108 protein-coding genes, 4 tRNA genes and 1 other RNA gene (2 of these 113 only partly in view) are annotated in these 113,785 nt (G+C 56.0%); 61 read left to right on the plus strand and 52 right to left on the minus strand.

All coding sequences use genetic code 11. The features are described 5' to 3' along the window. The 18 genes from lpxC to rnpB all read right to left on the minus strand — a co-directional run. On the minus strand, window positions 1–194 hold the 5' end (the start) of the coding sequence (gene lpxC, locus R5H23_RS00275) for a UDP-3-O-acyl-N-acetylglucosamine deacetylase (protein ID WP_317213846.1). The gene continues 844 nt to the left of window position 1, outside the view; the window shows 194 of its 1,038 coding nt (coding positions 1–194); the start codon lies at window positions 192–194; its stop codon lies off the left edge, out of view. A gap of 135 nt (window positions 195–329) precedes the next feature. Further along, window positions 330–1,874, minus strand: a complete 1,545-nt coding sequence (gene ftsZ, locus R5H23_RS00280; RefSeq protein WP_317213847.1) for a cell division protein FtsZ — start codon at window positions 1,872–1,874, stop codon at window positions 330–332. Window positions 1,875–1,932: 58 nt separating this feature from the next. Beyond that, complete coding sequence (gene ftsA / locus R5H23_RS00285; RefSeq protein WP_046901366.1) at window positions 1,933–3,330, minus strand: cell division protein FtsA; 1,398 nt, start codon at window positions 3,328–3,330, stop codon at window positions 1,933–1,935. Next, entirely contained in the window at window positions 3,327–4,271 is a 945-nt protein-coding gene (locus R5H23_RS00290) for a cell division protein FtsQ/DivIB (RefSeq protein WP_211516637.1), read from the minus strand. The genes ftsA and R5H23_RS00290 overlap by 4 nt, the downstream gene beginning before the upstream one ends. Further along, window positions 4,271–5,182 (minus strand): D-alanine--D-alanine ligase, encoded by a 912-nt coding sequence (locus tag R5H23_RS00295; RefSeq protein WP_211498201.1) that lies wholly within the window; start codon window positions 5,180–5,182, stop codon window positions 4,271–4,273. Before R5H23_RS00295 ends, R5H23_RS00290 begins: the two co-directional genes overlap by 1 nt. Continuing rightward, on the minus strand, window positions 5,179–6,093 hold the full coding sequence (murB, locus tag R5H23_RS00300) for a UDP-N-acetylmuramate dehydrogenase (RefSeq protein ID WP_317213848.1): 915 nt from the start codon (window positions 6,091–6,093) through the stop codon (window positions 5,179–5,181). The genes R5H23_RS00295 and murB overlap by 4 nt, the downstream gene beginning before the upstream one ends. Then, window positions 6,090–7,526 carry a UDP-N-acetylmuramate--L-alanine ligase gene (gene murC, locus R5H23_RS00305; RefSeq protein ID WP_046901369.1) on the minus strand — a complete coding sequence of 479 codons (1,437 nt, stop codon included), beginning with the start codon at window positions 7,524–7,526 and terminating at the stop codon, window positions 6,090–6,092. The genes murB and murC overlap by 4 nt, the downstream gene beginning before the upstream one ends. Window positions 7,527–7,566: 40 nt before the next feature. Next, a complete protein-coding gene (gene murG / locus R5H23_RS00310) occupies window positions 7,567–8,664 on the minus strand; it encodes an undecaprenyldiphospho-muramoylpentapeptide beta-N-acetylglucosaminyltransferase (protein WP_317213849.1) in 1,098 nt (365 codons plus the stop codon). Further along, a complete protein-coding gene (locus R5H23_RS00315) occupies window positions 8,661–9,854 on the minus strand; it encodes a putative peptidoglycan glycosyltransferase FtsW (RefSeq protein ID WP_317213850.1) in 1,194 nt (397 codons plus the stop codon). The genes murG and R5H23_RS00315 overlap by 4 nt, the downstream gene beginning before the upstream one ends. A 5-nt stretch (window positions 9,855–9,859) precedes the next feature. Beyond that, window positions 9,860–11,206: a UDP-N-acetylmuramoyl-L-alanine--D-glutamate ligase gene (gene murD, locus R5H23_RS00320; RefSeq protein WP_317213851.1), complete on the minus strand. Its 1,347-nt coding sequence runs from the start codon at window positions 11,204–11,206 to the stop codon at window positions 9,860–9,862. After that, the gene (gene mraY, locus R5H23_RS00325) at window positions 11,203–12,294 is read right to left on the minus strand and encodes a phospho-N-acetylmuramoyl-pentapeptide-transferase (RefSeq protein WP_064273099.1); all 1,092 of its coding nucleotides are present in this window, start codon (window positions 12,292–12,294) and stop codon (window positions 11,203–11,205) included. The genes murD and mraY overlap by 4 nt, the downstream gene beginning before the upstream one ends. Continuing rightward, a complete protein-coding gene (gene murF / locus R5H23_RS00330) occupies window positions 12,294–13,670 on the minus strand; it encodes a UDP-N-acetylmuramoyl-tripeptide--D-alanyl-D-alanine ligase (protein WP_317213852.1) in 1,377 nt (458 codons plus the stop codon). Before murF ends, mraY begins: the two co-directional genes overlap by 1 nt. Then, window positions 13,667–15,118, minus strand: a complete 1,452-nt coding sequence (locus R5H23_RS00335) for a UDP-N-acetylmuramoyl-L-alanyl-D-glutamate--2,6-diaminopimelate ligase (protein ID WP_317213853.1) — start codon at window positions 15,116–15,118, stop codon at window positions 13,667–13,669. Before R5H23_RS00335 ends, murF begins: the two co-directional genes overlap by 4 nt. An 8-nt stretch (window positions 15,119–15,126) precedes the next feature. Continuing rightward, the gene (locus R5H23_RS00340) at window positions 15,127–17,094 is read right to left on the minus strand and encodes a penicillin-binding protein 2 (protein ID WP_211497253.1); all 1,968 of its coding nucleotides are present in this window, start codon (window positions 17,092–17,094) and stop codon (window positions 15,127–15,129) included. A gap of 85 nt (window positions 17,095–17,179) precedes the next feature. Next, window positions 17,180–17,980: a hypothetical protein gene (locus R5H23_RS00345; RefSeq protein WP_211498195.1), complete on the minus strand. Its 801-nt coding sequence runs from the start codon at window positions 17,978–17,980 to the stop codon at window positions 17,180–17,182. After that, window positions 17,977–18,948: a 16S rRNA (cytosine(1402)-N(4))-methyltransferase RsmH gene (gene rsmH, locus R5H23_RS00350; protein WP_046901378.1), complete on the minus strand. Its 972-nt coding sequence runs from the start codon at window positions 18,946–18,948 to the stop codon at window positions 17,977–17,979. Before rsmH ends, R5H23_RS00345 begins: the two co-directional genes overlap by 4 nt. After that, on the minus strand, window positions 18,945–19,415 hold the full coding sequence (gene mraZ / locus R5H23_RS00355; RefSeq protein WP_211502790.1) for a division/cell wall cluster transcriptional repressor MraZ: 471 nt from the start codon (window positions 19,413–19,415) through the stop codon (window positions 18,945–18,947). Before mraZ ends, rsmH begins: the two co-directional genes overlap by 4 nt. A 286-nt stretch (window positions 19,416–19,701) precedes the next feature. Next, an RNA gene (gene rnpB / locus R5H23_RS00360) (RNase P RNA component class A) lies at window positions 19,702–20,105 on the minus strand. A 75-nt stretch (window positions 20,106–20,180) separates the two neighbouring features. Here rnpB and R5H23_RS00365 point away from each other — a divergent pair. Beyond that, on the plus strand, window positions 20,181–21,173 hold the full coding sequence (locus R5H23_RS00365; protein WP_317213854.1) for an alpha/beta hydrolase: 993 nt from the start codon (window positions 20,181–20,183) through the stop codon (window positions 21,171–21,173). A 9-nt stretch (window positions 21,174–21,182) separates the two neighbouring features. Here R5H23_RS00365 and R5H23_RS00370 read toward each other — a convergent pair whose 3' ends face one another. Both R5H23_RS00370 and zwf read right to left on the minus strand, forming a co-directional pair. Then, window positions 21,183–21,641: a hypothetical protein gene (locus R5H23_RS00370; RefSeq protein WP_046902046.1), complete on the minus strand. Its 459-nt coding sequence runs from the start codon at window positions 21,639–21,641 to the stop codon at window positions 21,183–21,185. Between the two features lie 6 nt (window positions 21,642–21,647). Next, window positions 21,648–23,117, minus strand: coding sequence for a glucose-6-phosphate dehydrogenase (gene zwf, locus R5H23_RS00375; protein ID WP_046901381.1), 1,470 nt, complete (start codon window positions 23,115–23,117; stop codon window positions 21,648–21,650). Window positions 23,118–23,387: 270 nt separating this feature from the next. On the opposite strand from zwf, the gene R5H23_RS00380 reads away from it, so the two are divergent. Continuing rightward, window positions 23,388–23,654: a GapR family DNA-binding domain-containing protein gene (locus R5H23_RS00380; protein WP_007283547.1), complete on the plus strand. Its 267-nt coding sequence runs from the start codon at window positions 23,388–23,390 to the stop codon at window positions 23,652–23,654. A 58-nt stretch (window positions 23,655–23,712) separates the two neighbouring features. Next, window positions 23,713–24,303, plus strand: coding sequence for a hypothetical protein (locus R5H23_RS00385; protein WP_317213855.1), 591 nt, complete (start codon window positions 23,713–23,715; stop codon window positions 24,301–24,303). A 24-nt stretch (window positions 24,304–24,327) separates the two neighbouring features. On the opposite strand, the gene proB is transcribed toward R5H23_RS00385, so the two are convergent. The 4 genes from proB to rplU all read right to left on the minus strand — a co-directional run bounded on the left by proB (window position 24,328) and on the right by rplU (window position 27,156). Further along, window positions 24,328–25,464 (minus strand): glutamate 5-kinase, encoded by a 1,137-nt coding sequence (proB, locus tag R5H23_RS00390; RefSeq protein ID WP_211509696.1) that lies wholly within the window; start codon window positions 25,462–25,464, stop codon window positions 24,328–24,330. Continuing rightward, the gene (obgE, locus tag R5H23_RS00395) at window positions 25,461–26,471 is read right to left on the minus strand and encodes a GTPase ObgE (protein WP_211509697.1); all 1,011 of its coding nucleotides are present in this window, start codon (window positions 26,469–26,471) and stop codon (window positions 25,461–25,463) included. Before obgE ends, proB begins: the two co-directional genes overlap by 4 nt. Before the next feature lie 77 nt (window positions 26,472–26,548). Next, the gene (gene rpmA, locus R5H23_RS00400; RefSeq protein ID WP_046901385.1) at window positions 26,549–26,815 is read right to left on the minus strand and encodes a 50S ribosomal protein L27; all 267 of its coding nucleotides are present in this window, start codon (window positions 26,813–26,815) and stop codon (window positions 26,549–26,551) included. Between the two features lie 26 nt (window positions 26,816–26,841). After that, window positions 26,842–27,156 carry a 50S ribosomal protein L21 gene (rplU, locus tag R5H23_RS00405; protein ID WP_046901386.1) on the minus strand — a complete coding sequence of 105 codons (315 nt, stop codon included), beginning with the start codon at window positions 27,154–27,156 and terminating at the stop codon, window positions 26,842–26,844. Between the two features lie 285 nt (window positions 27,157–27,441). On the opposite strand from rplU, the gene R5H23_RS00410 reads away from it, so the two are divergent. The 3 genes from R5H23_RS00410 to R5H23_RS00420 all read left to right on the plus strand — a co-directional run bounded on the left by R5H23_RS00410 (window position 27,442) and on the right by R5H23_RS00420 (window position 28,939). Then, window positions 27,442–27,531, plus strand: a tRNA-Ser gene (locus tag R5H23_RS00410). Window positions 27,532–27,958: 427 nt separating this feature from the next. Continuing rightward, window positions 27,959–28,201: an AlpA family transcriptional regulator gene (locus R5H23_RS00415; protein WP_035729032.1), complete on the plus strand. Its 243-nt coding sequence runs from the start codon at window positions 27,959–27,961 to the stop codon at window positions 28,199–28,201. A gap of 45 nt (window positions 28,202–28,246) precedes the next feature. Further along, complete coding sequence (locus R5H23_RS00420) at window positions 28,247–28,939, plus strand: hypothetical protein (protein ID WP_317213856.1); 693 nt, start codon at window positions 28,247–28,249, stop codon at window positions 28,937–28,939. An 85-nt stretch (window positions 28,940–29,024) separates the two neighbouring features. Here R5H23_RS00420 and R5H23_RS00425 read toward each other — a convergent pair whose 3' ends face one another. From R5H23_RS00425 to R5H23_RS00435, 3 genes are read right to left on the minus strand one after another with little or no spacing between them, the layout of a single operon-like run. Next, window positions 29,025–30,143, minus strand: a complete 1,119-nt coding sequence (locus tag R5H23_RS00425) for an L-dopachrome tautomerase-related protein (protein ID WP_317213857.1) — start codon at window positions 30,141–30,143, stop codon at window positions 29,025–29,027. Between the two features lie 13 nt (window positions 30,144–30,156). Next, entirely contained in the window at window positions 30,157–30,591 is a 435-nt protein-coding gene (locus tag R5H23_RS00430) for a cupin domain-containing protein (RefSeq protein ID WP_317213858.1), read from the minus strand. 52 nt (window positions 30,592–30,643) lie between these two features. Continuing rightward, complete coding sequence (locus tag R5H23_RS00435; RefSeq protein ID WP_317213859.1) at window positions 30,644–31,663, minus strand: zinc-binding alcohol dehydrogenase family protein; 1,020 nt, start codon at window positions 31,661–31,663, stop codon at window positions 30,644–30,646. 100 nt (window positions 31,664–31,763) lie between these two features. On the opposite strand from R5H23_RS00435, the gene R5H23_RS00440 reads away from it, so the two are divergent. Continuing rightward, a complete protein-coding gene (locus R5H23_RS00440; RefSeq protein ID WP_317213860.1) occupies window positions 31,764–32,183 on the plus strand; it encodes a helix-turn-helix domain-containing protein in 420 nt (139 codons plus the stop codon). Between the two features lie 139 nt (window positions 32,184–32,322). Here the strand turns inward: R5H23_RS00440 and R5H23_RS00445 are convergent, their stop codons facing one another. Next, on the minus strand, window positions 32,323–33,330 hold the full coding sequence (locus R5H23_RS00445; protein WP_317213861.1) for a hypothetical protein: 1,008 nt from the start codon (window positions 33,328–33,330) through the stop codon (window positions 32,323–32,325). A 649-nt stretch (window positions 33,331–33,979) separates the two neighbouring features. Between R5H23_RS00445 and R5H23_RS00450 the strand changes: the two genes are divergently transcribed. Then, window positions 33,980–34,462 (plus strand): very short patch repair endonuclease, encoded by a 483-nt coding sequence (locus R5H23_RS00450; protein WP_317213862.1) that lies wholly within the window; start codon window positions 33,980–33,982, stop codon window positions 34,460–34,462. Here the strand turns inward: R5H23_RS00450 and R5H23_RS00455 are convergent. Both R5H23_RS00455 and R5H23_RS00460 read right to left on the minus strand, forming a co-directional pair. Further along, window positions 34,431–34,706: a hypothetical protein gene (locus R5H23_RS00455; protein ID WP_015073837.1), complete on the minus strand. Its 276-nt coding sequence runs from the start codon at window positions 34,704–34,706 to the stop codon at window positions 34,431–34,433. The genes R5H23_RS00450 and R5H23_RS00455 overlap by 32 nt on opposite strands. Window positions 34,707–34,779: 73 nt before the next feature. Continuing rightward, window positions 34,780–35,079, minus strand: coding sequence for a hypothetical protein (locus R5H23_RS00460; RefSeq protein ID WP_317213863.1), 300 nt, complete (start codon window positions 35,077–35,079; stop codon window positions 34,780–34,782). An 833-nt stretch (window positions 35,080–35,912) separates the two neighbouring features. Here R5H23_RS00460 and R5H23_RS00465 point away from each other — a divergent pair. From R5H23_RS00465 to R5H23_RS00495, 7 genes are all read left to right on the plus strand, one after another. Continuing rightward, window positions 35,913–38,099: a sigma-70 family RNA polymerase sigma factor gene (locus tag R5H23_RS00465; protein ID WP_317213864.1), complete on the plus strand. Its 2,187-nt coding sequence runs from the start codon at window positions 35,913–35,915 to the stop codon at window positions 38,097–38,099. A 5-nt stretch (window positions 38,100–38,104) separates the two neighbouring features. Continuing rightward, window positions 38,105–39,607, plus strand: a complete 1,503-nt coding sequence (locus R5H23_RS00470) for an ATP-binding protein (protein WP_317213865.1) — start codon at window positions 38,105–38,107, stop codon at window positions 39,605–39,607. Then, window positions 39,604–42,498: a Z1 domain-containing protein gene (locus R5H23_RS00475; protein WP_317213866.1), complete on the plus strand. Its 2,895-nt coding sequence runs from the start codon at window positions 39,604–39,606 to the stop codon at window positions 42,496–42,498. The genes R5H23_RS00470 and R5H23_RS00475 overlap by 4 nt, the downstream gene beginning before the upstream one ends. Next, window positions 42,482–43,486, plus strand: a complete 1,005-nt coding sequence (locus R5H23_RS00480) for a PD-(D/E)XK motif protein (protein ID WP_317213867.1) — start codon at window positions 42,482–42,484, stop codon at window positions 43,484–43,486. Before R5H23_RS00475 ends, R5H23_RS00480 begins: the two co-directional genes overlap by 17 nt. 1 nt (window position 43,487) lies before the next feature. Next, a complete protein-coding gene (locus R5H23_RS00485) occupies window positions 43,488–45,293 on the plus strand; it encodes an AIPR family protein (RefSeq protein WP_317213868.1) in 1,806 nt (601 codons plus the stop codon). A gap of 197 nt (window positions 45,294–45,490) precedes the next feature. Then, a complete protein-coding gene (locus R5H23_RS00490) occupies window positions 45,491–45,811 on the plus strand; it encodes a hypothetical protein (protein WP_279313315.1) in 321 nt (106 codons plus the stop codon). A 48-nt stretch (window positions 45,812–45,859) separates the two neighbouring features. Further along, window positions 45,860–46,183 carry a hypothetical protein gene (locus R5H23_RS00495; RefSeq protein ID WP_317213869.1) on the plus strand — a complete coding sequence of 108 codons (324 nt, stop codon included), beginning with the start codon at window positions 45,860–45,862 and terminating at the stop codon, window positions 46,181–46,183. Here R5H23_RS00495 and R5H23_RS00500 read toward each other — a convergent pair. From R5H23_RS00500 to R5H23_RS00510, 3 genes are all read right to left on the minus strand, one after another. Further along, window positions 46,173–47,729 carry a DNA cytosine methyltransferase gene (locus tag R5H23_RS00500; protein ID WP_075595263.1) on the minus strand — a complete coding sequence of 519 codons (1,557 nt, stop codon included), beginning with the start codon at window positions 47,727–47,729 and terminating at the stop codon, window positions 46,173–46,175. The two genes, R5H23_RS00495 and R5H23_RS00500, sit on opposite strands and share 11 nt — an antisense overlap. A gap of 268 nt (window positions 47,730–47,997) precedes the next feature. After that, entirely contained in the window at window positions 47,998–48,846 is an 849-nt protein-coding gene (locus tag R5H23_RS00505) for an FkbM family methyltransferase (protein ID WP_317213870.1), read from the minus strand. 90 nt (window positions 48,847–48,936) lie between these two features. After that, window positions 48,937–49,179, minus strand: a complete 243-nt coding sequence (locus R5H23_RS00510) for a hypothetical protein (RefSeq protein WP_007284186.1) — start codon at window positions 49,177–49,179, stop codon at window positions 48,937–48,939. Between the two features lie 191 nt (window positions 49,180–49,370). Between R5H23_RS00510 and R5H23_RS00515 the strand changes: the two genes are divergently transcribed. From R5H23_RS00515 to R5H23_RS00530, 4 genes are all read left to right on the plus strand, one after another. Beyond that, window positions 49,371–50,009: a LexA family transcriptional regulator gene (locus R5H23_RS00515; RefSeq protein ID WP_194254787.1), complete on the plus strand. Its 639-nt coding sequence runs from the start codon at window positions 49,371–49,373 to the stop codon at window positions 50,007–50,009. A 213-nt stretch (window positions 50,010–50,222) separates the two neighbouring features. Beyond that, window positions 50,223–50,399, plus strand: coding sequence for a hypothetical protein (locus tag R5H23_RS00520; RefSeq protein WP_282860419.1), 177 nt, complete (start codon window positions 50,223–50,225; stop codon window positions 50,397–50,399). Between the two features lie 6 nt (window positions 50,400–50,405). Continuing rightward, window positions 50,406–50,702 carry a hypothetical protein gene (locus R5H23_RS00525; RefSeq protein ID WP_317213871.1) on the plus strand — a complete coding sequence of 99 codons (297 nt, stop codon included), beginning with the start codon at window positions 50,406–50,408 and terminating at the stop codon, window positions 50,700–50,702. Between the two features lie 89 nt (window positions 50,703–50,791). Continuing rightward, window positions 50,792–51,190: a hypothetical protein gene (locus R5H23_RS00530; RefSeq protein ID WP_317213872.1), complete on the plus strand. Its 399-nt coding sequence runs from the start codon at window positions 50,792–50,794 to the stop codon at window positions 51,188–51,190. A 135-nt stretch (window positions 51,191–51,325) separates the two neighbouring features. On the opposite strand, the gene R5H23_RS00535 is transcribed toward R5H23_RS00530, so the two are convergent. The 7 genes from R5H23_RS00535 to R5H23_RS00565 form a co-directional block, all read right to left on the minus strand. Next, window positions 51,326–51,973 (minus strand): hypothetical protein, encoded by a 648-nt coding sequence (locus R5H23_RS00535; protein WP_317213873.1) that lies wholly within the window; start codon window positions 51,971–51,973, stop codon window positions 51,326–51,328. After that, the gene (locus R5H23_RS00540) at window positions 51,970–52,617 is read right to left on the minus strand and encodes a hypothetical protein (RefSeq protein ID WP_317213874.1); all 648 of its coding nucleotides are present in this window, start codon (window positions 52,615–52,617) and stop codon (window positions 51,970–51,972) included. Before R5H23_RS00540 ends, R5H23_RS00535 begins: the two co-directional genes overlap by 4 nt. Window positions 52,618–52,684: 67 nt before the next feature. After that, window positions 52,685–53,275 (minus strand): hypothetical protein, encoded by a 591-nt coding sequence (locus R5H23_RS00545; protein WP_317213875.1) that lies wholly within the window; start codon window positions 53,273–53,275, stop codon window positions 52,685–52,687. Continuing rightward, entirely contained in the window at window positions 53,272–53,478 is a 207-nt protein-coding gene (locus tag R5H23_RS00550; protein ID WP_253440639.1) for a hypothetical protein, read from the minus strand. The genes R5H23_RS00545 and R5H23_RS00550 overlap by 4 nt, the downstream gene beginning before the upstream one ends. 532 nt (window positions 53,479–54,010) lie before the next feature. After that, window positions 54,011–55,303, minus strand: coding sequence for a phage integrase central domain-containing protein (locus tag R5H23_RS00555; RefSeq protein ID WP_317213876.1), 1,293 nt, complete (start codon window positions 55,301–55,303; stop codon window positions 54,011–54,013). Between the two features lie 328 nt (window positions 55,304–55,631). After that, on the minus strand, window positions 55,632–57,878 hold the full coding sequence (locus tag R5H23_RS00560) for an FUSC family protein (protein WP_046901387.1): 2,247 nt from the start codon (window positions 57,876–57,878) through the stop codon (window positions 55,632–55,634). A 31-nt stretch (window positions 57,879–57,909) separates the two neighbouring features. Continuing rightward, window positions 57,910–58,956, minus strand: a complete 1,047-nt coding sequence (locus tag R5H23_RS00565; protein ID WP_317213877.1) for a UdgX family uracil-DNA binding protein — start codon at window positions 58,954–58,956, stop codon at window positions 57,910–57,912. Window positions 58,957–59,379: 423 nt separating this feature from the next. Between R5H23_RS00565 and R5H23_RS00570 the strand changes: the two genes are divergently transcribed. The 3 genes from R5H23_RS00570 to R5H23_RS00580 all read left to right on the plus strand — a co-directional run bounded on the left by R5H23_RS00570 (window position 59,380) and on the right by R5H23_RS00580 (window position 61,211). Further along, window positions 59,380–59,844, plus strand: coding sequence for a MucR family transcriptional regulator (locus R5H23_RS00570; RefSeq protein ID WP_046901389.1), 465 nt, complete (start codon window positions 59,380–59,382; stop codon window positions 59,842–59,844). A 68-nt stretch (window positions 59,845–59,912) separates the two neighbouring features. Beyond that, window positions 59,913–60,866 (plus strand): signal peptide peptidase SppA, encoded by a 954-nt coding sequence (sppA, locus tag R5H23_RS00575; protein WP_317213878.1) that lies wholly within the window; start codon window positions 59,913–59,915, stop codon window positions 60,864–60,866. Between the two features lie 39 nt (window positions 60,867–60,905). After that, window positions 60,906–61,211: an integration host factor subunit beta gene (locus R5H23_RS00580; protein ID WP_046901391.1), complete on the plus strand. Its 306-nt coding sequence runs from the start codon at window positions 60,906–60,908 to the stop codon at window positions 61,209–61,211. Between the two features lie 449 nt (window positions 61,212–61,660). Here R5H23_RS00580 and R5H23_RS00585 read toward each other — a convergent pair whose 3' ends face one another. Continuing rightward, window positions 61,661–62,557, minus strand: a complete 897-nt coding sequence (locus tag R5H23_RS00585; RefSeq protein WP_046901392.1) for a LysR family transcriptional regulator — start codon at window positions 62,555–62,557, stop codon at window positions 61,661–61,663. Between the two features lie 117 nt (window positions 62,558–62,674). Next, complete coding sequence (gene trxB / locus R5H23_RS00590) at window positions 62,675–63,649, minus strand: thioredoxin-disulfide reductase (RefSeq protein WP_317213879.1); 975 nt, start codon at window positions 63,647–63,649, stop codon at window positions 62,675–62,677. A gap of 98 nt (window positions 63,650–63,747) precedes the next feature. Between trxB and R5H23_RS00595 the strand changes: the two genes are divergently transcribed. The 6 genes from R5H23_RS00595 to R5H23_RS00620 all read left to right on the plus strand — a co-directional run bounded on the left by R5H23_RS00595 (window position 63,748) and on the right by R5H23_RS00620 (window position 70,799). After that, window positions 63,748–64,230 (plus strand): Lrp/AsnC family transcriptional regulator, encoded by a 483-nt coding sequence (locus tag R5H23_RS00595; RefSeq protein ID WP_046902047.1) that lies wholly within the window; start codon window positions 63,748–63,750, stop codon window positions 64,228–64,230. Next, on the plus strand, window positions 64,230–65,351 hold the full coding sequence (locus R5H23_RS00600; protein WP_317213880.1) for a glycosyltransferase family 2 protein: 1,122 nt from the start codon (window positions 64,230–64,232) through the stop codon (window positions 65,349–65,351). The genes R5H23_RS00595 and R5H23_RS00600 overlap by 1 nt, the downstream gene beginning before the upstream one ends. A 1-nt stretch (window position 65,352) precedes the next feature. Continuing rightward, a complete protein-coding gene (locus R5H23_RS00605) occupies window positions 65,353–66,750 on the plus strand; it encodes a glycosyltransferase family 39 protein (RefSeq protein WP_317213881.1) in 1,398 nt (465 codons plus the stop codon). Between the two features lie 49 nt (window positions 66,751–66,799). Next, window positions 66,800–67,720, plus strand: a complete 921-nt coding sequence (locus R5H23_RS00610) for a flagellar motor protein MotB (protein ID WP_317213882.1) — start codon at window positions 66,800–66,802, stop codon at window positions 67,718–67,720. Window positions 67,721–67,746: 26 nt separating this feature from the next. Next, window positions 67,747–68,613, plus strand: coding sequence for a flagellar motor stator protein MotA (gene motA, locus R5H23_RS00615; protein WP_046901396.1), 867 nt, complete (start codon window positions 67,747–67,749; stop codon window positions 68,611–68,613). A gap of 68 nt (window positions 68,614–68,681) precedes the next feature. Further along, window positions 68,682–70,799, plus strand: coding sequence for a prolyl oligopeptidase family serine peptidase (locus tag R5H23_RS00620; RefSeq protein ID WP_317213883.1), 2,118 nt, complete (start codon window positions 68,682–68,684; stop codon window positions 70,797–70,799). A 130-nt stretch (window positions 70,800–70,929) separates the two neighbouring features. Here R5H23_RS00620 and rpsU read toward each other — a convergent pair whose 3' ends face one another. Continuing rightward, window positions 70,930–71,133 (minus strand): 30S ribosomal protein S21, encoded by a 204-nt coding sequence (gene rpsU / locus R5H23_RS00625; protein ID WP_007283570.1) that lies wholly within the window; start codon window positions 71,131–71,133, stop codon window positions 70,930–70,932. Window positions 71,134–71,322: 189 nt separating this feature from the next. Between rpsU and def the strand changes: the two genes are divergently transcribed. The 4 genes from def to R5H23_RS00645 are packed head-to-tail and all read left to right on the plus strand — an operon-like array spanning window position 71,323 to window position 74,360. Further along, window positions 71,323–71,835: a peptide deformylase gene (gene def / locus R5H23_RS00630; protein ID WP_086634133.1), complete on the plus strand. Its 513-nt coding sequence runs from the start codon at window positions 71,323–71,325 to the stop codon at window positions 71,833–71,835. Window positions 71,836–71,837: 2 nt separating this feature from the next. Further along, window positions 71,838–72,320, plus strand: coding sequence for a MarR family winged helix-turn-helix transcriptional regulator (locus R5H23_RS00635; RefSeq protein ID WP_232309068.1), 483 nt, complete (start codon window positions 71,838–71,840; stop codon window positions 72,318–72,320). Then, the gene (locus R5H23_RS00640) at window positions 72,317–73,015 is read left to right on the plus strand and encodes a response regulator transcription factor (RefSeq protein ID WP_317213884.1); all 699 of its coding nucleotides are present in this window, start codon (window positions 72,317–72,319) and stop codon (window positions 73,013–73,015) included. The genes R5H23_RS00635 and R5H23_RS00640 overlap by 4 nt, the downstream gene beginning before the upstream one ends. Continuing rightward, window positions 72,993–74,360: an ATP-binding protein gene (locus tag R5H23_RS00645; protein WP_317213885.1), complete on the plus strand. Its 1,368-nt coding sequence runs from the start codon at window positions 72,993–72,995 to the stop codon at window positions 74,358–74,360. The genes R5H23_RS00640 and R5H23_RS00645 overlap by 23 nt, the downstream gene beginning before the upstream one ends. Window positions 74,361–74,368: 8 nt before the next feature. On the opposite strand, the gene R5H23_RS00650 is transcribed toward R5H23_RS00645, so the two are convergent. Next, window positions 74,369–74,941, minus strand: coding sequence for an outer membrane protein assembly factor BamE (locus R5H23_RS00650; RefSeq protein ID WP_086634131.1), 573 nt, complete (start codon window positions 74,939–74,941; stop codon window positions 74,369–74,371). A 108-nt stretch (window positions 74,942–75,049) separates the two neighbouring features. On the opposite strand from R5H23_RS00650, the gene R5H23_RS00655 reads away from it, so the two are divergent. The 7 genes from R5H23_RS00655 to R5H23_RS00685 all read left to right on the plus strand — a co-directional run bounded on the left by R5H23_RS00655 (window position 75,050) and on the right by R5H23_RS00685 (window position 79,529). Further along, window positions 75,050–75,631 (plus strand): DUF177 domain-containing protein, encoded by a 582-nt coding sequence (locus R5H23_RS00655; RefSeq protein WP_046901403.1) that lies wholly within the window; start codon window positions 75,050–75,052, stop codon window positions 75,629–75,631. A gap of 154 nt (window positions 75,632–75,785) precedes the next feature. Next, window positions 75,786–75,989 (plus strand): 50S ribosomal protein L32, encoded by a 204-nt coding sequence (gene rpmF, locus R5H23_RS00660; RefSeq protein ID WP_046901404.1) that lies wholly within the window; start codon window positions 75,786–75,788, stop codon window positions 75,987–75,989. A 63-nt stretch (window positions 75,990–76,052) separates the two neighbouring features. Further along, window positions 76,053–77,162, plus strand: coding sequence for a phosphate acyltransferase PlsX (gene plsX / locus R5H23_RS00665; RefSeq protein ID WP_317213886.1), 1,110 nt, complete (start codon window positions 76,053–76,055; stop codon window positions 77,160–77,162). A gap of 8 nt (window positions 77,163–77,170) precedes the next feature. Beyond that, window positions 77,171–78,139 (plus strand): beta-ketoacyl-ACP synthase III, encoded by a 969-nt coding sequence (locus R5H23_RS00670; RefSeq protein ID WP_317213887.1) that lies wholly within the window; start codon window positions 77,171–77,173, stop codon window positions 78,137–78,139. Window positions 78,140–78,211: 72 nt separating this feature from the next. Further along, window positions 78,212–78,535, plus strand: a complete 324-nt coding sequence (locus R5H23_RS00675) for an integration host factor subunit alpha (protein ID WP_064273136.1) — start codon at window positions 78,212–78,214, stop codon at window positions 78,533–78,535. Further along, complete coding sequence (locus tag R5H23_RS00680; RefSeq protein WP_317213888.1) at window positions 78,528–79,391, plus strand: MerR family transcriptional regulator; 864 nt, start codon at window positions 78,528–78,530, stop codon at window positions 79,389–79,391. Before R5H23_RS00675 ends, R5H23_RS00680 begins: the two co-directional genes overlap by 8 nt. Before the next feature lie 61 nt (window positions 79,392–79,452). Next, window positions 79,453–79,529: transfer RNA gene (locus R5H23_RS00685), tRNA-Pro, on the plus strand. A 48-nt stretch (window positions 79,530–79,577) separates the two neighbouring features. Here the strand turns inward: R5H23_RS00685 and R5H23_RS00690 are convergent. From R5H23_RS00690 to R5H23_RS00700, 3 genes are all read right to left on the minus strand, one after another. Continuing rightward, window positions 79,578–80,684 (minus strand): AI-2E family transporter, encoded by a 1,107-nt coding sequence (locus R5H23_RS00690; protein ID WP_099212210.1) that lies wholly within the window; start codon window positions 80,682–80,684, stop codon window positions 79,578–79,580. Between the two features lie 89 nt (window positions 80,685–80,773). Then, window positions 80,774–81,205, minus strand: a complete 432-nt coding sequence (locus R5H23_RS00695) for a DUF3574 domain-containing protein (RefSeq protein ID WP_211496945.1) — start codon at window positions 81,203–81,205, stop codon at window positions 80,774–80,776. Continuing rightward, window positions 81,202–81,840 (minus strand): NUDIX domain-containing protein, encoded by a 639-nt coding sequence (locus R5H23_RS00700; protein WP_317213889.1) that lies wholly within the window; start codon window positions 81,838–81,840, stop codon window positions 81,202–81,204. The genes R5H23_RS00695 and R5H23_RS00700 overlap by 4 nt, the downstream gene beginning before the upstream one ends. Before the next feature lie 268 nt (window positions 81,841–82,108). Between R5H23_RS00700 and R5H23_RS00705 the strand changes: the two genes are divergently transcribed. The 3 genes from R5H23_RS00705 to fusA all read left to right on the plus strand — a co-directional run bounded on the left by R5H23_RS00705 (window position 82,109) and on the right by fusA (window position 86,579). Beyond that, a complete protein-coding gene (locus R5H23_RS00705) occupies window positions 82,109–83,911 on the plus strand; it encodes an ATP-binding cassette domain-containing protein (RefSeq protein ID WP_317213890.1) in 1,803 nt (600 codons plus the stop codon). Window positions 83,912–84,007: 96 nt separating this feature from the next. Continuing rightward, window positions 84,008–84,310: a 50S ribosomal protein L28 gene (rpmB, locus tag R5H23_RS00710; protein WP_007282133.1), complete on the plus strand. Its 303-nt coding sequence runs from the start codon at window positions 84,008–84,010 to the stop codon at window positions 84,308–84,310. A 166-nt stretch (window positions 84,311–84,476) separates the two neighbouring features. Further along, on the plus strand, window positions 84,477–86,579 hold the full coding sequence (gene fusA, locus R5H23_RS00715) for an elongation factor G (protein WP_099212218.1): 2,103 nt from the start codon (window positions 84,477–84,479) through the stop codon (window positions 86,577–86,579). A gap of 440 nt (window positions 86,580–87,019) precedes the next feature. On the opposite strand, the gene R5H23_RS00720 is transcribed toward fusA, so the two are convergent. Continuing rightward, a complete protein-coding gene (locus R5H23_RS00720) occupies window positions 87,020–88,609 on the minus strand; it encodes a S10 family serine carboxypeptidase-like protein (protein WP_317213891.1) in 1,590 nt (529 codons plus the stop codon). Window positions 88,610–88,695: 86 nt separating this feature from the next. Beyond that, window positions 88,696–91,461 carry a phosphoenolpyruvate carboxylase gene (locus R5H23_RS00725; RefSeq protein WP_408874327.1) on the minus strand — a complete coding sequence of 922 codons (2,766 nt, stop codon included), beginning with the start codon at window positions 91,459–91,461 and terminating at the stop codon, window positions 88,696–88,698. 125 nt (window positions 91,462–91,586) lie between these two features. Here R5H23_RS00725 and R5H23_RS00730 point away from each other — a divergent pair, with 125 nt between their 5' ends. The 8 genes from R5H23_RS00730 (at window position 91,587) to R5H23_RS00765 (ending at window position 98,890) form a co-directional block, all read left to right on the plus strand. Then, the gene (locus R5H23_RS00730; RefSeq protein WP_408874328.1) at window positions 91,587–92,876 is read left to right on the plus strand and encodes a DUF445 domain-containing protein; all 1,290 of its coding nucleotides are present in this window, start codon (window positions 91,587–91,589) and stop codon (window positions 92,874–92,876) included. Window positions 92,877–92,996: 120 nt separating this feature from the next. Continuing rightward, entirely contained in the window at window positions 92,997–93,479 is a 483-nt protein-coding gene (locus R5H23_RS00735) for an SUF system Fe-S cluster assembly regulator (RefSeq protein ID WP_046902051.1), read from the plus strand. Window positions 93,480–93,491: 12 nt separating this feature from the next. After that, on the plus strand, window positions 93,492–94,979 hold the full coding sequence (sufB, locus tag R5H23_RS00740) for a Fe-S cluster assembly protein SufB (RefSeq protein WP_046901415.1): 1,488 nt from the start codon (window positions 93,492–93,494) through the stop codon (window positions 94,977–94,979). Between the two features lie 3 nt (window positions 94,980–94,982). Beyond that, window positions 94,983–95,753, plus strand: coding sequence for a Fe-S cluster assembly ATPase SufC (gene sufC, locus R5H23_RS00745; RefSeq protein WP_046901416.1), 771 nt, complete (start codon window positions 94,983–94,985; stop codon window positions 95,751–95,753). Then, window positions 95,750–96,943, plus strand: coding sequence for a Fe-S cluster assembly protein SufD (sufD, locus tag R5H23_RS00750; protein ID WP_317213894.1), 1,194 nt, complete (start codon window positions 95,750–95,752; stop codon window positions 96,941–96,943). Before sufC ends, sufD begins: the two co-directional genes overlap by 4 nt. Next, on the plus strand, window positions 96,940–98,151 hold the full coding sequence (locus R5H23_RS00755) for a cysteine desulfurase (protein WP_317213895.1): 1,212 nt from the start codon (window positions 96,940–96,942) through the stop codon (window positions 98,149–98,151). Before sufD ends, R5H23_RS00755 begins: the two co-directional genes overlap by 4 nt. 8 nt (window positions 98,152–98,159) lie before the next feature. After that, window positions 98,160–98,516 (plus strand): SUF system Fe-S cluster assembly protein, encoded by a 357-nt coding sequence (locus R5H23_RS00760; RefSeq protein ID WP_232309069.1) that lies wholly within the window; start codon window positions 98,160–98,162, stop codon window positions 98,514–98,516. A gap of 17 nt (window positions 98,517–98,533) precedes the next feature. Further along, complete coding sequence (locus R5H23_RS00765; RefSeq protein ID WP_046901420.1) at window positions 98,534–98,890, plus strand: iron-sulfur cluster assembly accessory protein; 357 nt, start codon at window positions 98,534–98,536, stop codon at window positions 98,888–98,890. On the opposite strand, the gene R5H23_RS00770 is transcribed toward R5H23_RS00765, so the two are convergent. The 3 genes from R5H23_RS00770 to R5H23_RS00780 all read right to left on the minus strand — a co-directional run bounded on the left by R5H23_RS00770 (window position 98,835) and on the right by R5H23_RS00780 (window position 103,154). Continuing rightward, window positions 98,835–100,178: a TRAM domain-containing protein gene (locus tag R5H23_RS00770; protein ID WP_317213896.1), complete on the minus strand. Its 1,344-nt coding sequence runs from the start codon at window positions 100,176–100,178 to the stop codon at window positions 98,835–98,837. The two genes, R5H23_RS00765 and R5H23_RS00770, sit on opposite strands and share 56 nt — an antisense overlap. Continuing rightward, window positions 100,153–102,075 carry a DEAD/DEAH box helicase gene (locus R5H23_RS00775; protein WP_317214579.1) on the minus strand — a complete coding sequence of 641 codons (1,923 nt, stop codon included), beginning with the start codon at window positions 102,073–102,075 and terminating at the stop codon, window positions 100,153–100,155. Before R5H23_RS00775 ends, R5H23_RS00770 begins: the two co-directional genes overlap by 26 nt. Window positions 102,076–102,701: 626 nt before the next feature. Further along, window positions 102,702–103,154, minus strand: coding sequence for a hypothetical protein (locus R5H23_RS00780; protein WP_046901422.1), 453 nt, complete (start codon window positions 103,152–103,154; stop codon window positions 102,702–102,704). A gap of 158 nt (window positions 103,155–103,312) precedes the next feature. On the opposite strand from R5H23_RS00780, the gene R5H23_RS00785 reads away from it, so the two are divergent. The 11 genes from R5H23_RS00785 to R5H23_RS00835 all read left to right on the plus strand — a co-directional run. Then, window positions 103,313–104,782 (plus strand): NAD(P)H-hydrate dehydratase, encoded by a 1,470-nt coding sequence (locus R5H23_RS00785; protein ID WP_317213897.1) that lies wholly within the window; start codon window positions 103,313–103,315, stop codon window positions 104,780–104,782. A gap of 69 nt (window positions 104,783–104,851) precedes the next feature. Further along, window positions 104,852–104,936 (plus strand) — tRNA-Leu (locus R5H23_RS00790). A gap of 56 nt (window positions 104,937–104,992) precedes the next feature. Continuing rightward, window positions 104,993–106,324: a trigger factor gene (gene tig / locus R5H23_RS00795; RefSeq protein WP_046901424.1), complete on the plus strand. Its 1,332-nt coding sequence runs from the start codon at window positions 104,993–104,995 to the stop codon at window positions 106,322–106,324. A 131-nt stretch (window positions 106,325–106,455) separates the two neighbouring features. Beyond that, complete coding sequence (locus R5H23_RS00800; RefSeq protein WP_046901425.1) at window positions 106,456–107,100, plus strand: ATP-dependent Clp protease proteolytic subunit; 645 nt, start codon at window positions 106,456–106,458, stop codon at window positions 107,098–107,100. Window positions 107,101–107,299: 199 nt separating this feature from the next. Continuing rightward, window positions 107,300–108,565 (plus strand): ATP-dependent Clp protease ATP-binding subunit ClpX, encoded by a 1,266-nt coding sequence (gene clpX / locus R5H23_RS00805; RefSeq protein ID WP_046901426.1) that lies wholly within the window; start codon window positions 107,300–107,302, stop codon window positions 108,563–108,565. A 158-nt stretch (window positions 108,566–108,723) separates the two neighbouring features. Beyond that, complete coding sequence (gene lon / locus R5H23_RS00810) at window positions 108,724–111,270, plus strand: endopeptidase La (protein ID WP_264649456.1); 2,547 nt, start codon at window positions 108,724–108,726, stop codon at window positions 111,268–111,270. A gap of 139 nt (window positions 111,271–111,409) precedes the next feature. Continuing rightward, on the plus strand, window positions 111,410–111,697 hold the full coding sequence (locus tag R5H23_RS00815; RefSeq protein WP_007282110.1) for an HU family DNA-binding protein: 288 nt from the start codon (window positions 111,410–111,412) through the stop codon (window positions 111,695–111,697). A gap of 70 nt (window positions 111,698–111,767) precedes the next feature. Then, a tRNA-Val gene (locus R5H23_RS00820) sits at window positions 111,768–111,842 on the plus strand. A gap of 22 nt (window positions 111,843–111,864) precedes the next feature. Then, window positions 111,865–112,587, plus strand: coding sequence for a biotin--[acetyl-CoA-carboxylase] ligase (locus R5H23_RS00825; RefSeq protein ID WP_317213898.1), 723 nt, complete (start codon window positions 111,865–111,867; stop codon window positions 112,585–112,587). Between the two features lie 17 nt (window positions 112,588–112,604). Further along, window positions 112,605–113,402 (plus strand): type III pantothenate kinase, encoded by a 798-nt coding sequence (locus R5H23_RS00830; protein WP_046901429.1) that lies wholly within the window; start codon window positions 112,605–112,607, stop codon window positions 113,400–113,402. A gap of 51 nt (window positions 113,403–113,453) precedes the next feature. Then, on the plus strand, window positions 113,454–113,785 hold the 5' portion of the coding sequence (locus tag R5H23_RS00835) for a ribonuclease J (protein ID WP_203547465.1). 1,327 nt of this gene lie beyond the right edge of the window; only the first 332 of its 1,659 coding nucleotides appear in the window; the start codon lies at window positions 113,454–113,456; its stop codon lies off the right edge, out of view.

The raw sequence follows: 113,785 nt of genomic DNA on the forward strand, positions 1-113,785 counted from the left end.
TCGACATCAAGGCCACTGTGAAGGGCGATGCCTCGGCAGGATATGGGAGAATGAAGGGTTGTCTGCAGGTTCTTCAAATCGGGACGCTCAGAGAAAAGAGGCGTCTGCGTGCTGTCAGACGCGCTGGAAAGTAGCGGGCGGACCTTTCGATCTGCTGGAACCGACTTTCCATGATGCGCTGGCGTAACCTGCATGAATCCCCCGACGATTTAGACTGGCTTATAATAAAACCCAGTCATCGCCGGAGTGCCATTCAATGATTGTTGCCGGATATTACCTGACTGCTTTCCTGCGATGCGCAAGATTTTACAGGAAAGCAGTTTGCTTATTCAGCGACGAAGATAGGTCGGGATATCGAGCGTGGAATCATCGCTACCGTCAGACGGCGCTTGGTTATGGCGCTGGTCGGAGGGGTTATGATGATCCGTCTGCTGATATGTGTCACGGCTGTTCTGCTCCGTGCGCGGGGCTTGCGGAGCTGCTTGCTGCGGAGCCGGACGGCTCCGGAAAGCGCCTGTCATGAGACCGAAAATGCTGCGTGGGGCTTCTGGAGCTGGTGCACGCGGCGGCTCGGAAAACAGGCCAGCGCGCGGGGAGCGCGGTGCTGCATCGTCCTGCGGGGCTGCGACGTGCGGCTGCTGAGGGGCCGCATGTGGCGGGGGTGCAACCGGGCTTTCTGCTGCCGGTGGGGGTGATGCAGGCTGCTGTGACGCGTTCGGGTCAAGGTTGAAGTTCGGGCGTGGCGGCCCACCTGCGTAGGTTGATCCCGGCTGAAACGTCTGGGGTGCCTGGCGGCTTTGAGCAGACGTATCGCGTGGAGCCGAAACCGATGGGGCCTGCTGCGGAGGCGACGCAGGAGTTGTTTCTGTGTTGCCCGGATCATTTCTGGACTGGGTGTCGATGCCCGTTGCCACAACGGACACGCGAATACGTCCGTTCATGTTTTCATCGATCAGAGCACCAAAGATGATGTTGGCTTCTTCGGCAACTTCTTCACGAATACGATCGGCAGCTGCGTTCACTTCGTAAAGTGTCAGATCTTCACCACCTGTGATGTTGATCAGCAGGCCGCGGGCGCCAGCCATGGACGCATCTTCAAGCAGTGGGTTGGAAATGGCGCGCTCGGCAGCGGCAACGGCGCGATCTTCACCGTCATCTTCCGTGGTTGCTTCACCGGTGCCCATCATGGCCTTGCCCATCTCTTCCATCACGGCCTTCACGTCCGCAAAGTCGAGATTGATGAGGCCCGGAGAGACCATCAGGTCCGTAATGCCGCGAACACCCATGTTCAGGACGTTGTCAGCCATTTTAAAGGCTTCACGGAATGTCGTGTTCTGGTTCGCGGAATTGAACAGGTTCTGGTTCGGAATAACAATCAGGGTGTCGACGTGCTTTTGAAGCTCGGCGATACCGGATTCAGCAGCCAGCGTGCGGCGACGACCTTCAAAGTTGAAGGGCTTCGACACCACACCAACTGTCAGAACGCCACGTTCACGGGCCATGCGCGCAATAACCGGGGCCGCACCCGTACCCGTACCACCGCCCATACCGGCTGTGATGAAGACCAGATTCGCCCCTTCCAGCTGACGCTCGATTTCCTGTGCAGCTTCTTCAGCAGCTTCGCGGCCGATTTCCGGCTTGGCGCCTGCGCCGAGACCGCGTGTCAGATGGGGGCCAAGCTGGACGCGGCGTTCAGCCTTGGAGTGGGCGAGCTGCTGCGCATCCGTGTTGGCAACAACGAACTCGACGCCCTTGAGCTCCGAATCGATCATGTTGTTGACGGCATTCGTGCCACCACCACCAACACCGACGACGGTAATGCGCGGGGCCAGTTCAACGTGAGAGTTCGGGGTCGGGGTAAGGTTCAAAGTCATGATCAGGTCCGGAACTGCGAGGAAGCAACGGAAAAAAGGGCGTTATTTTCTGTGTAGCTCATCCACGGTCGCGGATGAACCCCACGAGACGTTTCAGAAGGCTGCCAGATCGAGGTTCCGGGGTTGAAATGTCCCCAAAGTCCCGATCTGCGCCCGCTGCCCAGGCCAGAAGCCCCGCAGCGGTGGAAAAACCGGCCGAAGCTGCAGCAGTCTCCGGCAGGCCATGAACGTTTAGCGGTTTGCCCATGCGAACAGGCCGGGCAAGAATGCGTGTTGCGACAGGCACAATGCCTTCCATCAGGGAGGCCCCGCCTGTCAGAACGACACGCCCGTTGGCGAGACGCCCCAGACCTGCATTGTCCAGAGCATGGCGCACAAGTTCAAGTGTCTCTTCAACGCGAGGCTGAATAACGGAGATCACTTTCGAGCGCGGAATACGGGCCAAACGGTCCCGGCCTTCCCCAATGAGGGGCACGGACAGGATTTCTCGTTGATCGTCGGATCCAAGCTGTGCCGCACCATACATGGTTTTCAGACGCTCTGCAGTTTCCAGAGATGTCGAAAGAACGCCCGCAATATCACGGGTAACATGGAGGCCGCCGACAGGAATTTGTGCCGTATGGATCAGTCGCCCTTCACAGAAAACTGCGAGAGAGGTGGTTCCGCCTCCCATTTCCACGACGGTAACGCCTAAATCACGTTCTTCGTCAGCCAGCACGGCAACGCCAGAGGCAAAGGGGCTGGAAACCAGCCCGTCAAGTTTGAGCTCTGAATGCTGAAGAACTGTATCCAGTGTGCGGAGAGCACTGGAGTTCATGTCAACAACATGCAGTTTCGTGGCCAGCTGTTCACACTGATGGCCACGCGGATCAGCAATGCCAGGCATGGAGTCAACGACATACCCGATGGGAAGGGTATGGATGACGTCCCGGCCTTCTGACCATGCGCGGGCCTGACCGTCCGTGATCAGGCGCTGAACATCTCCATCCGTGACTTCACGGCCACCAATGGGCATATGGGCATCGATCAGTCGGCTTCGGGGATGACCGCAGGACAGATTGACGACCAGTGAGTCCATGCGTCGCTCTGCGGCTTCCTCTGCCTGACCAACGGTGGCGCGAATGGCAGCTTCGGCTTCACGAATATCAACGATCGATCCAGATCGAATTCCGTGGGAGCGTCGCCAGCCATAACCCAGAACCTGAATGGAACCATCCGGCTCACCCTTGCCAATAAGGCAGGTCATTTTCGTCGTGCCGATATCCAGCGCACCGAAAACACCATTGCGCCAGACACGAGGCTTGGATGTCTCTTCCGGAGGCAGCGGCAGGATTTCACGTGATGCGCGGTTCAGCGCAACTTCGCGTTCGCCGCCCACAGGGATCAGGGACCGGCCCCGCAGACCACCCCGGCGGCGAAAGGCCGGAAGATCGGACGTTGGTGTAAGATCGGTCATGGCTGCTGTGTCGTCTGGCTGCTGTCAGAAGGAGGGGCGGGTGTGTCTGTTTTGGCTGCGTCAGGAGGAGGAGTGGGCGCAGGTGTCTGATGAATGACCATGCGATCTGGAAGGCGCATGTCAATCGAGACGACAGGACGATCCAGCAGGTTCATGCTTGTCTGGTATTGTGCGAGACGTGCAAACGCTGCGGCCTCTTCGCCTTCGGGGAGCATGACAGTTGTCCCGTCTTTCAGGGTCACATTCCAGCGCCTGTTTCCCACACGAATGAGAGCAGTCACACGGGATTTGACATCAGGCTGTTTGGCCAAAGCGTCAATGACGACGGACGCGGCAGTATTGGCACCATCGCCAACGACAAGCGGTAACTGAAGGAATGCCTGAGCATTCTTGCCTGTCATGCCCTGATCGGGAACTTCTTCGCCGGCCTGATTAATGAGCGAAAAATGCCCATGTGTTTGCCAGACGGCGATGGGTGTACGTTCGGTCAGGTTAATGATGATCGTATCCGGCATCCGCCGCTCGACGGTCGCATGATCCACGAAGGGAAGTTCATCAATGCGCTGGCGTGCGGCTTCAACAGAAAAACCGAAAATTGGGTGGCCAGTACTTGTTCCCAGGGCTTCGTAAATTGATGCCTCGCTGGTCATGCCGCGACCATTGATGATGACGTGCCGAATAGGCAGTGGCTCCATGGCAACAAGCTTGGCTCTTAGCGGAGCAAAACGCTCTTCCGACGCTGCGTCATACAGGAGGCGCGCTCCTACTCCTCCCAGTCCGACCACGACAAGGAATACGATTCCGGGGCGAATCAGTTTCCGTTGACGGCGCAGGAACAGTTTCGTCCGTGACGGCCGGTCCTCGTAAGGCGGCATCGGCGCCGGGCGGAAAGCCGGGTCACGTCGGAAATCGGGTTCCTGAGGGCGGGAGTCCCTGCGCATCAGCGGGTCAGTGCCTCCTGAACCAGCCAGTCACAAAGATCCGGATAGGAGATGCCACAATACGCAGCCTGTTCCGGCAGCAATGAGGTCGGGGTCATACCCGGCTGCGTGTTAACCTCGAGAACGATCAGAGTGTCAGTCTCGTCATCGTAGCGGAAATCCGTTCTGCTGGCGCCAGAACATCCCAGAATCTGATGAGCGCGCAGAGCGTAATCCAATGCACGCTCCGTCACGCTTTCTGGCAGCTCTGCCGGAACAACATGCCGGGAGCCACCAGCTTTGTACTTTGCTTCGAAATCGTAGAATGCAGCCGTTTCGGCAGGCAGAATGTCGGTAACGGCCAGAGCGCGATCGCCCATGACGCCCGCAGTCAGCTCACGGCCCGGCACGAAGGCTTCAACAAGAGCTTCTTTGCCAAAGCGCCAGTTTTTTGCGATTTCGGCACGACGGTTATCACCCTGGCGGATGATTTCAACGCCGACGGACGATCCTTCCGCAACGGGCTTCACAACATACGGAACGGGCAGCGGGTCTGCTTCCGCCAGTTCTTCAGGCGTGATGACACGGCCTTCCGCAATGGGAAGCCCCGCTGCCGCGAGCAGCATGCGGGTTGCTCCCTTGTCCATTGCGACAGCAGAGGCGCGGATGCCGGAGTGTGTGTACGGAAGTCCCATCCATTCCAGCACACCCTGAATGGCGCCATCTTCGCCTTTGGGGCCGTGCAATGCATTGAAGACGACGTCAGGGGCGGCGACTCTCAGAGCCTGAATGGTGACGGCAATATCGGCACCGACATCGACTGGCGTTACCTCATGCCCTTTCTCACGCAGGGCAGAGATGGCTGCATTGCCACTGACAAGGCTGACAGGTCGCTCGCTGGACGTACCGCCATATAAAACTGCGACCTTCATACTGTCTTCTCTCCTACGTCACGACGACCAATGCGTCTGATCTCCCAGTGCAGGTCAATTCCGCTATGGTCCAGAACTTTCTTGCGAACAGTTTCCCCAAGCGTTTCAAGCTGTTCGCTATTGGCATCACCAATGTTCAGCAGGAAGTTGCAATGCTTCTCACTGACCTGAGCGCCACCAAACGTCAGGCCACGGCAACCTGCTTCATCAATTAGCGCCCAGGCTTTGTGACCCTCCGGGTTGCGAAACGTTGAGCCACCAGTGCGGGCACGAACGGGCTGGGACGCTTCGCGAGAGGCACGAATTTCTGCAAGGCGTTCCCGAATGGCATCTGGCGCGTCCGGTGTGCCACGCAGTCTGGCCCGAATGACAATAGCACCTTCCGGCAAAGCCGAATGACGGTACGCAAAGCCCAGTTCTTCACAGGTGAGGCGACGCAATTCGCCATCTGACGTGAGAATATCCGCCCAGTCGAGAACGGCATTGATGTCCGAACCATAAGCGCCAGCGTTCATGCGCACAGCTCCGCCGATGGACCCGGGAATCCCGACCAGAAACTCCAGCCCCGCCAGCCCGGCGGCGGCACTGTGCTCGGCCACCGTGACATCCAGAGCCGCGGCACCCACCACCAAGCCGTCAGCCTGGACTTCAATGTCCGAGAAACCACGGGCCAGCCGGACCACCACGCCTTCAATACCACCATCGCGGATGATGACATTTGAGCATGCGCCCAGAACTGTCAGGGGCATGTCGACGGGGCAGTTCCGCAGCAGGTCAGCCAGATCATCGGCGTCTTCTGGCACGAACAGCCAGTCAGCCGGGCCGCCGGTGCGGAACCAGGCGCGGGCTCCCAGCGGTGCATTGGCGGTCAGACGTCCGCGAAGGCCCTGAACTGGAAAGTTGTCGCTCATACAGCGCTTTCCGGCGCCGGGCTCTTGGTGTTCAGAGCTTCCAGTTCTTGCGGAAGGGTCTGAGCCCACTGGGTGATTGTTCCGGCACCGAGGCAGACAACATAGTCGCCGGGCTTTGCAATTGCGTTCACCATCTCAGGAAGAAGTTCAGGTGAGGGCAATGGCACAACAGACCGATGTCCACGATCCCGCAGGCCTTCGACCAGAGCATCACGATCTGCGCCTTCAATCGGGCTTTCACCAGCTGCATACACGTCAGCCACGATAACGGTGTCAGCATCGTTCATGCAGGTGCAGAACTCGCCGAACAGGCCTTTTAGGCGGGAATAACGATGCGGCTGCACCACGGCGATGACGTTCTTTGCGCCTGCCTGACGGGCAGCTTTCAGGACAGCTGCAATCTCGACCGGATGGTGACCATAATCATCAATGATCGACACGCCATTGAATTCACCTGTCCGCGTGAAACGACGCTTTACGCCCTTGAAGGACGCAAGGCCGGAGGCGATGACGGAATCACTGATTTCCATTTCCAACGCCACTGCGATGGCTGCCAGAGAGTTCAGAACGTTATGATGCCCCAGCATCGGCAGGCGGAACGGACCGGCGCGACGCGTCCGGTTGCGGGCGCGGTTCGTGACTACAACCTCGAATGTTGCGCCACGCTTGTCCATCACGACCTTCTCAGCACGAACATCGGCTTGCGGGCTGAAACCGTAAGTGATGATGCGGTGATCGGACAGGCGCGGGATCATCTGCTGAACCTGAGGGTGATCCACGCACAGGACTGCAAAGCCATAGAACGGAATGTTGGAGACGAACTGGTCATAGCCCGCCTGCATGGCTTCTTCCGTACCCCAGTGATCCAGATGCTCGGGGTCCATGTTCGTGATGACCGCAATGACCGCAGGCAGACGAAGGAATGATCCGTCGCTTTCGTCGGCCTCAACAACCATCCAGTCACCGGAGCCCATACGGGTGTTGGTGCCGTATGCCTCGATGATGCCGCCATTGATGACGGTCGGGTCCAGCTTCGCATGCTCCAGAACACACGCCACGAGGCTTGTCGTCGTGGTCTTACCGTGTGTGCCCCCGATCGCGACAGACCAGCGCAGACGCATCAGCTCTGCCAGCATTTCCGCACGACGAACGACCGGGATCAGCTTTGCTCGCGCCGCAACAACCTCAGGGTTGTCTTTCTTGACGGCTGTAGAGGTCACGACAACCTGGGCGTCACCCAGATTGGAGGCATCATGTCCGATGTGGATCTGGATGCCAGCGTGTCGCAGACGCTGAACATTCGAGCTTTCCGCAATATCTGAACCCTGAACCCGGTAGCCCAGCATGTGCAGGACTTCTGCAATGCCGGACATTCCGATACCGCCGATACCGACGAAATGAATGGTTCCGATGTTCAGGGGCAGGGCGCGCATGGGGCAGGTACTCTTGAGGTAATAGGGTAAAAAGAGATGATCAGGACCGAAGGCCAGCTTCGATCAGGTCTGCTACCTTTGCGGCAGCATGAGGGCGAGCAAACTGACGTGCAGCTTCGGCCGCAGCGGACAGACGCTCAGGATGGGTAATCAGGTCAGCGACAAGAGCTGTGAGAGCGGCAGATGTGAAATCCGGCTGACGAACCATCCAGGCAGCGCCCGCATCCTGTAACGCTTTGCCGTTCGCGCCCTGTTCGTCAGAGGCTGCGATGGGCAGAGGCACAAGAATGGACGGAAGTCCGGCCATGGCCAGTTCCGCGACAGAAGATCCGCCTGCGCGACCAATAACCAGATGGGCTGATTTCAGTCGCTCGGGAACGTCGTTGAAAAAAGGTTCAACCTCAACCGCAATACCAGCATCTTCATAGATGGCACGAACGCGATCGGTGTCTTCCGCACGAACCTGTTGCGTGACATGCAGACGTGTGCGGAAGCCAACCGGCAGAGCAGCCAGAGCCTGTGGCACAACATCTGAAAATACGCGGGCACCGAGAGAGCCCCCCCAGACCAGGAGCCGAACAGTCTCTGTCGGGGCGGTATAGGGTTGTCCAAACAGGGCTTCGATCCCGGCCCGAACAGGCATGCCCGTCAAAGTGATGCGGGCGCCCTGCGGGAGGCGCGCAACGCTGTCATAAGACGTAGCGATGAGCGGAGAAAAGCGCGACAGAAAGGCATTTGCCTGCCCGAGAACCGCGTTTCCTTCGTGAATAACCATTTCCGGACGCTGCGATTTTGGCAACATGCGAGAGGCCAGAAGCGGCGGAATGGATGGATATCCTCCAAACCCGACAACAGCGGCGGCATCGAGTGTTTTGAGGACTCTGCGTGCTTCGAGCATGCCTCGGAAAAGTGCAGTGATGCCACGCACTTTCCCCCCCAGGCCTTTGCCAGCCACGCCAGCACCGTCCAGCACGTATTGCGGCCGATCTTTGAACAGGCCGGTCTCGCGCCGTCCATGTCTGGCGTCCGTCATGAGAACAAGGTCATGCCCACGTTCTGCCAGGACGGTTGCAACAGCTTCAGCCGGGAAAAAATGCCCTCCGGTTCCACCGGCAGCAACGACAATCGGACGTTTCATGGGGTGTTTCTCTCAAGAAGGGAACCGGGGGTGTAAGGGGTGGCGACACGCTGGGCAATCTTGCCCGGGCCAACGTGATGGCGCGTCAGGGCAAGGACCATTCCCATGGTCAGAGCAATGGACATGGCCGAACTCCCACCATACGAAATGAATGGCAGCGTCATGCCCTTCGTTGGGATGAGGTGAAGTGTTGACCCCATGTTGACGAACGCCTGTAGCCCGAACCCTGTCACCAGGCCTGCCGCAGAGACAATCACAAAAGGATCTTCTTCCCGCATAAGCTTCAGCAGGGTGCGAAGAACGATAATGCCGAACACGGTGATAATGCCGAAGCAGAGCAACAGGCCGTACTCTTCGCCAGCAACGGCGAAAACAAAGTCGGCATGAGCATCAGGCAGCAGATCCTTGACGCGCCCTTCGCCCGGACCACGTCCGAGCAGACCCCCATTTCCGAAAGCACGAAGCGCCGTGTCGATCTGATAGTGATCGCCAACGTCCGGATGCAGGAACCGTTCAACACGGGAGCGCACGTGCGGGAACATGACGAACGCCATGCCGAACGCACCAATCATGCCTGCAACACAAAGCCCGACCCAATACAGACGCAGTCCGTCGACGAAGAGCTGCGTCATAAAAACCATGGTGATGACGGACAACATTCCAATGTCCGGCTGGGACTTGAGGAGCGCCAGAATGACGCCAAAGCATGCGAATGCGATCAGCATTCCGGGGAACGCTATGTTCCCCCGCAAAACGACCATCCGGCGTGCGGAAAGCAGCCAGCCCGTCATGACGGCAAAGCAGGGTTTTAGAAATTCTGAAGGCTGCACGGACATCATGGGCAGGGCGATCCAGCGGCGCGCGCCTTTGATCTCCATCCCGTGCACCAGTGTCATGGCTGTGGCGGCAAGGGCAAGAATACCCCCGATAAAGGCCAGCTTTTTGACGCCCGCTCGCGAAAGATAAGACACACCAAGCACGATCGCCCCAGCCAGCGCCAGGAAGATCACCTGCTTGAGGATGAACATGTTGCGGGACGCGCCAATTCTCGAAGCCACGGCAGGGCTGGCCGCGAGCATCAGTACGTAACCCAGGCCGATCAGAATTCCGACACAGGCGAGCGTGACCCGGTCGGTATTGCGCCACCAGCGGGCGATTGCCGATGAATCGACACGGGAGGAGCCCGCCATGACCGTCAACCTTCCTGTTCTGCTTTGAGCATTTCGCCCGAATGGCCTGATTTCACAATATTATCGCAAATCTGGAGAAAGTGTGACCCTCGATCCTCAAAACTGCGAAACTGATCAAAACTTGCACAGGCCGGAGACAGAAGAACGGTTCTGACACCACCTGTCACGGCTGCGTCAAACGCTGCGGGAACTGCGCGATCAAGCGTGTCACACATCGTGTAGGGAACGCCATTGGCTTGAAGCGTTGCAGCAAGAACAGAGGCATCTCGGCCAATGAGGAACGCGTGGGCAATGCGGTCAAACCATGGGACAAGCATTTCGATGCCTCCCGCCTTAGCCGTTCCCCCTGCAATCCACATCACACGGTCGTAGGACCCAAGCGCCTTGGACGCAGCTTCGGCATTAGTTGCTTTGCTATCGTTGATGAACGCCACACCATCCCGCTCGGCTACCTTTTGCAGCCGATGTTCCAGACCGGGAAATGACGCCAATCCATCACGAATAGCCGTATCGCTCAAACCAAGATGCTTTGCCATCGCCCAAGCCGCGGCGACGTTCTGACGGTTGTGCCGTCCGGGGAGTGCCGGACCGTCGAAGGATGGAACCGCATCCGGCGCCAGCGTCGTGACGGGAATTCCTCGTGACGAAATTTTCTCCGCGATCGTCAGGCACCATGGATCGTCTTCTCCGATGGCCGCCAGATCTTCAGACGTCATGTTGTCGAAGACATGCGCTTTCGCTGCCGCATAGCCATCCATGTCTCCATGACGATCAAGATGGTCCGGTGTGATGTTCAACAGGCAGGCAGTTGCAGCGTGGAACTGATCCAGCCGTTCCAGCATGTATGACGACATCTCAATAACGTAAACGCCGGTATCAGCCAGAAGAGGTAGTGCCAGAGACGCAGTGCCCAGATTGCCGCCCGCGACACAGGGAACTCCGGCAGATTGCAGCAAATGCGCCAGCAGAGCTGTTGTTGTGGATTTTCCGTTAGTACCGGTTATGGCTGCAAAACGCGCTTTGGATCCGGCTTTGCGAACATTGCGATAAAGCAGTTCTGCATCTGACAGGATCTGCACATTCTGAGCGCGAGCCAGTTCGGCCACTGGATGCGGCTTAGGCAGAATATGCGGAATACCAGGAGACAGGACGAGCGCTGTCATGCCGGAAAGGTCTGTCAGTGGCGCAAGTGTCAGTCGCTCATGAGGGGGCAGAGACGGGGCATTATCATCCCATGCCTGAACCTCGGCACCCATGTTCAGCAACGCCCTGACTACGGCCGCCCCGTTACGACCAAGGCCGCAAACCGCATAGTGCTCCCCTGCGAGAAGATCTGTTGGAAAGCCTGTCATCTCAATTTCAGCGTGGCCAGACCACACAGCCCCAGAACGATGGAGACAATCCAGAATCGTACGACGATCTTCGGTTCCTGCCAGCCCTTCTTTTCAAAGTGATGGTGCAACGGTGCCATGAGGAACACGCGCCGACCTGTACGCTTGAACCAGAAAATCTGGATCACGACGGAGAGCGTTTCTGCGACGAATACGCCGCCAACAATGCACAAAACAAGTTCATGCTTGACGGCAACAGCAACGGCACCCAGTGCGCCGCCGAGGGACAGGGAGCCTGTATCACCCATAAAAACGGCAGCCGGTGGAGCATTGAACCACAGAAAGCCAAGCCCCGCTCCAATCAGTGCGGCGCAGAACACAGCCAGTTCGCCGGTGCCCGGAACAGGGTGAAGCTGGAGGTAATCAGCAAAAACATGGTTGCCAACGAGATAGGCAATCAGCGCAAAGACGAGCGCTGCAATTACGACAGGAACAATCGCCAAGCCATCCAGACCGTCAGTGAAGTTCACGGCATTGCCGAAGCCTGTGATCGTAATCATCGCAAACAGTGGGAAGGCATAACCGAGCGGAAGGAGGATATCCTTCACGAAGGGGAACGCGACGGCATTACGGAGTTCCGGCGGCGTCAGATGCTGGAGCCAGATGCCTGCGATGAGAGAGGCTGCAAACTCACATCCTAGCCGCACACGCTTGGACACACCTTTCGTATTCCGGCGGGAAAGCTTCAGATAGTCGTCTGCAAAGCCAACGGCACCGAATGCGGCAGTCGTGAGCATAACGGCCCAGACGAAACCGTTTGTCAGGTCTGCCCACAACAGCGTCGCGGAGAACAGCGCGATCAGGATCAGCATCCCGCCCATCGTTGGCGTGCCAGCCTTTTCCAGAATATGCCGTTCCGGACCAAGCGTGCGGATAGGTTGCCCCTCACGCTGGATCCGTTTGAGCTGTGCAATGAAAGGGTTGCCAAGCGCCAGCGAGATCACCAGCGCCGTCAGGCACGCACAACCCGAGCGGAACGTCAGATAATGGAAGAGGTTGAAGAACCCGCCATGCGATGAGGCATGAGAGGCGACGAGATTGAACAGCATCAGGCAGAGACCGGGTTGGAAGCGTTATCGAGGGCCGCAATGACATCGCGCATCCGGCTACCCAAACTGCCTTTGACAAGCAGAAGGTCACCGGGGCGGAGAGCATCACACAGAAGGGGGGCGAGGGAAGACGCGTCCGGGGCATAACCACCCCGCACGGTTTCGGGAAGAGCTTCGTAAAGCGCGTGCATGTGGGTGCCGCAGCAGAAAGCCAGTGCATCTGCTGCGATTACGGCATCCGCGAGAGAACGATGTTCTGCCTCTGCGAATTCGCCAAGTTCACGGATGTCTCCCAGAGCGACCACGCGCCGTTTGGCGGGAAGAAGCGAGAGAGTCTCTAGCGCCGAACGAATGCTGGTCGTGGAGGCATTGTAGCTTTCATCAAGCAACTGCACGCCGTTCAGCACAGTACGCATCTGTCCGCGGCCTGCTCCTGGAACAAACCCGGTCAACGCTTTAGCCGCATTCGGCACATTTTCGCCAAGGGCTGCGACAGCTCCGAGAGCCAGCGCGGCATTTCGCGCCAGATGTCGGCCTGGAGCTGTTAATCTGACGGACACGCTCGGAGCATTAGGGACTATCAGGGTAAAAGTGCTGCCTTCCGCGGTGCAGACCAGGTTTTCCAACCGGACTTGGGCGGCAGCAGAAAAGCCGCTTAACCAAAGAGATGCATGGGCAGGGAGTGCTGCCTGAAACAGGTCTTGCCCCACAGCATCGTCCGGAGCAATGGCCGTCCCGTGTGCTGGTAATGCACTGAAGAGCTGGGATTTTTCACGCGCGATTTCTTCCACGCTTCCCATGTGGCCCAGATGTGCTGTTCCGATAGTGGTAATGATCCCGACGTCCGGGCGAACCTGCGCAGCCAAGGGGGCAATTTCCCCCACATGGTTCATGCCAATCTCACTCACGCAAAAACGTGCGTCGCGGGGGAGGCGCGCTAAGGTGAGAGGGACGCCCCAGTGATTATTGTATGAGGCGATGGCAGCATGTGTCGGCCCGAGCGCAGAAAGTGCGGTGCGGAGCATGTCTTTCGTCGTGGTCTTGCCGACGCTGCCAGTAATCGCAACGACTTTTCCATCAAAGCGTGCGCGTGCGAAGCGTCCCAGTGCTTCCAGGCCTGTCATCGTATCGGCAACGATCAGGAGGCGTGGATCTGTCAGGCCTCTGGTGTCATGCACCATTACACACGCTGCACCGGCATCGAGGGCTTGCGTAATGTGAGCGTGGCCATCACTGGCATCGCCCTTAAGTGCGATGAACAGGTCGCCAGATTTCAGTGTCCGCGTATCAATGGAAATTCCGGTGACGGAAACGTCGGCTTCAAGGCGGCCATTTGTCGCATCACGAAGCTCTTCGGATGTCCAGAGAACGTTCATGCTGCACCTGCGAGTTCACGGATAACGCTGCGGTCATCGAACGGAAGAACGGTTTGACCAACAATCTGTCCCTGCTCATGACCCTTGCCAGCAACAACCAGAATGTCCCCTGGCTGAAGCACGTCCAGCCCTGCGGCGATTGCGGACCTCCGGTCCCCGATTTCATGTGCTTCCGGGCAGGCCGCATGGATGGCGGAACGAATACTCTGCGGATCTTCCGTGCGCGGGTTATCGTCTGTGACAATCGCCAAGTCCGCCATGCGTGCTGCAACTTCGCCCATTAACGGGCGCTTGCCACGATCGCGATCTCCGCCCGCACCAAACACAACGACCAGCCGTCCCTGAGTGTGTGGACGGAGGCTGGAGAGAACGCGTTCCAGCGCATCCGGCGTGTGGGCATAATCGACGTAGGCGGCTGCTCCATTGGAGAGCTCAGCTGCGCGCTCACATCGTCCGCGGACACCGGTCAATTGCGGCAGGTATTCCACAATGCTTCGTGCTTCGCTTTCATCCTGCCAGCACATCGCGGCTGCCAGCATGGCATTATCAGCCTGGAACAGGCCAGGTAATGCCAAAGTCATTTCCGGAAGCTCTTCTCCATAAAGGGAGAGCCGAACGATTTGACCGGTAGGTGTGGGTGTGGTTTCAAGGAGGCGTAGGGCCATGCCTGTCTTGCCTACTGTACGGAGTGTCATACCGCGCTGGGCTGCTAATGCCTTCAGGGCGTTGAATGTCTCCGGATCCATATCCGCATTGACCGCAGCGATGCCACCTGCCGGCAAGAGATCTTCAAAGAGACGCAGCTTGGCTTCACGATAAGCTGAGATGGTGCCGTGGTAATCCAGATGGTCGCGCGTCAGATTTGAGAAGCCCGCTGCGTTTAGTGTCACGCCATCGAGGCGATGCTGTTCCAGTCCGTGTGAAGATGCTTCAAGCGCAACATGATCCACACCATACTGTGCCAGAGAGGCAAGCGTTTTGGCCAAGGACACGGGATCGGGCGTTGTGAGCGACGGTGGGGGCGGGACATCAACGTTCGCAACCAGTCCGAGCGTTCCAAGGCTGGCGGCCTTGAAGCCCTGAAGCGTCCAGATCTGGCGGAGAAACTCTGCCGTGCTGCTTTTTCCGTTTGTTCCCGTGACCGCGGCGATACAGGTCGGCTGCGGACCAGCAAGAGTTACAGCGGTCAACGCGAGCAGGCGCTTGGCATCAGGGGTGAGCAGAACAGGAATATCGGCTTGCGCCGGATGATCAGCAATAACGGCAGCCGCACCATTCGCGACCGCTTGTGGGATGAAAGCTGCTCCATCCTGTTTTGCGCCACGGAGAGCGAAAAACAGCGTGCCCGGCCGGACCTGTCTGCTGTCTGCTGTGACCGCGCAGATTTCAGGGTCAACGGAAGGCGACAGAACGGAACCATTCTGCCGGAGGAGTTCAGAGAGACGCATGGGCAGGCTCAGTGCTGTGTCTTGGGAGTGTGCGCCTGATTGCGCGGATCTCCAGGGTCGTTACCAGGGCCAAGGGCACGATAGCCCGCTGGCACGGACGGATTCATGGGGATGGCGAGAGATGCATCAATGGCGTCCTTGTTGGCCGTATCCGGGAACTGGTTCAGGATAGGTCCAACACGGGAAATGATTTTCTTGACGGTCGGCGCTGCGTTCCATGCGGCAGTGGTCCAGCCATGTGTGGCCGCAGTGCCCTGTGGGCTATCGAGCATGACATACACCGCGTAATGCGGGTTGTTCATCGGGAAAACACTGGTGAAGGCCGAAACGTTGACGTGTTTCAGGTATCCACCATGAGCACCGATCTTTTCAGCCGTGCCTGTTTTGCCACCCACGTAATAGCCCGGAACTTCAGCCGATTTGCCGCTTCCCAGGGTAACGTCAAGACGCAGCAGTTTGCGTAGCAGGGCAGACGTCTTCTCTGACAGAACCCGCGTTCCGACAGGTGTCTGTGCGCCAATGTCATCGCCGCTATCTGCCTCGTCGGGCTTGTAAACAACAGGACGCACCTTGGCATCAGGTGTCTGGCTTTCGTCCTGCTGATCCCGGGCCACCAGTGTGGGCTTTAAAAGAATACCGCCATTCACAGTGGCCGCCGTGCCGCGGACAATGGCCAGCGGAGGCTCAGCCACACCATGGCCGAAGCCAACAGTCATGACAGTGGAGAGGCCCCAGTTTTTCGATGCGGGTACTAGGGGACGTCCGGCTTCTGGAAGCTCTACTGGGACGCGGTTGAAGAAGCCCATGCTCCGCAGCCAGTCCTGCTGACGCTGGGCGCCGACATCCAGCGCAATATGAGCTGCAGCCGGGTTGGATGAATAGGCCAGCACACCCGGCAGAGACAGCCATGGCGCAAAGTGGTCAGTCTTCATATCGCGGATGGTGAAGCGGCCAACACGAATGGGAATGGTCGAAAACCGATCCCAGATATGAACCACACCAAGCTGAAGACCCATCGCAGCTGTCTGGAGCTTGAATGTCGAGCCTGGCTCGTACATGCCTGTCACAGCACGGTTGAAGCGTGCATCGTTTGGTGCGTGGTTGAAATCATTGGCGTCATAGTCAGGGAGGCTGACCATGGCCAGAATTTCACCCGTTCGAACATCCATGACAATGGCCGAAGCACCAATAGCCGAGAACTCGTCCTTGGCGGCCATCAGCTCATCATGCGCGACTGCCTGAACGCGAACGTCCAAAGATAAACGTAGAGGCGTGCGATCCGAGTTCAGGCGCTGATCAAAAAATCGCTCCACGCCGGCAATACCATGATCATCAATATCCACGCTGCCCATGATCTGAGCGGCAGTCCGGCCAAGCGGGTAATGACGGCGCTCACCGGCTTCAAAATAAATACCGGGAATACCAAGATTATTGATCGCGATTTCCTGCACAGGAGAAATATCACGAGCGATGTAAACGAACTGCTTCTTCAGTGAGAGACGACGAACAGTTTCGGCTTCATCCAGCTTGGGCAGAACGGTTTTAAGCTTCTTTGTCGCATCCTCTGGATCAATCAGTTCCATCGGGTTGGCATAAACCTGCGCGACGGGAAGAGACAGCGCCAGGGCCTGCCCATTACGATCGGTAATGGTAGCCCGTTTGACTGTAGGCAGGACAAAATCGCCTGCCATTTCACCACGTGGATCGCTTTTCGGAATTTCTGGAACCTGAGGTGCAATCTGGCGCTTCTCGGGCTCCATAGGCATCAGCACCGTTGCGAACGTGGCTTTGAGGGCAACTGCGCCATAAATGGCTAGAAAACCCATGCCAACGCCCAGAAGGCGACTATGCATCTGATCCAGATTAAGACGGCGGGAAGGCGTTCGCACTGCCGTCTGTGAGTCGCGCCGCTCTGCCCGTTTGCCCGGGCGCGCTGCGCGACGCGAACCTGATGGGGGTGGCACGTCCTGGGGCATCGTGCGGCGTTGCGTCCTGTCTAAGGTGCTCGCCCGAAGCTATCCGGAAAATACTGAACGAGCAGTTAATAAAGAAGAGAGGGTCTCAGTTAGCCAACGGAACTGGCGGGGGCAATGCGTCTTCGTCATTTCCCAGCGCAGAGCTGGCATGATGGTGCGGGCGAGGGCGCTCTTCTGCAACGCGGGTCAAAGACGCCTCACGAACCTGATGGACGGGTTGCGTATGCCACGCAGCCGCGACCAGCGGTGTCGGGCGTGCGCCATGATAGCTCACAAGACGAACAGTTGGCGTCACGTCCGAACGGGTTGTCGCGCTGACATGCGGCGTCACAGGACGAGCAGAGGCCAGATCCATGTCTGGGGAATGGACAATCCGGTCAGCATGCGGGTGCGCAACATGCGTCGTGACGGCACGGGCTGTCATGACATGAGGTGTGGGAGTTGCAGGCGTTGCTGAAGCAATAACCGGAGCATGCTGAACAGGCGCAACTGGGTGAACAACCGGAGGAGCCGGGAGCGGAAGATGTGCCTCGGTCGCCGCACGGTTGACGACTTCATGCAGGCTTTCTCGCGGATCTGTTGGAACAGGGCGAGAGCCCGGGTTTGGAAGGCGTGCCTCAAGACTGGCCATGCGGATGAACTGATCCGGGGCCATAGGGTGAAGGTCGGGAAGGAAGCGCGCTGCCAGGGTGTTCAGGCGATCCGGCTGATTCAGGAGGGCCCATTCCGTCCGCATCATGGCCGTTTGTGCGCGGACCTTCTGCGTTTCCTGGACCACCTTGGTGATCTTCTGGTCGAGGACCGTCGTCTCATGCTTCTTGGTGTAGAGAAACAGGCCAGACCCTGCGGCGAGAACAGCGCAGGCGATGGTGAAGGGCCGGATCATGCTCGGTTTCCTGAGGCGGGCGGTTGTGGGGCGGAATTACGAACCAGAGCGCGCAACCGGGCGCTGCGTGCTCTGGGGTTATCCCGCGCTTCCTCTTCCGTGGCAGGCAGGGGGCGGGAATACAGGAGAGAAAAAGCCGAAGGCTCTTTCCGGACAGGCGCCGGGTCATAGCGGGACGGATTGGCAGTACGTCCTGCCAGTTCCGCCATGGCGCGCTTGGCCAGACGATCTTCAAGGGAATGGAAGGTCACAACAACGAACACGCCGCCTGGAGCCAGAAGGCGAGGGGCTGCCTCCAGCGCGCGTTCCAGTTCGCCCAACTCGTCATTCACAGCAATCCGGAGGCCCTGAAAGCTGCGTGTAGCGGGATCGATCTTGGAACGGTCTTTGGGGACGCAGGACCGAACGATGTGAGCCAGACGGCCCGTGGTCGTAATGGGTTCTTCCGCGCGGGCTGCCACAATGGCGCGTGCGATGCGACGGGACAGCTTCTCTTCGCCATAACGATAGAGAACATCCGCCAGGTCACCTTCCTTCATGGAGTTCACCAGATCGGCAGCAGAGGGGCCGTCGCCCCCCATGCGCATATCCAGCGGGCCATCATTACGGAAAGAAAAGCCGCGTTCAGCCTGATCAATCTGGAAGGAAGAAACACCGAGGTCCAGAACGATGCCGTCAAACGGTCCGTCCTGGCCCACAAGCGCTTCCATGTCCCCGAATGTTCCCTGATGCATGAACAGTCGACCATTGGCCTGCTCGGCCATGGCTTCACCACGGGCAATCGCAGTCGGGTCACGGTCAATGCCGTGCAGGGTGCAATCTGCGCTATTGAGTATGGCACGGGCGTAACCGCCGCCCCCAAATGTTCCATCCAGATACCGGCCGCCTTCACGCGGGGAAAGTGCTTCGAGCACCTCCTTCAGCATGACGGGAACATGTCCTTGATGGACGAGCGTGATTGCGTTCATGCCGCATCTCCGGTGGCCGGTTTGCGGCTGCTGGTAAGTTCTTTTGCCCGTGCGCGGGCCTGGTGACGACGTTCTGCTGCTGCTGCCGGATTCCAGATCTGGAAAACGCGTCCCAGACCCATGAAGGACACTTCGTCGTTTAACGATGCATGGGCGCGCAGAACATCGGGAAGAATGATCCGGCCTTCCTTGTCGCTGTCGAGCGGATACGCATCTGCGTAAAGGCTGGCAGCCAGATCTTCGTGGTCTTCAGAGAACGGATCGTATTCGTCCAGAGGCTGCGCCAGGGAGGCGAAAGCGGCGGACGTCCAGGCTTCGATGCACGGATGAAGATGTGAGGGCCGAAGAATGACCAGCGCTTCGCCAGGCTGAGCCTGCGTTCTGAGAGCGGATCGGAAGGGGGCCGGAATGGAAACACGTCCCTTGGCGTCAAAGCGGTTCTGATGTGTGCCGAGGAACATGCTCATTGATGATGTGCCTCCCTTCACTTCAGGACTTGCGCAAGGTGATCAGGTATTTCTCTGTTCTTTCTTGGGATACCATGGGATTTCATGGGACGTCAAACATATATCTGCGAAAAACCGCAGAAAACTGCGGCTATTTTCATAGTGGAAATTGTGACGCGATTTTTTGCTGTTTGTTAGGAATTATCAGGGATAATCGCACGGCGAGATCTATACCTGCCGTTATTTGTTCCCTTTATGTTCTCATGGCGTAGCTTTTGAGAATTACTGGGGAACGTTTTTCATCAGAGGTGCCAGACGGCCTGTAAGCCGGGTTCTGTCCGCCAAAGGCGGGACGATCATTCCTCTGGGACATGCATCGCTGCATGCCTCACGCAACCAACCCGAACGACGGAGTGAGACGCTCCCGGCTGCCTTGCGACAGCCTGCCGTTCCTATTCGGTTTTGCTCCCGGTAGGGTTTACCGTGACCGACGCCGTTGCCGGCATCGCGGTGTGCTTTTACCACACCGTTTCGCCCTTACCCGCGACGTATTCCAAGAAGGAACAGTCCGGCGGGCGGTCTGTTTTCTGTGGCACTGTCCCTAGGGTCGCCCCCGCCGGCTGTTAGCCGGTACCGTTGTCCCATGGAGCCCGGACTTTCCTCCATGACGGGGATCCTCATCCCAATCACAGCGACCGTCCAGCCGTCTGGCGGTGCGGACCTTGCGCCGGGAGCGTTTGCGGGTCAAGGGCAGACTTTGTTCTGGTTTCGCTGCATGATGCTGGAATGAAACCAGTATTTGCCCTGAGGCTGTTTCTTGCATGGCTCGCATGGCAGGCTCGTCGCCGAGGTGTTGTACGGCCGGCAGTGCCTGTTGAGGTGGTTCCAGAGATCCCCGGTCCGGTCCCATCGCCGGATGTGCTGAAGCAGATACGGAAGATCACCGGGCGCCCCAGCTTTCCGCAATCCCTGTCATCGCTGCGGATCCGCAAATGGGTAGACATCAGGGTTCCAGGCGAAGAAGACCTGCGACCTGCACGCCTGTATCGGCCAAGAGGGACCGTATCGGGCGTGGTGCTCTTCCTGCACGGTGGCGGATTCGTACATTGCGATACGACGTCACATCATGGGATCTGTTGCCGCCTGGCTGCGTCTTCAGGCGCAATGGTCCTGTCTCTCGATTACCGTCTGGCACCGGAGCATCGCTTCCCAGCAGGTTTAAGAGACGCGCAGGCAGCCCTTAAGTGGCTTAAACTCGCGGCGCCGGATCTGCCGATTGCTGTGGCAGGGGATAGTGCTGGTGGAAATCTGTCAGCTGTTTTGGCGCAATGGAGTCGCTCACAGCCTGATCTGCGACTGGCTGCCCAGCTTCTTTATTATCCTGCCCTGAGTGGCCCGGTCATTCCTTTATCCCGGCATGATTACGCTGAGGGTTACATGCTGACGACAGACCTTCTGTATTGGTACTGTTCTCAGACGCTCTCATCGCCCGATCAACTGTTCGATCCGGAATTTTCGCCTGTTTTTGCGGATCATCTTAGTGATCTTCCTCAAGCGATGATCGTAACGGCCGGCTTTGACCCCTTGCGTGGAGAAGGTGAACTTTACACGCGATTGCTCAGGGAGGCTGGAGGAACCGTTAAATACCGGGTGTTTCCACGCATGATCCATGGCTTTCTGAACGGGTATGCCCTGTTCAGGGATGGGCGGACGGCATTGCGGGAAGGGGGCGTATTTTTACGCGATGCTTTCAGGAAGGCCGGATCACGACCTTCCTGAGCAGAAGCTTTAGAGCCGCAGTTCGTGGAACGTGCCAGGCGTTCCTGCATCGGTTTGAATCGTGCGCTCACTGCGATCAACCTTCAGGCTGAACAGTTTGTCAGCTGACGGTTTGTCTCCGGGGCAGCCATTACCGTGGCGTCCCAAGACATCAATGTCCGGATTATTCTCGGCAGCATTGCCATTCACAACGAACACGAGACAACGCTTGGGCATGTCCGTCAGTCCGTCGTTGGTCACGACAAGCCGCAGATGTTCCACAAGGGCTGTATTATCGAACCAGCTCAGCTTGTTGAACGTGAACTTGTCGTAGGAAAAATCCAAAAGTCCGGAACGCACGACCACGAACATCAGCAGAAACGCCGGCACCACAATCAGGAGCCGGCGCATCAGGTGCTGTTTGAGTGTACGGGGCGGACGCCGTGTGCCCCGTGTAAAACGGGGCTTCGCGTTCGCGGGGTCAGTCAAAAGCAATTACTCCATGTCTTCGTGCCACTTGTCGCCCTTGTCGGCGAGCAGCGCTGCAGATTTCTCCGGACCGTAAGACCCGGCGCTATAAGTCTGCATCGGTACCTTGTTCTCGCTCCAGGCCTTGAGCACAGGCTCGGCCCAGCGCCATGCCGCTTCAACTTCGTCACGGCGAATGAACAGAACCGGATTCCCACGCACCGCGTCAAGCAGAAGGCGCTCATACGAGTCCGGGAAAGGCAGGCCGCCTTCCATGCGGATTGTCGTGTCGAGATCCGCCGTACGCAGGGTATAGGCGTCCAGAGCCGGGTTCTTGACGTTCAGCTGTAGCTCAACACCCTCATTCGGCTGAATGCGAATAACCAGCCGGTTTCCCGGTGGCGTCGCACCAAACAAGGCTGTCGGCGCAGCACGGAAGCGAATAACGATCTCGCTAACCTTGCGTGCAGAGCGCTTGGCCGTCCGGATGTAGAAAGGAACGCCTTTCCAGCGTGGGGTATCAACCCAGGCACGCACTGCGGCGTATGTTTCCGTGTTGCTCGGCTGTCCAAGCTCTTCCAGATAGCCCGGAACGCTCTGGCCACCGACAACGCCGGCAGTGTACTGCGCGCGGACGGTCTCAGAAGCGACAGTCTCATCCGTAATCGGGCGCAGTGCGTTCAGCACGGCCAGCTTGGCATTACGGACGGTATCGGCTTCCAGGGAATCAGGCGCTTCCATCGCGACCAGACACAACACCTGCAGGAGATGATTCTGGATCATGTCCCGCATGGCGCCTGATGTGTCGTAGTAGGATGCGCGACCTTCAACTCCGACGGTTTCAGCAGCCGTGATCTGAACGCTCTCGATCTGCTCGGCAGACCAGACGGCGTTCATGATCGGGTTGGCAAAGCGAAGAGCCAGAACGTTCTGGACTGTCTCTTTCCCGAGATAATGGTCAATACGATAGACCTGATTCTCGGGGAAATACTGGCCGACGCCGTCATTGATGGCTGTCGCAGTCGCCATATCCGTGCCGATCGGCTTTTCCAGCACGACGCGCGAATGCGGCGATACGAGATTGTGGCTGTGAAGATTTTCGCAAATTCTTCCGTACAGCTGAGGTGCCGTCGCGAAATAATAGACGCGGATCCGGTCAGCTGGGGCTTCGGAGAGAATGGAGGACAAGGCGCTCCATTCACTATCAGCCTTCGTGCCATCAAGTGTGACGTAGTGTAAAAGTCCGAGAAAACGGTCTACGAGGACCGGAGACCGGACATCATCGGGGATGAAGCGTTCCAGCGCCTCTTTGGCGCGGGCAACATAGCCGTCCCGGTCGATATCCGTACGGGCGGTACCAATGATGCGGGCATCGTCTGGTATCTGTCCCATGCGGAGACGGTTATAAAGCGCAGGCAGAAGCTTGCGCATTGTGAGATCGCCGGTGGCGCCAAAGATAACATAGTCGAATGGTTCGACTTGCTGGACGTGTTCCATGGGTGCTCTCTGACCTCTCGAACCCGGATTGTCGGGGGAAAAGGGTTTAGGGTTCAGGCCTTTGCAGGCAGGGTCTAGTTCCGCTCTGGGGGGCTTTATGTCAAGGGAACGGGCATGCACGACATCGGGAGGAGGCATCACGGAAACGCGTGCGTTCCCTAAATGTGCACATAATTCCGTTGACCTCCCAAGCCTTGGCGCGATAAGCCGCGCGGCTGGTGTCGCATCTCTGCGATGCCCCGGACTTATGCCTGAAAAAGGAAAATGAACATGGACGCAGAAAGCAAAATCGAAGGCGCCGCAACGGGTGGCATTGCTGCTGACCGCCTGCGCTCCATCATTGAGCGGGTCGAGCGTCTGGAGGAAGAACGCAAGGCTCTGGCGGGTGACATTAAGGATATTTTCTCTGAAGCGAAGTCTGCCGGTTTTGACGTGAAGGTGATCAAACAGATCATCAAGCTGCGTAAGCAGGAGCCTGCGGAAGTGGAAGAGCAGGAAACGCTTCTTGATATCTATCGCCGCGCTCTTGGCATGTAATCCGGCGTCTCCGGATCGAACCCGCATTGTCTGGCTCTCTTAATATCCGGACCGGAGCATGATGCCCGATATTTCATGGTTGCCCGCATGGGCATTGATGTCTCTGCTGATCATTGCCGGCCTGTTCGCGCTGGCTCTGGTCTGCATGCCGTTTGCCGTTTTCGGTGTTAAGCCACGGTTGCAGGAACTCGAGTTCCAGATTGGAGAACTGCGTGCAGAGCTTCAATCCCTGTCCCTGCGTCTGACGGCCCCGCCGTCGGACCGGATGGTTGCCGCCGGGCGCCCTGCTGATGAGGAAAACCGGACTGCCGGTGTTCGTGCGCCTGTTCAGAAAACGCCCTCAGTTGAGCGCGTACCTTCGGAGCCAGCAGATTATTTTGAGCCTGCCGCTGTCGTGCGTGCTGAGGGACCGTCCTATGAGGACGGCCCGTTGGTGGCTGACCCTGATGCTCTGCGCAGAGTAGCCAAGAAGCCTGAGGCCTCTAAAAAAAGCTGGTCCCGCGCTCCTTGGGAGGGTGAGCAGACGCGACAGAGCGCTGCGCGGGAGCGGGAAGAGCTTGCCCCTCGGTCTGTATCTGCTCGAAGTGACGATGACGAGGCTTTTAGAGCCCGTGCGGAGCCAAAGCTCCGGTGGCCTCCAAGGGGCTAGACACAAATTTGTGCTGGAAAGGCTTTAGTGCTGATCCAGCACAAGGTCATCCCGATGAATCAGAACATCGCGACCACGATAGCCTAGAAGCTGCTCCATTTCCTCGGAGCGATGGCCGATAAGCTTCGTGCACTCTTTCGCTGTGTAGGACGCCAAACCGCGACCCAGCACATCTCCCTGCTCATCTTTGATCAGCACCAGATCGCCGCGCTCAAAGTGCCCGTCAATCGCGGTAACGCCGGCAGGCAGGAGTGACGCGCCCACAATCAGGGCATTTCGCGCTCCCGCGTCAATCACAAGAGCTCCCTTGGGATGCAGGCTGCTTCCAATCCAACGTTTGCGAGCAGAGCCAGTATCCGTCTGGGGAAGGAACCAGGTGCACAAACCACCATCCAGGAGCTTCTGAATCGGATTTTGTGCCTGTCCTGCCGCAATAACCATGGATGCGCCTGCACGGTTGGCAATGCGGGCTGCCATAAGTTTCGTGCGCATTCCACCAGACGAATAGCCAGGTGGAGGCTCGCCCCCCATCGCCATGATGTCGTCCGTCACTTGCTCAATGACCGGAATATGACGCGCCGCTGGATCTGTGCGCGGGTCTGCCGTGTAAAGACCGTCAATGTCGGAAAGGAGGACAAGACAGTCCGCTTCAATCATCTGGGCCACACGAGCACCTAGGCGATCATTGTCACCAAAGCGGATTTCTGAGGTGGCGATGGCATCATTTTCATTGATGACGGGAATGCAGCCGAGGTCCAGCAGTGTCTGGAGTGTGGCGCGAGCATTCAGATGGCGCTCACGGCTTTCTGTATCGTCGGGCGTGAGAAGTAACTGCCCGGCGACAAGTCCATGCTGGGCGAGGGCGTCACTCCAGCCCTGAGCAAGACCAATCTGCCCGACAGTAGCAAGCGCCTGCTTCTCGTCGAGGCGCAGGCGGCGGTTCATCAGGCCCAGTTGATGTCTTGCAAGTGAAATTGCCCCTGAGGATACAACAACAACTTCTGTGCCCGCTTTCTTTAGGCTTGCGATGTCCTCACAGACACTGCGCAGCCAATCGGCCCGCAGCGCTGCCTGTGCGCCATCGACAAGAAGAGCGCTTCCAACCTTGATAACAATCCGGCGCGCCTGCGCCAGTTGAGGGGCAGGGGCCTTGGCGGTCATGCCAGCTTGCTTTCCTTTGCTGCATTGACACGATCCTGAAGGAGCCGGAGCAACTCGGGCAGACCTTCGCCTGTCACGCCGGAGAGTGTCAGTACTTCTGCACCAGATGCTTTTGCAAGAGCCCGTTTTTTAGCAGATTTCTGTTCGGGAGTCAGAGAATCGCACTTGTTGAGCACAATGATTTCAGGCTTGGCGGCCAGGACCGGATCATACGCTTCAAGCTCATTTCGGATCAGGCGCCAGTGCTTCACGATTTGCGACTCTGTTCCATCAATCAGATGAAGCAGCGTTGCACAGCGTTCGACATGGCCTAGGAAGCGGTCTCCGAGGCCTGCGCCTTCGCTTGCGCCTTCGATCAGTCCCGGAATATCCGCAATTACGAACTCTTCAGTCGTATTCAGGCGTACGACGCCAAGCTGCGGATGCAGAGTGGTAAACGGGTAGTCTGCAATCTTCGGTCGTGCGCGGGATGCCACGGAAAGAAGCGTAGATTTGCCTGCATTCGGAAGGCCAACCAGGCCCACATCCGCAATGAGTTTCAGGCGAAGCCAGACCCAGCGCTCTTCACCCGGCCAACCCTTGTCGGCACGGCGTGGCGCACGATTGGTGCTGGTCTTGTAATGGGCATTGCCTCTGCCACCATCACCGCCGCGGCACAGGAGGATCTCCTTGCCGTCTTCGTCCAGATCCGCAAGGAGTGTCTCGCGGTCTTCATCGAAGATCTGCGTGCCGACGGGCACATTGATGATAACGTTTTCCGCAGCTGCACCGGTTCTATCTGAACCTGCGCCGTTGCCGCCTTTACGGGCCTTGAAATGCTGTGTGTATCGGAAGTCGATCAGCGTATTGAGGGCAGGGACGGCGCGGAAAAGAACATCGCCACCACGTCCGCCGTTACCACCGTCAGGGCCACCGAATTCGACGTACTTTTCCCGACGGAAGGCGATCACGCCGTCACCGCCATCGCCGGAACGTACATAGATCTTGGCCTGGTCGAGAAATTTCATCGTATTATCCGCAACATATGAAAAAGGCCGGCCCTTGGGAGGACCGGCCCTTCCGCTCGCGCTTGGGGCGCGGTGACTTACTCGGCGGCTTCCGGCAGCGCCACGGAAACGTGGACGCGGCCTTCGGCGCGACGCTGGAACTTCACATGTCCGTCCACAAGGGCGAACAGTGTGTGATCGCGACCAATGCCGACATTGCTGCCAGCCTTCATCTTGGTTCCACGCTGACGGACAATGATGTTGCCTGCCAGAACGCTCTCGCCGCCGAACTTCTTGACGCCGAGACGGCGACCGGCGCTATCGCGCCCGTTACGACTGGAACCGCCTGCCTTTTTTTGTGCCATGGCTGTGTATCCTTCCTAGTGCGGCTTCAGGCCGCGTTGATCGCGTCGATGCGCAGCACGGTAACGTGCTGGCGGTGGCCATTCTTACGACGGCTGTTCTGACGGCGACGCTTCTTGAAGATGATGACCTTGGCCAGACGATCCTGTGCGACCACGGTGGCCGTCACGGTTGCGCCAGCAACCAGCGGCGCGCCAACGGTCACGCTGCCTTCGCTGCCGACCATCAGGACGTCGGAGAAGGTCACGGTGCTACCGGCTTCAGCCTCAAGCTTTTCAACCTTCAGGATGCTCTCAGGAGCAACACGGTACTGTTTTCCGCCTGTGCGGATGACTGCAAACATTCTGGAAACTCTCGCTGTTCCGATCTCTTGGCCGCTTTTGCCGGGGTATTCCCGGTCTGGCGCAGCCCAGTCGCTTCTTATCGTTGGTTCCTGACCGGCCACATGGGACGGCTAGAACAGGCGGGTCGATACAAGGAGACAGCCGTCCAGTCAATCAAAAACAGCAAATCGTGAGTAGGTCATCCCATCTTTAATTAGGGAAAGAGTGGCAGCTCCCTCTTGCATTATGCTGAAAAGCCAGTCATAAGCCGCGCCATCGATCAGGTCTGCTTCTGTAGGCCGTACGGAGAGGTGCCAGAGTGGTCGATTGGGGCGGTCTCGAAAACCGTTGTGCCTTCGCGGGTACCGTGGGTTCGAATCCCACCCTCTCCGCCAGATAAATCAAAAATTCCCATATTTTTCAAAGAGTTATTTGATTTGTCGAAATTCATCCCACCTTGAGACCCACCTTAAAAAATGCGTCATCGCGCGGCGCTCGGACGCGATATGCGTCGTTTTATAAATTTATCGATGCGACCTGCTGGCTGAAATCCTGTGTTTCTCAGGCGCATCCAGATAATCTGAGGACACAACCAAAGTAGCACTCCGCAAAAATTCGCTCAGAAATTTCTTGAAATTGTCGTCCGTGCTCGGCTAACGTTAGTAGGTTAGCTGACACTACAGTACGAAAACCTCTAGCAAGCCCCGAAGGTTCTCTGCCACTGCTTCAAGCAGAGACCCTGTAGAACACTGAACGCCGAAAAAACCAAACGAAACTAGTATCATCGTTAGTCCCATAAGGGGCTGGTTGGAAAGGCGTGTCATGAGTTCTGTTTTCCCCCTTCGTCGCTCTGACGACATCTTTATAACGCGTCGGGAAGCTTCTGAGCGACTACGCGTGTCCCTCTCGACGATCGACAGATATGTCGCTGCGGGCGAGCTCGAACGCTTGAAAATCGGTCCAAGGCGAACTCTGTTTCGACTGCGCGATGTCGAAAGGCTCGTCCGTCGTGACGGCAGCGCTTCTTCCGCCATGCAGACCACACTGAGCAACGTCTGGTCGTAGCTGCTGATTTTATCAGCGCAGGATACCTGCGGATCTATCCTTTCCATGATGAAAGCTAGCGCTATGTTTGACGTCGCTGAGATTGACTTTGCTTGGGACAGCCCTTGGGACTCCCTGGAGATGAAATGCGTCTATCAGGATATTGTTTTCTGGATCCTGTGTGATGTTACTCGAGAGATTGATCCCTATTACAAGACTAATTGCTACAAAGTAGATAATCCCGATAGTTTATTTTCGCCACCAACTACCGTAAATGACTTACATAACTTATTCTGGGCATCTCCTTCGGAGATTTCTGAAGGGTGGTCTCTATTCAAAATGATAAACGGTAATTTTTCAGACACTAAGCTCTTTGAAATCCTCAATACATTTCTTTTCCTGAAAGACAAATCTACGGTTGCACAGCCAACGATAGATGAAATCATGGAGCTTTTGTTTGCCCGTGCTTCGCATTGGTCAGATAGACTGACGATTAAAGATCTCCTGCCGCAGCTGACTTCTGGCAGGATGATCCAGGTCCATGATCAGTCTCCGTCTGGAGGGCTGCCGCTGAACGTTATCGCGGAGCAAGTCCTGTTTTATAAAAGGCCGATACGATCTGACGAGCAGCTTATTCTTGCCCGTGCTTTGACATATCTTGGATGGCGACGGCATCGTACCGCCCAGACACGCCGATGGATTGCTCCCCCTGACTTTCCGACAAAAGATCCCGGCAAACTTCGATGGCATTACAGGTGACGATGTCCGCCAAAACACCGCGACTTCGCGAGTACCTTTGCACGAGAGAAAACATCCCGCAGGCGATTATCATGGCGTTTGATGGTCATCGAAGATCGATAGATACCAGCAAAAATGGTTGGTGACTGCGGGACTTTCCATGATGGAACATCGGAAGACGGTCCAGTTGCGCGACGGGCAGCCAGAGACGGCCATTCGGAGCAAGGCAAGGCGCATCAGCCCAGTGCAGACGTGAATCCGAGATCAGTTTCGTGATCTTTCCGGAAACGTCTTTCCGATAGACGCCATTATCCTTCAGATTGGTGAAATAGAGATTTCCTGCAGCATCCATGGCGCTGCCCCCGATTGGAGGTAAATCTGCCCACGGCTGAACAGCCGCAGACAGATCAGTTGATGACACATCAGGATCATCGAGCAGTGCTGTCGGGATGCGGGACCACGGCCCTTCAAGCGGCCCGAAATACAGCCATTTCCGGTCCGGACTCACTTCAAGCGGATCGACATTCACCAGAAGTGGCTGATGCAGACCGTTCTCCACGACGTGCCCGTCCATGACAATTGGTCGATCTGTCCGTGCGCGTGTGGACGCGTCATTGTCCAGAACACGACGTGCCTGACCTGTTTTGATATCAAGAACGATCAGCGCTGCCTTGCCCGCATCCGTGAGATAGGCGTGCGTCCCGTTGAAACGGATATCGTCGATATAGCTCCCCGCCTGCGCGATATCCGGGTCCAGGGGATAGATCCGGAGCACATGACCTGTTGCCGGATCAATGCGGACCAGTTTGGCTCCTTCAGGTATGGGAGCACCTCCAAAAGACGGAGTTCCCGTATCAACAACCCAGAGCGTGCCGTCAGGAGCAACGTGGAGGGCATTGACGCTAACAAACCGATGCGTCGCATTCCGTCCGGGTTTCCAGCCATTCCAGTCAGCATCCGGAAACGGCTCTATCTCTTTGCTTTTCGTCAGAAGACCCACGGCCGGTCCGGAAAACCCGGTCCAGCGAGGGCCTGAGACAAACACATGACCGCCGGCAAGCGCTACGGCGTTCCAGTCTATTGCGTTAGTAGTCGCCTCAATCCTGATGGTCTGAGCACGGGCAGGATCAGGATGCCCGCATACCCCAACGAAACCCGTGAAAACGGCAATGGCGATCCTGCACAGGCCTCTTTTTGTGAAAGCCTGCCGTGAGCGCGGTCTCATGAACCCCATACCGTCAGATCCCTGCGATAAAACCGGAGGGCGTACCATCGGCAGGATCCACAAACACCACGTCATCCGGGGCCCGTCGCGGCGTGTCGATAGCCAGAAAAACAACTGGATGGCCCAGAATGCGGGGCACGGCATGCACAGCCTGACGGGGGAACACCAGAAGATGGCCGGGTGCAAACGGGGCTTCGTCAGCCGGATCATCTATCCAGAATGTGCCTGTCCCGGACAGGACATGAAGCACTTCATCGCACTGGGTATGGTAATGCGGCGGCACATCCCGATAGATTCGAAAGACCCGGATACTGGCTTCCGGCTTGTCGGTCAGATAGGTGTCCAGCAGCATCGTGTCCGCCGTTTCGGGGAATGCCGCCGCAATTTTATTGAGATCGAAGCGACCTCCCGTCCGGTTCAGGGGCGTAAGATGCTCTTCGTCATTCATGAGGTTTGCCCTTCTCAAGCGCTTTGAATGTTTTCGTCATGGCTCTCTCCGTTCAGGCAGGGAAACCCTCGAGAACGATTTTGCCTTTGGCCTGACCACTCTCGATCAGGGCATGAGCCTCTCGCAGATTGGCGGCGGTGATATGCCCGAGATTTTTACCGAGTGTCGTACGGAGACGACCTTCGTCTATAAGGCGCGACACGTCGTTCAGGAGTTTCCCTTGTGCGCTGATGTCTGCCGTTCCGAACAATGAGCGGGTGAACATCAGCTCCCAGTGCAGGGACAGGCTTTTCTTTTTGAGAGGGACGGCATTCAGATCAGCCGGATCATCAATCAGACCGAAATGTCCTTGGGGCGCAAGAAGTTCGATGATTTCTGACAAATGTTGATCCGTCTGCGTCGTGGAAAAGACAAAGCCGGGAGCGTCCGTAGGAAGGGCAGCAACCTGTGCGGCCAGAGGCTTGCTGTGATCGATCACGTAATCTGCCCCGAGAGATGCGACCCAGGCCTGCGTTTCGGGGCGCGAAGCCGTGGCAATGACCGTGATATCAGTCAGCACCTTGGCCAGCTGGATCGCCATGGAACTGACACCGCCTGCGCCCCCGATGATCAATATGGATGGCGTCGTTCCCGGGACAGACCGACGAACGTCCAGACGATCGAAAAGCATCTCCCAGGCGGTGATTGCGGTCAGCGGTAAGGCTGCAGCTTCAGCCCAGGTCAGGGAACGGGGTTTACGACCGACAATCCGTTCATCGACCAGATGAAACTCCGCGTTGGTCCCTGAGCGATCAATCGCCCCCGCATAAAAGACCTCATCGCCGACAGAAAAATCCGTGACGTCCGGTCCGGTGCCGACGACAACGCCTGCGGCATCCCAGCCCAGGACACGCCACTGACCCGCCTCCGGCGTTGCGCTACGGCGGACTTTTGTATCAACCGGATTGACCGACACGGCCCTGATTTCCACCAGAAGATCCCGGCCCGAAGGAACAGGTTTCGGTAGATCAATATCCTGAAGGGACGCCAGATTTTCGATGGGAAGCGGCGCCTGATAACCGATGGCCCGCATGATGTCTGCTCCTCTGTTGAATGAGGAGAAGAGTGAGCACTATGCTGTTTTCAGACAAGAACGCACTTTTAACGCCCATAGTGTCGGAAATGATACCGTTATGACCCGCATCCGCCATCAGTCGCTCGATTGCAGCCCCGGCTGCGCTGTTGAAGCAACGCTTCAGCTCATTGACGGAAAATGGAAAGGCGTGATCCTCTATCACCTGCTTCAGGGAACATTACGCTTCAACGCCATCCGCAGGCGCCTGCCCAACATCACCCAGAGAATGCTGACGACCCAGCTTCGCGAACTGGAGCGTGACGGGTTCGTGTTACGGACGGTTTACCCGGAAGTTCCGCCAAAGGTGGAATACAGCCTCACTCCACGCGGGCGGACCCTCGAGCCTGTCATCATGGCTCTCAAGGCCTGGGGCGATGAGCACACAGAGTTCAGGCATGGTCCCGAGATCTGCGCCGATCAGGATCAAACGCTTTCAACTGCCGTTCAGTCTTCTCCAGCCGCAAAAGGGGCCGAATGATTACCCAGCATTCATTTGGCTAATGGCGGAAATGGGGGGGAATCGGACATTTCAAATTTTACCCTTATGCAAAGTTTATTTATAAAATCGCTACTGATTGAATTTATATTATACCTTTATTTCCATCACGAAATAATATTTAATCAAAAGAAACCTGCGCCTGATCAGGAGACAAAGATTTCCCAACAGAAACTTTTATCGTAATGCTCTGCTTTGGTATAATAGTTATATTTTCCGGGGCATTCTCTTCTTTCATTTCTGAAATAACTTTTTTTATTATGTCGGAATCTCCCGAAATTATACCTCTTACGACAGTATTTTTTGATCCTTTGCCTCTAGCTATAATAGGCCCGTCTTGTAAAAGACCTCTAAATGCTCCAGAAAATCCCCTCTGTGAAAAGTGTTCAATAATGAACCAAGTAAATGGAAGAGCACTTTCAAAGGATTTGCTATGTAAGTTCGCCAAATTTTTTGGCTTTTCGTCGACTGTGGTAAGCCATACCCCGGAATTAATACCTTTGTTTCTCGTTAAAAAATCCCGGAACTCCAGACCAATGCCATAATCATAAATTAATTGAGCCGTGTTTTTATTATGAAGAGCTCTCATTTGTATCTGAGCCTCTCTAGTCAAGTCCAATAATTGAGGGCAATATAATATATAATTTATGTGTCCGTTTAAATATTTATTGAGATTTTCAATTCTTTTGTGCTGATCTGTGTCTGAAGACATAAATCTAGAAGATTTATCGTATTCATTATTTTTTGAGTTTCTGTACAATTTTTTTGCTTGCAATAAATACGCTGCAGACCAATTCGTCGATGGCAACACATGATTTTCATATTCTAGAATAATTCCAAAATCGGACTGAGATACGTAACGTTCCATGCTTGAATTATGTGGATATGTGTCAATACTAACTTCAAAATCTAAAGCATCACCAACAGAATCTAAATCTTTGTTAAGATCACATAAATTATAAGAAAGAGTTTTCTCAATTTCTTGCGTCTTACAATCAAGCAGAGCGCATAATTCATTAGTTAAAGCAGGCTCATCTGGCGCATAGGATCGACGCATTTTCTGTGAAAGAGCAAAATCGATACCCTCAAGATATTTTATAATATATTTTAGATGCTGTGGTCCAAACATTATTATCCACCCGATTATCTCGTATTTGAAGCTGATTATAGGTTGTGCCTTACCACAAGACAACAGTCATTAAGGCCGACAATCGGAAAATCAGAGATTGGACACGCAATAAACATAAGTAATATTCACAAGAATGATACTTTAGACGGATTTATATTACTCATTGATTTCGTTCCGCTTTGAAGGCGTAAGCCGCTGATCCGCTTACGCCGTCTTTGTAGACGCTGGTGCGCAGCGCTGAGTTCTCTGAAACAGACATAAATCATTGCATGTTAGAATTAGCTGCCGCAAAATGCGGCACGGCTCAGACCGCAATGACCCTTGTGATAGCATCGGGGCCCGAGCTCTAGGACTGGCAGCAGGTCCCAACCTGCTATGACAGATTCCCGACAGTATTCTTTCAGCCATCGACCTCGCAGCAACCATCATGTTCTGGATGCAAGGCCTGAGCCTAAATTTAAAAGTATTTTTATCTTCATGAGCAATTGCATTGGCCATAACTCGGATCGATAAGCGTCTCTGCTCGTTTCTATCTTGTCCTCCGTGAACTGGCCATTTTTCTTTCTCCTATGTCAGGACATCATGCAGAGCACTAAATATCCGGAGCGCAGAAAGGAACTTTCATCAGCCTGCGTGAGAGTTCGTCCCATTGATTGACATTGTCTCGCCGGCGGTCCGCAGCCGCATGATGTCCGGGATCCGGGGCAAGGATACGAAACCCGAGATTCTGCTACGTAAAGCCTTGCATGCAAAAGGATTCCGCTACCGTCTTCATGACCGGAAACTGCTAGGGCGGCCTGATATCGTTCTGCCCCGCTGGAAAGCTGTGATTCTGGTTCATGGCTGTTTCTGGCATGGCCATCACTGTCATCTGTTCCGGCTGCCCAGAACTCGGACGGAATTTTGGCGGGCCAAAATCTCCGGCAACAGAGATCGAGATGACAGAAACCGCCAAGCCCTGCTTGAGCAGGGATGGCGGGTCCTTGAAGTCTGGGAATGCGCCATGCGGGGGCCCGCCCGTCTTCCGTGGGAAACGCTACTAGCGGAAACCGTTTCCTGGATCCGGTCTGACAGGAAACTGTACTCTCTTCAGGAAGAAGCTATCCGGCTGGAGAACAGCTCCGGCTTCTAAGATCTCGGAACCGGGTTTCAGCCACTTCCCAAGACACCTGGCTGTCGGAAACCTGCCGAACTTTTTCCAGATCGAATGGTTTGCGGGGTTGGTAATAGTCCCCGTCCCCCAGAACGAGCCATCCACCCAGTCCATGTGCAGACAGGGAAGCCGTTACCTGATCGATTTCTTCTTCACTGGGCGAACGGTGCTCCCCAAGCGTTGCGTGACGGCCGTCCTCGGCAATGATCATCCAGCGCTTCATTTTTTTCCCTTTTCATCAGACACAGATCTGTTCCAGCTTCAGATCCCCAGCCCACAGGCTGCTATTCCCAAGGTCAGTCTGTCCCGTCTTTAACAATCCTGTAAACGAAAAGCTCCTGTCGGCGGATGCGGCAGGACGTCCCGCCGGAAAGAAATCCTGCAAAGGGCTGTCCCCCATCTGCGACCCTTACAAAAACTGCTGCGCCCACTAGGCTAGCTAACATGGGAGTCAGGTGGGCAACATTCATGACAAGAAACTCACCACCTTCTGGTTCCGGGGAGCAACGCTTCAGCAGACAGCTTCCGGCGTTGGTAGGACCGTTGCCAGCATTGCCTTTCGTCTGGTTGCACTCGACATCTTGGAATCTCTTCATGTCGAAAACTATACCCGGAAGCAGGAAAATCGGACCTGATTTCCTAAAATTCTCTGAGAGAAAAGACCAATGCATACACCATGCAGACTACCGCGAATCCTTGATCTCAACAGTCATGATCTCTGTCTGGAAATCCTGTTCTGTGGCAAAAATCAGCTTGTGAGAAAGCGAAGGGTGGGCTTGAACGTTGAAAATGTCCTAAGAGCCTGTTTGAAAAATCACGAGTGGGCATTCCTGCACATGAGATTGGTCTCCGCTCTTTAAACGCAGTTGCTAGTCTTACAAAGACCATGCGCCAAAAATCAATGGTCGTTTAATAAAAATTAGACATTTTTACTGTACAATATCCAACAAATTGAATATACACCTCAATTACTTTATGGAAATCAGTAATTCTAGACATCAATTAAATTCCAAGATCGGGATCTGGGCTTCGGAACCAGATTGATAGATCCTTAATTGTACCTAACCAAGCCCTAAAAAAGACCTGTCCTAATTTGATTCCAAAGGTTTATTTAACGTCTACTCTGATTTAGGATCAAAAGAGTAGGCGCACGCAGTTATCATGCCTATCAGGAAGGATTGGGAGGCCACGGTGGACGAGCACAACTTGAATGCCGAAGTTACCCTGACAGTCCGGTTGTACACTGCCCCATCGCAAAATCTTGCAGGTCACCTGTGCTCAACTACGAGACGCGTAGCAACAAGATGAAGATCAAGGTTCGACAGAAGCTGTTGTACTACTTATTGAGGCTCTTCAAAGTTGATACCGATTTTGGCACGAGGAAGCCGCAAGACCAGAAGATCGCGATATCTCAACAGGAAAGTCATTCATGAAGATCATGGATAGACTGTCCCGCATATTTGGAAGTCGCAAACAGACGGCGAGCGAACTTGAAAGCCATGTTCTTAGACCTTTCGAGATCCGACTGATCGCTGAAGGGAAGCTCGATAGGCTTGTCGAATTTGCGGCATCTTCTCGCCTTCACGCTACTGACCTGCAGGGAGATACACCTCTCCACTTTGCTGCACGTACAGGCAGTCTGGCCGTGTGCGATCTCTTTATTCGGTCAGGCGCTGACCCCGACGCACTGAACCATGATCGACAGACGCCTGCTGAAGTGGCATTTGCCGAAGGCCACGGTCTCGCCTCGCAGCTTCTGTCGTCGCTTGCGGCGCCACCTCGGGAGACAGAAACGCTTAGCCAGAGCCTAGGCTCACTCGCTACCGAGACTGCTGTTGCCGGGCCAGATGCAATTGAGGATTGCCGTTTCACCGTTATTCAGAAGACTGAACCAACCGTTAGGGTTGACGACCTCGATGACCTGTTGAATTTCGAAGCCAAGGCAGAACCAGAGGAATTCTTCAATTACTATGCGGGCGCCACGGCATCCGGGACATTCATAACACTTGCCAGTCCGTCACCTGTGGTTTCGGACAACGAAGTGGGGGACTGGAATCTTGACCTTTCACCTGCGCCGATTGCCGGAGAAGGGATCGGCTCAGACACCTGTACCTCTATAACAATAGATTACGGTGTGGAAAATGACTTCCTGAAGGTCCGCAAGAGTGGCCGAAAATCGAACAAACGCGCAGTCGTCCATACTGGTACGCGGATGTCGATCGACCCGGATTTCTGCCTCATTTGGTCAGAAGAAATTTTGGCCAAGGGCTGCTGCTCCCTTAACGATATCGACCGTCTAGTCGACGCCTGCGAAGGGAACGGTGATTTTGAGGAATTACGTATCAATCTCAAACGCAATTTGGAGGCAGCAGGCTTCGACCTCGAACAGGCGACCGGGCAGGATATGGATCTGTGGTATGTCATCTCGGACATTTCGTCCGATGATCTAGCCGATGCTATCGAGACGGCCCTTACACGTCGAACGCATCTGCCTGGCACACAACGCTTCGTCATGAACAAATCTGACGAACTTCAATTGCTTGAGCCGATGATACGGGCCAAACAGGAACTCCAGCTTAGTATCCTGTCCTCCGAGACCGCTGTCGTAACAATCCTCGACGTCATGAACAGCATCCGCGACGGTTCGCGAGACCCCGCCTCAGTGTCTCTTAGAACTATCATCCCCTCGCGTCAGAACCATGCAGAGACATCCAACGTAATGGAAGCTGTCGACACCCTGAGGTCGTGGCATACCAGCGGACGGATGCTGGACGGCAAACAACGACGAAAAGCACTCGCCGCGCTCGATGCATTGGATCTTTCTCTGGCATTCCACAAGGAGTTATTTCGTCGACTCCAACAGTTCCCGTCGTCTCAAAACGAGGCCAGTACGTTGAAAGCTGAGATACTGGTCTTTGAAGCCGTCAACGAGCGCCTTATCCGCGAGCATCTGCCTTACGTACGGCGTTTTGCGTCGCGGAACGTGGTTGAAGGAGAAGATCCAGAGGAAGTCTTTCAAGTAGCGTTCATAGGTTTACAGCGTTCTACAAGACGATTTAACCCAGAACTTGGCTATCGCTTTCTCATCTACGCCACTTACTGGATGCGGCAGGCAATCACGCGATGGCGCGCTGATGAAGGCGCGGCAATCCGCATCCCCGTGCACCGAAACGAGAAGATTACCAAGCTTGATCGGGCCTTGGACAGACTAGACGTCCGAGTCAATGCCATCATTTCCGACTACGAACTCGCCGATGATTTGGAATGGACAATCGACGAAGTTAGAGAGTTCCGTAGTATACCACGTGAAGCCGAGTATCCCGCAAGCATCAGTGAGTGGGACAACCTGCTGCCCGAATTTTCAGACGCAGATATCGTCAATCAGGCAGAAACCGAACGGATTGTGGCGGAAGCACTGGCTGATCTGCCGGAACGCCAAGCCGATGTGATCCGGATGCGCTTTGGGATCGAGCGTGAGACCGATATGACCCTTGAGGAGATCGGTCAGATCTACGGAGTGACACGCGAACGCATTCGTCAAATCGAGGCCAAAGCACTCGCCCATCTTGCTCACCCTGGACGCAAAAAGCGTCTTCAAACTCTACTTGGGATGTAATGGATATGGGCGTAAGGAATGCTCCGCCTCATGCCGGTTCTATGCTGGAGTCCCTGCGCGGGCTCGGCTACGCGCCTCCCACTGCACTTGCTGATCTCATAGACAATTCCATCGCTGCAAATGCGCGCGACGTCGCCGTTCATCTTGAATGGGCTGGTCCAGAGAGCTGGATAAAAATCGTCGATGACGGTGGTGGTATGGACGACGCAGCTCTGGAGGCTGGCATGCGCCTAGGTGCACGCGATCCAAGGTCTGAACGCGCCGCCACAGACCTTGGACGCTTTGGACTAGGTCTGAAGACAGCCAGCTTCTCTCAGGCCCGTCGCCTGACCGTCGCCAGCCGGAAAGAGGGTGGACCAGTCGTTTGTTTACGCTGGGACCTCGATCTTATCGGTCAGGAACCCGCCGCCGAATGGCCCCTCTTCGAGGGACCGGCCCCAGGATCAGAACATCTGCTCGCCCCGCTGGACCAGATGGCCCACGGCACCGTTGTTTTATTGGAAAAGCTAGACCGTATCGTAACTGATGGTTTCGCGGCCACCAACATGATCGAACTCGTAGATCACATAGAGGGGCACCTTGCGATGACTTTTCATCGCCTTCTTGATGGCCAGCTGCCCATGCTTCGCTTGTCCCTTAATGGCCGAGGAGTGAAACCATGGGACCCGTACCTGATTGGTCATCCCGGCAAAGCGCTGGAGAGCCCGGAGTATCGGATACTCCACACCACTGGTGTGACTGTGCAATGCAACGTTCTTCCGCATCGTGACATGCTCAAGCCTACAGAACATGAAGCCGCAGCAGGACCCGGAGGATGGACGCAGCAGGAGGGCTTCTACGTCTATCGTAACAAGCGTCTTCTTCTCGCCGGGGGCTGGCTCGGCCTCGGCGACGGCGGCAAGCCATGGCCGCGTGATGAAGCTCACAGACTTGCCCGTATTCGGCTCGACATACCGAACAGCGCGGATGCCGACTGGAAGATCAATGTCCTGAAGTCGACGGCCAGTCCGCCAGTACGACTGCGATCTCAGCTTCACCGTCTGGCAACAGAAACGCGGGTCTCGGCAAGAAGAGTCTTTGCCCACCGGGGTCATGTCACTCCAGCCTCAGGCATAAATTCGAACGCAGGAGTCGAAACTTGGCAAGTACGACGTACGGCGCAAGGAACATCGTACCGCATCGCTCGCGACCATGACCTTGTCGCCTCGATCTTGGATCGCGCCGGTTCTCTAAAACCCGACATCCTCGCTCTTTTGAGGCTGATCGAGGAGACGGTTCCTGTTCAACGTATCTGGCTGGATACGGCGGAGGACAAGGAGACGCCAAGAACTGGTTTCGCAGGTGCAGCCGACAACGAAGTGAGAGAGATACTGTTGCCAATGTTTGAAGCACTGGTGACGTTCCGTGGTCTCAGCCCAACAGAAGCGCGCGAACGGCTTGGCCGTACACCCCCATTTGATCGACACCCAGATCTTGTTGCCGCCCTCGGAGTAAAAGATACGCAATGACGATTTCAAACCAGAAAGCCTTCGACTCAATCCTTTCCATGGCCCAGAACATGCTCCGCCTCTCCGCGGAACGCGCTCAAAGCGCTGTTACACCGGAAATGATCGAGAAGGAGCTGACCAAGCTGTCGATCATGATGGAAGACGATTTCGCCCTTGTTGATCGGGACGCACTCGCCGACGAACTGATCCGGCGTTCAAGCCGCACAGTGGGCGAGAACGCTACCCTGTCGAACGGTGAAGACCATATCGCTTGGCTTGATGCAGAAAGGAAGAAGGACTGGACCTATTGGCGGCGCTACTCAGAATATATGGAGACACGCATCCCTTGGACGGCCCTCGACGCCCTTGACGTTTCAACCGACGAAGTCCTTTCACAGCTCGAGGACCCGACCCGGGAAGGCGCCTGGGATCGTCGCGGACTGGTCGTGGGCCATGTTCAGTCGGGAAAGACTGGCAATTATACCGGACTGATCTGCAAAGCAGCCGACGCCGGTTACAAGATCATCATCGTGCTTGCTGGCCTGCATAACAACCTGAGAGCCCAGACCCAGATCCGCTTGGACGAGGGGTTTCTAGGTTTCGCCACCATCGCAGATGCTGATGAGCTCCCAGCAGTGGGGGTAGGACTGATCGACAAGGACATGTCGGTCCGTCCCAATGCTGCAACCAATCGGAGCGACAAAGGCGACTTCAATACAGCCGTTGCAGCGAAGATGAATATTAGTCCGGAACAGCGACCGTGGTTGTTCGTCGTCAAAAAGAACAAGACGGTGCTGGAGCGCCTGCTGCACTGGATCCGCAACCGTGTAGCTAATCACATCAACCCTGAAACAGGCCGGAAGCTCGTCACCAACCTGCCGCTTCTGGTTATCGACGACGAGTCAGACCATGGATCGGTGGACACCGGTGAGGATGTCGTCGACGAGTCCGGCATCCCAGATCTCGAGCATCAGCCGAAGACAATCAACAGGTTGATCCGGTCTATCCTTCACCACTTCTCGCGAAAAGCTTATATCGGCTACACGGCGACACCCTTTGCTAATATTTTCATTCATGACCGCGGGGAGACCGAGAAGCACGGACCAGACCTCTTTCCAGCATCCTTCATCACCAACCTCGCAGCCCCATCAAACTATGTCGGACCTGGTCGTGTCTTCGGATCGGCTTCCAGCACACCTGAAGAGCTGCCACTTGTTCGCCCCTTGATGGAAGATGAATTCCAGCCTTGGATGCCCAGCAAGACCACGACTTCTCCAGAAATCAAGCCACACAAAAACGGGCATCAGCCACGCTGGAAAGGTGAGGATCGTGTACCCGATTCGCTCGCAGAGGCGATCCGTTCCTTCCTCTATGCCTGTGCCGTGAGGAAGCTACGCGGACAGGGGAGCAGACATTCGTCGATGCTTATCCACGTCACCCGTTTCACCTCGGTGCAGAGCGCCGTCGTTAACCAGGTTACAGAGTATGTGCGAGATCTGAAGGGACGTTATACCCGCAGCATTGAGCTTGCGGAGCTCGAGCAGCTCATGCGCGCGGAATATCAGGAAACCTTTCTTCCAGGCATGCAGGATATCCGTTCTGCCCTCGTTGAAGGCGAAACGCTGGAGGATTTCTCGTGGGCAGACATTCGGGCTGTCCTACCCGACGTGCTGTCAGACATTCGTGTCCGGGAGATCAATGGTACGGCCAAGGACGCACTCGACTACTCCGAAAATGATGGCACTGGCCTCAAGGTGATTGCCATAGGCGGTGACAAACTGGCACGTGGCCTGACGCTCGAAGGTCTCTGCACGAGCTACTTCCTTCGAACCGCACGTATGTACGATACGCTTATGCAGATGGGACGATGGTTCGGTTACCGTGATGGTTATCTTGATGTCTGCCGCCTCTACACATCGGAGGAAATGGTGGAGTGGTTCGGTCACATCGCCGATGCCGCAGAAGAGCTCCGCCAGGAGTTTGACAACATGGTTGCGGCGGGCGCCACGCCAAAACAGTTTGGTCTGCGAGTAAAATCACATTCCGTGCTGACAGTGACGTCTCGGGCCAAAATGAGAAACGCTCGCACGATGCAGCTGACTTATTCGGGCGACCTTCTGCAGACCATCGTGTTTCCCAACCGTAACAATGACATCACTGCAAACTTCAAGGCCGCGAATAGGTTCATCAATACACTCGGTCCATCGACGGATCTGAACGATCAGTATTTCGTTCCACAAGGTCAAAAGTGGAACGGTCACCTCTGGCGGAATGTATCAGCTCTGAATGTCATCTCGTTTCTCAGGGACTACAGGACTCACTCCGCCAGCTTCAGAATCATGAGTCCGCTGATTGCGGACTTCATTGAAGAGATGAACAAGGATGGCGAGCTCACGAGCTGGACCATCGCGTTGATCGGGAAGGACAGCGGTCCGGACGACAAACACCGCACGCTAGGTGGTTGTTCAGTAAATATGCTTCAGCGAAAACGCACGACCGAGCATCCGGATCGATACTCGATCAAGACCCTGATCTCACCACGCGATCAGGCCATCGATCTAACCGAGGCAGAATGGAAGGCAGCGCTCGATCTCAGCCGCAAAACCTGGCGCAACGATACGGATCGAAACGAAGGCAAGGAGCCACCGTCCGAACCGAGAGGCCCACAGATCCGTTACATACTTGGCGAAGGTGTCACCGAAATGGGTATTCCGTCCCGCCGGGAACGCGGTCTGCTCATGCTCTATCTGCTTGATCCTGTAGGTGCGGGTGTCGATGAACTGAAGAATGCCGATCCCGTCGTTGCCTGGGCCATCAGTTTCCCGTCAAGCACTTCCGAGAGAAAGGTCTCCAACTCCAGATACATCGCCAACAGCGTACTATGGGGGGGGATCAATGACTGGGTGGACTGAAGAGGGGCTTGTTCGTGCCTGGCGAGCGCTCGCGCGGCAGGCAACAGTGGAAAACTGGCGATTTGTGCATCTCACCGATGTGGGTACGGTCTCGATTGAGGCAGGTTGTCAGTTTCCACTTGGGCGGGAGGCACTGATTGTCTCCTTTCCAGGATTATGGCCGGTGAGCCCGGAAAGGCTTCCTGAAGGCAAGGGCTTCGACGTCTCCTGCATCAAGGAGCAGACCTTATTTGCAGGTAGAACGGCGATTGCTCTCGTCAGACGGCCAGAAGGCTCACCCGACATCTTCGCCATCATGGTTGTGGATGTTCTGAGAACTTTGGAGACAGCAGCCAATAACGCGGACTGCGACGTTATGGAAGCTTTCCTCAATCGGGTCAAAGAGTGGCAGGCTTTCATGGCTCGAACACACCGCCCCCTTTCGTCCGACGCTCAGATTGGCCTGCTCGGCGAACTTTGGATGCTCAGAGAGTTGACGCACACCTCCCTTGGGGCTGGTGCTCTCGACTGCTGGCAGGGACCGTTGCGAGCAGCGCAGGACTTTCACATTCGAGGAGGCGCGGTAGAAGTGAAGAGCACAACCCGGGCCGGCAGTTTCCTCGCGCGGGTCAACAGCATAGAACAGCTCGATAGTGATCGGGCGCCTATCTTCCTGTGCGCCTTCCGCTTCGAAGAATGCATCGATGGTGTCTCGCTCGCCAGTCTTGTCACGGCACTCCGAGAAAAGTTCCGACTGGCCGGAGTACAACGCGGTTTCGAAGCATTGCTCATGGTGATGGGATACCTAGACGAGCATGCAGGGCTTTACGGACGCATACTGACATTAAAGGACGTGAGGGCATTCCTTGCGGAAGGTGACATGCCCCGCCTCAAGCGCACTATGCTCTCACCCGCCATCCGCTCGGCTGCCTACGTACTCGACCTCGACGCGCTCGAAATACCCTCGATCGGGCTCCGGGAAGTGATAAATGAATTTGGACTAGTTTAACATGAGCCTCGAAGAATTTCACCATAACTTTCGTTCCGACATGCAAACCATTGTTGCCGAGCGAGTAGAGGATGGCGAAGGCCCATTCCCTTCGGATGAACTTGTCTTTGCAGAGATGGTCATGGAGCATGTCGCAGAAGCCGGGATCTGCGAGGCACCAACAGTTTGCCATTGGAGTGGCAAGGTCGGTAACGCGAAACTCCGCATTACGGGCTATGCGCTCAGCTCTGATGAAACGGCCCTCGATCTCTTCGTGACCCACTATTTCGGGACCGAGGAACTGAACGGTTTAAAGGACTCGGATGCCACCGCTACTGCCAGCGAAGGTGTTCGCTTTTTATTCCGTGCAGCAACCGGCAGCCTTGATGCAAGGGTCGATCCTACCCATCCAGTCAGGGACCTTGTGGCAACCATTCGTTCTCGCTGGGGCGACATCGACCGACTTCGCGTGTTCGTGATTACAGATGGCAAGATCAAGACCAAGCGGTTCTCGAACAAGGAAGTTCACCAGAAGATGGTAGCCGTTGAGGCCATGGACATAGAGAGGCTCTACCGTCACACCGAGGGCAAACCACGAGACGAGTTGGCTGTTAGTTTCGTCCAGTCGATTGGTCGAGCACTGCCCTGCGTCCATGTCCCAGATCCCGATGCTGATTATGAGTATGCCCTTACCGCCATACCCGGGCAGCTCATTCGGGATCTCTATCTGCGCTATGGAACGACATTGCTCGAAGCCAACATTCGCACTTTTTTAGGGAACAAACGTACGGCCAACAAGGGTATCGTCGAAACATTGCGAAAGGAGCCAGAACACTTTCTCGCCTTCAACAATGGGCTCGTGCTTGTCTGCGACGAAGCTGCGTTTGAGCGGACTGCCGACGGGAATTTAGGCCTGTCTTTCCTGAAGGGCCTGCAAATAGTGAACGGTGGCCAGACGACCTCGACCATCTACTTCTCATCCCGCGACGATCGCACGATCGATCTCAGCCATGTGATGGTCCCGGCCAAGATTATCATCCTCAAAGAATCACAGGACGAAGCACGCGAAAGACTTATCAGCAATGTGTCCCGCTATGCCAATAGTCAGAACACGGTAAAAATATCCGACTTGTCGGCAAACCGTCCTTTCCATCGAGAGCTTGAAAAACTTGCGAACGGCACTTGGTGTCCCGATGGTGCTACACGATGGTTCTATGAGCGAGCAGCTGGCGCATACAATGTCATGCTTCTGAGAGAAGGCACCACGCCGGCCAAGAGGCGAAACCTGAAGGAGATGATCCCGCCAAAACGCAAACTGACCAAGAACGACATCGCAAAGTACCATGAAGCGTGGCGCGGCAAGCCAAATCAAGTCGCAATGGCTGGCGAAAAAAACTTTGCAGCGTTCATGGCTGCGCTCGATGATGATCCCACTATTGTTCCCAGCCCGCTCGACGCCCAGTGGTATCGAGCAATGATCGCTAAGGTCATTCTGTTCAAGGCGATCGAGAGCATGATCAAAACGAGGGAGGCGAAAGAGGTGTTCCGCCAAGGTTGGGTGAACATCGCCACCTATGTCGTTTCGGTGGTCGCGGACCGACTTGGCGACAAGCTCGACCTCGAGCAGATCTGGATGCGGCAAGGGATTTCATCTGGTCTGCGGGACCTGCTTTGGGACTGGGCCGTTATCGTAAACGCCGAGTTCAACAGGATCGCCCCAGGTCAGCAGATTTCGGAAGTAGCGAAGCGTGCAAACACGTGGGAAAAAGTGAGAGCCACTGAATTTGCGCCGCCCGGCAAGGGAATAAGTGAGATCAAGTCTCTCTGAACTAAAAGCAGTGCACCAGCATACCAGAAACGAAACAGGATTTATTAAAGTTCTGCGGTCCGACGGAATATTCCCTCAGAAATCTCGAGGACGGTGCAATCTACTGTCAGCACTATTCGGCCTATAATGGCCCATTTGAATTCTGGAGCGACATTCATGAAGGAGTTTCCGAGGCAAAGCGCGAACCTGAACGCTTTGTGGCGGCTCTCCAGGCATGGGGCGTGGAAGGTTGTTCATCTCAAGACGAGAACTTGATTGCGTATTTTGATGAATGCAAAGATTCTCAACCACAGTTCCAAGAAATAAGAAATAAATTAAGAATCGCATGTTTAGGTTCGCAACGAGACAACCTTCTTATACAGTCTCACTATGCAGACGATCTTAGGGGTTTTTGTATTGTATTTGATGAGAGCTTGGTCACCAAAGCCGAACCAGAAGGTTATGTTATGGACATTGCCTACATTGATGCGCCACCAACTTTAGATAGTTTCGTCTACGCGATCACTCGGGACCAATAATGGTATCATCAGATAGCGATTGAGGAGACGAGAACAAGAGTCCAGTATTTGGGGAAGACAGACGAAATAAGCTGGATTCCACTTTGCGAACAGGCTTGTGGAGAAGCATTACGGCAATTTAGCTTTGCAGAAAAATCTAAGGAGTGGAAATATGAAGGAGGACGACGTCTTCTGTTTCAATCGCTGCAGAGCAACGCCGATCCGATCTTTAGGCCGTACCCGCACGAGGCGATCAAGGAAGTCATTCTGAGCGAGCGTATGGTGAACGATTATCAAGTGAGAATTTTTGCCGTGATGAAAAAACTCTACCCTGAAGTTCCGGTGAGAACGGCTCGTCGTGCGAAAGGTGCGTACACTTTAGTTATCGATTAATGTTCCTATCGCCAGCTAGCAGGCTTTTAAACACCAGCCGCGCGATTTGCTTTGCCAAGAACGGCGGCACAGCGTTTCCAACTTGGACGTACTGCTGTGTCCGATTACCCAAAAACAAATAGTCGTCAGGGAAGGTCTGTAAACGAGCTGCCTCACGAACGGTTAGGCTGCGGCACTGGATCGGATCAGGATGGATAAAGTAGTGGCCATCTTTGGAAATGTGGCTCGTAACAGTGGTCGATGACTCGTTCGCTAATTGAACCCGGAAACGGTCGTTAAAGACACCGCTGTGCCAATTGCGGTGGTCTGGGCTGAGTACCAAAGGAAAGTCAGCGGCTTTCGGGCTGTAGCCACGGACGATCCCGAACACGGAAGCAAACAGGTAGCGGCCCAAATCCGAAGCCATATGCCCACGCGTCTCGTGCTGAGCAATCGCGCGTAGTTCCGTTCGCTCGATCCATTCCAGCAACTTATCTTTTGAAGTCCCATAGCCTTCCGGCAACCGTGAAGTCGCCCGAAGAGTAGGCATATTTTCCTTTGCTTGTTCTGAGACAGCCAGAAACTCTTCACGGAGCGTACGGTTACCTTTCCCCTTGCAGACGCCGGCCAGTAATGTCGATGCGTCCAAGACTTCTCTTCGCCAAGCGACCGCATCGTCGAGCCCCCGGCTGAGGCCGCTTCGTAAGGCCGGCATCGTTTCGATGACATCGCGGACGGTCCGCGCCCTTTTCGATACAGTGATCTCCGCGTCCGCATTCTGCCTTGCGATGTCCGAACGGATGCCGACGATGATTACCCTGTGGCGACGCTGCGGAACCCCGAAAGCCTCGGCGCGCACGATAAAATCCGAAGGCTGGGCTGCCTCATGGAGGCTGACCTTGCCATCCTCAACTCGAACGGCACGAAGTTCATAATGATGAGCGTGATTCGTGCCAAGCGAGGACAGGTCATCCATCAGCATCTCAAAGACAAGTCGACTCTCAACTGTCGACGAAAGCATGCCCTTAACATTTTCCATCACGAAGATGGCCGGACGAAGCTTGTCGAGGACGCGGATGTACTCGCGAAATAAATAGTGCCGTGCATCCTCTTCAGGGACATAGCCTACCTTACCTCTGGAGCGGACACGCCCCACCAAGGAATAGGCTTGGCACGGCGGCCCACCGATTAGGATCGTGTCGTCATATTTCCGTTTCAGCGTCGCGATGGCGCCATCTATAGTGCTCGTCGCAGCCTCTGTACCGAGTTCAAGTGCGCGGGCTTCTTCAATGGCCTGCTGCCACGCTCGAGCGTCGATGGCTGACCAGTCTGGTTCGGGTACCTGCCCGGCATGAAAATCAATGAACTCTTTCGGCAAGACGCCATGATGCGCACGGTATTCACGTAGGAACGCACGCAGCATCAAGGTACGATGGGCCGACGCCTCCTTCTCGACCGAAATGCCGATCCGGAACGGCGCATGGCCGTCCTCAACGAGGGACGCAAATCCTTCGCCAAGTCCGCCGGGACCGGCAAACAAATCGACAATTCCGAAAGTGGATGGCAAATCAGGCTCCTAATAAGTTTCTTTCAGCCGCTGTATACTAGATTTTATGACGAAAACCAGGGCGATGTGACCCAACTTATGGGTCAACAGCCCGTCTCTAGATGAAGCTATAAATTAGGAAAAAGAACACTAACGCCAAGCCGATTTCCACATGGGCCTTATACGCAAGGTTTCCGCTTCCAACTTTATTCGGGGGAGCCGGAGCAAGCGTCGCTTCAACCGAACGCTCAGGACTAAAGTTCTTAATTTCATTCCTCCCCAGCACCCCTCAGAACCTTGAGAGCAGGATATTCCCCCGACTGCGCCCACGGCGTTCATACCCACAGCGCCGCAGCACCGGAAAGACGTCCTGGGCCCACCGGCCATGCTCGGTGTCTTCCATGATGAGATGATCGGGCCACAACGCGGCCGGTGCCTCGCGGAAAAACGGCAGCAGCGCCCGGTCTTCGTAGCCTTCGATGTCAATTTTCAGAACATGCACGGCCGTCACATCGCAGGCCTTCAGAATGTCCAGAAGTGGACGGATCCGCACCGCAGCACCGTGCCCCGCACCGATCCGACCGCCGCCAAAATCCCCATTCACCTGCACGAGCTGACCAGAGCCCTCCTGATCGCCGACGGCGACACGGAAGAGATCCGCCTGCATCCCGTTCAGCCTCATATTGGTCGTCAGGCGCTCGAACAGCACCGGGTTCGGCTCAACGGCGATGACACGGGCTTCTCTCTGGGCGGCGTAGAGGGAGAAGAACCCCATATTCGCGCCGACATCCACAAACGTCCCGCCTTTCGGCAGATGGCGCCGCAGCCATTTCAGTTCGCGATGATTGTAGCACGCGCCACACACCGCCGATTTTGCATCCGTCTGGTTGTCCTGCGGATAAAACCGCACTTTCAGCCCGAACAGGGTCGCATCGACGGGACCTGAGGAGCAGTCTCGTTTGAACCGTTCCATGAAGGACCGACGCAGACGGCTGTATCCCAATGGCGTGTTGAAGAAGACCTTCCGGATCTTCTTCTGCACATCCGTCAACGGGTAGGTACCAAAAGGAAGGGCACGCGCAAGGCCGTGTCCGTCCAGCACAACGTGCTCAGAAGACGGCTCTGAGTGTTCTGACATAAGAGATGATGACCGTATGGAAGGGAACAACAGGGCTTCGACGAAGCAAACGGCAGGGTCAGGACGCGTTATGTCCGATGGAGCGCTCCGTCACAGCTTCCCGACCTCGCGGCAGAGCTGGAGCAGACCGCCCATCCGCTGCTGCAGCACGGCGCCGAGCACCATCACGCCCTCCAGCAGACGCGCACCTTCCGTATCCGCGCGAAGGCTCTCCAGCCGCCCTTTGAGCAGCGCATGCTCGATCTCGATCAGACGCAGCACGTCATGCAGACCGGCATGCAGGTCCTCGAGACCGGCTGGACGGGGCGGTGGCAACAGTGGATCTTCAGGCATGACAATCCCTTGGACAAAAATGTCGGTTTCATGCGAGGATCTGACCATGACGAGTCACGGGCCACGCAACATTTCAATGCCAAGAGATACGGTTTTCCGACTTTCATATCAAGCGGAATATCGTATTGATACCTCATTTCCGAATGAGGACCCTCTGCGTGCCCCGACATTCCAGGCGAAAGCGTAAACTCATGGACGACCAGATCCGCCTGATGCGCGAGCGCGGCGAGCGCCTCCGCGAAGCGGCGCAGAGTATTGGCATCACCCATGCCGCCAAGGCGGCGGGCGTGCCGTATACGACCCTGAGAGACTACATGAATGGCGGGGAGATGAAGTTCTCCGCCCTTGCGTCGCTGGCCCGGGTCTGCGGTGTGTCCCTGGACTGGATCGCCTTTGGCACGGCCGGCGGCTCACCCTCCGGGGCGACAACGGTCCAGACCACCTCGACCCGTCAGATCGTTGTGCCCTGGTATGATCATCATGAAGACGGCCTGCGGATTGGCCGTGACTGGTTGCAGAGTGTCATCCCCCGGGACCTCACAGCTCTCTGCCTTATCAGCAATGCAGGGGATGCGATGGAGCCGACCCTGTCCTCGGGTGATCTGGTCATCGTGGACCGGAGCGTCACGACCGTGACGGGCAGCGCGCTCTATGCGCTGGAGAGTGCTGGCGCCATCCTGATCCGTCGCCTTGACCCCAAACTCGGTGGCGGGGTCCGGGTGATTGCTGACAATCATCGCTACCCGCCTCAGGACGTTGAGGCCGATCGCCTGGAGTGCTTCAAACTGCTCGGCGAAGTGGTCTGGATCGGCGGCGTGCCTCATCCCTGAGGCGCTCACGATATACGGGAACCTGTTTGAATAAATAGGCGCATATCCGTATTGACGGCACACGGGAAATCGTAGATCATCTGACTTGTTGAGTTCATCGTGTGTGCAGGGCTGTCCTGCCACACAGGAACTGCAAGGAGCTGGCGATGATGTCTCTGTCCCGTTGTGTCTTCCGGTCTGGCCCCTGTCCCTGCCTGTCAGGGGGCGTCTGACATGGTCGTTTCTCTCCTTCTTGTGCTGATCGTTCTTCTCCTGCTCGTTCTGGCCCTGGGGTCTTCGGTCAGGCTGTTCGCGTGGCTGAAGGCCCGCGACGTCCTGTCCCCTGCGGCTCTGATGCTGGGTACGGCGCTGGTGATCCGGGTCGTCTTCCACGCCCACTGGGGGAGATAAGCGCTCATGACGTCTTCAACAGACGGTCTGTACAGCGAAGCGACCGAAGCAAAACGCGCGGCCCGCCTGGCGGCCTATCTGGAAGAATATGGTGCCGAGGAGGAAGAGACGCGGGTTCTGCTGAGATATGTCTCGTGGTTCGGAGCGGGCGCCTGTCTTTTGTGCGGCATCGCGCTGGCTCTGCCCTGGCATCCGCTCTTTGCATTCGTTGTGGGCATGAGCTGTTGGACGGCTCCGCGAGAACCATTGCTTCGAAAACTGAAAGCCGCTGAAGACCGCCGCAGGCTTCGCGGGCTGGACTGAGACGTCCGTTCGTTTTTCGGCAGGTCGCCCGCTTTTTTTCCAATTCTCCCGTCATCGACTGTTTTTGCAAAAACAGCAAAGGATCCCGCATGTCTGCACGTCTTCTCAGAACCCTTGCCGTCACGCTGTCTTTCACGGGGCTGATCGCCCTGACAGGCTGCGCCTCGGAAGGGAACGAAGCCCTCAAAAACGAGACCGGTGCGTCCATCGATCAGAAGATCCATGATGGCGTGACCACCAAGGACCAGATCCGGGCCCTGTTCGGAGATCCGCGCGAGAGCACGTTCACCGATAGCGGTCATGAGCAGTGGCGCTATGCGTTCACCAACGCCTCGTCTGACGCCGCCAACTTCATTCCGCTCTATGGCGACCTGCATCAGGGCACCCATGGCACGGAAAAGACACTGACCATAATCTTCAACGGCAATGTCGTCTGGCACCACACCATGAATGCTTCGGCCGTCAAAACCGGCAGCGGGTTGTTCTAAGGTTACAGAAGAACGCCCCCTCCGCCGTTGCAAGCAGAGGGGGTAACCCAGGCCGCTGAAGAGCTGGATGCATCGTCCGGGTCTGAGGGCATTTTCAAACCTTCCTAAGTCACCGTCGACGCCTCCGCTGGTCACTCAGTCTTCCAGCATGGCAGGACCTTGAGGCAGACAACTCCACTCTGCGGCCTGACCGAAGGGTTCCTCCTCGCCAGGCGGTGGAGAGACGACATTGCCTGACAGCACCAGCAGCCGGTTCAGCGGCTCCCACTCAAGAAGTGTTTCAAGCAGAGCAGTTGCGCAGTTCAAACGCAGAAAAGGGCTGTCCCGCGTCAGTTCTGTCATCAGGTCTGTCCGCAGTTCGAGGACGGATTCCTGCAACCCGCACGGCCGCAACCAGGACGCCCGCTGTCGTGCGAGCCGGTACAGGCAGAGATCATACGGTGGCCGATCCTGCGGTCCGCCCATCACACGGCGCAGGAACGACATGTGAAATCCCGCCAGAACAAAGGGTCGCGGGGCATCCACCGGCATCACGGCCCGGAACAGGGGATCGCTGATGGTCAAGGCAGGCTGACCATGCTCGTCGGGACTTTCTTCCAGATGACCCGAGGAACGCCGGGGCTCACTCAACCAGAGCAGGCTTCGCCCTTCGACAAAGCCGTCCCTTTGCAGCAGCGTGACGGGAGCGCCCGCATAGGGCGCTCCTTTCTGATCCGGCGTGATATCGAGCAGTTTCAGGCGCGTGACGGGCCAGCACGGCAGCCGGATCGGACCCTGGGTCATGACCTGACTCCCGAGCGCAACTGCGCCACAAGGACGAGGAAGCGCTTCTGTAGCTGCGCTGGCTCAAGGAGGTCGTTGAGGTACCAGATCTCGGGTGTAAGCCGCTTCTGCCGGTAGACCTCCAGCCTTCGGTCAAACTGGGCCAGCAGATGCGCTTCCCAGTCATTGCGTGTCACGCGGTCCGCACCGCAGGCGCCCACGATCTCGATATGCATGACACGCGAGCCGTAACGGATGGCGAAATCGGAATAGAACCGCGGCTGCTGCAACGGGTCGAGGGCGATTTCCAGATCCAGCGCAACATCCCGCGGAACGACAGGTTTGACGGCTTCGTAAGCAATGCGCTCGAGTGCTGAATTCAGCAGGGTTCCGTCAGAAGCAACGCGGCCACGGCTGGGCAGACCGGGCCAGCGCTGCTCGACCCTGCGCAGGAGACCGGCCCAGACGCCGGGTCCTTCATCACCAAGGCGCATGAGATGCCGCCCCGCCGGTTGAAGGTAGCGGAACAGGCTTGAGGGCGGTTGCGCCTTCAGTTTGAAACTGATGTCGCGATACAGATCGAGATCATCATCCGTGGGCTCGAAGAAAGAGCGCACGTGTCGGGACACGGTCGCAGCAGCGACCGGGGTTTTTGTAAGAAGCATGAAGCCTCCAGATTTTTGTGGGGAGAAAATGAAAGGCCGGAGTTGTCCGACCTGTCGGTGTCAGGTGTTACAGGCGATACTTGAGGCCGCTCCCAGGCATCTGTCCGGTCCAAAGCGCCTCGATCAGTCTTGCCGCGGCATGAATGCGGACGAGATCGGAAGCCGGATGGACGCCCGAGCGGTCTTCCGCTGCAAACCGGGCCAGAAGAACTCCAGTCGTGTTCCCAGCTCCCGCCAGCTCTGGCGCCAGCCGGTGTATGAGATCGCCCAGGGTCATGACCTGTGGCTTCTCTGACGACCAGGGCCCGAGCCAGATCATCTCTCGTTCCCCGATAAGCAGAACGATATCTGGAAGCAGGACAGGAGAGAGAAAAGCGCCATCTTCAGTGTGCTCCGCTGCACCGGCTGGGGACGGCATGGGCTGCTGCAGGATCTGGTCCCGCAGAGCCTGTCTGTGTTCCGGGTCCTGATCGGCCTCCTGACAGGGAAACCACAGGCCCAACCGTTCAGCCACGGGCACGGGTTCGGCCCGGGACAGAACAAGATCGTACAGACAGACGGCAGTCCCGGTCGGCCGGAGCGGAGCGTCCGGGCGATCGCGGGAGGAGACAAGACCCATCAGGCGGACAGCCAGGTCCGTGCACAGGAAGGACGTCATGTCCGGTCTCCTGCGTTCTCCGTCAGTGCCCGGTTCAGTGAGCGGACTGTCTGCGCCAGAACGATCAGCGTACCCTCAAGCCGCGTGTCGCTGGTGAAGGCTCCGGGCTGTGCGATCACATCGCGCAGTGTGGGAAGAACGACGCCCGCAAGCACGGCGTGGGCGTCAAAAAGCGTGTCGAGTTCGGTGACTGATCTGGTCATTGCGAAAGGCTCCAGAAAGAAGGGAACCCCAGAAGGACGAGAGAGAAACCCTCGCTCTGGTCGCTCAGCGACCATTCCAGCTCACGCCCCGCGTGAGCCTCTCTGGGGGGAGGACCAGCCCGGCCCTCCCTTGCGACGCCAAAAAAAACGACAGAACCCCTCTGATCATTTTCCGTCGTGAGAGAGAGGGAGAGAGGTTGAGTTCTGCACCGCCGCCCTCCGGGCGGCGCGACCCCGGAACGGGCGCGCGTGCAGGTCCGGATGACGCGTCACAGCGTGATGCGGACGCCCCCGACAGGGCACGAAAATGAAACGGTTTTAAGGTACTGTTTTGAAAGGGTTTTTGGAGCTTTGCTCCAAAAACCCGGTATCGTGCCATCTTAAGCGATCTGGCAGCCCGATTTTATGGCGCAGTGCCATGCTTTTGAGCTGCTCATGGAATGGCGACATAGCGCATTGATGACGCGTCACTGAGATTGTGCAGACCGGTACGACGCAATCCGTGACGCGTCATTGGGCTTTTGACGGGCCTTCAGGCATCTGGATCTCCGATTTCAGAGTCTTTCCAGGTGAAGAGCGGCGCGCTGTCAGGATTGGAACGCGGCGGCTTTGCGACCGCCTCCGTGGATTGCCCGGCACAGAAGCGTTCCCAGGCAAACATCATCTCGGAACGCCTGTTGAAGAGATCCCCGCGGCGATAGGCCGCCTCGACCTTGTCACCGATGGCATGGGCCAAAGCCATTTCGGCGACCTCGCGTGGAAAATCGGTTTCCTCAGCCGCCCAGTCCCGGAAGCTGGAGCGCAAACCATGGATCGTCACATCCTTCGTGCCTGCGGCCTGATGGAGGGCTTTGGAGACCGCGACATCGCTCAGCGGCGAACCAACCCGGCCACCAGGAAAGACGAAACTGTCCTCACCGGAACGGGATCTCAGGGTCTGGACTTTATACAGCAGCGCCATCGCTCCGCTCGTCAGGGGCACACGATGCTCCCGCCCGGCCTTCATCCGCTCGGCCGGGATGGTCCAGATCTTTTTCTTCAGATCGATCTCCGACCACAGGGCCTTGCGGACCTCGCCAGATCGGGTTGCGGTCAGGCAGACGAACCGTGCGGCCAAAGCTCCTACACCATGCTCGGCGCCGAGCATGGTGTAGACTGGCGGGAGGTCGCGATAGGGCAAGGCGGCATGATGCACCACCTTCGTGACTGCCGTGGGTTTGGGGAGGATGTTGGCCAGATGCCCCCGCCAGCGGGCCGGGTTCTCCCCCTCGCGCCAGTGATGGCTCTGCGCATAGTCCAGAATACGCTCCATCCGTCCACGCAGCCGTGTTGCGGTTTCGGTCGTGTTTTCCCAGATCGGTCGCAGGACGGCGAGCACGTCTTCTGTCTGCACGCTGCCAATCGGTTTCGGGCCGAGGACGGGGTAAACATGCCGCTCCAGAGAGCTGCGCCACATGGGCGCCGAGCGCGGATCTTTCCAGCCCGGCGCCTGTTCGGTGATGTACTGCTCGGCAACCTGTGCGAAGGTGCGCTCCTGAACGTCGGGGCCCTTCTGCCGGGCTTTCTCTTCGAGAGGGTCGAGCCCTTCCAGAAGCAGGCACCGGTTCTCGGCCGCCTTGAGCCGGGCATCGGCCAGAGAAATATCCCGGGCGGGACCGAGTCCCATCTCCCGTCTTTTGCCGGTCTTTGGGCTTTTATAGCGAAAGGTCCAGGCCCGGGTGTCGCCCCGGACGGTAATCCATAGATTTCCGCCATCGCCGTGAACCCCGTCTTTGAGGGAGGCGACCTTGCGGGCATTCATCTGGTTCGGCGGAAGCTTGCTCATGGTTTTTCAGTCCCATCTTCCGTCCCACCTTACGGCATGGGTTTCAATGCGTCTATCTGCTTCTTCAGGATGGCATGAATTTCTGTAAAACTATGAAAAACAAGGGTTATTGCGCTGATCTGCTTTTCCGTGACGCCCTACACCGGCGGACACCCTCTCCGCCATGATTTCTAAGATCTGTGTATCTGACCTTAACCCTTACGAAGACTATCTTCCGTCTTGGAGCGTGGGTTGTGTCGCGGTATTGGGAACAAATCAGAGTGGGTTGTAATCGCTCTGCAATCTTCGAAATTCCCAAGCTATGCGAGAAGCGTACTTCTCTTGTCGCCTAACGGGACTCTTGTACTTTCAGATGGCTGCGCTCGCCTCTAAATGGGCGGCTGGCATCCAGGAAGTCTGCGTTCGTTTGCATCGTATAAGCAATAACGACGAGGTAAGTGATTGCCCGCGTCATTTCCAGTCGCGTGACCAGATCTGTCTCATGCTCATCCAGTGCGCGCAGTCGTCTTACGGCCGCATTGGCGACACGAGCGGCCTTATCATGGCGTCGGGTAGACTGCTCGACGTAATGGAGCACCAGTTGGATCGGGCGTCTTGCGCTGTCGGGAAGGTATTCGCGGTCCAAGAGGGTTCGTAGGCGAATAATGTTCAGGCCCAGCGTGAGTGTGGCGAGCGTCCCCAGAATACAGGCTTCGATGAGCGGAGCAGGGGTGGGGCCAGCATGGCGGATCAGACGTGCGAAACGATCCGTATTACGGCCGATCCAGATACTGATTTGTGGTGTCTGTGCGGGATCTGCGAGGCCGCGCAGTTCAGCCAGCATAATTCTGCGGAGACGCAGCCGTTCATCAGAACTGTTGAACGGCAATACTGTCCTGAAAACCAGAACGCTGATGCCCACAGCCATGACGACGGCCATATTACCGTTATAAAATGCCACCTCGTTCATGACGTGATGGTTCTCCAGTCCGAGCATTGCAGGGAGGAGCAGGCCGTAAGCTGCCGCGCCGCCAGCAGTGGACGGGTTGCCTTTCGCCAGACCGCCAAGGAACATGGCCGGTCCCAGGAAAAGCGTCAGGGTTTCAAACGTTGTGACTTTGGGCATAAGCACAAAGACAAGTATCCAGGCCACAATGTAAGCGACCAGTGCTCCTTTCAGGAACTCCGTAGTCCCAAGGACTGGGTTTTCTTTGGTCGCAAATAGGCCACATACCAGCGTTGTAATGGCGATAAAGCCAAGTCCGCTTGGCCAAGCTGTGATCTCATAAATCAGGGCCGTAACAAGAACGGCGCATGCTCCGCGGAGGCCATTATGAATGGCTTCGCGTGTGTCGCGGTGGGTCTGGCGTTGGAAATGAAAATGATCGCCTGGAATAGAGTGTGTGCTGGCCTCGTATTCCTTGATGGCAAGTTCCAGGTCTCCGAGTAGCTCCCCAAGTGACATGAAGAGAACGCGTTCATCGAGGTGTGTCTCGGTATCCTGCTCATTCAGGCGTAGATCGAACGGGTCTGTTCCCGGAATGGGTTCATTGCTGTTCTCCAGATCGGTAATCCGGTGAGGGGCAGCATACAGGCGGCAAACATCACGGAGGTGCTGGAGTTCTGCCAAAAGATCCGGAACGGACTCAGTATTGGCAATACGCTTCGGGAAATCCTTCAGGAACGAGAGGATTTCATCAGCGGCCTGCGTGAAGGCAGGGTGGTCATGGTTCAGAAGTTGCAGGCGCATTGCCATACCGAACCCGCGAGACAGCAGGGCTGATACGGAGGCCAGAGCCGCACGGGCATGGTCACCTTCGTGTCCATGCGGGCCCATCTCGACTTCTGCAAATTCAATCTGATCGTTAATGCTGAGGATGGTGCCAAATTGTCTGCGTGCGGCATTCAGGGCGCCGCGTTCCTCACCAAGAATACTCGTAAGCGTCTTCGTAACGAGAACCAGAGCAGACTCCAGCTTCTGGCGCAGTTGGATCCGGGCCTGCCGTTCCTGAGTGGTGGCAAAGATCAGACCCATGAAGGCTTCACACAGAACGCCAAGGGTAATGTAAGTGGTTCGGGAAACGGCAACGGTGAAGATATTGTCCGGATCGGAAGCCGCATCCATGCAGATGATCGAGCAGGTATATCCTGCAAGAACAAGAGCATAGGATCGGAAGTTACTTACGAATGTTGCGAGCCCACTGCACACGCCAATCCAGACGGCGATCATGGGGAAGAAGAGCCAGGGTGCCTGAGGCGCGGCAGCCATCAACGCAATGGATGCGACCGCTCCGGTAATTGTTCCAATGATACGCCATTTGGCTTTGGACTGGCTTTCCCCACGGGTGGCCTGCGCAACAGCCCAGACAGTCATTGCGGCCCATGCAGGACTGTCCAGCTCCATCCAGAATGCAATTCCGATGGCGAGACAGGCTGCAAATGTATTTCGCAGAGCAAAAGTCAGGGTCGCTGCGGATGGCGCATAGATCCATGACAGGGGCAGCTTGACCCTGGGCCGCAGAGCGGCTGACGCACCTGCACCTGATGGGGAACTGTTCGGAGTCGGACGTCCTGTTGACGTAGTACTGCCACTCATTGTGCGGCTTTCTTACTCCTGAAGCCGTCAATTAGGCGAGAGCGGAAATGGCCATTCTCAGATCTGCGACAAATTTTGTGTATTCGCGTGTCCTGCTGTCCTCATCCGGAATTCTGAGCAGGTAAGAGGGATGGACAGTCACAATGCCAGTACTGCCATCGTCCAAAGTCATGTACCGGGAACGCTCCCGTGAAATAGTGATGGGTCGTCCAAGAACGGAACTTGCTCCGGTCACGCCGAGCAGAACTGTAATCTTTGCCTGAAGGATACGCCGTTCAGCTGTGATCCACGGGGCGCAGGATTTTACGTCTGTCGCATCGGGTTTCTGATGAATGCGTCTTGCACCCCGGCGGACAAATTTGAAATGTTTGACCGCGTTACTGATCCAGGCCTGTTCCCGATTGCCCCCGGCTTCCTGAAGTGCGCGCTCGAAGAGTTGTCCGGCTGGGCCAACAAACGGTCGTCCCTGAAGATCTTCCTGATCTCCTGGTTGCTCGCCGACAAAAAGGATCTGGGCCTGCGTCGTGCCTTCTCCGGAAACGGTGCGTGACGCGTGGTGACAAAGATCACAGAGTGAGCAATCGACGGCGAGGGACCGCAGGTTTGACAAAGAGGACGTTTTTTCAATCTCCTCCAGATCCGGTGTGACATGCACTGTGGCCGGGTTGGCCCAAAAGGCATTGTCTTGCCCGGCGGTCGCCGTTTTCTGTGCAAGATCAATCAGATCTGCCTCTGGTTGTCCTGCGTCACTAATGGGTGGTCCAACACGATACTTGTGGCCGTCCCAGCAAAGTGTCGTCTCGTCTGAAAGGAGAACCCAAGGGGAAACCCGCAGTCTAATAAGAGGAGATCTCTGACTGTCTATGAGCTGTAATTTTTGGCGTGTTCGAATGATCTGCCAGTCTGTTATCCGGTTCTCTGGGAACGCGCCTCTCAATTCAAGAATCTGCTCTCGAACAGTGCTGGCAATCTGCTCAAACCGGGTGATGTCTGTCTCACGTGGGCTTCCGTGCTTCTGGATATGTTCCAGGGCGCGATAGAGAAGATCAAATCTCTCCGGAATATCGGATGCAAACACGGACGGGATCAGGGCCGCAAATTTTCGGGGCAGACGCAAAGGGGAGGGAGTGTCAGGTAAATCCCGATCTGTTTTCGCTGCGTAAAGAGCGGCAGGTGCTCTAATACTCCAAGTGATCGAAGACCCCGGGATTCGCTTGCTCAGGAAATTACGCGATTGTGTTCGCCATCCTGAAAAATCACTTGGTGAACAGAGTGTAGCGTCAACGGTTTGCATAAGGCTTCCCGGAAAGAAAATTAGCGAATTCCGAAACACGCTCTGAAGTGATTACTTCTTTTTTAAGGAACGTGTGGTCAATTTGGTATTAAAGTTGAGTGGCTATCTCGGTGGTATTGGGTATATATTCTGCAAACAGGCTCGGCAGAATGATTTCACGCTGTTGAGCATAGTAAAAATGCTATTTTGAATGGAAGGTAAGATATTATGTCGGAGAATACATCCCACCCGGATCTGTTGGAGCTTACAGCGCAGATCGTTGCTGCACAGGTTTCCAAGGGTAATGTGGATGCGGCGTCTCTCCCGGCATTGATCCGCCAGGTTTATGAAGCTCTTGCAAATGCTGGTGCTCCACAGGAAGAGCCGCAGCCAGAGCGTCCGCAGCCTGCTGTGCCGATCAAGCGTTCAGTATTCCCGGATTACATCGTCTGCCTTGAAGACGGCAAAAAACTGAAGATGCTCAAGCGTCACCTTCAGAGCGCTTATAATATGTCCCCAGAGCAGTATCGTGAGCGTTGGGGTCTTCCGTCCGATTATCCGCTGGTTGCTCCGAACTATGCACAGCGCCGCTCGGCTCTGGCACGCGAAATCGGTCTGGGCCGCAAGATCAGCGCAACAGGCGAAGGCAAGAAAGAAACTGGCCGGACGCGTCAGTCCAAGAAGCAGGACTAATTCCCGGCGTTCTGGAATTGTCTTTCTGAAAAAGCACTATCTGTCATGTGGTCGGAGAATACTGTTTCATGAGTTTAGAGGCAGAGACGCTTCTCCGATCAATGGCTGACAGCAAGCGCCTCCTTCTCTGGAGGGGCACTGCGCTTTTGTTTTTTCTTGCAGCGCTTATTATTGCTGTTGGTAAAAGCCACTCAACTGTTTCCAGTTTAGATGCGCGTCCGCACATTGCGCGTCTGGTTATTCACGGCGTGATCGGAAATGACGTTTCCCAGATCACGACGGCTCTTCGCAAAGCACAGAAGTCCTCTTCAGTAACCGGACTACTACTGGTTGTTGATAGTCCGGGCGGTGGTGTCACGGGCGGGGAACGTCTGCACGACTCGATCGAGAAATTTGCACAGGTAAAGCCTGTTGTCGTCACGATGGGCGATATGGGTGCGTCCGCCGCCTACATGCTCTCAGTTCCAGCGCAGCATATCGTGGCATTGCCTTCCACGCTGACGGGCTCGATCGGTGTAATCCTGCAGCGGCCCGATCTTTCTCCGCTGCTGGGGCGTGTCGGCATTGATGTTGCTGCTATTACGTCTGGCGCTATGAAAGATCAAACTGATCCCACAAGTCATCTGACGCCAGAAGGGCGCACGATGCTTCAGGGATTGGTCAATGATCTCTTCGATCAGTTTGTCGCTATGGTCGTTAAAGGGCGGCACATGCCTGAAGACAAGGTGCGAAGCCTTGCAGACGGTCGGGCCTATACGGGTCGTCAGGCTTTGAGCCTGGGCCTGATCGACGAGTTGGGAGACGAAGACACTGCTCGGCAATGGCTCAGGCAGCGCCTGAAAATTGGAGACGCACAGTACCCGGTGATGCCGTTGCTCTCTGTAACCAAGCGACACTGGTATGATTTTCCTCGCAAACGGGCCATGCTCGAAGGCGTGTTTGGATCAGGCTTTACGGAGATGCTGGAAGGGCGATTAACCCTCAGCAGCCTTGACGGGGCCGTTGCGATTCTGCAACCCTGACAAGCCAGTTTCATGGGCGGAGGCAGATAGGCTGCAGTCATGACCAAATCGGAACTTATTGCAGAGCTTTCCACGATTTATCCTCACCTTCTGACGCGGGATATCGAACGGATCGTTCACACCATTTTTGACGAAATCAGTGCAGCTTTGACGCGAGGCGATCGTGTTGAACTTCGCGGGTTCGGCGCATTCATTCCCAGGCGCCGAGATGCGCGGACGGGTCGGAATCCACGCACTGGAGACACTGTTTCTGTCGAAGAAAAAAGCGTTCCCTTCTTTAAAGTGGGGAAAGAGTTGCGTGAGCGTGTGAATCAAAGCGCGACCAAGTCAGCCACGGCAGAATGAGAGGAGTTTCTGTTCCCTGTGTTCTGGATGCCGCTTTTTGAAGCATAAAAGCGGAGCTAATGCTTTCAGGCACGCGTTGAGAAGCGTCGTGCGCTATTGTGGGGCAATGTGGAAAGCCCCTTCATTATCTGTCTGGATAATCCCAATTTTTATAGGGGCTCTGTGCTGTGCCGGGGCGTCCTCGGCAAAAGCTGCCTCAGGATCTCCTCTGAAAAAAGCAGCTTCAGTAAAAATGCTACAGAATCAGAAGGGTCGGGCCACTGTCACGCCCTGCTATCATTCCCAGTTGGGGCTAATTGTTCTCAAGAGCAATGTAGAGAGCACTCATTCCAGGCATGGAAATGGTTTTGCGCCTGTCGGGGAAGCTGTCTTTCGGTCCAGTGCAGCCCAACATGTTTGCATCACGGGGCATGGCCGCCGCGGGTGAGAGCGGCGGCATTCTATGGGCTTTATTCCTGGCCTTTGAGGCTGCTGATTTCCGAAAGCAGAAAATCTCGGAATACGGCGATTCTTTTGGAAGTCCGCAGTTCTTCCGGATACACGAAGTAAGCCTCAACCAACGGAACGGCCTGATTGGGCAGAACTCTGACTAGGTTGGGGTAGGACGCAGCTGTGTAGAGCGGCAAAGAACCAATACCTGTGCCTGAAGCAATCGCAGTCGCAACGGCAGCAATATTGTTGATGGCCAGCCTGCTTCCCCGATGGGCCAGACCTTCATGACGAAGGAGGTCCAGAAGCCAGTTTACATTCGGCAATGGCAGGTGGCGTCCTGCAAAGCCGATGATCTGATGTTCCGCTAATTCCTGCAAATTTGTCGGCGTGCCGTACCGGTCCAGATAGTCTGGGCTGGCATAGATTGGCATAGGAAAATTAGCGAGATGGCGCTGTACAAGGTCTGGTTGTGTCGGCGGATGCAGACGAATAGCCACGTCTGCTTCACGCATTCCCAAATCGAGGTCTGCGTCTTCAAGAAGAAGCGTGACCTCGATATCAGGGTGTAGTTCCAGAAAGCGATGCAGCCTCGGAGAAAGCCAACAAAGGCCAAAACCGGTGGTTGTCGTGATCTTTATTTTGCCCGCCGCTCGTTCCTTGCTTTCGCTCAGGAATGCCTGTGTCAGGGCCAGCTTGGAGAAGACTTCACGCACTGTGCGATTCAGAACCTCACCCTGTTCAGTCAGGATGAGGCCTCGTGCATGCCGATGAAACAGCGGAACACGCAGAACCTCCTCCAGAGCTGAAATCTGCCGCGAAACGGCAGACTGGCTCAGGTTAAGTCTGTCACCTGCATGGGTGAAGGACCCGGCTTCGGCGACTGCGTGGAAAATACGCAGTTTGTCCCAATCCATGTGGTGGTCTCCCCGATCGCTGGCGCGTCGGTCCTCGTCCTTCTTGCCCATGTCACCTGGCGTTGTTTAAGCGGTGTGTCGTTGAAGGGACGAAACTGTCTGAACCTTCGACGAGGGTCAAGTTTTTGTCATAGCAGGTATGCCAGAAATGTAGCGTTCGGCTTCCAGAGCGGCCATGCATCCTGTGCCCGCAGCCGTCACAGCCTGCCTATAAATCCGATCCTGAATGTCGCCTGCGGCAAAAACACCCTCTACCGAAGTGCGCGTTCCACCAGCTTCCGTGATGATATATCCGTCTTCGTCACAAGCCACTTCATGGCGGAACGGCCCCGTATTCGGGCTATGGCCAATGGCGACGAACACGCCCTCAACGGGCAGAGTTTCGCTTTCTCCCGTCTGAGTATTCTTCAGACGAACGCCACACACAACTTCCGGCGTTCCCGCACCAAGAACTTCTTCGACAGCACGATTCCAGTGAACTTCGATTTTCGGATTCGCAAAAAGACGCTCCTGCAGAATGCGTTCAGCCCGGAAACCGTCCCGTCGATGAATCACGTGAACCTTGTCAGCGTGGTGAGTCAGATAGAGCGCTTCTTCCACGGCCGTGTTGCCACCACCCACGACCGCAACCGTTTTGCCGCGATAGAAAAAGCCGTCACAGGTTGCGCACGCCGAAACGCCGCCAGCCTGAAGGCGCTTTTCCGACTCGAGGCCAAGCCATTTGGCCTGGGCGCCCGTTGCGATCACGACTGTACGTGCAAGAAACTCGTCCCCTGAGTCGCCTTTCAGATGAAAGTATCCATCTGCAGCCGGACCGTTCTTCAGGTCTGCCTCCGTAATCAGGTCATAGATCAGGCGTGTGCCGACATGTTCAGCCTGTTCGCGCATCTGCTCCATCAGCCACGGGCCCTGAATGGGAGCGGCGAAGCCAGGGTAGTTTTCGACGTCTGTCGTGATGGTCAACTGGCCGCCTGGCTGAAGACCAGTCACGAGAATCGGTTTCAGGCTGGCGCGTGCGGCATAAATGGCGGCAGTGTAGCCAGCGGGGCCTGCGCCCACGACCAGAAGGTCCGTATGATGGATTTCAGGCATGATCGATCCTCGTCCGTGTTTTGACCCCTCATATAGAGCTTTCAGACGCATGTGCCATCTTTGCGGACGCTGCCACCTGCCATATACGTCAGATTCAAATGAACGCTTCTTTCTCTTCCATCCCCGTTGAACTGGATGCCATTGACCGGCAGATCATCGCCGAGCTTCAGGCAGACGGTCGTATGACCAATGTGGAGCTGGCCAAACGCGCCGGTATTTCCGCTCCCCCCTGTCTGAGGCGTGTCAGGCGTCTGGAAGAACTTGGCATCATCAAAGGGTATCATGCAGAAGTTGACGCAGCCCTGCTTGGCTGGTCGCTCAATTTTTATGCCCTCATCGGTCTCGATAGCCAGAAGGGAAGTGTTCTGGAGGCCTTCGAGGCGCAGGTCGGTGCCTGGCCCGAAACACGCGAATGTCACATGATCCGTGGCGGAGGAGATTTCCTCGTCCGTCTCGTCGCTCGTGATGCTGCGCACCAGAACATTCTGACCCGCCGTCTGACAGACAGTGTCCACGTCGTGCGGGTGCAGACACTCCAGACCATTCATACCAGTCGTGATCTGGCTGGAGTTCCTATCTGATGCCAGAAGCATCCCCAACGGTTAGCGCTGGGATGCTTTTGCCTGCCCGGATCAGCATTATTGTTCCCTGCTATAATGAGGCAGAGAATGTTGTTCCCCTTGTCGCGGCTTTGGATGCAGCTCTTGAAGGAGAACGTTGGGAAGTCATTTTTGTTGATGACAACTCCCCGGACGGAACTGCCGAGCGCGTTTCGAAAGTTGCGAACAGTGATCCTCGTGTAAGGGTCATCAAAAGGGTAGGACGTCGGGGTCTCTCATCCGCTGTTATCGAGGGTTTTCTGTCGTCCAGCGCACCGTATGTGGCGGTCATGGATGGGGACCTTCAGCACGACGAGACTGTTCTGCCCAAAATGCTGGCAGACCTTGATGCCGGCTCCGATATTGTTGTCGCCAGCCGCCATGTGGAAGGCGGAGACAATGCCGGGCTGGCAGGTTATTGGCGGCATCTCCTGTCAGACACCGGAATTCGCGCTGCTCAATCGGTTTTGCCGCACCGCCTGACTGATCCGATGAGCGGGTTCTTTGCCATGCGGCGAGAGCTTTTTCAGACTGTTCTTCCAAAACTTTCCGGAACCGGCTTCAAGATCCTGCTGGATTTGGCGATGTCTGCGCCAAAGTCCGTGAAGATCACGGAAGTACCCTTTGTTTTCCGTCCGCGTCTTGCGGGAGAAAGCAAGCTGGATGTCGTTGTTCTCCTCCAGTTCGCAATGATGATTCTGGATAAAGTCACGCATGGCTGGTTGCCATCCCGTTTTCTGGCGTTTGCGCTGGTCGGCCTTGTTGGCGTGGTCGTGAATGTTGCCGTGATGCAGATTGCCCGACTGGGAGGAATGGATTTCTCTCAGTCTCAACTGGTTGGAACGGCCGTTGCCATCCTGACAAATTTCCTGCTCAACAACCGTCTCACTTATCATGACCGGCGCCTGAAGGGCGCGAAGATGTGGATGGGATTAATTATTTTCTTCGCCGTCTGTTCTCTCGGGGCGGCCGCTAATATCGGGGTGGCCCGTATGGTGCTGCATGATGTTGGCCATGGGCACTGGGACCGTGCGTCTGCCGCAGGGGCCGTGATCGGTGTCGTCTGGAATTACGCTGTGTCTTCCACTCTCATCTGGCGCTGACGTGACTGATAATTTCAAGAAGCAGGCCAGCCTGTTCTGGGCGCTTCTTGTTGCCCTGACTGTGACGCGCCTCGGGTTGGCAGCATGTCTGCCGCTCACGCCTGATGAGGCTTACTATTGGGTGTGGTCCCGCCATCTTCAGGGTGGCTATTTCGACCATCCTTTCATGGTAGCCCTCTGGATCAGAATTGGGACATGGCTGGCTGGCGACACGTCTCTGGGGGTGCGTCTGCTCGGGCCGCTTTCCGTTCTTCCCGGAAGCTGGGCCCTGTACCATGCGGCCAGGCTGTTGCTCCCGTCGCGGCCTTGGCCGTTATCGGGCTTTCAGGCCGTTCTTCTCCTGAATGCAACGTTGATGCTCGGACTTGGATCAGCGACCATGACACCGGATACACCGCTGGTATTTTTCGTTTCGGTGTCTCTTTTTACACTCGGGAAGGCCGTTTCGTCGTCGGGAGGCAGAGCAACCGGTTGGTGGCTGTTAACGGGTGTTTTGCTCGGTCTCGCCTTTGATTCGAAATATACCGCTGTTCTCATCGGTTTAGCCCTTGGGGGGGCAGTTCTCACGACCTCGAGGCTCAGGAAGCAAGCTGGTCCATGGCTGGCAATTCCGCTTTTGATCATCACGACGACCCCGGTCCTTCTCTGGAATGCATCCCATCATTGGGTCAGCCTGCTGAAACAGGGTGGACGAGCAGGCGACTGGCATCTGGCTCGTGCATCCCAGTTTCTGCTGGAGCTTCTCGGAGGTCAGATTGGTCTGGCGACACCCCTTGTTTTCGGGCTCTTTGCTCTAGGTGGCTGGGCGTGCATCAAACGGAACAGGCTTCTGGCATGGCTAAGCCTTCTGCCTCTCGCTGTGTTTGTCATGCATGCTCTGGGCGATCGGGTTCAGGCAAACTGGCCGGCTGTCGTTTATCCCGTCCTGGCTTTGGCTGCGATAGAAGCCGGCCGGAGTGTTCGGTGGCCGGTCATCAGCGGAATAGCCTTGACCGTGCTGGTTTATGGGCAAGCTGTCTTCTCTCCGCTGCCGTTCCCAGCCGCTAAAGATCCGATCCAGCGACAGACGGCTGGATGGCCCGATTTCAGTCGAAAGCTTGTCGCTCGTGCTCAGGAGATGGGAGCATCTGCTTTCGTGGCTGAAGAGTATGGTCTCGCATCTCAACTTGCTTTGACACAGAACAGCCTTCCGGTTCTGGGATCAGATCCAAGGTGGAGCCTGTTTTCTTTTCCGTCTGCTGAGGTTCCGCTCGGTTTAAAAATTGAAGAGCTTCACCGCATTCCCGCAGTGCTGGATCAGGACACGCTGTGTCGCCAGAGCCATGGCCATAATGTGCGGTGTTACCGCGTTGACGTTGTGAAAATGCCGTCTGGTGTGCAGTTGCCAGGGCGGACTTAAAGCTCTCCTTAACCTTTGATTGCCATACTGACCTCTCTCAGGAGGCAGCATGTCGAAAGCAAACGGCAAGGACGAGCGCAGGATCATTATCAAGCGTTTTGAAGTTGTAGAAGGTGGCCATCACGGCGGAAGCTGGAAGATTGCCTATGCGGACTTCGTGACGGCCATGATGGCGTTCTTTCTGGTCATGTGGCTTATCAATGCCACAACAGAAGAGCAACGTAAGGGCATCGCTAATTTCTTTAATCCGATAGCAGTTCAGCAGGACGCACCACCCAAACTGAGCGTCATGCCTGATCTCTCTCCCATCGCGTCCTCTGATCGTCCTATGGCCATCAAGCCCGGCCAGACCGCGGGGTCAAATCCAGATGACGGTCCATCAGGACAGAATCATCTTCCCCAAAAAGATGCGGAAAAGCACAGCGCACAGATTGTAGTTCTGCGCGATGGGCAGATCGAACCAGGAGAGCCCGTATCCGGCCAAGAGGCATTCCCCCACAAGCAGGCCTTCCAGAATGCTGCCGATCAGATCAGTAGAGCCCTGAATGCTCCGTCACAACTGGCAGACGTCCGAGATCAGGTTTCCATCCAGGTCGGTGATGATGGGTTGCATGTGGAGATTGCAGATTCTGAACATCAGCCAATGTTCGCGCTGGGTTCTGCCACTCCAATGCCGCGCGCTCTTCAACTCCTGAGGCTGGTCGCTCCCTATCTTGAAAAGCTTCCGGGACACCTCTCCATCGCCGGATACACGGATGCGGCGCCTTACAAAGCTGGTTTGCCATCCAACTGGAGCCTGTCCAGCAGCCGCGCGGTTGCGGCGAGGGACGTTCTTGTTCAGGCGGGCTTTCCGGACCGACGCCTGCAAACTGTCAGCGGCTATGCCGATAGAAACCTTTTTGATCATGCCAATCCGCTGAGTCCACGGAACAGACGCGTCGTTCTGGTTCTGTCTCCCGATCAACCATAATCAAGTCGCCACTCAGGAAATATTGAATGTTTATTCTTATCGGCCTTGGTGTCGTTCTGGCCTGCGTGTTTGGCTCCTTCGTGGCATCAGGCGGCGCCATAGGTCCATTGCTTGCGTCCATGCCCTTTGAACTCCTGACGATCCTGGGGGCAGCAATCGGCACATTTGTCATGGCCAACTCAATTTCCGCTGTGAAACACCTTCCGGCCGGTTTGAAGAAAGCCATGAAAGGCTCTCAGTACGGTCGACAGGATTATCTTGAACTTCTGGGGCTGCTGTTCCACGTGACCAAGCTGGCGGCCAGCAAGGGGATGATGGCTATTGAGAGCCATATTGAAGATCCCCAAGGCAGTACAATCTTCGGGGCGTTTCCGAAGATTCGGGATAACGGACAGGTCTGTTCCTTCATCTGCGATTACCTGCGGATGGCAGGCATGAATGCGACAGATCCGTTCCAGATGGACGACGTGATGGGACGGGAGCTTAAAAAGAACCTGCGGGAGGAGATGCATCTTCCTCACGCACTGCAATCTGTTTCCGATGCTCTTCCAGCCCTCGGAATTGTTGCTGCCGTTCTCGGTGTGATCAAGACTATGGCATCCATCAGCAAGCCTCCTATCGTGCTGGGCGAGATGATTGCTGGTGCGCTTGTCGGAACGTTTCTCGGTATTCTGCTGGCATATGGCATTGTTGCCCCGATTGCAGGCCGTCTCGGGGGCGTTGTGGAAGAAGAGGCGTCTTACCTTGATTTGGTTCGTTCCGTCATTGTCGCGCATTTGCAAGGGAATGCGCCTCAGGTCAGTGTAGAAATCGGCCGCAAAAGCATTCCCTGTGACCTCATGCCGACCTTTCAGGAGGTCGAAGAGGCTGTCAGTGCCGTTGCTGTGGGATGAGGTTGTTTTCCCGTGGGTGATCTTTACGATGCCGTCATCACTATGAATGACGGCCGAAAGGATCAGGCATGCGTCCCTCCGCACTGCGGGCTCTCTGTCTCTTACTTCCTCTTTTTCCTTTTGCGTCGGTACAGGCTGCTACGGCCACTCCCTCAAGGGCTCAGCTTGAGCAGGTCGATGGCGGACCAGCCCTTCATTGGGTGAAGGCTGAAAATAAAAAAACGCAGAATGCTCTGGCTTCTGACCCCAGATACAAGCCGCTTTATGATCGGATCCTCTCGGCTCAGCAGTCACCGGATCGTCTCGCTGTTCCCACACAAATGGCAGGAGAGATCTGGAATTTCTGGCAGGACAAAGTTCATGCCCGCGGGGTCTGGAGAAGCACGTCCGAGGCTGATTTCAAAAGCGGACATCCGCTATGGAAGACGCGCTTTGACTTGGATGAACTCTCTCAGTCTGAACATGCTAACTGGGTGATGGAAGGTCTGAACTGCCTGGAGCCAGCAGACCGGATCTGCCTTCTGGGCCTGTCCAATGCGGGCGAAGACGCGCACGAACTGCGAGAATACGACACGACCACCAATGAATTTGTGCAGAGTGGTTTCCGGCTACCAAACGGGAAGCAGGCAGTCGCATGGCTTGATAAGGATACAGTTCTGGTCTCTCGAGACTGGGGCACGACCGATGCAGGCCTGACAGCGTCAGGGTATCCGTATGTTGTCCGTGCCCTGAAGCGCGGGCAGAGCCTGTCTCAGGCTCAGGAAGTGTTCCGTGGAACCGGGCAGGACATGGAAGTCGTTCCCACTGTCCTGCGGGACGGGCAGGGGCATCAGGTCGTTCTGATCGATCGGCATAAGGATTTTTTCCATAGCGAAGTTGAGCGACTGGATCCGGGAACGCTTAAAACAAGCCAGCTTCCCATGCCGGAGAAATATGACGGTCTGAGCTATCAGGATGGCCAACTGGTCTTCCATCTGCTCCAGGATTGGCCCACGGCGAAGGGGACAATCCCTGCAGACAGCGTTGTCGCGGTAGATCCAGATCATCCTCAGGCCCCCGAGATCATTGTCACCCCGACCAAGCGGCAGACCATCGGGGATGGAATGGATGGCGCTATTGCGGCGACCAAGGATGGTCTGATCGTTGTTATGTATGACAATGTTCAGCCCGTACTGATGCTCTATCGACGGGGTTCGAACGGACATTGGTCTGGGCGGAGCATCGAGCTGGCCAAGAATATGGCCGCCAGTATTGTCTCCTCTGATCCCCACAGCTCAGAAGCATATCTCCAGCTCGAAGGCTTCATTCAGCCGCCGCAGATCTGGAGCGTCAACACAGCTAGGCAGAACACTCAGCTTCTCTATAGCCAACCCGAGCTGTTTGATTCGTCCAAGCTCACGGTTGAGCAGCTTTTTGCGCCCAGTAAAGACGGAACGCAGGTCCCGTATTTTGTTGTGCATGCGAAAGACTGGACGAAGAATGGTGCCAACCCCACGCTTATGACCGCCTATGGTGGCTTTGGCCTCTCGTACCTGCCTGTCTACCATCCAGACCTTGGGATCACGTGGTTCGAGCGTGGTGGGGTTTACGTGATGGCAAACATCCGGGGTGGCGGAGAGTTCGGCCCAGCCTGGCATGAAGCTGCGCGTCACGCAGGACGCCAGTCTGCCTATGATGACTTTGCATCCGTGGCCCGGGACCTGTTTTCCAGAAACATCACATCGGCCAAGCGTCTGGGTATTCGTGGACGATCCAATGGCGGCTTGCTGATGGGGGTAGAATTCACGCAGCATCCGGAACTGTGGAACGCGACCATCATTGGTGTGCCGTTGCTCGATATGCTGAATTACGAGCGCATGGCGGCAGGCGCGTCATGGGCGGCTGAATACGGAAGTGTGTCTACACCCGAAGGAAAAGCATTCTGGGATAAGACGTCGCCGCTTCAGGCTTTGAAGCCTGATGTGCACTATCCAACACCATTCATTTTCACTTCGACCCGAGATGACCGTGTTGGTCCTGTGCATGCTCGCCTGTTCGCAGCGCGCCTTCAGGAGCTCCATGTACCCTTCTTCTATTACGAAGATATGGAGGGAGGTCATGCCGGAACCGTCAATGCTGCCGAGGTGGCACATGAACGGGCCCTGGAAGCAGTCTATCTAAGCCGCAGGCTGATGGACCCACGCTGAGGGGAGGCTTGCCTCCTTGCCGTAACAGGTAAGGGGGCAAATTCTGAAATCTTTGTGTGACGGTAATAAAAAAAAGCCGCGCCCCTGAGGGCTGCGGCTTTTCTCGTCCGTTCAGATAACGGGAAGGACTTTAGAAGCCTTCACGCTCCAGACGCTTGCGCTCCATCTTGCGGGCACGACGAACAGCTTCTGCTGCTTCGCGGGCGCGACGCTCAGAGGGCTTCTCGAAGTGGCGACGCAGCTTCATCTCACGAAACACGCCTTCGCGCTGCATCTTCTTCTTGAGCGCCTTTAGCGCCTGGTCAACATTGTTGTCACGAACGAGTACCTGCACGGTGCCGTCAACTCCTTCTGGGCCCGCCTTTAGCGTCACCCGTGATATGGCAATCCAATTGGGATGGAGCCCTTAACACACTCTTTTGGAGATGTGCAATTCATTCGATGGTGCTTGTGCTGATTTTTATCCATGCGCAATCTGCGGGCGATTTGTGCGTTAACATTCTGCAACTGATAGAGGAAGCTCATGGCCCTGCTCAAGATTGCCCGTATGGGTCACCCTGTCCTGCACCAGATCGCAGAACCTGTTTCTGATCCAACATCCCCGGAAATCCGCCATTTGATTAAGGATATGCTCGACACGATGGTCGATGCAAATGGCGCCGGGCTGGCTGCGCCCCAGGTTCATCACCCCTTGCGACTTTTCGTCTATCGCGTGCCCGCAAACCGGGTTTCCGATCCTGAACAGGCTCTGTTGCCACGTGTTCTGATCAATCCGGAAATTACACCTCTTGGTGAAGAGATGATGGTTTGTGGCGAAGGATGCCTCTCGATTCCAGGTTTGCGAGGCGATGTCCTTCGCCATGCCAAGGTCCATTATCGGGGCGTCGATGAAAATGGAGAAGAGGTTGAAGGCGAGGCGGTCGGGTTCCACGCCAATGTTCTTCAGCATGAGAACGATCATCTGGATGGTATTCTCTACCCGCAACGCATCGAAGATTTTAGCCGCTTCGGGTACGTTGAGGAAATAGTTCGGTGACAATGCGCCTTCCGGACGGACCACCTTCTGCGACCGCACATCTTTATCTTCGTGAAGAGCAGATTCGTCAGTCCTACGAAGCACTCATGCTCGCGTGGCGCAGTCTTAACTCAGAATGCGAGACACTTCTGCGGGAAAACGGCTTGGGTTCTGCGCACCATAGAATTCTTTTTCTGGTCGCGGCCCATCCCGGGATCACTCCCAGCGCGCTGCTTGCCAGCCTCGGGATCACAAAGCAGTCCCTTGGTCGGGCTTTGGGAGACCTGCGTGAGCGAAATTTTCTTGTGCAGGAAGAAGACCGGCATGATCGGCGCAAGCGCCCGCTAAAGCTCACGCCTGAAGGCGAGGCGATTGAGCGACAGCTTTTTCAGCTGATCCGTGATGTTATGACACGGGCCTACAGGGAGGCAGGAGTAACTGCGGTTGAGGGGTTCAAGCGTGTTCTTTCACCTCTCCAGATCGCTCCGGGAGGAGGTTTTCGATGAGTGACGAACATATTCTTGTTGTCGATGATGATTCCCGCCTGCTCAGGCTCTTGCAGCGGTACCTCGCTGAAAACGGCTATCGCGTTACTACGGCGCAAGATGCCCGTCAGGCTCGCGAAGTGCTGCAACTAATTCAGCCGGATGCCATCGTGCTGGATGTCACGATGCCAGGAGAAGACGGGGTTTCGTTAACGCGGGCACTCAGAGCGGAGGGACTGTCGTTACCGATTCTTCTGCTTACGGCTCGGGGAGAGCCGGCGGATCGGATCGACGGACTGGAATCCGGTGCGGATGATTATCTGGGCAAGCCGTTTGAACCCAGAGAACTGTTGCTTCGCCTTCGTGCACATCTAAGAAGAATTGTGCCCACCGTCTCCGCAGTCTCCGAAGTGCCCTCTCTTTTACGGCTTGGCGTGTTGGAGTTCGATGTGCCGCGTGGCCTTCTGACTGGTCCGGATGGACCGGTCCATCTGACAGGAGGCGAGGCTGCCTTGCTGGGGGTGCTGACCAGTCGCCCAGGGATTGTTATGTCGCGCGAAGACATTGCCAAAGCGCTCGACATGGATGAAATCGGAGAACGTGCTGTGGATGTGCAGGTGACGCGTCTCAGACGGCGCATTGAGGTCGATCCCAAGGAGCCACGTTTCCTCCATACGGTTCGCGGGAAGGGTTATGTTCTCAAGCCCGGGATCTGAAGATCACTGGGGACGACTGGATCGTCCGCTAAGGCGCGTTCTTCCGCGCTCCCTTTTAGGGCGGTCCATGCTGATCGTCCTGACGCCGCTGCTCGTCACGCAGGCAATCGTCCTGATTTTGTTTTACGGGACTTACCTGAATGTCGTCTCCCGGCGCCTGTCTGATGGCATCACAGGCGAGGTCTCGCTCGTCATGTCGATGCTGGAGCGGACGCCTGAGCAGGATCGGCGCGAAGCTCTTTTGCGAGATGCGTCTGCACGAACCCAGCTGGAATTCGTTTTTCATCCGAATGCGACTTTAGGGCGCGAAGGGACGAATCATGTTCTCGGTCCTATCGACGATGATTTTGAGCGTGCTCTGCATCAGGGGCTGGGACGTCCCTTTTTTGTGGACTGGTCTGCCGTTCCGGAAACCGTCAGAGTCTCCATCGCTTTGCCTGATGGTGTGCTGGATGTTCTGACGCCTCATAAGAGGCTGAGCATTGGCCCGATCTGGATGTTTGTCGCCTGGGCTTTCAGCAGTTCTGCGCTTCTTTTTGTCATTGCCGCACTGTTCATGCGTAATCAGGTGCGCGCCATTCGCAGGCTCGCTCAGGCAGCTGAGCTTTTTGGATTAGGTCGCGATGAAGGGGCTATCCGCCCTCAAGGGGCGCGTGAGGTGCGTCAGGCCGCTATCGCGTTCAACCGCATGCAGGATCGCGTCAATCGGTTTGTCGCGCAAAGGACGGCGGTTCTGGCGGGGGTTTCTCATGATCTGCGCACCCCCTTAACGCGGTTGCGCCTCAGTATGGCCATGCTCCCGACAAAAGGACGCATTCAAGCTGAAGATCTCCAGCCCGATATTCAGGACATGGTGACGGATATCGAAGATATGGAGCGGCTGATTGGCAGCTATCTGTCTTTTGCGCGTGGAGAAGGATCGGAACGTCCCGTACTGACAGATCTCCGATCCCTAATTGATGAGGTTGCTGTGGCTGCCAGACGTGCCGGCGGTCAGGTTCTGGGGGTCGAGGGACGGGAAGGTGTTGAAATACCAGTCCGGCCGGATGCGCTGAAGCGTGCGCTCACCAATTTGGCGGATAATGCCAGACGGCATGGGGGTGCCATGCGAATCTCTCTCTGGGAAGGAGAGAGAAGGATCGAGATTACAGTGGAAGATAATGGTCCCGGTATTCCCCCTGATCAGCGGGAGACGATTTTGCAGTCAACACGATCAGGAAGTAACGGCGGGAGCGGTCTGGGGCTGACGATTGTCCGCGATATCATTCATGCCCATGGGGGCACCATCAGGCTGCTCGAAAGCCCACTTGGCGGACTGGGCGTTCTGCTCAGCCTGCCAAAATAAGTGGAAGATCAGGGCAGGGTATTACCCGCGCCACCATTGCCGGTGCCCTGATTACCCAGCGGGCCCTGGCTGCCACCAAATGTGCTGCTCATGTTGCTCATTGGGTTGTAACGGCCAACGTTACCCAGCAGCTCCTGAATGACCGACGTCTTGGTGCCCGGCGTTGGGGTTGTGGCGCCCACCATGCCGACGCGGATGGAATCCTTGCGGTTCAGGGTATCCATCTTCCGCAGTACGCCGGAGTTGTCGAAGTTCAGAACCACAACCTGCTGCTTGTCCACCGTTGGGAAGCCCAGCGGCGTTGGAGACGTGATCATGGACACATAGATCCATGTGTTGTCGTCAAAGGTTGCGTGTGCGGTCGGGGAGCCGAGGCTGTCGAGCACGTCAGACCGTGTGCTGGTGCCTGGCACCAGCTGGGCATAGTCGGTCTTCTCGATGAGCGAACCGCGCGGCTCGGGAATCGGGCTGAATACCGAGCATCCTCCCAGAAGGAGCGGAGCACAGGCCAAACCGGTGAAACCGAGGCGTTGCACAAGACGTGTTCTGCTTTTGGTCGTCAGAAAAGATGCGTTATTCATGGAACCGGAAACTATCCTGTGCAAGAGAACCGCTCAACCCTGCGGGTGCCTTAAACGATACCTGCCTGTCAACGATTTCCCCTATGTAACCGGGGATGGAGTGCTCAAATGTCTCATTCTCCCGAATTTTCACGTCGTATCCCCCTGAGTCGGGTAGGGGCAGGAACAGAAGAAACCGTGACGGCAACCCCGCAGGAGCGTGAAGCCCTGGCGCGGCGGTTTGGCATTCCGGCAGTGCATCACCTTGAGTGTCGCTTCGTTCTGACACCTGAAAGCAAGACCGAAATTCTTGCTCAGGGCCGTCTGAGCGCAAAGGTGACACAGGAATGCGTCATTACGGCAGAAAAATTTGATGATGTGCTCGCCGAGACCTTTGTTCTGCGGTTCATTCCGGAATCCCAGATGCCAGAAGATGAATTCGACATCGATTCCATTAATCTGGATGCCCCTGACGACGTTCCGCATGATGGCAGGGCGCTGGACATTGGCGAAGCCGCTGCCGAACAACTGGCCCTGATGCTGGACCCATATCCTCGTCTTCCGGGTGCCGGTCTCGAAAATGCTGTTGACGTGGCCCCTGCGGAAGGGGAAGAAGGGGACGATCAGTCCGAGGACCTGCCTGAGTCAGAGCGTCGCCCAAACCCATTTGCAGCGCTCGTGGGTCTGAAGAACGGGGATAAAAAAGAATAAAATCCCTCGCTTTAGCTTGCGGGTTTGCGTTTGCTCTGCTAGAGCCGCCCGCCTGAACTCGGCGTAAATACGAGACGACGAACAACGGGGCACCGGATGCCGCTGGGAGCGGAGCAAGGGTGCCGACACAGAAGCAGAAAGAGGCATAAAAGCCATGGCCGTCCCTAAAAGAAAGACCTCGCCGTCCCGTGCTGGCATGCGTCGCAGCCACCATGCCCTGCAGGCTGAAGCGCATGCGGAATGCGCGAACTGCGGCGAACTGAAGCGCCCGCACCACGTTTGCAGCCATTGCGGTCATTACGATGGTCGTGAAGTTGTTGCAGCAGGCAAGAGCCTGAAGACGGCCGTCCGCGCCTGATCTCTTCTGCGGATGCTCTGATGGAGTATCCGCATCTGCGATGCTGTCCGGGAAACTGTCTTAATGTCTAAAGCGCCTGTCACGCCTGTTCGTGACGCCGCGGCCCTAGGGCCTTATGCCCTTGCCGTCGACGCAATGGGGGGAGACAGGGCACCGGATATCGTCCTTGCCGGTCTCGAACTGGCGGCTGATCGTCATCCGACAGCCAGACTGCTCCTGATCGGAGATGAGGCGGTTCTCAAACCGGCTCTGGCACGATATCCTAAAGCTGCCCGCATCTGTGACATTCGTCACACTCCAGCCAGCATTTCGATGGAAATGAAGCCGACCGCAGCACTGCGTGTTCGTGGCTCTTCCATGCGTCTGGCTATGGAGGCTGTATCTTCTGGTGAGGCCTGTGGTGTTGTGTCTGCTGGAAACAGCGGAGCGATGCTGGCCCTGGCCAAGATTATCGTCAAAGCGCTGCCTGGAATTTCCCGCCCTGCGATGGTTGCTGTCCAGCCTTCTGCGCGCGGTGATACGGTTATGCTGGATCTGGGCGCCAACATCGCGTGTGACGCCCGAAATCTGGTGGAATTCGCCGTCATGGGCGAGGCTTTTGCTCAGGCCGCGCTGGGTTTGCCAAAGCCGACAATCGGACTCCTGAACGTTGGTTCTGAAGACCTCAAGGGTGACGAAAGGCTGCGTCAGGCTGCTGAGCGCCTGCGAGACAGCGCGCTGGCGGAACAGTTCCACGGCTTTGTTGAAGGTCATGACATTACCGCCGGGACGACGGATGTTGTCGTGACAGATGGTTTTACGGGAAATGTTGCTCTGAAAACAGGCGAGGGGGCTCTTAAGCTTGCTTTCGGTCTGTTGAAGCGCGTTTTCGAAACCAATCTGCTGACTCGCATCGGTTATCTGCTGGTTCGCCCCGGGCTGGAGCGAATGCGGGAATGGATTGATCCGCGGCGTTATAATGGCGCCGTTTTTGTTGGGTTGAATGGCGTTGTTGTGAAGTCTCATGGTGGCGCAGATGGCGAAGCTTTTGCCTCAGCCGTCGATATCGCAATGGATGCCGTAACCCATAACCTGAACGACAAGATCCGTGCCCGCCTGGATCAGCTCGGTATGCTTGGAGCTGATGCAGCTTCTGCTGCTGCCAGCACGGTCGCCCCAGAACCTGTGAGCTGAGAAACTTTATGTCCGGTCCCCTTCGTGCCCGCCTGACAGGCGTGGGTGGCTATCTGCCACGCACGATTGTCACGAATGACGATCTCGCTCAGAAGATCGAAACATCCGACGAGTGGATCCGGGCACGCACGGGCATCACGCAGCGTCACATCGTTTCAGGTGACGAAACGACGGCGTCCATGGCCGCTGCCGCGGCGCGTCAGGCTCTTGAGCAGGCCGGTGTAAACGCTGAAGACGTTGACGCCATCATTGTGGCAACCTCAACGCCAGATCAGGTTTTCCCCGCAGTGGCAACGCAGGTGCAGGCCCTGCTCGGGATCACCAAAGGGTTCGGCTTCGATATCAGCGCTGCGTGTTCGGGGTTCGTCTATGCGTTGGCCTCAGCAAATTCGTTCATTCAATCCGGGTTGGCCAAGAAGGTTCTCGTGATTGGGAGCGAGGTCTTTTCCCGGCTGCTGGATTGGAATGATCGCACAACCTGCGTTCTGTTCGGAGATGGCGCCGGCGCGGTGCTTCTGGAAGCCGGAGCTGAGGAAGGCGAGGGCGTTCTCTCGACCCATCTTCATTCTGACGGTCGATCTGGGGACATTCTGTACGTTGACGGGGCAGTAGGCTGCGCAGGCACGACTCAACATCTCAAAATGCTTGGGCGAGAAGTGTTTCGTCATGCGGTTGTTAAGCTGTCCCAGGCTGTTGATGAAGCACTGGAAGCCAACAACCTGACGGGGCAGGATATTCAGTGGCTCGTACCGCATCAGGCCAATCTCCGTATTATTGACGGTATGGCCAAAAAGCTGGCCCTTCCTGCCGAACGTGTCGTGGTGACAGTAGACCGTCACGCTAACACGTCTGCCGCTTCCATCCCGTTGGCTCTGAACGAAGCTGTCAGAGACGGTCGTATCCAGAAGGGCGATCTTGTTCTGATGGAAGCGCTGGGTGGCGGTTTGACCTGGGGTTCTGCGCTCGTCCGCATGTGAGGCGGCGCATCGTCTTTCAAGGTTAACGATTGATTCCTTTGACTGTTCTGAACGTCATGATACGCATGTGTCATGAGTACAGTCACGCGCGCGAATCTTGTCGAGCACATCTATAGCCGTGTTGGGCTGTCCCGGCACGATTCCTCCATGATTCTGGAAAGTGTGTTGGAGAAAATTTCCTCCACACTTGAAGCAGGTGAGTCCGTGAAGCTGAGCGGCTTCGGGACCTTCTCTGTTCGCCAGAAGGGAGAACGCATCGGGCGAAATCCCAAGACCGGGGTTGAGGTTCCAATCTTGCCTCGCGCTGTCTTGGTGTTTCGGTCTTCGCAGCTTCTGCGGGACCAGATGAATGGCGTGGAAAGCCATGCTGACGATGTGGACGACGCAGATGATTGATACCACTTCGAACAATAGCGCTGATCTCTCCGACGATAATCTGGCTGATTCTGGCGCTGGAAAAATCAAAAAGGGCCCGGACGCTTACAGAACCATCAGCGAGGTCGCGGAAGAGCTCCATATTCCGCAGCATCGACTGCGTTCATGGGAAACTCTCTATCCGGGTGTGAAGCCATTTCGTGGGGAGAGTGGGCGCCGTTATTACAGCCCTGAACACGTCGAGACGCTTCGTCTTATTTCCGATCTTCTCTACGTACAGGGCTATAAGGGCCAAGGCGTTCTGCGAGTTTTAAGAGAAGAAAAAGCCAGGAAATCTTTAGAAAATCGCACTGTTTCTCCCAAGGCAGAGGAGACTATTGCGAGTGTTCATGCAGCGCCCGCTCCAGTTGAGGGTCCAGTTTTAGGAGACGCTGCGGACGATATTATCTTTCCCGAAGCTCCGGCAGTACCAGAGATCTCTGGTACTCCTGAACTGAGAGAAGAGAGCGTCCTCGTTGGTGAGACGTCAGTGCTTCACGACGAAGAAGACGCATCGCTTTCAGAGTATCCCGAAGCTCGTGAACCTGAAGAAAAGGCGGATCAGGTGCTTGACGAGTGTCTGACGGGAAGGACATTCGCCGAAGCCGAAGCCGAAGCCGAAGCCGAAGCCGAAGCCGAAGCCGAAGCCGAAGCCGAAGCCGAAGCCGAAGCCCCTTTCTCAATTTATGACACAGAAGAAGTTCTGGTTCTTCAGGATGCGAATCAGCACCTTGCTGCCTCCGTCAGGCATCTGGATGCAGAAAACGAATTTTTGCGTTCTGAAATGAAGGAAATTCTGGAAGAACTTCAAATTTTGAGAAGTCTTCTTCCGGTATAGGGCAGATGCCCCATTGCGGTGATGAGTTTGCACTGCTAAACCACCGCCACCGCAGGACGAACGGGCAGTAGCGCAGCCTGGTAGCGCACCAGTCTGGGGGACTGGGGGTCGTGGGTTCGAATCCCGCCTGCCCGACCAGTCCTGCGGTAATTACCTTAAAAAATGATGGTATTATAAAAGGCCTTTTCAGGCCTTTTTCTTGTCTGTGCGCTCTTCTGTCCAGAGCGTCCACAGCAGATGGAGTGCGGCCATAATTGCTGGTCCAAGGAACAGGCCAAGAAGGCCCCACGTTTCTGCTCCGCCCAGAATGCCTAGCAGGACCCAAAGAAATGGCATCTTGGTGCTGCCGCCAATTAGAACCGGGCGGACAAAATGGTCAGCTACAAAAATAACAACTGAGCCCAGAGCCATTACGACAATGGCGCCGATCATGCTGCTTTTAGCCAATAGCAAGAGAGCGACCAGTCCGACGGTTGGCCAGGCGAGGAACGGTATCATGGCAGCCACGGCCGTGAGCATGGCAAACAGCAAGGGCTGGGGTGCGCCTGTCAGCATATAGGCGGCTCCCATGATTGCTCCTTCTCCCAGGCCAACCAGCACCAGCCCCGCGAGTGTTCCGTGAACGGATGAGATCATCTGTTTGGCAAGGCTTTCGCCTTGTTCACCAAACAGCCGGTGTGAGCCCACAAGCCCCTTACGAATCACGTAATCTCCATCCTTCAGCAGGAAGAAGAGCGTCAGTAGAGAAAACGCAAAAAGTGTGCCGCGGCGTGCGACCTGCGACCCAACCTGCTTTGTCATCTGCATGCCATGAGCGACATCGACTGAGTGGAGCAGATGTGACAGCCGTTGTGGGCTGGTCATGTGGTTTTGCCACCACGTGGTTGCCTGGGTGGACACGAATGGAAGACGCGGGACCCATTCGGGCATTGGAATGCCGTTATTCCGCACGTCCTCAATCCATTCCAGCGCGCTCCTGATTTCGTCGGCAAGTTTGACGCCAACGAGAGAAACCGGGACCAGAAAAATCAGGGCAACAACCAGGGTGAAGCTCATCGGCAGCCAGTCATTGCGGCCAAACCGACGCTCAGCGCGCTGGTAAAGCGGCCAAAGGGAAATGGCGAACACGCATCCCCATAACAAAGCCGGAAGAAAATTTTTCAGTGTGTAAAGACCGATAGCCACGAAAAAGAGGGCCAGAAACCCACGCGCCCGCCGCTGTATGGTTCCGGTGGAATCCGAGGCTTCCACCGGAATGACTTCAGGGGAACGAGGAGGAAATTGATCGGTCATGGGGGTCCTGAAAATAGTGGCCGGAAATTATGGCTGATGCGCTATCCGTTCGCGCACTGGCGAAGTGTTTGCACCATGCCCGTAGGTTCTCAGTTGAACAGTGAGCATCCGGACTGGATAGTGAGGCCCACAGCCTGTTGGGAGAACTGTTGCCGGTAAGCGGCCTGAATTGCACGGAGATTGTGCTGAAGGTTCTTGTCGGGAGGTGTCACAACCCAGAGAATTCTGGACGGTTCCCTGCTTACCACATGGGTCACAGTATTCATCCATTGCCCATCAGCTTTGAAAACTGTCAGGCCGCTTGGGAAATAGGGGGTAATTTCGGATGTAACAAATGTCTGCCACTCATCATCTGTTATGGGCAGTCCGCCGGGACGCATCTGCCCGAACATCATTCTGATCTGCAACGTATCCTGAGCACGCATTTCGCGGCAGAGGTCGGGCGTGACACTCACCGGGACGACGCAGCCTCCCAAAAGGGGAAGCGAGAGGAACAGGGCAGTGAGACCGAGGTTTTTCATGAGTGTGTTTGTGCCAGTGCATTTTTAAGGATGGTACATTCGCTGGGAGTGAACAGACCCCGCCGGATAAACAGATCGATCAGAACGAGATTGACGTTGAACTTGAAGTCATCAGTATCTCGGACGAGAGAGAATGCATCCGCTAGCGGTATCAGATGAAAGCTCTCAACTTCACCATCTTCTGCTACCGGGACAAAGTCTTCTGGCAGGATCAGGTTGTAGCAGTGAAGAACATCCCTTCTAAGGCCTTCAGGGCGGTCCATGGCGTAGTGCAGTCGGCTGACGGGCACTGCGCGGCGGGATAGCTCTTCCGGGATGCCAGCCTCTTCCTGAGCTTCCTTGATCACCGTCATCTGTGGGTCAAGCCCGGCACTCATGCCGCCAGCGACCAGATGGTCCAGTTTTCCAGGATCAAGACGCTTGGACATACTCCGACGGGCGATCCATAGCATTGTGCCTGTGGAATGCTCCACGAGGCCATTCATATGGATACCTTCTGCCGCTACTCCCAGAACAGGAATGGCACCCCGGTCAACACGCCCAATGACATCGCCTTGCGCGTTGCGAACGTCGAAGGGCTCATCATGCGAAGCATACACACCCTGTCTGGCAAGAGTCTGGGAGAGGGGAAACAAGTCCTCTCCTGACGCAACGCCAAATTTTTCCTGTGTTTTTAATCCCAAAGATTCAAGCTGGAGGGACGTTTCCGGGGAAATCCATCCGATCTGCTCGTGAGCACAAAAAAACGGGAGCCGTCTGCCGGGAAGGCGTGCGCTATTGCAGGCCTCTATATGTCGGAGGAACGGATCAAGATTCGGGGTTGGAGACTTTTCTAGCACAATCGAAAGTTTCGCATGCGCGCGGGCGATTGCAAAGCGGAGCCTCTCTTTCTCATAGTCTGGCATGTCAAAGAAACACGATTCGAAATCGGAAAGCCTGTCTCTCAAAGAACTCTGGAAAAAAATCCGCCCTGAAAACCCAGGCCGTACGGCGTTCTGGGTCGGGGTGGCGATGGTCCTGCTTCTCGTAGAAAGCGGGACGACTGTTGCGACCCCCTGGCTATTCAGTCGGATGGTGTCGGCGTTGTCAGAGCATCAGGTGCTGCTGGCTGTCCCGTTCTGGTTAATTGGCCAGTACGCGATCATCCGTGTTGTTGCCGGGCTATCGACACCGCTCCGTGAAATGCTGATTGCTCCTATTGAAGCTGACCTGCAGAGGCGTGTTGCGCTAGTGGGATTGGAGCATCTTCACGCCATGAGCGTGCGGTTTCACCTTGATCGGCAGACGGGAGCTCTCACGAGGACATTGGATCGTGGCTCGGATGCGATTGGCACACTGCTCAGTCTTGTCCTCTTCAATGTTCTGCCAAACACTATCGAACTGTTGATGACGCTTTTCGTCGTGTTTCGGATCTTTGACTGGCGGTATGTCGTGGTGGCTGTCGGCGGGATCGGCGTTTATGCGGCTGTATCGTATGTTTTTACACGTATGCGAATGACAGCTCGGCGTGCGCGGAACACAGCCAACAGTCAGGCACAATACCAACTCGTTGACAGTATGCTGAACTTCGAGACAGTCCGCAGTTTTGCCAGCAGTCATCAGGAAATTCTCCGCTACGACCGGTCGCGCGTCGCTCTGAAGAACGCTGAAATTCGTTTGAAACGATTGGTCGGCCTTTCCCAGATGGCGCGAAGTCTGCTGATTGCGGGGGCAACTGCGGTCATATTGTTGCTGGCCGCTCATGACATCGTGCAGCACAGGATTGGTGTCGCACAGTTCGTTCTGATCGGTAGCTACCTTCGAGGGCTCTATAGTTCTGTAGGAGCGCTGAATTACGTCAGTGCGGGCTGGAGAAATGCCCGGGTAGATCTTGAGAACTACCTTGAACTCCTTGGTACACACTCAGAAATCGTTGAGGCGAAAAATCCGGCACCCTTGCCCGTCAAACTTGCGACAGGTGGTCCTGCTGCGATCAGGTTCGAGCATGTTTCCTTCAGTTACGATCCGTCCCGCGAAATCCTGCATGATATCAATCTGGATATTCCGGCGGGAACATCTCTGGCAATCGTTGGGCATACGGGCTCGGGAAAATCAACGATCGGGCGTCTGTTGACCCGCGCTTATGATCCGACATCGGGCTCGATCTTTATTGACGGGAAAAACCTGCGGGATGTGGCGCTGGAAGATCTACAACGGGTGATTGGAACCGTCCCTCAGGACACGGTTCTGTTCAATGCAGGAATTGGCGAAAATATTGCCTATGGAGATCCTTCCGCTCCAGAGGAGGCAGTTGAACTTGCGGCCGCCCGTGCGCAAATTCATGACTTCATTAATGAGCTTCCAGAAAAATATGACACAGTCGTGGGAGAGCGTGGGCTGAAGCTCTCGGGGGGCGAAAAACAGCGGGTCGCAATCGCGCGCGTTCTGCTCAAAGACCCCAGAATTCTCCTTCTGGATGAAGCAACAAGTGCCCTCGATACCTGGACGGAAGCTGCGATACAGCAGGAATTGCGCGCGCTTTCTCTGTCCCGAACAACGGTGATCGTTGCGCACCGTCTATCTACCATTCAGGACGCTGATCAGATCGTCGTGCTGGATGCAGGAAGGGTGGTCGAACGAGGAACACACACGGAATTGCTGCAAAAAGACGGCTATTATGCAAGAATGTGGTCGGTTCAGGCGGGAGAAGCGGTCATGAGGGCTTGACGAAAGCCCTCTCGTTCGCGATAAGCCGCGCCTGATTTACGGAACGCGCCGGGCCTCCGCTGTCCTGCGTCATCCAGCATCGAGGAAAGTGCTACCATGTCTCGCCGTTGCCAGGTCACGGGCAAGGGCGTGCTGACGGGCAATAACGTCAGCCACGCCAATAACAAGTCCCGCCGTCGTTTTCTCCCGAATCTGCAGGAGACCACGATGATCTCCGATATTCTTGGTTCTTCAGTGCGCATGCGCCTGTCCACCAACGGTATCCGTACGATCGAGCACAATGGTGGGCTGGATTCGTTCCTGCTGGGAACGCCAAACCGCAAGCTTCCTGAAGAAGCTCAGGTCATCAAGCGTCGTATCCTGCGTGTTCAGGAGCGTAAGGCTGCACAGACAGCCTGAGAAATCTTTCCGGCTTCGGCTGGTTCATAAAGATTACTCTTGAAAACCATGGCGGTCTGGGTCATTCAGCCGCCACTGGGACAAATCAGGTTCGGCTTTAACGAGCCGCAGCGGAGGTGTTTCAGTCCAGACTGAAACACCTTTTATTGTTTTTTGGAGGTTCTCCGTGTCCGAAAGCGTTCAGGAAGCCAAATCGGCTCTCTCGAAGATCCGCAATATCGGTATTACCGCTCATATCGATGCTGGTAAGACCACCACGACCGAGCGCATCCTGTATTACACGGGTGTCTCCCATAAGATCGGTGAAGTGCACGACGGTAACACCACCACCGATTACATGGCGCAGGAACGTGAGCGCGGCATCACCATCACGTCCGCTGCCGTGACGTGTGAGTGGAACGACCACCGCATCAACATCATCGACACCCCGGGCCACATCGACTTCAACATCGAAGTGAACCGTTCGCTCCGCGTGCTCGATGGCGCCATCTTCGTGATTGAAGGTGTGGCTGGCGTGCAGCCGCAGTCCGAGACCAACTGGCGTCTTGCTGACCGCTACAACGTCCCGCGCGTCATCTTCATCAACAAGCTCGATCGTACGGGTGCAGACTTCTACTACGCTTTCAGCACGCTGAAAGAGAAGCTGGACATCGTTGCAGTTCCGCTGCAGCTGCCGATCGGTGCTGAAGAAAACTTCGTTGGTGTTGTCGATCTGGTCGAGATGCGCGCCATCGTGTGGGAAGGCGGCGAACTCGGCGCCAAGTTCCATTACGAAGAGATCCCGGCTGACCTGAAGGAAAAGGCTGAGGAAGCTCGCCAGACCCTGCTCGACACCGCTCTTGCCGTCGATAACGACGCCATGGAAGAGTACTTCGAGAAGGGCGACGTTGACGTTGCAACGCTGAAGAAGTGCATCAAGAAGGGTGCAATCTCCGGTGAGTTCCGTCCCGTCATGTGCGGTACGGCGTTCAAGAACAAGGGCGTTCAGCCTCTGCTCGATGCAGTCATCGACTATCTTCCGGCTCCGGACGAAGTTGAAGGCATCCGCATTGCTCCGCCGGAAGGCGAAGAGGTTGACGAAGACTTCCTGCCGATCGTTCCTGTCGATCCGGATGGCAAGTTCGCTGGCCTTGCATTCAAGATCATTTCCGACAAGTACGGCACGCTGACCTTCGTTCGCGTCTATCGCGGCGTGCTGAACGCTGGCGACACGATCCTGAACACGACGAAGGGTCACAAGGAACGCGTTGGCCGCATGTTCCAGATGCATGCTGACAAGCGTCAGGAAGTGAAGTCCGTTGGTGCGGGTGACATTGCTGCGTTCGTTGGTCTGAAGGACACGGTCACGGGTGACACGCTGGCTGATGCCGCTGATCCAGTGGTTCTGGAGCGTATGCAGTTCCCGGTTCCGGTTATCGACATCTCTGTCGAGCCGAAGACCAAGGACGGTGTCGAGAAGATGACGCTGGCCCTGCAGAAGCTGACGGCTGAAGATCCGTCCCTGCACCTCAAGACCGATCAGGAAACGGGTCAGACCATCCTGTCCGGCATGGGTGAGCTTCACCTGGACATCATTGTTGACCGTCTGCGTCGTGAATACGGTGTTGATGCCAACATTGGCGCGCCTCAGGTGGCCTATCGTGAGACGATCACGAAGTCCCACATTGAGACGTATACCCACAAGAAGCAGTCGGGTGGTTCGGGTCAGTACGCTGAAGTCAAGATCGAGTTCGCTCCGTCTGACAAGCCGGACGAGATCGTGTTCACCAACAAGGTTGTCGGTGGTACGGTTCCGAAGGAATACATCCCGGCTGTCGAAAAGGGCATCCGGATGCAGAGCACCACGGGTGTTCTCGCTGGCTTCCCGACGGTGGACTTCCAGTTCACGCTGCTCGACGGTAAGTACCATGACGTTGACTCGTCGGCTCTGGCCTTCGAAATCGCCGCCAAGGCTGCTTTCCGTGAAGGTATGAAGAATGCCGGTCCGGTGATTCTTGAGCCGATCATGGACGTTGAAGTTACGACCCCGAACGATCACGTGGGTGACGTTGTTGGCGATCTTAACCGTCGCCGCGGCATCATCCAGAGCCAGGAAACGTCTGGTTCGACCGTGATGATCCGTTCCCAGGTGCCGCTGAAGGAAATGTTCGGCTACATTTCCCATCTGCGTTCTGCAACGAAGGGTCGTGCATCCTTCACCATGCAGTTCCACCACTACGAGGCTGTTCCTCGTAACGTGGCTGAAGAAATCATGGCGAAGTCTGCCTGATTTTTTCATCTCGGTGAGACATCTGACCCCGCCAGAGCAATCTGGCGGGGTTTTTTGTTGCTATATTTTATAAAGACGCCCAATACCGCTGCCTGAAACGCAAGCGTCTGTTATCGCAGCTCTTTCTACGAATAATTTTCCGCAAGCAGAGTGTTTCTCGTCTTGTCAGGTTTTCTTCTGAGAATGTTAGCACTCAGGAGCGCCAGCTTTTACTGAGTTCTGATGGTGTCGCTCTTAATCTGACGCAGGCTGTCTCAACGTTGGCGTCTAGACCAAATGTTCGCTTGAAAAGGGCACCCCAGCGATCGAGCCGTAGCGTGTATGCGAGTTTTCAATCAGACGCCTCGCCAGAGCTTTTGTTCAGATAGGCTAGCCTGCTGACTCATAAAAAAAGCGACGAAAGGTTGCCCCTTCGTCGCCTTTTCTGAAAACGCTAGAGATTAGTGCAGATTGTCTGTCCGGCGGATAAATGCTGCGACATTGTCATGAAGCTGCTGCAGTGCGGCCGGATCTACGTAGACCATGTGTCCGGACGAATACTGAGCGTATTCGATGTTCTTCTGAAGGCTGGTAGGCATCGGAAGATGCTTCATCTCGTAAATACCTTCGTAGTAAGGCGTTGCGAGATCGTAGTAGCCACCGTTCAGCATCACATGCAGGTTTGGGTTCGTCTTGATTGCCATGGCAAGGTCGCTCATGACATTGGGAACGCCCTTAGGCTGGTAGCCGTGTCCTGGCTGGGTGTGTTTGTTGTCCCAGTTCCCTTCAGGATTGAAGAGGCGGTAGGTTTCGTCTGTGCCGTACTTCAGAGTGTTCCGCACATAGTCATTGAAGACCGAAACATAGGCAGAGCTAATAGCGCTGGACTGCGGATCGTAATCTGCCTCTTTTGTCATCGGATCAAGCGTCGGGCTGGAATACCGCGTATCGAGGCGACCTGTTGCCATTCCCGTTGCAGCCTGAAGCTGCTGTTCGAACTGGCCGCCGTTCACGCGGAGATCAGAGCGCAGAATATAGTCCACCGGCAGACCAGTGTAGGTGTGGAGCTTCTCTGCGATGGCCTGACGCTCGCTTTCCGGCAGATCTGCTCCCTGACGGAGGGCAACGGTATAATCCGTCACAGCAAAATGCTCGACTTCCTTCAGGAAGGCCTTCAGGTCCGGGTGCTGCTGTGGCAGGCAATGATGATACCACGCCGTTGCAGCATAGGTGGGTAGAGCGAGAACATACGGGTCATCAACGCCAGGGTTGAACTGCGGTGCATCAGCGCTGTTGTCGTAATTCAGGATCTGGGAGAGCAGGATGACACCATTGAAATCGATGTTCTCTTCCTGCTCCAGATCATTGATGACGACTGCGGAGCGCATGGTGCCGTAGCTTTCGCCAAACAGGTATTTGGGCGAATTGTAGCGGTGGTACTTTGCAAGAAACTTCGAGATGAAGTGGGTGAACGCTTCTCCGTCACCATCGACACCAAGGAACTCCTTGGCTGCATCCTTGCCCGCAATGCGCGAGAAGCCGGTTCCCGGAGCATCGACAAACACAACGTCAGACACGTCCAGTAGAGACTGGGGATTGTTGATGAGAGCGTAAGGCGCGGCGGGAAGATGCTGGTCACCGGGTGTGTTGACGCGGCGTGGCCCGAACGTGCCCATATGAACCCAGACAGACGCCGACCCCGGCCCGCCGTTATACAGGAAGGTAATGGGACGTTTCGCGGATGGAACGCCATCCTTGAAGTAGGCGGTATAGAACATCGATGCGACAGGTGGGTTCTTGTCGCTGTCATCCTTGCCGGCTTCAACCTTGATGCCGCGCTTGGTCAGAACCTCATTGGAATCATTGTATTCTGACCCGTGCACGAGAATGGTCCCGGCAACAGCCTGATAAGGAATGGTCGAGCCATCCACGACTACCGTGCCGCGTGTCACGCTGTCGGCATTGGGGGCAGGAGTGTCCTTGGCGGGTTCAGCGGCAAGAGCGGGTGTTACCATCATGGCAACACCCAGGAAGAGAGCCTTGCGAAGCATTCAGAAGGGCCTTGTGTTAAGTGTTCTGCCCTTCTCTAAACGCATAGCTGACTTGCAGACAAGCCAGATGTTATAATGTTTCGTTCTTAACCGAATGCACGGTTCGTATGCATGATTGCCACGCCGATTTCCCGTAGCAGGTTGAACGAGCGTTCCAATGGCTGGAAAATTTCCCGGTGTTCCCGCGCAAAGCCACTTTCTTCACCTGCGTCGCCCGGCTCGCCGAAGTCGAGATTGGCCACGCTCGGGCCGGAGACCGGGAAGAGGTCATCCAGCAGATGCAGAGAGCGCGGGATATCCAGACACAGGATCAGGTTGGTGATGGAATCACGTGTCAGGTTATTGCGCGGACCAAAATAGGGAATGCGCGTAGATAGAACCCACAGGCGATCAATCAGTGCAAAGCGGATGGCGTGCAGCAGCTTTTCGCGGGGCTCCATATGCGGTGCATCGGGCCACGCAGCACGCAGGGCAATATGATCCGTCTGGATACGGCGGAACATTGCCGGTGCGCTCGTCCAGAAACGTAGAACTTCCAATCCATGAGAAATGGTTAGGAAATTCTGACGCTCTTCTTCGTCCTGCGCCTTGGAGGCCCGATCCAGCCAGGTCCCCGGATCAAGCTGACGTATTGTTGCACGCAGGACTTCCAGATCGGAGTGAGCCAAGGCCTGTCGAGCAAAATCCATGGCTTCGCGGAAACGTGGAGAGCTGGTGACAAACTGCTCGAATGTTTCCGGATGACGTTGAGCCGCACTTCCAAGTCCATGCAGCACATTGGCCCACCAGCCAAGCTGTTGAAGGATGGCATTGTTCGGGATAGCACGTAGCTGACTTGGATGCGTGATGCGCGTCACTGTAGCGGCGTCAGATTGACGTGCAGAGGGACGGGAGCCTGTCTTGTCGATCAGGGATGGTCCAAAAGCACTCAATAGTGCCGCATATCCCGGATCGTTGACCAGAGCGCCCATGTCCAGCGCGATGGTCGAAAAGAAGTCTGCTGCAAAATCCGGGCGTTCATAGACGGGATCATTCACGCTCGTCGGAACGTGCGCCACATGCTCGGCCAATGTCGCAATCGTGGAGGCTGCAATGCTTCCCGTTCCGAACAATGTATAGCCGTCGCCACCCTGGAATGCGGTTTCTACACGGCAGCCGACACCTGCATTCTGGAATGCAATCCGCGTTCTTGCCGGAGAAAAATAGTCCAGACGCTGACGAAGACTGAAAGGATGGGCGCCGCGGCCGATGCTTTCGCCATGGGTGTCGAAGAGTGTGAGGGCAACGTCCTCGAGGTCATGCTCTTTTAGCAGGTCCAGCGTCCGCATCCGCAGTCGCTCAACCAGATTTGTGGCGGCTAACTGCCCCACATACCGACCCGAGTCCGAATAACCGAACTGGAGGGATAGTCTGCCATTCGCCCGCAGATAATCTCGCCAGTGTGGGGAGCGGAACGCTTCCTCAAGGATGGTCTCTCCGTTTTCGAGTGCGCTTTCCGTCTCGAAAAGAGGGGAAATTTCGATCTGATGATCCTGAATGCCAAACAGGCGGGCGAGCCACAGCGTGGCCAGCAGCGTGTATCCGCTTTCTGTCTCAGCAATAAGGAAACGGATGGGGGAGCCGGTGTCGATGTGCTTGAGAATCTGCGCCATCGTCATCATCAGGCGCGCGGCCGATGCCGGCTCGACGAGCAGAGAGCCAAAATCAACATGGCGCGCCGTCAGGTCATCGAGGGCATCGTTGATCCGAGACAGCAGCACGCGACGGCGGGACGGAAGAGCCGGGTCATCCGTCAGGCCGAGGCGCGTTCTGGCAACGTTATAGATCTGAGCGGCATTCAGTCGCGTGTGGATATGCGCAATGCCAAGCCCGTGGCTCATGAACCCAGCCCGGAGTGTGCGCAGTCGCAGGGCATCTGACGCTTCCAGTCCCGATGCAGCGTCCCGGAAGAAGGGCTGGAGTTCTTTCGCGTCCAGCAGGGCTTTTTCGCGGTGCGCGATCAGGGTCTGTGCGAAGTCGCGGATGTCTTCGGGGGTAGCACTTTTGCTTCTCGGACATGCGGCATGTTGTGTCCGGACCGCTTCCATGGCGCGGCGAACACGCATCGCCAGCGCCGTGTCCTGAAGGCGGAGTTCAGTCAGACCCGACTCAAGACGCTCAAGCTGCGCAAGTTTGAGTTCCAGACGGATGCGAATTGTGTCCCACCAGCCAATGTCATTGCGCCCGTCTGTATCAAAACCGACCCAGCTTGCGAGAATGACGGGTGAGGGATCCACATGATCTGCCTCGTTCGCCCACCGGGATGTCATTTTTTCAATGAGAGATGTCGTGAGCTCATCAAGGGCATCGCGGCCACGCAAAACAGCAGCCAAGGCGAGGGACTGCTCATCGGCAAGTGTTGGCGGTGCCGACCGGCGATGTGTTGTCAGGCATGGGAGAGGCGCTTGCGGATTGGAGGCACGTTCGGCCATGAGCGCATAGACATGGTCAGCCAGAGCAAATGTCGGGTGAGCTGTAAACACAGCGGCAATTGCTGGCTTGGTCAGGCCTTCCGGTGACGGTGCCTGCTCGACCAGCTTGGCCGCAACCTGCTTGAGACGCTCTGTCGGGTCCGCATCTTCAAGACCGACATATTGGCGAAGATGAGCGGCACGCTGCGAAAAATATTCATCCCGCAATGTTCGAACTGTGTGTTCCAGCTCCTCGATTTTCTCACCTTTTCCGATGGACAGTTCATCACCAATGGAGGCAATCAGATCACTCAGGCCGTTGCGTTCCTGTGTCAGGCGCATGGTCATGGCGTCGATGCGGTCGGAAAGGGATGTGTCGTGCCGGGAGGCGCAGTCAGACATCGGGAGCAGTCTCGCTTCTGCGGGAGGTAAATTGAAAACGGGCAAGTTATGTTCCATGCCCGGCCTGTAAGCGCAACCTTGTTGCGGACGCGACAGTGCGTCCGGATGATGCTATCGGAGGCTTCATGCATCCGGATATGAAGAAAGATGTCAGTCAGGCCACTCCGCAGAAGGGATCTTCGCCAACAAGATTGGCCGGAGGCCTTCTGATCGGCATGGGCGCGGTTGCCACAGGCACGACCTATCTCGCGGCCAGACATTTCCACGACGACAGCCTGGCGTTAGGCGTACTCCGGGCAGGCTCACGAGCAGGCGTTGTTGGAGGCTTGGCGGACTGGTTTGCAGTGACGGCCCTGTTCCGACATCCGATGGGGCTTCCTATTCCTCATACGGCTATCCTTCCCAGACAGAAGGTACGGTTAGGGCAGGCGTTGGGTCGGTTTGTGTCCGGTCAGTTCTTTACGGATGCAGACGTTCATCGGGCACTCTCCAAGATTGATCTGCCAGGTCTGATTGCGGACGCTCTCAGCGAGCCATCTACCCGACAGACACTTGTCGCCACGCTGCGCGCCAGTATCCCCAGCCTGTTTGATCGCCTAGAGGACGGTCGGGCGAGTGCTGCTCTATCGCGCGCGCTGCCGGTCCTGCTCAATGGTGAGGAAATCGCGCCACTCGTCTCTCGCGCCATGAGGGCGATGGTGGACAGTGAGATGCATCAGGAAGTGCTCTCCTTCCTTCTGGCAAAGCTCAAGGCCACGGTCGCTGCCAAGGAAGGTGATCTGAGGCAGTTCGTCGAGGAGCGCGTGCGTGAGCAGGGGGGACGCTTCCTCGGCTGGGCCATTGGCGGATCGGTTGCCAATCGGGTTCTGACGGCTCTTCAGGCGGAAATTGAACGGATCGATCCGATGGACTCGGATATTCGGCATGGCTTCACGACGTGGGTGCGGGCTGAAATCGATCGGATGGAAACCGATCCGGATCGCCGACAGGATCTGACGCGAGCGATTGGCTCAGTTCTCACGCATTCCAGCCTCAAGGCCTGGAGCGGCGAGCTCTGGGAGCGCGTCCGCCGGATGGCAGAAGAAGATTGCGCAAAAGAGGACGGTTGGAGTGCTTCTGTTCTGGATACGGCGATTACCGGGCTGGCAACGTCCATGCGTGAAAATGATCCGCTGAGAGAGCGTATCAACACGACCGTGGAGCGCATGGTCTCGAAGCTGCTTCCTGGCGTCAGAGACAAGCTCTCCGGGTTCATCGCCGACGTCATGGCAGGATGGGATGGCGATGACCTTGCGCGCCGTCTGGAAGCACGTGTAGGGCGGGATCTGGCCTATATTCGCGTCAACGGGACTGTCGTCGGGTTTTTGGCTGGAGCTGGCCTTGATCTGATCTCCCGCCTGTTTTTCGGTGTCTGAAGAGGTTATAACTCCGTTTAAGACATCACAAACTTCTTGACCTTTGTGACAGCATGGGTCATCTGGAACCTAATCAGGACTTCATAAGTCTTGAATGAATGTAATGTGAGTGTGCAAGCTATGCTGAGGCTCTCCAAACTAGCCGATTATGCCACCGTCCTCCTTGTCCACCTCGGACAGCACGAGGGTCTGGCAACAGCCGCCGCGCTGGCAGGAGAGACCGGAGTACCCGAGCCAACCGTTGCAAAGCTGCTTAAGGGTTTGGCTTCGAGCGGACTCGTCATCTCTCATCGAGGGGCACGTGGCGGTTATCGGCTGGCAGGTGCGCTGGAAGAAATTACGATCGCCACGGTTATCGCCGTTGTTGATGGTCCGATTTCGATTACAGCCTGCTGCGACGGTCGGGAGTGCGAACATAGCTCCCTGTGTGGCCTTTCGGGGCAGTGGGACATGGTGAATGACGCCATTCTCCGAACGCTCAACAGTATTACGCTTGCGGATATGGACCGACATTCCGTTCTACATAGCGGGAAGGAGCCCAAGGAGCCTTCTCTCGACACTACCGGCGCCGGGCCAGTCCCCGTGGCTGATCCGGTCAACTGAGGACACCAAATCATGCCAGCTGTGACGGAGACCCGCGAGACAGTCGAAAAGCTCGCGAAGTCCAGTTACGAGTGGGGCTTCGAGACTGATATCGAAATGGATATCGCTCCCAAGGGCCTGAATGAAGATACGGTTCGCCTGATCTCGGAGCGTAAGAGAGAGCCTGAGTGGATGCTGGAATGGCGTCTCAAGGCTTTCCGCATGTGGCTGGAAATGAAAGAGCCCGAATGGGCCAAAGTCAGCCACCCTCCGATTGATTATCAGGATGCGCATTACTTCGCTCAGCCTAAGAAGAAGCCTGGCCCGAAAAGTCTGGATGAAGTCGATCCCGAACTTCTCAAAACCTATGCCAAGCTAGGCATTCCGCTGCATGAGCAGGCGTTGCTGGCTGGTGTCGAAGGTGCTGAAGATCAGAAGCGTCTGCCTGTTGCCGTTGACGCTGTTTTTGACAGCGTGTCGGTTGCGACCACCTTCCGCAAGACGCTTGAAGAAGCAGGTGTCATCTTCTGCCCGATTTCAGATGCTATTCGGGAACATCCGGATCTCGTAAAGCAGTATCTTGGTTCGGTTGTACCAGCCGCTGACAATTTCTTTGCGGCACTGAATTCCGCCGTCTTTACGGATGGGTCGTTTGTGTTTGTTCCAAAGGGTGTGCGTTGCCCGATGGAGCTCTCCACGTACTTCCGGATCAACGCCCGCAATACCGGCCAGTTCGAGCGGACCCTGATTATCGTCGAAGACGGCGCGAGCGTCTCTTATCTGGAGGGGTGTACGGCTCCCCAGAGAGATGAAAACCAGCTTCATGCGGCGGTTGTCGAGCTGATTGCGATGGATGATGCGTCCATCAAGTACTCTACGGTGCAGAACTGGTATCCGGGAGACGACGAAGGTCGCGGTGGCATTTATAACTTCGTGACGAAGCGCGGAGCCTGCCGCGGCGCACGGTCCAAGATTTCCTGGACGCAGGTTGAAACCGGGTCTGCGATTACGTGGAAGTATCCCTCCTGCGTTTTGGCGGGCGAGGGCTCGGTTGGTGAATTCTACTCGGTTGCTGTGACCAATAATCACCAGCAGGCCGATACAGGTACGAAAATGATTCATCTGGCGCCGAACACGCGCTCGACGATCATTGCCAAGACCATCTCGGCCGGTCGCTCTGACAGCACATATCGTGGTCTTGTTCGTATGCAGCCGAAGGCACGCAATGCGCGCAATTTCACGCAGTGCGACAGTCTGCTGATTGGTGATCAGTGTGGTGCACATACGGTTCCGTATATCGAGAGCCGCAACATGACCGCGCGTATCGAGCACGAAGCAACGACGTCTAAAATCTCCGAAGACCAGCTCTTCTACTGTCGCTCTCGCGGGCTTTCTGAAGAAGACGCAGTTGGTTTGATTGTTAACGGATTTTGCCGCGAGGTGCTCAAGGAGCTGCCAATGGAATTCGCGGTCGAGGCTCAGAAGCTACTCCAGGTTAGCCTCGAAGGAAGTGTGGGTTAAGACATGAATGATTTTCTCAAGATCCAGGGCCTCGAAGCACGCATTGATGCCGATGGGACGCCAAAGGAAATCCTAAAAGGGATCGACCTCGAAATTCCAAAGGGCGAAATTCATGCCATCATGGGCCCGAATGGCTCTGGCAAATCTACGCTCTCCTATGTCCTTTCCGGCCGCGATGACTACGAAGTAACAGGCGGAAGCGCGACCTTTAAAGGCCAGGATCTTCTTGCTCTGGACCCGGAAGAGCGTGCGGCTCTGGGCGTGTTTCTCGCATTCCAGTCTCCCGTCGAGCTGCCGGGCGTCAATAACGCCAATTTTCTGCGGACAGCCGTCAATGCTGTGCGCCGTGCGCGTGGTGAAGACGAACTGGACGCTGTTGCGTTCCTGAAGGCCGTCCGGGCTGAGACCAAGCGTCTGTCCATGTCTGACGAAATGCTCAAGCGTGCTGTTAATGTAGGCTTCTCCGGCGGTGAGAAGAAGCGCAATGAAGTGCTCCAGATGCGCTTGCTGCAGCCCTCTTTCGCTATTCTCGACGAGACAGACAGTGGTCTGGATATTGATGCCCTGCGTATCGTTGCAGATGGCGTGAATTCTCTTCGCGGGCCTGACTTCTCCGCGCTTGTCATCACGCATCATCAGCGTCTGCTCGATTACATCGTTCCTGACCGTGTGCATGTCATGGCCAAGGGCAAGATCATCTTTAGTGGTGGTCCGGAAGTGGCAAAGACGCTTGAAAAGCAGGGCTACACCCAGTTCCTTGAGGCTGCAGCGTGAGTACAGGGACCGCAGTTCAGTCGTCCCCAGCCCTGAGCGCTTTCGTCGGGCGTGCAGCGGGACATGGCTCTGTTCTGGCTGAGCGCGGGATTCCCACGCGGCGTGTTGAGGCATGGCGATATACGCCACTGCGGGCCTTTACGGAAACGGTGTGGAACGAAGCGCCTGCACTGTCGGATCACGACGTGCAGTCTTTGTTAAATGCACTTTCGTTGCCAGAGGCGGAAAGCCGTGTAGTTTTCGCGAATGGGCTGGAGGCTGTGTCTCAAACATGCCTTTCGGAAAATCTCGTTCGTTCGCAGGGTGAAGCCGTTGACCCGTTAGAGGATCGCTTTTCAGCTATTCTCAACGCAGCCCTGCGTCAGGATGGTTTGTCCATTCGCGTGCCTGCGGGCGTTGCTGCTGGAACGCTGGTCCTCGTTTCGCTCACCTCAGGGAACGCCATTTCCACACATCTGCGCCATCAGATTGTTCTGGAAGACGGTGCATCTCTGACGGTGTTCGATGTTAACGCAGGGGACGGTCGGTATGTGACCAACCCGCGGTTTGACATTGTAGTGGGAAAAGGTGCCCAGCTGAATCACGTCAAACTGCAGCGTGAGGGCGCGGACGCGGGGCATCTTGCTCTTATTTATGCATCCGTGGACGCGAACGGAAACTACGACAGCTTTACCCTGAATCAGGGTAGTGAGCTGGCGCGGCACGAAGTTGTTGCTACGCTGACCCAAGCCCATGCACAGGTCCATGTGAACGGAATTCAGATCGTGGACGGCACGCGCCTGAACGACCTGACGTCCATGATTCATCATGCAGCGCCTGATTGTGGGTCGCGCCAAACGGTTAAGACTGTGCTCTCTGAGAGCGGACAGGGCGTGTTCCAGGGCAAAATTCTCGTCGATCGTGTTGCCCAGAAGACCGACGGCTATCAGATGAATCAGGCACTTCTTCTGTCAGAGAAGGCGCAGATTAACAGTAAGCCTGAGCTGGAAATTTACGCGGATGACGTGAAGTGCAGCCATGGTGCGACTGTGGGGGCACTGGATGACGAGCAGCTTTTCTATCTGCGATCTCGTGGTGTGCCAGAAGCAGAAGCGCGCGCTATTCTCGTTCAGGCCTTTCTTCTGGATGCACTTGATCTCGTAACAGATGAGACTCTTCGCGACGTACTGATCCGGAGCATCACAGCATGACGCCGGCCGTACGCGCGCAGTTTCCGATCCTGTCTGAGCAGGTGCATGGTCGTCCGCTCGTCTTTCTCGACAGCGCCGCTTCAGCCCAGAAGCCGGAATGCGTGATCGAAGCTATGCGCGATGCGGCGTATCATCAGTACGCCAACATTCATCGCGGCTTGCACTGGATGAGTGAGCGGACAACAGAAGCTTACGAACGTACGCGTGATGCTGTCGCAGGGCTCATCAATGCACCCGACCGCCATGAAGTTGTCTTCACGCGAAACAGTACAGAGGCCATCAATCTGGTGGCGCACAGTCTTGGCTCACTGATGAAGCCAGGGCAGACGGTTCTGATTTCGGAACTGGAGCATCATGCCAATATTGTCCCATGGCTTATGCTGCGGGACCGGGTTGGTATCGAACTCCGTGTGGCCCCAATGGATGAGAGTGGTGACATCGATCTTGAGGCGTATGAAGCGCTTCTGGATGATGGCAATGTCGCTCTCGTATCCATTACGCATATGTCGAACGTGCTGGGGACCGTTACGCCTGCCAAAAAACTGGCAGAAATTGCCCATGCTCATGGCGCGCGCATTCTGTTTGATGGGTCGCAGTCTGTCGTACATCGGAAAATCGATGTGCAGGATATCGGAGCAGATTTTTTTACCTTCACTGGCCATAAGCTTTATGGGCCAACAGGTATCGGCGTACTCTGGGGTAAGCGGGAGCTTCTAGATGCCATGCCACCATTCCTGGGTGGCGGCGAGATGATCCAGAATGTCTCTTTCGAGCGTGCGACATGGGCAACTGTCCCTCATAAATTCGAAGCGGGAACCCCTGCCATTCTGGAAACGATTGGTCTGGGCGCGGCCGTTAAGTTCGTGGAGGGGATTGGCTACGACGCCATCTCTCGTCACGAAACAGCCTTGACCACATATGCCGAGCAGCGTCTGGGCGAGGTTGAGGGGCTTAAAGTTCTTGGGTCTCCGCAGGTTCGTGGTGGCGTTCTGTCCTTCGTGATGGACGGCGCTCATCCCCATGATCTCGCTACCTTGCTGGATCAGTTGGGAATTGCGATCCGTGCTGGTCAGCATTGTGCGGAGCCGCTTGTCCGTCGTCTCGGTGTGCATGCTACGGCACGCGCCAGCTTCGGTATTTACACGACACAGGATGAGATTGACGTCCTGATCACAGGCCTTGAACGGGCACGGAAGATGCTCACATGAGTGATGTCATGACCGAACAACACCCCATTGATGAGAGCACTCCCGTAACAGGTGAGGGCACCGGCCCGGACCAGGACGCTGTTATAGCGGCCATTGCGACCGTTTATGATCCGGAAATCCCGGTAAATATTTATGAGCTGGGCCTGATCTACGCGATTGACCTGCATGATGACGGCCGGGTCAACGTGGAAATGACCCTGACGGCTCCCAATTGCCCGAGTGCTCAGGAACTGCCGGAAATGGTGCGCGATGCCATTCTGAAAGTGCCAAATGTGACGAATGCCACTGTGGAAATCGTATGGGATCCGCCGTGGGACATGAGCCGCATGAGTGATGATGCGCGTCTTGCGCTTAATATGTTCTGATCTGAGGGGCAAAAGTCATGTCTGAAACCCTGACACGTCGACCACTTCCCGCTCTGATGTCTGTGTCTGATCGTGCTGCTGAGAGGTTGCGCGTTCTCTATGCCGGCGCTCATCAGGGACAACTTTTACGCATTGGTGTGGGTACGCGAGGCTGCTCAGGCTTGTCTTACGAAATGACTTTTGTGGATGAGCCAGCCGTAACGGACGAGCGCGTAGAAGACCAAGGTGTGACCCTGCTTGTTGATCGCAAGGCCACACTTTTTCTAACGGGAACGGTCATGGACTACGAGATCAAAGATCTCGAAGCCGGATTTACCTTCAGGAATCCAAATGAGAAGGGACGTTGTGGCTGCGGCGAGAGTTTTCACGTTTGATCCGTTTAGGATCACGTGAAAATACCAAAACCGTTTCCACTTCTGTGGACCAGAGGAACTGGTCCACAATTGTCCAGTTCAGGACTGAATAGCCTGCCTCTTTTAATGCACGGCCATCTTTTTCCAACGCAGCAGGATTACAGCTCACATAGACGATGTCTTTAACGCCAGACTTGGCGAGTGGCATTGTCTGTGCACCAGCACCTGCATAAGGCGGATCAAGAACGACAGCTCGCGTTGACTTCAGATCCTGAGGCAGAAGAGGCTGACGCATAAGATCACGATGGAATCCGTCCACCCGTCGACCGCCTGCTGCTGCCTTTAAGCAAGTTGCAGCAGCAAGATCGCCTTCATACGCTATTACGCGGCCTTTTTCCGACATGGGAAATGTCAGAGTACCGCAGCCTGCGAAAAGCTCGACAGTGATATCTTTTTTGTTGAGTGGCGGAAGCCCATCAACAACAGCCTGTACAATGGCATTTTCCGCATCTTCAGTCGCCTGAAGAAAGGCAGCGGGAGGCGGAGTAATTTCCACGCTTCCAAATGCTTCCTTGACTGCCCGCGTCTGTGAGACCGTTTCAATAGAACGGTCTTTCGGGTTTTGCCATGAAATCCGCGGCAAGCCGTGTTGCCTCCCGAAGGCGGCAAGTTTCGTGCGGTCAGCGGTAGTCAATTCAGCTGGCGTCGAAAGCGTCAGGTCTGGTCCACTATCCAGAAGATTGAGGACTAAGCCTCCGCGGCCGGTCAACGCACCCAGAGAAGACAGGACCTCACGAAGTGGCTTCAGCAAAGCAAAAAGGGTCGGGTGCAGGACATGACACTCCGTCATATCCACCGGATCGCCATTGCGTCGATGAAGCCCGAGGATAACGCCACCTGGAATACGCTGGATCGCGAGGTCCATGCGTCGGCGCGTGTATGACGGCGTTTGATAACGCTGCGGAACAGGAAGATCTTCAAAGCCCGCTGCTATTAGAGCTTCAGCGACTCGCGTTGTCTTCCAGTCCAGCAGCGCAGGCAATGACATCTGTTGAATCGCACAGCCACCGCATTCGCCAAAGAGAGTGCACGGAGGTGCAACTCTATCCGACGACGGAGCCGTAATTTCAATCAGTTCAGGGCGCGTACCAGAAAAGCGGGCTAGCACTTCCTCTCCTGGCAAGGTGCCAGGAATGAAAAGAACATGCCCGTCGTGATGAGCCACGCCGTCAGCCGCAGCGCCTAAACCTTCAATCCGGAGGGGAAAAACTCCGGTCCCGGGGTTATTCATCACCGTAATGACGAGCATCGTGCTGAACGGGAAGGGTCAGGTCTGTTTCGGCTGCCACCGACAGTCTGTGTCGCCGAGGCACCAGCATGAATGCAGGTGTATCGCCGCCAAAGCCTGTCTTCGGCGCATCGTTTTCAAAGGCAGGGGCAAGTTCAACGGATTGGCGATCATGAGGAGCAGGCTGCGCAACGGGGGTTGCAACAGGCTGAGGCGCGTTTGCCACCTGTGTTTCGTCACGATCCGTGCGATTGCGCTTGCGCCCTCCACGTCGGCGCTTGTTACGGCGCTGTCCTTCCGATTCGTCCTCAATGCTGGATTCTTCGGAAGTCTGCGATGGAAGTGCCTGCTTGGGTGTCTGAATCAGGCGGCCGTTCTCGTCTTCCTGAGCCCAATCAACGGACTGTATTCCGGCGAATTCCAGACGGGGAATAACCTTCCCTGTCAGGGTTTCAATTGCGTCCAGAAGGCGGCGGTCACGCGGTCCAGCAATGCTGAAGGCATGCCCATGCTTGCCGGCACGACCAGTGCGTCCGATGCGATGCACATAGTCTTCCGCATTGAACGGCAGATCAAAATTGAAAACATGCGACAGACCGCCGATGTCAATTCCACGCCCGGCAACGTCAGAGCAGACCAGAATCTTCAGCTCGCCAGACTTGAAGCTATCAAGCGTCGAAAAGCGTAAGGACTGTGCAAGATCGCCATGCAGATGGCCTGCGGCGAATCCATGCTTCGTCAGATAACGCTGGAGCATGTCCACGTCGCGCTTGCGGTTACAGAACACAATGGCGTTCTGAACATTCTGCGCCTGAAGCAGCTTACGAAGCGCCCGGCGTTTCTCGTCTTCTTCGACGATAATCAGACCTTCTTCAATCGTGGTCGCGACAGAAGATGGACGGGAGACCGTGATCTGTACCGGATTTCTCAGGAACGCGTCTGCAAGGCGACGAATTTCCGGCGCCATAGTGGCGGAGAAGAAAAGCGTCTGGCGATTTGCGGGCAGCAGGCTGACGATTTTTTCAATATCGGGAATGAATCCCATATCGAGCATACGGTCAGCTTCGTCGATAACGAGCGTGCTTGTCTGCGTCAGCAGTAGGCCGCCACGTCCGAACAGATCGAGAAGACGCCCCGGAGTCGCAATCAGAACATCCACGCCACGGTTCAGAACTTCGCGCTGTTCGGCCATGCTTTCACCGCCGATCAGCAGTGCATGGGTCAGGCGTAAGTGCTTGCCGTAAAGCTTGAAATTGTCTGCAACCTGGAGGGCCAGCTCACGTGTCGGCTCAAGAATGAGCGAACGCGGCATTCTGGCCCGAGCGCGAGAACCAGACAGCTTCTCGATCATCGGAAGCGTGAAGGATGCTGTCTTGCCCGTTCCGGTTTGAGCAACACCCAGAACGTCGTGCCCCTTCAGAACTTCAGGGATAGCCTGAGCCTGAATAGGAGTCGGGTGCTCGTAACCGAGTTCCTGAATGGCGCGCATGATAGCGTCGGAAAGGCCAAGATCAGCAAAGCGCGGACGGTCTTCTGAGGTCTCAACAGCAACTACAACTTCAGCTTCTGCCGGCTCCGCTTTAATCTCAGCGATCACTTCCGGAATAGCTGGCGCAGTTACCGAAGCTTCAGCCTCGGGCCGAACCTTCCGAGGGCGTCCACGACGAGCAGGTGCTTTCGCTGGAGCCTCTGCTGCCTCTACCGGAGGAGCAACTTCAGAACGTACTTCGACTTCTGCGGGTTCAGGTACGGACACCTCGGTTGCGACAGCAGCTTTGGGTTTACGCCCGCGACGTGGCTTCGGTGTCTCGGCTGGCTCCACGGCTTCAGGTGTAGCTTCAGCAGCAACGACTTTCGGTTTGCGACCGCGCTTTTTGGGAGCAGGCGCTGCGACTTCTTCAACGACAGCGTCACTCACAACCTTCGGCTTACGACCGCGGCGCTTGGGCGCAGGAGTTTCGGTTGCTTCCTGAGCAACAGCTTCGACGGACTCGGTTGTTTCCGGAGCTGGCTTGCGTGCCTTGCTGCGAGGAGTGCTCACAGCGTCGGTATCAACCGTCTCGCTTTTGGGGCGGCGGCCACGACGTACTGGGGCAACTTCAACAGTTTCTGGTGCGCTTTCCTCTGCGGAGATTGCAACTGCCTTCGTACGCCGACGAGAAGGTGTTGCGGTCTTGGCAACGGCTTCTGTCTCGGTCTTTTGAGCTGCGGGACGACGACCGCGAGGCTTCTTTTCAGCTACGACCGGCTCAGGAGTAGCCGAATCGGCATCTTCCGTTTCGATCGGGGAATTCTTGATTGCCTTCGCACGGCTGCCTACGGGGCGTCCGCGTTTTGCAGGGGCAGAGGTACGGGGCTTGGAAGGACCGGAGGTCGTTTTCGCGCTCAAATGACTCTCGAGACTCTCGTTGACGGTACAGACCTGACGGAATGGACCGGAGTTGAGGGCGGGCACATGTCCCGCAACTTTAAAGTGGTGCGTTATCGGCTAAACGCTGGAATGGCAAGCGATACAGCCCATGAAGCGCCATATCGCTACCACAATCACATGCCGTGCGCCATGGCTGCAATCAGAATGTTCACAAGACCAAGGCCAGCCATGAGAACCATACGGTTTCTGAGGGTGTCGAAAACAGCAGGCTGAGGGCGCATGGCCCGACGGGCTCGCAGGAATGGTCCGCGAACTGTCGTTATGAAAACCACTGCCATGGCAATGCCGATCAACTGCATCGCATTGATCGTCCAGTTTACGGCAGCAAAGCCGCCTTCATGGAAAACAAGTGCCCAGCCGCTCACCAGGGAAAAAGGTACAACCTGCCAGAGACCTTTGAAAAAGCGTGTGTAGTTCTGCAAAAGAACCGACGAGCGTGGTCCGGGGTCGAGCAGGCCAACTGTGGAGCGGACAACCAGGGCGGAGTAGATTGATCCGCCGATCCAGTATGTCATGCACAGAAGATGGATTGCGAGCACTAGGCTCCAGAGAAGTGAACCCGTCATTGATCCTCGTCATGGTCAGGTGGGTGAAGGAAGAGCAGGGATATCCCTGATGTATCGGCTGGAGGTTACCCGAGGGGAATGTCCAAAGGCCATAGGGAACGCGGATGTCGCCTGTGCTTTCTGTAAGCATGCCCGCTCATCAGGAGAAAAACAGAGTTATGCCTCCATACCCTCTTGCGCTGCTAACACCCGAGGAAAGCGACATGATGGATCATGCTGCTTCGGCTGTCGTTCCTGTCGCGCAACTCATGGAAAATGCGGGATGGGCTGTTGCTCGAGCCATTCGCAAGCGGTTTCAGAAATGTCGCGTGGCCGTTGTTTGCGGCCCGGGTAACAACGGGGGAGACGGCTACGTCGTGGCGCGTCTTCTGGCGCGATGGGGGTGGTCGGTCCGAGTGGTGGCGATGGGTGTTCCCAAAGAGGGTGGGCCGGCATTTGTCGCTGCGTCAGGGTGGGCTGGTCCTGTGCTGCCATTCGAGAGAGCGTCTCTGGAAGGAACTGACCTACTGGTTGATGCTGTTTTTGGATCCGGGTTGAAGCGTCCAGTCAGTGACGACGTGGCCGAAGTGCTCGCAGCTGTTCCTCGGCGTGTGGCGATCGATATGCCGAGTGGCGTATCCGGAGAAACTGGAGAAGTGCTCGGTCAGGCACAGAGTTGCGCGTTGACGGTCACGTTTGTGAGGCCACGGCCAGGTCATTTTCTGGAGCCCGGGCGAGGATTGTGCGGGGAGCTGGTCTGCGCCGATATCGGTATGCCTGAGCAGGCATGGAGTGGCCTGACGCCAAAAATAAGTTTCAATTGGCCGGGGCTTTGGGAGCTGCCGGTCTCCGGAGAGGGAGACTATAAATATCGACGCGGTGTTGTGAGTGTCTGTGGTGGTGCTGTTATGCCGGGCGCCACAAGGCTGGCAGCACGAGCCGCACGGCGGACAGGCGCTGGGCTTGTCCGCATCGCAGCCCGAAAAGCTGCCGAAGCCTATCGACTCGGAGACCCGGGACTCATCATTGATGACCAGCCTCTTGGTTCCCTGCTGGAAGATTTGCGACGGAAGGTTTGGATCTGCGGGCCCGGCCTGACCCCTGAAGAGGTTTCTGAAGTTCTCCCTGCGCTATTGGCCGCAAAAAAAACGGTTCTTGCGGATGCCGGTGCTTTGGCGTGGGGAGCGGAAGACCTTTCTCGTCTGAAGGGTGTGGCGGCTGTCACGCCGCATATCGGCGAATTCAAAAAGCTGTTTGGCCCTGTGACGGGGAGTCGAACTGAAGCGGCCTTGAATGCCGCGCGTGAGCTGAATGCCGTGATGGTCATGAAAGGAGCAGATACGATCATAGCTGCGCCAGACGGACGCATTGCGATCAATGCACACGCCACATCAGCGCTCGCTACCGCAGGGTCTGGCGATACACTTACGGGGGTGATTGGGACTTTGATGGCTGCGGGAATGGAGACCTGGGACGCGTGTTGCGCAGGTGTCTGGCTGCATGGTGAGGCGGGAATACAGGCAGCCCGTGATCACGGTGGGTGGCCCGTCGCAGAGGATCTGGATCTTCCCTTGGGGGAGGCTCGGAGCGTCGCGACAGAGCTTTCAAAGGCGGATTTAAGCAAAAACCCGGTGGCCGCCCTGTTGTGAAGTAGCGTTTCATGCGCTAAAGGCCGCGCTTCCAAGGTTCGGTAACACGAACCCCGGAGACGGGGCTGAGCGGGCGTGGTGGAATTGGTAGACACGCCAGATTTAGGTTCTGGTGGCGCAAGTCGTGGGGGTTCAAGTCCCTCCGCCCGTACCAACCCGGTTTCCTGAGAAGAGATTTTAACATACCCGACCGAGAGGATCGCCTGGCTCATGCAGGTTACGCCCACGCTCAACGAAGGACTTAAGCGCGCCTTCACTGTCGTTGTCCCGTCTGCCGACCTGCAGGCTCGTCGCGCAGCCCGACTCGCAGAAGTTGCGCGCACGATCAAGCTTCCGGGTTTCCGTCCGGGGAAGGTGCCGGCATCTCTCGTCAAGCAGCGTCACGGCGCAGCCGTGAATGCGGAACTGATGGAAGAAGTTGTTAACGACACGGTTGGCAAGCTTCTCCAGGAGCAGGACGTCCGTCCGGCTATGCAGCCGAAGGTAGAGCTGGTTTCTGCTCCGGACTCTGATGGCGATCTGGAATTCAAGATCGAAGTCGAAGTTCTGCCGGAAATTGCAGTTCCTGACCTGTCTGGTCTGAAGCTGACACGTCTGACCTCCAAGGTTGACGAAGAAGTCGTGAACAAGGCTCTGGCTGACCTCGCCCGTCGCAGCCGCAAGTTTGACGCCATTGAAGAAGATCGCGCGGCCGTAAAGGGTGACGTGGTCTGCGTTGACTTCGTTGGCAAGCATGATGGCACGCCGTTTGACGGTGGCACGGCTGAAGACGTGAACGTCGAAATCGGCGGCGAAGGCTTCATCCCGGGTTTTGCCGAGCAGATGGAAGGCATGAAGGCCGGGGAAGAGCGCGTTATCAACGTGACGTTCCCGGAAGACTATCAGGCTGAAGAACTGGCCGGTAAGGCTGTGACCTTCGACATCAAGGCGAAGTCCCTGAAGAAGCCTGTTGATCCGGAAATCAACGATGATCTGGCCAAGGATATTGGTCTTGAGAGCATCGAGCAGATCCGTTCCCTGATCACGGAGCAGGCTGAAGGCGAGTACAAGCAGCTTTCCCGTCTGCGCATCAAGCGCGAGCTTCTGGACGCCCTGTCCGAGAAGACCGACTTTGAAGCCCCGCAGAGCATGGTTGACGCCGAGTTCGGTCAGATCTGGACCCGCGTCGAGCAGGATCGCGAAGCTGGTCGCATGGACGAGGAAGATGCAGGCAAGGACGAAGAGACCCTGCGTGCAGATTACCGTCGTATTGCAGAGCGCCGCGTGAAGCTGGGTCTGCTGCTGGCTGAAATCGGTCGTAAGCAGGAAATCCAGGTCTCCCGCGAGGAACTGCTGGGTGCGATGCAGCAGGAAGCTCAGCGTTACCCGGGTCAGGAAAAGATGGTTTTCGAGTTCTTCTCCAAGAACCCGCAGGCTGTTGAAGGGCTCCGTGGCCCAATCCTGGAAAACAAGGTTGTCGACTATCTGATCGAGCTGGCTGATGTCACCGAAAAGGAAGTCACACCTGAAGAACTCGCAGAAATCCCGCCTGCCGAGCTCTGAGAGTACTGACGTAAGAAGGACGGGCACTCTCAGGAGTGCCCGTTTTGCTGTCTGCTCCCTTTGACGGAACGCTCTCTCGGGTCCATGTTAGAGAGAACAGACAGCCCATCGGGCATTGAGGAACAGACAGTATGACCATTGGGGACCGCGATCCCGTCGAGGTGTTCAACAACTCTCTGGTGCCGATGGTGGTCGAACAGACTGCCCGCGGAGAGCGAGCTTTCGACATTTTTTCACGCCTCCTTCAGGAGCGTATCATCTTCCTGACCGGCCCGGTTTACGATCAGGTTTCATCCTTGATCAGCGCTCAGCTTCTGTATCTTGAGAGCGTTAATCCGACCAAGGAAATTTCGTTCTACATCAACAGTCCTGGCGGTGTCGTTTCCGCTGGTCTCGCGATTTATGACACGATGCAGTACATTCGTTGCCCGGTTAGCACTGTCTGCATTGGTCAGGCTGCGTCCATGGGGTCGCTGCTACTGGCTGGTGGCGAGAAGGGGCATCGTTACTGCCTGCCGAATGCGCGCGTGATGGTGCATCAGCCATCTGGTGGAGCGCAGGGCCAGGCATCCGATATTGAAATTCAGGCTCGTGAGATCCTGTTGATCCGTCAGCGCCTGAACGAAATCTATCGTGAGCATACAGGGCAGACGCTTGAAGAGATCGAGCGCAAGCTCGAGCGTGATAGCTATCTGTCCGCTGAAGAAGCGAAAGAATTCGGTCTGATTGACGCTGTTGTGCGACGTCACCCCAACGTGGCAGCCAGTCAGGATTGAGTTTGTTTGAAGTGACAGGGGAGCAGGTTGCTCCCCTTGGAAAGAAAAAGCGGCATACCGATATGCCGCTTTTCATGTCTTGGAGCCCAGGGCTTCGGGGTTGCCGAAGGCTGAGACCTCGGCCTAGAGTTTTAAGTGCTTCCGCATGTCTGCTGCCGAAAAGTGGTCGGTGCGTGCGTGAGGGGAAAGAGGAACAGCGATGAGCAACAAATCCGGCGATTCCAAAAACACCCTGTATTGCTCGTTCTGTGGGAAATCCCAGCACGAAGTGCGCAAGCTGATCGCTGGCCCGACAGTTTTCATCTGTGATGAATGCGTTGAGTTGTGCATGGACATCATTCGCGAGGAGCATAAAACGCATCTCGTGAAGTCCCGAGACGGTGTTCCGACGCCAAAAGAAATCTGTAAGGTTCTAGACGATTACGTCATTGGTCAGTTCGAGGCCAAGCGCGCGCTTTCTGTGGCCGTTCATAACCACTATAAGCGTCTGGCCCATGCTCAGAAGAGCAATGACATCGAGATCGCGAAGTCGAACATTCTTCTGATTGGCCCGACCGGAACAGGCAAGACGCTGCTGGCTCAGACGCTGGCTCGTATTCTCGATGTACCGTTTACCATGGCTGATGCCACGACGCTGACCGAAGCCGGTTATGTGGGCGAGGACGTTGAGAACATCATCCTGAAGCTTCTTCAGGCATCAGACTATAACGTTGAGCGTGCGCAGCGTGGCATCGTCTACATCGATGAAATCGACAAGATTTCTCGTAAGTCCGATAACCCCTCAATCACGCGTGATGTGTCGGGCGAAGGTGTACAGCAGGCGCTGCTCAAGCTGATGGAAGGGACCGTTGCGTCCGTTCCGCCTCAGGGTGGCCGCAAGCATCCCCAGCAGGAGTTTCTGCAGGTGGATACGACGAACATGCTGTTCATCTGCGGTGGTGCATTCGCGGGCCTGGACAAAATCATTGCCGCTCGCGGCAAGGGCTCGGGCATTGGCTTTGGAGCAGATGTGCGTTCTGATGACGAGCGTCGTCTTGGAGCAATTCTCCAGACCGTGGAACCTGAGGATCTTCTCAAGTTTGGTTTGATTCCAGAGTTCATCGGTCGTCTGCCTGTTATAGCGGCTCTGAACGATCTGGATGAAGCCGCTCTGATCCAGATTCTGAGCAAGCCCAAAAATGCGCTGACCAAGCAGTATGCGCGTCTTTTTGAGATGGAAGGCGTCAAGCTGACATTTACGGAAGACGCACTTTCCGCCATCGCCAAGCGTGCTATCGAACGTAAGACAGGCGCACGTGGTCTTAGATCGATCATGGAGAATATTCTCCTTGGAACGATGTTCGATCTTCCCGGGCTGGACAGCGTTGAGGAAGTCGTCATCAATCGTGAAGTGGCGGAAAGCAAAGCCAACCCTGTTTATGTGTACGGGAAAGGCAAAAGCGAGCCGGCTGAGCAATCTGCCTGAGGATGTTGAAGGGGCCGTCTTGTCAGGCGGCCTTTTCGTTCCGACATTCTGGATAGATGCTGTCTGAATTCGTGCCTTTTCTGCATGAAGAGACATCACGGTGTTCGCGCTGCCAGGCAGGCGGAGGCCGTGGGATCGTCCCTATGGAGATCAAGTGAATGACTGACGATACCAAGCCTAAGACGCGCCGTCGCACAAAGAAGGTGGATGACGCCGCAGTTGTAGAAAAGAAGCCTGCCCGCAAGCCGCGTGCCAAAGCCGCGGCTGCCTCTCCTGTGGAGGCTGTGACTGAGGTAGCCCCGGCTCCTCGCCAAGATGTCATGGCTGTTCTGCCGCTGCGAAACATTGTTGTGTTTCCACACATGATTGTTCCGCTTTTTGTCGGGCGGGAAAAGTCAGTTAAGGCGCTGGAAACTGTCACACGCGATAGCAAGCAGATCCTGCTAGTTGCGCAGAAAGATGTTTCGCAGGATGATCCTTCTGCTGACGACATTTACCGTTACGGCACGGTTTCTACCATCCTTCAGCTGCTGAAACTGCCAGACGGTACCGTTAAGGTTCTGGTCGAAGGAACCCGTCGTGTTCAGATCACGCGTCTGTTCGATGTGGATGGTCACTTCGAAGCTGAAGTGAAAGAAATTGCGGAGGAGCCTTTGTCGGCTACTCCTGGCAGTGATCTGGAAGCTCTGGGTCGCTCAACGGTTTCCCAGTTCGAGCAGTATATCAAGCTCAACAAGAAGATCCCGCCTGAAGTCATGGTCTCGATCAACCAGATCGAGGATCTGTCAAAGCTGGCAGACACAATTGCCAGCCATCTGAATCTCAAGATTTCCGAAAAGCAGGAAATTCTCGAGATGGCCTCTGCTGAGCAGCGTTTAGAGCAGGTCTTTGCTCATATTGAGACAGAGATTGGCGTTCTGCAGGTTGAGAAGCGTATCCGGAACCGCGTGAAGCGGCAGATGGAGAAGACGCAGCGCGAATATTATCTCAACGAGCAGCTCAAGGCGATTCAGAAGGAGCTTGGGGAAGGCGAGGATGGCAAGGACGAACTTGCTGAGCTTGAAGAGAAGATCAACAAGACGCGCCTGAGCCGTGAAGCCAAGGAAAAGGCCCATGCCGAGCTGAAAAAGCTGCGTGGCATGAGCCCGATGTCTGCGGAAAGCACGGTCGTCCGGAATTATCTGGACTGGCTGTTGGGTATTCCGTGGAAAAAGCGTTCCAAGATCACCAAGGAGTTTACGCACGCTGAAGGTGTGCTTGAAGCCGAACATTACGGTCTGGAAAAGGTCAAGGAGCGTATCCTTGAGTATCTTGCCGTGCAGACGCGTTCCCAGAAGATCAAGGGACCGATCCTGTGCCTCGTGGGGCCGCCGGGCGTTGGTAAAACGTCTCTGGCAAGGTCAATCGCCAAGGCAACGGGACGTCAGTACGTTCGGATGTCTCTGGGTGGTGTGCGCGACGAATCGGAAATTCGCGGTCATCGCCGGACGTATATCGGGTCCATGCCTGGAAAAATTATCCAGGGCATGAAAAAAGCGAAAACGTCTAATCCGCTGTTCCTGCTGGATGAGATTGACAAGCTGGGTGCGGATTGGAGAGGCGATCCTTCGTCTGCACTTCTGGAGGTTCTGGATCCGGAGCAGAACTCAACGTTTGCCGATCACTATCTGGAAGTCGATTACGATCTTTCGGATGTCATGTTCGTGACGACGGCTAACAGCCTGAACATGCCGCAGCCACTGCTGGATCGTATGGAGATCATCAATCTCTCCGGGTACACGGAAGATGAGAAGGTCCAGATCGCGCGTCGCCATCTGCTGTCAAAGCAGGCTGAGGCCCACAATCTCAAGCCGGATGAATGGTCTGTTTCTGATGAGACTCTGATGGAGCTGATCCGCTCCTACACGCGTGAGGCAGGCGTCAGAAATCTAGAGCGCGAGATTGCCCGGTTGGCTCGTAAAGCCGTGAAGGAAATCATCACGACGGGCGTAACGCATGTTGAGATCACGCCGGACAACCTGGAAAAATACGCAGGTGTCCGCCGCTTCCGTCATGGTGAGACCGAGACGGAAGATATGGTTGGTGTCGTGACCGGACTTGCCTGGACGCAGGTCGGCGGTGAGATCTTGACGATTGAGAGCGTCATGGTGCCTGGAAAGGGGCAGGTGAAGCAGACTGGCAAGCTGGGTGAAGTGATGCAGGAGAGCATCTCGGCCGCCCTGTCTTACGTCCGATCACGAGCTCAGGACTTCGGCATCCGGCCACCTCTTTTTGAGAAGCGCGACATCCATGTGCATCTTCCAGAAGGGGCTACGCCAAAGGACGGTCCGTCCGCAGGTATCGCGCTTGCTACGTCTCTCGTCAGTATTCTGACGCAGATTCCCATCCGTAGAGATGTGGCGATGACGGGCGAAATTACGCTGCGTGGTCGTGTGCTGGAAATTGGTGGCTTGAAAGAAAAGCTGCTTGCAGCGCTTCGGGCAGGGATCAAAACTGTTCTTATCCCGAAGGATAATGAAAAGGATCTTGCCGAGGTTCCTGAGAATGTCCGCCATGCTCTCAAGATTATTCCAGTCAGTCACGTCGACGACGTTCTGAAAATTGCTCTCACGCGTATGCCTGAGGCGATTGAATGGGATGAAAATGTCGATCCTGTAGGCGGAATTCCGGCTGAGAAAGTGGCTCCAAGGGCACTTCCGCACTAACGGTTGGGTTCTTATACGATTCTAACAGTTGACGCGGCCAAAAAGCGCTTCATAGTGCGGCCGCAGATCGAACAAGCGCCTGAGCCGCAAGACTCTTCGGAGGTTGGCTCAGGTGCTCTTAACACCAGAAAGGCACATCATGGAGAAGCCCCTCAACAAGCAGGAACTGATCGCCGCCGTTGCTGACGCCGCCGATCTTCCGAAGGCCAAGGCCAGCGAAGTTGTCGATGCGGTGTTCAGCACGATCGAGAAGACGCTTGCCAAGAAGCAGGAAGTTCGTCTGGTTGGTTTCGGTAGCTTCGTGACCGCTACGCGTAAGGCCGCCAAGGGCCGTAACCCGCGTACGGGCGAAGAGATCGACATTCCGGCATCCACCTCTGTCCGTTTCAAGCCGGGCAAAGGTCTTAAGGACGCCGTAAGCGAATAATTTCGCTTTTTTGGTTCTGAGTGCCTTTACGGGTGCTCAGAACCGTGTATATAGGCCACGTGTTTTCAGAGGGCGATTAGCTCAGCGGTAGAGCGTCTCGTTTACACCGAGAGGGTCGGCAGTTCAATCCTGTCATCGCCCACCACATGAAGACTGTTTTTTTGACTATGGCCTGGCGTTTCGAAGTTTATGAGACGTTGGGATCGACTTCCGATCTCTGCAAAGAGAAAGCCGAGGCTGGAGCCCCCGAGAGGCTCGCCGTTCAGGCACTTTTCCAAACATCAGGGCGTGGAACCCGAGGTCGCAGTTGGGTAGATCCCGGCGGTAATCTGGCAATTTCTCTGTTGTTCAAACCGCAAAATCCTGAAATTTTTTTGACTGCGTGCCCGTTTCTGACCGCTTTGGCGCTTTACGAAACAGCGCAGAGTTTCTGCGCCTCAAAAGCAGAATTTTTGCTGAAATGGCCGAATGATTTACTCCTGAATGAACGCAAAATGGCGGGAGTTCTGATTGAGGCGGGTGGTATTGCGTCTAACAGGTGGGTTGTTGTCGGTATTGGTGCAAACCTGGCGCAGGCGCCTGACGTCCCTGGTCGTCAGTTGGCAGCCCTTTCCGAGGTCGCTCCTTCAGTCGATCCCATCAAGTTTGGCGAGGCACTGACGGCGGAAATGGACCGCTGGATTGCCGCGTGGAATGATCATGGTTTCGAAGTCATTCGTCGGGCATGGCTCGAAAGAGCGCATCCGGTTGGACGTCATCTTGCGGTTCAGCGTGGTGAAACTTATATAACAGGTTCATTTTCAGGGTTGGATGAACAGGGGCGACTGCTTCTCGCTCTCCCGGGTGGTGAAACCATACCGGTCGTAACAGGTGATATCCTGCTGGGTTAAAGGGACCGGATCGGAACGTGCTTCTCGTCATTGATGCTGGCAACACCAACGTTGTGTTTGCCGTCCACGACGGTCAGTCGTGGATCGGTCAGTGGCGCATGTCCACCAGCGACTCCCGTACAGCAGATGAATATGCCGTTTGGTTACTGGGCCTTTTTGATCGTATCGGTCTGACGCCTGCGTCTGTCACGCGCGCGATTATCGGAACTGTTGTTCCCGCAGCATTATATGATTTGCGGCGTTTCTGTCGCCAGTGGCTCGATGTGGAGCCACTTGTGGCTAATGCTGGCTTGGATTGGGGCATTGAAGCGCTAGTCGATAATCCGGCAGAACTTGGTGCGGATCGTCGATTGAACGGTCTGGCAGCCCAGCACTTTTATGGTGGCCCGCTCATTGTTGTTGATTTTGGCACGGCAACAACGTTTGATGTCGTGAATGAATACGGTCAATACTGTGGTGGAGCGATTGCTCCGGGCGTCAATCTGTCCATTGATGCCTTGCACAGAGCGGCCGCTCGATTGCCACGGATGAGCATCGGGCGCCCTCTGAACGCAATTGGCCGAAGCACAAGCGTTGCCATGCGTTCCGGACTCTTCTGGGGCTATGTTGGCCTGGTTGAAGGGATCGTAGGAAGAATTTCCGAAGAAATGGGCGGACGCCCCAAGATTGTTGCAACAGGCGGTCTTGCGCCTCTGTTTTCAGAGGGCACCAACCTGTTTGACGTGATGGCCCCGGATCTGACCCTGGATGGCCTCCGTCTTCTGGCGGACCGCAATGCGCTCCTGCCGATCTCAAATTCCCCCGAAGGCATGTAGGCTTTCGGCAATGAATATCGCTCATGATGGTAACACACGTAAGGAATAACTATGACGGATACACCTGACGGTTTGTCCTTCCTGCCTTTGGGCGGGACGGGCGAGATCGGCATGAATTTCAATCTCTACCGCCTCACTAAAAACAGTAAGGAAACCTGGCTCGCCATCGATTGCGGCATTGGCTTCTCAGGTAACGACACGCCTGAAGCTGAAGTGCTGATGCCGGACCCGACGTTTATCGCGGACCGTGCAAAGGATCTGTGTGGGCTGGTCATTACACATGCCCATGAAGATCATCTGGGTGCAGTAGCCCATCTCTGGCCTTATCTGCGCTGCCCGGTTTATGCCACGCCGTTTGCTGCCGCGGTACTGCGTCGCAAGCT

Origin of the sequence: Gluconobacter sp. GP1, from assembly GCF_032913585.1 — a bacterium.
In the GTDB taxonomy this organism is placed as follows: Bacteria; Pseudomonadota; Alphaproteobacteria; order Acetobacterales; family Acetobacteraceae; genus Gluconobacter; species Gluconobacter cerinus.

Excerpts from the sequence above, each read along its gene's own strand:
- def (WP_086634133.1), top strand. The coding sequence starts at position 71,323 with ATGGCCCTGCTCAAGATTGCCCGTATGGGTCACCCTGTCCTGCACCAG.
- R5H23_RS00620 (WP_317213883.1), top strand. The coding sequence starts at position 68,682 with ATGCGTCCCTCCGCACTGCGGGCTCTCTGTCTCTTACTTCCTCTTTTT.
- sufB (WP_046901415.1), top strand. The coding sequence starts at position 93,492 with ATGCCAGCTGTGACGGAGACCCGCGAGACAGTCGAAAAGCTCGCGAAG.
- R5H23_RS00720 (WP_317213891.1), bottom strand. The coding sequence starts at position 88,609 with ATGCTTCGCAAGGCTCTCTTCCTGGGTGTTGCCATGATGGTAACACCC.
- R5H23_RS00295 (WP_211498201.1), bottom strand. The coding sequence starts at position 5,182 with ATGAAGGTCGCAGTTTTATATGGCGGTACGTCCAGCGAGCGACCTGTC.
- R5H23_RS00460 (WP_317213863.1), bottom strand. The coding sequence starts at position 35,079 with ATGAAGAGATTCCAAGATGTCGAGTGCAACCAGACGAAAGGCAATGCT.
- R5H23_RS00550 (WP_253440639.1), bottom strand. The coding sequence starts at position 53,478 with ATGACCAGATCAGTCACCGAACTCGACACGCTTTTTGACGCCCACGCC.
- R5H23_RS00645 (WP_317213885.1), top strand. The coding sequence starts at position 72,993 with ATGTTCTCAAGCCCGGGATCTGAAGATCACTGGGGACGACTGGATCGT.
- lon (WP_264649456.1), top strand. The coding sequence starts at position 108,724 with ATGACTGACGATACCAAGCCTAAGACGCGCCGTCGCACAAAGAAGGTG.
- R5H23_RS00530 (WP_317213872.1), top strand. The coding sequence starts at position 50,792 with ATGTCTGCACGTCTTCTCAGAACCCTTGCCGTCACGCTGTCTTTCACG.
- R5H23_RS00430 (WP_317213858.1), bottom strand. The coding sequence starts at position 30,591 with ATGAATGACGAAGAGCATCTTACGCCCCTGAACCGGACGGGAGGTCGC.
- R5H23_RS00515 (WP_194254787.1), top strand. The coding sequence starts at position 49,371 with ATGGACGACCAGATCCGCCTGATGCGCGAGCGCGGCGAGCGCCTCCGC.
- R5H23_RS00385 (WP_317213855.1), top strand. The coding sequence starts at position 23,713 with ATGATGCCCGATATTTCATGGTTGCCCGCATGGGCATTGATGTCTCTG.
- trxB (WP_317213879.1), bottom strand. The coding sequence starts at position 63,649 with ATGCCTGAAATCCATCATACGGACCTTCTGGTCGTGGGCGCAGGCCCC.
- R5H23_RS00420 (WP_317213856.1), top strand. The coding sequence starts at position 28,247 with ATGATGAAAGCTAGCGCTATGTTTGACGTCGCTGAGATTGACTTTGCT.
- R5H23_RS00690 (WP_099212210.1), bottom strand. The coding sequence starts at position 80,684 with ATGACCGATCAATTTCCTCCTCGTTCCCCTGAAGTCATTCCGGTGGAA.
- R5H23_RS00825 (WP_317213898.1), top strand. The coding sequence starts at position 111,865 with ATGGCCTGGCGTTTCGAAGTTTATGAGACGTTGGGATCGACTTCCGAT.
- sppA (WP_317213878.1), top strand. The coding sequence starts at position 59,913 with ATGAGTTTAGAGGCAGAGACGCTTCTCCGATCAATGGCTGACAGCAAG.
- R5H23_RS00365 (WP_317213854.1), top strand. The coding sequence starts at position 20,181 with ATGAAACCAGTATTTGCCCTGAGGCTGTTTCTTGCATGGCTCGCATGG.
- R5H23_RS00520 (WP_282860419.1), top strand. The coding sequence starts at position 50,223 with ATGGTCGTTTCTCTCCTTCTTGTGCTGATCGTTCTTCTCCTGCTCGTT.
- R5H23_RS00675 (WP_064273136.1), top strand. The coding sequence starts at position 78,212 with ATGAGTACAGTCACGCGCGCGAATCTTGTCGAGCACATCTATAGCCGT.
- rplU (WP_046901386.1), bottom strand. The coding sequence starts at position 27,156 with ATGTTTGCAGTCATCCGCACAGGCGGAAAACAGTACCGTGTTGCTCCT.
- R5H23_RS00485 (WP_317213868.1), top strand. The coding sequence starts at position 43,488 with ATGAGCCTCGAAGAATTTCACCATAACTTTCGTTCCGACATGCAAACC.
- R5H23_RS00435 (WP_317213859.1), bottom strand. The coding sequence starts at position 31,663 with ATGCGGGCCATCGGTTATCAGGCGCCGCTTCCCATCGAAAATCTGGCG.
- R5H23_RS00635 (WP_232309068.1), top strand. The coding sequence starts at position 71,838 with ATGCGCCTTCCGGACGGACCACCTTCTGCGACCGCACATCTTTATCTT.
- R5H23_RS00800 (WP_046901425.1), top strand. The coding sequence starts at position 106,456 with ATGACCATTGGGGACCGCGATCCCGTCGAGGTGTTCAACAACTCTCTG.
- R5H23_RS00380 (WP_007283547.1), top strand. The coding sequence starts at position 23,388 with ATGGACGCAGAAAGCAAAATCGAAGGCGCCGCAACGGGTGGCATTGCT.
- murF (WP_317213852.1), bottom strand. The coding sequence starts at position 13,670 with ATGAACGTTCTCTGGACATCCGAAGAGCTTCGTGATGCGACAAATGGC.
- clpX (WP_046901426.1), top strand. The coding sequence starts at position 107,300 with ATGAGCAACAAATCCGGCGATTCCAAAAACACCCTGTATTGCTCGTTC.
- ftsZ (WP_317213847.1), bottom strand. The coding sequence starts at position 1,874 with ATGACTTTGAACCTTACCCCGACCCCGAACTCTCACGTTGAACTGGCC.
- R5H23_RS00655 (WP_046901403.1), top strand. The coding sequence starts at position 75,050 with ATGTCTCATTCTCCCGAATTTTCACGTCGTATCCCCCTGAGTCGGGTA.
- obgE (WP_211509697.1), bottom strand. The coding sequence starts at position 26,471 with ATGAAATTTCTCGACCAGGCCAAGATCTATGTACGTTCCGGCGATGGC.
- R5H23_RS00770 (WP_317213896.1), bottom strand. The coding sequence starts at position 100,178 with ATGCTCGTCATTACGGTGATGAATAACCCCGGGACCGGAGTTTTTCCC.
- R5H23_RS00680 (WP_317213888.1), top strand. The coding sequence starts at position 78,528 with ATGATTGATACCACTTCGAACAATAGCGCTGATCTCTCCGACGATAAT.
- R5H23_RS00545 (WP_317213875.1), bottom strand. The coding sequence starts at position 53,275 with ATGACGTCCTTCCTGTGCACGGACCTGGCTGTCCGCCTGATGGGTCTT.
- R5H23_RS00595 (WP_046902047.1), top strand. The coding sequence starts at position 63,748 with ATGAACGCTTCTTTCTCTTCCATCCCCGTTGAACTGGATGCCATTGAC.
- R5H23_RS00650 (WP_086634131.1), bottom strand. The coding sequence starts at position 74,941 with ATGAATAACGCATCTTTTCTGACGACCAAAAGCAGAACACGTCTTGTG.
- R5H23_RS00580 (WP_046901391.1), top strand. The coding sequence starts at position 60,906 with ATGACCAAATCGGAACTTATTGCAGAGCTTTCCACGATTTATCCTCAC.
- R5H23_RS00760 (WP_232309069.1), top strand. The coding sequence starts at position 98,160 with ATGACCGAACAACACCCCATTGATGAGAGCACTCCCGTAACAGGTGAG.
- R5H23_RS00670 (WP_317213887.1), top strand. The coding sequence starts at position 77,171 with ATGTCCGGTCCCCTTCGTGCCCGCCTGACAGGCGTGGGTGGCTATCTG.
- rpmB (WP_007282133.1), top strand. The coding sequence starts at position 84,008 with ATGTCTCGCCGTTGCCAGGTCACGGGCAAGGGCGTGCTGACGGGCAAT.
- rpmA (WP_046901385.1), bottom strand. The coding sequence starts at position 26,815 with ATGGCACAAAAAAAGGCAGGCGGTTCCAGTCGTAACGGGCGCGATAGC.
- R5H23_RS00290 (WP_211516637.1), bottom strand. The coding sequence starts at position 4,271 with ATGCGCAGGGACTCCCGCCCTCAGGAACCCGATTTCCGACGTGACCCG.
- R5H23_RS00755 (WP_317213895.1), top strand. The coding sequence starts at position 96,940 with ATGACGCCGGCCGTACGCGCGCAGTTTCCGATCCTGTCTGAGCAGGTG.
- R5H23_RS00415 (WP_035729032.1), top strand. The coding sequence starts at position 27,959 with ATGAGTTCTGTTTTCCCCCTTCGTCGCTCTGACGACATCTTTATAACG.
- R5H23_RS00585 (WP_046901392.1), bottom strand. The coding sequence starts at position 62,557 with ATGGATTGGGACAAACTGCGTATTTTCCACGCAGTCGCCGAAGCCGGG.
- mraZ (WP_211502790.1), bottom strand. The coding sequence starts at position 19,415 with ATGAGCATGTTCCTCGGCACACATCAGAACCGCTTTGACGCCAAGGGA.
- tig (WP_046901424.1), top strand. The coding sequence starts at position 104,993 with ATGCAGGTTACGCCCACGCTCAACGAAGGACTTAAGCGCGCCTTCACT.
- plsX (WP_317213886.1), top strand. The coding sequence starts at position 76,053 with ATGTCTAAAGCGCCTGTCACGCCTGTTCGTGACGCCGCGGCCCTAGGG.
- R5H23_RS00555 (WP_317213876.1), bottom strand. The coding sequence starts at position 55,303 with ATGAGCAAGCTTCCGCCGAACCAGATGAATGCCCGCAAGGTCGCCTCC.
- R5H23_RS00705 (WP_317213890.1), top strand. The coding sequence starts at position 82,109 with ATGTCAAAGAAACACGATTCGAAATCGGAAAGCCTGTCTCTCAAAGAA.
- murB (WP_317213848.1), bottom strand. The coding sequence starts at position 6,093 with ATGAGCGACAACTTTCCAGTTCAGGGCCTTCGCGGACGTCTGACCGCC.
- R5H23_RS00470 (WP_317213865.1), top strand. The coding sequence starts at position 38,105 with ATGGGCGTAAGGAATGCTCCGCCTCATGCCGGTTCTATGCTGGAGTCC.
- R5H23_RS00525 (WP_317213871.1), top strand. The coding sequence starts at position 50,406 with ATGACGTCTTCAACAGACGGTCTGTACAGCGAAGCGACCGAAGCAAAA.
- R5H23_RS00610 (WP_317213882.1), top strand. The coding sequence starts at position 66,800 with ATGTCGAAAGCAAACGGCAAGGACGAGCGCAGGATCATTATCAAGCGT.
- murC (WP_046901369.1), bottom strand. The coding sequence starts at position 7,526 with ATGCGCGCCCTGCCCCTGAACATCGGAACCATTCATTTCGTCGGTATC.
- R5H23_RS00510 (WP_007284186.1), bottom strand. The coding sequence starts at position 49,179 with ATGCCTGAAGATCCACTGTTGCCACCGCCCCGTCCAGCCGGTCTCGAG.
- R5H23_RS00695 (WP_211496945.1), bottom strand. The coding sequence starts at position 81,205 with ATGAAAAACCTCGGTCTCACTGCCCTGTTCCTCTCGCTTCCCCTTTTG.
- R5H23_RS00765 (WP_046901420.1), top strand. The coding sequence starts at position 98,534 with ATGTCTGAAACCCTGACACGTCGACCACTTCCCGCTCTGATGTCTGTG.
- R5H23_RS00785 (WP_317213897.1), top strand. The coding sequence starts at position 103,313 with ATGCCTCCATACCCTCTTGCGCTGCTAACACCCGAGGAAAGCGACATG.
- R5H23_RS00535 (WP_317213873.1), bottom strand. The coding sequence starts at position 51,973 with ATGACCCAGGGTCCGATCCGGCTGCCGTGCTGGCCCGTCACGCGCCTG.
- R5H23_RS00465 (WP_317213864.1), top strand. The coding sequence starts at position 35,913 with ATGAAGATCATGGATAGACTGTCCCGCATATTTGGAAGTCGCAAACAG.
- R5H23_RS00335 (WP_317213853.1), bottom strand. The coding sequence starts at position 15,118 with ATGCGTCTCTCTGAACTCCTCCGGCAGAATGGTTCCGTTCTGTCGCCT.
- rsmH (WP_046901378.1), bottom strand. The coding sequence starts at position 18,948 with ATGAACGCAATCACGCTCGTCCATCAAGGACATGTTCCCGTCATGCTG.
- R5H23_RS00560 (WP_046901387.1), bottom strand. The coding sequence starts at position 57,878 with ATGAGTGGCAGTACTACGTCAACAGGACGTCCGACTCCGAACAGTTCC.
- R5H23_RS00735 (WP_046902051.1), top strand. The coding sequence starts at position 92,997 with ATGCTGAGGCTCTCCAAACTAGCCGATTATGCCACCGTCCTCCTTGTC.
- murG (WP_317213849.1), bottom strand. The coding sequence starts at position 8,664 with ATGAAACGTCCGATTGTCGTTGCTGCCGGTGGAACCGGAGGGCATTTT.
- proB (WP_211509696.1), bottom strand. The coding sequence starts at position 25,464 with ATGACCGCCAAGGCCCCTGCCCCTCAACTGGCGCAGGCGCGCCGGATT.
- R5H23_RS00345 (WP_211498195.1), bottom strand. The coding sequence starts at position 17,980 with ATGATCCGGCCCTTCACCATCGCCTGCGCTGTTCTCGCCGCAGGGTCT.
- R5H23_RS00815 (WP_007282110.1), top strand. The coding sequence starts at position 111,410 with ATGGAGAAGCCCCTCAACAAGCAGGAACTGATCGCCGCCGTTGCTGAC.
- R5H23_RS00505 (WP_317213870.1), bottom strand. The coding sequence starts at position 48,846 with ATGTCAGAACACTCAGAGCCGTCTTCTGAGCACGTTGTGCTGGACGGA.
- murD (WP_317213851.1), bottom strand. The coding sequence starts at position 11,206 with ATGACAGGCTTTCCAACAGATCTTCTCGCAGGGGAGCACTATGCGGTT.
- R5H23_RS00600 (WP_317213880.1), top strand. The coding sequence starts at position 64,230 with ATGCCAGAAGCATCCCCAACGGTTAGCGCTGGGATGCTTTTGCCTGCC.
- R5H23_RS00780 (WP_046901422.1), bottom strand. The coding sequence starts at position 103,154 with ATGACGGGTTCACTTCTCTGGAGCCTAGTGCTCGCAATCCATCTTCTG.
- R5H23_RS00340 (WP_211497253.1), bottom strand. The coding sequence starts at position 17,094 with ATGCCCCAGGACGTGCCACCCCCATCAGGTTCGCGTCGCGCAGCGCGC.
- R5H23_RS00425 (WP_317213857.1), bottom strand. The coding sequence starts at position 30,143 with ATGAGACCGCGCTCACGGCAGGCTTTCACAAAAAGAGGCCTGTGCAGG.
- sufC (WP_046901416.1), top strand. The coding sequence starts at position 94,983 with ATGAATGATTTTCTCAAGATCCAGGGCCTCGAAGCACGCATTGATGCC.
- ftsA (WP_046901366.1), bottom strand. The coding sequence starts at position 3,330 with ATGACCGATCTTACACCAACGTCCGATCTTCCGGCCTTTCGCCGCCGG.
- R5H23_RS00480 (WP_317213867.1), top strand. The coding sequence starts at position 42,482 with ATGACTGGGTGGACTGAAGAGGGGCTTGTTCGTGCCTGGCGAGCGCTC.
- rpmF (WP_046901404.1), top strand. The coding sequence starts at position 75,786 with ATGGCCGTCCCTAAAAGAAAGACCTCGCCGTCCCGTGCTGGCATGCGT.
- R5H23_RS00540 (WP_317213874.1), bottom strand. The coding sequence starts at position 52,617 with ATGCTTCTTACAAAAACCCCGGTCGCTGCTGCGACCGTGTCCCGACAC.
- mraY (WP_064273099.1), bottom strand. The coding sequence starts at position 12,294 with ATGCTGTTCAATCTCGTCGCCTCTCATGCCTCATCGCATGGCGGGTTC.
- R5H23_RS00440 (WP_317213860.1), top strand. The coding sequence starts at position 31,764 with ATGACCCGCATCCGCCATCAGTCGCTCGATTGCAGCCCCGGCTGCGCT.
- motA (WP_046901396.1), top strand. The coding sequence starts at position 67,747 with ATGTTTATTCTTATCGGCCTTGGTGTCGTTCTGGCCTGCGTGTTTGGC.
- zwf (WP_046901381.1), bottom strand. The coding sequence starts at position 23,117 with ATGGAACACGTCCAGCAAGTCGAACCATTCGACTATGTTATCTTTGGC.
- R5H23_RS00475 (WP_317213866.1), top strand. The coding sequence starts at position 39,604 with ATGACGATTTCAAACCAGAAAGCCTTCGACTCAATCCTTTCCATGGCC.
- R5H23_RS00730 (WP_408874328.1), top strand. The coding sequence starts at position 91,587 with ATGCATCCGGATATGAAGAAAGATGTCAGTCAGGCCACTCCGCAGAAG.
- R5H23_RS00455 (WP_015073837.1), bottom strand. The coding sequence starts at position 34,706 with ATGAAGCGCTGGATGATCATTGCCGAGGACGGCCGTCACGCAACGCTT.
- R5H23_RS00725 (WP_408874327.1), bottom strand. The coding sequence starts at position 91,461 with ATGTCTGACTGCGCCTCCCGGCACGACACATCCCTTTCCGACCGCATC.
- R5H23_RS00315 (WP_317213850.1), bottom strand. The coding sequence starts at position 9,854 with ATGGCGGGCTCCTCCCGTGTCGATTCATCGGCAATCGCCCGCTGGTGG.
- R5H23_RS00640 (WP_317213884.1), top strand. The coding sequence starts at position 72,317 with ATGAGTGACGAACATATTCTTGTTGTCGATGATGATTCCCGCCTGCTC.
- R5H23_RS00445 (WP_317213861.1), bottom strand. The coding sequence starts at position 33,330 with ATGTTTGGACCACAGCATCTAAAATATATTATAAAATATCTTGAGGGT.
- R5H23_RS00570 (WP_046901389.1), top strand. The coding sequence starts at position 59,380 with ATGTCGGAGAATACATCCCACCCGGATCTGTTGGAGCTTACAGCGCAG.